Origin of the sequence: Pseudomonas sp. LABIM340, from assembly GCF_040017195.2 — a bacterium.
Classification (GTDB): Bacteria; Pseudomonadota; Gammaproteobacteria; order Pseudomonadales; family Pseudomonadaceae; genus Pseudomonas.
Window position 1 is genome coordinate 5,464,277 of record NZ_CM200227.1, and the last position, 113,193, is coordinate 5,577,469.

General features: G+C 64.1%; 108 protein-coding genes, 3 tRNA genes and 1 pseudogene (2 of these 112 only partly in view). 50 read left to right on the plus strand and 62 right to left on the minus strand.

All coding sequences use genetic code 11. The features are described from left to right. The 3 genes from ABKS89_RS25155 to ABKS89_RS25165 form a co-directional block, all read right to left on the minus strand. Positions 1-2,147, minus strand: partial view of an Orn/Lys/Arg family decarboxylase gene (locus ABKS89_RS25155; protein ID WP_348587462.1) — the 5' portion only. The gene continues 142 nt to the left of window position 1, outside the view; the window shows 2,147 of its 2,289 coding nt (coding positions 1-2,147); the start codon lies at positions 2,145-2,147; its stop codon lies off the left edge, out of view. Positions 2,148-2,247: 100 nt separating this feature from the next. After that, positions 2,248-3,741 (minus strand): arginine/agmatine antiporter, encoded by a 1,494-nt coding sequence (adiC, locus tag ABKS89_RS25160; protein WP_348587464.1) that lies wholly within the window; start codon positions 3,739-3,741, stop codon positions 2,248-2,250. 148 nt (positions 3,742-3,889) lie between these two features. Beyond that, positions 3,890-4,468 carry a DUF2846 domain-containing protein gene (locus ABKS89_RS25165; RefSeq protein WP_348587466.1) on the minus strand — a complete coding sequence of 193 codons (579 nt, stop codon included), beginning with the start codon at positions 4,466-4,468 and terminating at the stop codon, positions 3,890-3,892. 187 nt (positions 4,469-4,655) lie between these two features. On the opposite strand from ABKS89_RS25165, the gene ABKS89_RS25170 reads away from it, so the two are divergent. Both ABKS89_RS25170 and ABKS89_RS25175 read left to right on the plus strand, forming a co-directional pair. Continuing rightward, positions 4,656-4,925, plus strand: a complete 270-nt coding sequence (locus ABKS89_RS25170) for a CopG family ribbon-helix-helix protein (protein ID WP_199287148.1) — start codon at positions 4,656-4,658, stop codon at positions 4,923-4,925. Beyond that, complete coding sequence (locus ABKS89_RS25175; protein WP_348587468.1) at positions 4,916-5,203, plus strand: type II toxin-antitoxin system RelE/ParE family toxin; 288 nt, start codon at positions 4,916-4,918, stop codon at positions 5,201-5,203. Before ABKS89_RS25170 ends, ABKS89_RS25175 begins: the two co-directional genes overlap by 10 nt. 7 nt (positions 5,204-5,210) lie before the next feature. Here ABKS89_RS25175 and ABKS89_RS25180 read toward each other — a convergent pair whose 3' ends face one another. The 5 genes from ABKS89_RS25180 to ABKS89_RS25200 form a co-directional block, all read right to left on the minus strand. Then, positions 5,211-5,798 carry a GNAT family acetyltransferase gene (locus ABKS89_RS25180; RefSeq protein WP_348587640.1) on the minus strand — a complete coding sequence of 196 codons (588 nt, stop codon included), beginning with the start codon at positions 5,796-5,798 and terminating at the stop codon, positions 5,211-5,213. A gap of 160 nt (positions 5,799-5,958) precedes the next feature. Then, the gene (locus tag ABKS89_RS25185; RefSeq protein ID WP_518301059.1) at positions 5,959-7,197 is read right to left on the minus strand and encodes an acyltransferase family protein; all 1,239 of its coding nucleotides are present in this window, start codon (positions 7,195-7,197) and stop codon (positions 5,959-5,961) included. A 108-nt stretch (positions 7,198-7,305) separates the two neighbouring features. Further along, a complete protein-coding gene (locus tag ABKS89_RS25190; RefSeq protein WP_348587472.1) occupies positions 7,306-8,463 on the minus strand; it encodes a phospholipase D-like domain-containing protein in 1,158 nt (385 codons plus the stop codon). Further along, a complete protein-coding gene (locus ABKS89_RS25195; RefSeq protein ID WP_138215981.1) occupies positions 8,460-9,035 on the minus strand; it encodes a YceI family protein in 576 nt (191 codons plus the stop codon). Before ABKS89_RS25195 ends, ABKS89_RS25190 begins: the two co-directional genes overlap by 4 nt. Before the next feature lie 112 nt (positions 9,036-9,147). After that, the gene (locus ABKS89_RS25200) at positions 9,148-10,053 is read right to left on the minus strand and encodes a LysR family transcriptional regulator (RefSeq protein ID WP_348587474.1); all 906 of its coding nucleotides are present in this window, start codon (positions 10,051-10,053) and stop codon (positions 9,148-9,150) included. A 108-nt stretch (positions 10,054-10,161) separates the two neighbouring features. Here ABKS89_RS25200 and ABKS89_RS25205 point away from each other — a divergent pair, with 108 nt between their 5' ends. Beyond that, positions 10,162-11,661: an MFS transporter gene (locus tag ABKS89_RS25205; RefSeq protein ID WP_348587476.1), complete on the plus strand. Its 1,500-nt coding sequence runs from the start codon at positions 10,162-10,164 to the stop codon at positions 11,659-11,661. Between the two features lie 653 nt (positions 11,662-12,314). On the opposite strand, the gene ABKS89_RS25210 is transcribed toward ABKS89_RS25205, so the two are convergent. The 5 genes from ABKS89_RS25210 to ABKS89_RS25230 all read right to left on the minus strand — a co-directional run bounded on the left by ABKS89_RS25210 (position 12,315) and on the right by ABKS89_RS25230 (position 16,347). Next, positions 12,315-12,914 carry a YceI family protein gene (locus ABKS89_RS25210; protein WP_348587478.1) on the minus strand — a complete coding sequence of 200 codons (600 nt, stop codon included), beginning with the start codon at positions 12,912-12,914 and terminating at the stop codon, positions 12,315-12,317. A 43-nt stretch (positions 12,915-12,957) separates the two neighbouring features. Continuing rightward, positions 12,958-13,305, minus strand: coding sequence for an amidase (locus tag ABKS89_RS25215; protein ID WP_348587480.1), 348 nt, complete (start codon positions 13,303-13,305; stop codon positions 12,958-12,960). Further along, complete coding sequence (locus ABKS89_RS25220; RefSeq protein ID WP_138215935.1) at positions 13,302-14,429, minus strand: serine hydrolase domain-containing protein; 1,128 nt, start codon at positions 14,427-14,429, stop codon at positions 13,302-13,304. The genes ABKS89_RS25215 and ABKS89_RS25220 overlap by 4 nt, the downstream gene beginning before the upstream one ends. 130 nt (positions 14,430-14,559) lie before the next feature. Next, entirely contained in the window at positions 14,560-15,345 is a 786-nt protein-coding gene (locus ABKS89_RS25225) for an oxygen-binding di-iron domain-containing protein (protein ID WP_138215934.1), read from the minus strand. Positions 15,346-15,450: 105 nt separating this feature from the next. Further along, positions 15,451-16,347 carry an acyl-CoA dehydrogenase middle domain-containing protein gene (locus ABKS89_RS25230; RefSeq protein WP_348587481.1) on the minus strand — a complete coding sequence of 299 codons (897 nt, stop codon included), beginning with the start codon at positions 16,345-16,347 and terminating at the stop codon, positions 15,451-15,453. A 148-nt stretch (positions 16,348-16,495) separates the two neighbouring features. Between ABKS89_RS25230 and olsB the strand changes: the two genes are divergently transcribed. Then, complete coding sequence (olsB, locus tag ABKS89_RS25235; RefSeq protein WP_138215932.1) at positions 16,496-17,251, plus strand: L-ornithine N(alpha)-acyltransferase; 756 nt, start codon at positions 16,496-16,498, stop codon at positions 17,249-17,251. Beyond that, positions 17,251-18,018, plus strand: coding sequence for a lysophospholipid acyltransferase family protein (locus tag ABKS89_RS25240; protein ID WP_138215931.1), 768 nt, complete (start codon positions 17,251-17,253; stop codon positions 18,016-18,018). Before olsB ends, ABKS89_RS25240 begins: the two co-directional genes overlap by 1 nt. A 161-nt stretch (positions 18,019-18,179) precedes the next feature. Here the strand turns inward: ABKS89_RS25240 and ABKS89_RS25245 are convergent, their stop codons facing one another. Beyond that, positions 18,180-19,040 carry a universal stress protein gene (locus tag ABKS89_RS25245; RefSeq protein ID WP_242015408.1) on the minus strand — a complete coding sequence of 287 codons (861 nt, stop codon included), beginning with the start codon at positions 19,038-19,040 and terminating at the stop codon, positions 18,180-18,182. Positions 19,041-19,115: 75 nt separating this feature from the next. Further along, positions 19,116-19,709: an acyl carrier protein phosphodiesterase gene (locus tag ABKS89_RS25250; RefSeq protein WP_348587483.1), complete on the minus strand. Its 594-nt coding sequence runs from the start codon at positions 19,707-19,709 to the stop codon at positions 19,116-19,118. 129 nt (positions 19,710-19,838) lie between these two features. Here ABKS89_RS25250 and ABKS89_RS25255 point away from each other — a divergent pair, with 129 nt between their 5' ends. From ABKS89_RS25255 to ABKS89_RS25265, 3 genes are read left to right on the plus strand one after another with little or no spacing between them, the layout of a single operon-like run. Next, positions 19,839-20,168 (plus strand): ArsR/SmtB family transcription factor, encoded by a 330-nt coding sequence (locus tag ABKS89_RS25255; RefSeq protein ID WP_138215930.1) that lies wholly within the window; start codon positions 19,839-19,841, stop codon positions 20,166-20,168. A 46-nt stretch (positions 20,169-20,214) separates the two neighbouring features. Further along, positions 20,215-21,378: an MFS transporter gene (locus ABKS89_RS25260; RefSeq protein ID WP_348587485.1), complete on the plus strand. Its 1,164-nt coding sequence runs from the start codon at positions 20,215-20,217 to the stop codon at positions 21,376-21,378. A gap of 30 nt (positions 21,379-21,408) precedes the next feature. Next, on the plus strand, positions 21,409-22,458 hold the full coding sequence (locus ABKS89_RS25265; protein ID WP_138215928.1) for an alkene reductase: 1,050 nt from the start codon (positions 21,409-21,411) through the stop codon (positions 22,456-22,458). Between the two features lie 251 nt (positions 22,459-22,709). On the opposite strand, the gene ABKS89_RS25270 is transcribed toward ABKS89_RS25265, so the two are convergent. From ABKS89_RS25270 to ABKS89_RS25285, 4 genes are all read right to left on the minus strand, one after another. After that, the gene (locus ABKS89_RS25270; RefSeq protein ID WP_348587487.1) at positions 22,710-22,979 is read right to left on the minus strand and encodes a FeoC-like transcriptional regulator; all 270 of its coding nucleotides are present in this window, start codon (positions 22,977-22,979) and stop codon (positions 22,710-22,712) included. Next, on the minus strand, positions 22,979-25,273 hold the full coding sequence (gene feoB, locus ABKS89_RS25275; protein WP_348587489.1) for a Fe(2+) transporter permease subunit FeoB: 2,295 nt from the start codon (positions 25,271-25,273) through the stop codon (positions 22,979-22,981). Before feoB ends, ABKS89_RS25270 begins: the two co-directional genes overlap by 1 nt. A gap of 6 nt (positions 25,274-25,279) precedes the next feature. Next, positions 25,280-25,507: a ferrous iron transporter A gene (gene feoA / locus ABKS89_RS25280; RefSeq protein WP_081516367.1), complete on the minus strand. Its 228-nt coding sequence runs from the start codon at positions 25,505-25,507 to the stop codon at positions 25,280-25,282. 191 nt (positions 25,508-25,698) lie between these two features. Next, on the minus strand, positions 25,699-26,538 hold the full coding sequence (locus tag ABKS89_RS25285; protein WP_138215925.1) for a kinetochore Spc7 family protein: 840 nt from the start codon (positions 26,536-26,538) through the stop codon (positions 25,699-25,701). A 251-nt stretch (positions 26,539-26,789) separates the two neighbouring features. Here ABKS89_RS25285 and ABKS89_RS25290 point away from each other — a divergent pair, with 251 nt between their 5' ends. Continuing rightward, positions 26,790-27,074 carry a hypothetical protein gene (locus ABKS89_RS25290; protein ID WP_242015414.1) on the plus strand — a complete coding sequence of 95 codons (285 nt, stop codon included), beginning with the start codon at positions 26,790-26,792 and terminating at the stop codon, positions 27,072-27,074. A gap of 171 nt (positions 27,075-27,245) precedes the next feature. Here ABKS89_RS25290 and ABKS89_RS25295 read toward each other — a convergent pair whose 3' ends face one another. Next, positions 27,246-28,235: an NAD-dependent epimerase/dehydratase family protein gene (locus tag ABKS89_RS25295; RefSeq protein ID WP_138215923.1), complete on the minus strand. Its 990-nt coding sequence runs from the start codon at positions 28,233-28,235 to the stop codon at positions 27,246-27,248. 193 nt (positions 28,236-28,428) lie between these two features. On the opposite strand from ABKS89_RS25295, the gene ABKS89_RS25300 reads away from it, so the two are divergent. Then, on the plus strand, positions 28,429-29,490 hold the full coding sequence (locus ABKS89_RS25300) for a saccharopine dehydrogenase family protein (protein ID WP_348587491.1): 1,062 nt from the start codon (positions 28,429-28,431) through the stop codon (positions 29,488-29,490). Here ABKS89_RS25300 and ABKS89_RS25305 read toward each other — a convergent pair. Beyond that, positions 29,477-30,382: a LysR family transcriptional regulator ArgP gene (locus ABKS89_RS25305; protein ID WP_138216188.1), complete on the minus strand. Its 906-nt coding sequence runs from the start codon at positions 30,380-30,382 to the stop codon at positions 29,477-29,479. The two genes, ABKS89_RS25300 and ABKS89_RS25305, sit on opposite strands and share 14 nt — an antisense overlap. A 93-nt stretch (positions 30,383-30,475) precedes the next feature. Here ABKS89_RS25305 and ABKS89_RS25310 point away from each other — a divergent pair, with 93 nt between their 5' ends. From ABKS89_RS25310 to ABKS89_RS25395, 18 genes and pseudogenes are all read left to right on the plus strand, one after another. Next, positions 30,476-30,880: an ACT domain-containing protein gene (locus ABKS89_RS25310; RefSeq protein ID WP_348587493.1), complete on the plus strand. Its 405-nt coding sequence runs from the start codon at positions 30,476-30,478 to the stop codon at positions 30,878-30,880. A 3-nt stretch (positions 30,881-30,883) separates the two neighbouring features. Then, positions 30,884-31,486 carry a LysE/ArgO family amino acid transporter gene (locus tag ABKS89_RS25315; RefSeq protein WP_138215920.1) on the plus strand — a complete coding sequence of 201 codons (603 nt, stop codon included), beginning with the start codon at positions 30,884-30,886 and terminating at the stop codon, positions 31,484-31,486. A 325-nt stretch (positions 31,487-31,811) separates the two neighbouring features. After that, positions 31,812-32,393 (plus strand): superoxide dismutase, encoded by a 582-nt coding sequence (locus ABKS89_RS25320; protein ID WP_045211147.1) that lies wholly within the window; start codon positions 31,812-31,814, stop codon positions 32,391-32,393. 193 nt (positions 32,394-32,586) lie between these two features. After that, positions 32,587-34,668 carry a putative bifunctional diguanylate cyclase/phosphodiesterase gene (locus tag ABKS89_RS25325; protein ID WP_138215919.1) on the plus strand — a complete coding sequence of 694 codons (2,082 nt, stop codon included), beginning with the start codon at positions 32,587-32,589 and terminating at the stop codon, positions 34,666-34,668. Positions 34,669-34,874: 206 nt separating this feature from the next. Further along, the gene (locus ABKS89_RS25330) at positions 34,875-36,215 is read left to right on the plus strand and encodes an imelysin family protein (RefSeq protein WP_138215918.1); all 1,341 of its coding nucleotides are present in this window, start codon (positions 34,875-34,877) and stop codon (positions 36,213-36,215) included. A gap of 199 nt (positions 36,216-36,414) precedes the next feature. Further along, entirely contained in the window at positions 36,415-37,839 is a 1,425-nt protein-coding gene (locus ABKS89_RS25335) for a di-heme oxidoreductase family protein (protein WP_348587495.1), read from the plus strand. A 15-nt stretch (positions 37,840-37,854) separates the two neighbouring features. Then, positions 37,855-38,916 carry an imelysin family protein gene (locus ABKS89_RS25340; protein ID WP_348587497.1) on the plus strand — a complete coding sequence of 354 codons (1,062 nt, stop codon included), beginning with the start codon at positions 37,855-37,857 and terminating at the stop codon, positions 38,914-38,916. Between the two features lie 24 nt (positions 38,917-38,940). Continuing rightward, positions 38,941-40,035, plus strand: a complete 1,095-nt coding sequence (locus tag ABKS89_RS25345) for a DUF1513 domain-containing protein (RefSeq protein ID WP_348587499.1) — start codon at positions 38,941-38,943, stop codon at positions 40,033-40,035. 726 nt (positions 40,036-40,761) lie between these two features. Beyond that, positions 40,762-40,971 (plus strand): annotated as a pseudogene (locus ABKS89_RS25350) (methyl-accepting chemotaxis protein); the annotation flags it as partial. Positions 40,972-41,199: 228 nt separating this feature from the next. Beyond that, complete coding sequence (locus ABKS89_RS25355; RefSeq protein ID WP_412548371.1) at positions 41,200-41,904, plus strand: methyl-accepting chemotaxis protein; 705 nt, start codon at positions 41,200-41,202, stop codon at positions 41,902-41,904. Between the two features lie 303 nt (positions 41,905-42,207). After that, positions 42,208-43,329 (plus strand): efflux RND transporter periplasmic adaptor subunit, encoded by a 1,122-nt coding sequence (locus ABKS89_RS25360; RefSeq protein ID WP_348587503.1) that lies wholly within the window; start codon positions 42,208-42,210, stop codon positions 43,327-43,329. Positions 43,330-43,415: 86 nt separating this feature from the next. Next, complete coding sequence (locus ABKS89_RS25365) at positions 43,416-46,475, plus strand: multidrug efflux RND transporter permease subunit (protein ID WP_348587505.1); 3,060 nt, start codon at positions 43,416-43,418, stop codon at positions 46,473-46,475. A gap of 347 nt (positions 46,476-46,822) precedes the next feature. Next, positions 46,823-47,305, plus strand: coding sequence for a GspH/FimT family pseudopilin (locus tag ABKS89_RS25370; RefSeq protein ID WP_348587507.1), 483 nt, complete (start codon positions 46,823-46,825; stop codon positions 47,303-47,305). After that, entirely contained in the window at positions 47,302-47,838 is a 537-nt protein-coding gene (gene pilV / locus ABKS89_RS25375) for a type IV pilus modification protein PilV (RefSeq protein WP_138215910.1), read from the plus strand. The genes ABKS89_RS25370 and pilV overlap by 4 nt, the downstream gene beginning before the upstream one ends. An 8-nt stretch (positions 47,839-47,846) precedes the next feature. Continuing rightward, positions 47,847-48,608 carry a PilW family protein gene (locus tag ABKS89_RS25380; protein WP_138215909.1) on the plus strand — a complete coding sequence of 254 codons (762 nt, stop codon included), beginning with the start codon at positions 47,847-47,849 and terminating at the stop codon, positions 48,606-48,608. Beyond that, positions 48,605-49,183: a pilus assembly PilX family protein gene (locus ABKS89_RS25385; RefSeq protein ID WP_348587509.1), complete on the plus strand. Its 579-nt coding sequence runs from the start codon at positions 48,605-48,607 to the stop codon at positions 49,181-49,183. Before ABKS89_RS25380 ends, ABKS89_RS25385 begins: the two co-directional genes overlap by 4 nt. A gap of 10 nt (positions 49,184-49,193) precedes the next feature. Beyond that, positions 49,194-53,165: a pilus assembly protein gene (locus tag ABKS89_RS25390; protein WP_348587511.1), complete on the plus strand. Its 3,972-nt coding sequence runs from the start codon at positions 49,194-49,196 to the stop codon at positions 53,163-53,165. Further along, positions 53,162-53,599: a type IV pilin protein gene (locus ABKS89_RS25395; protein ID WP_138215907.1), complete on the plus strand. Its 438-nt coding sequence runs from the start codon at positions 53,162-53,164 to the stop codon at positions 53,597-53,599. The genes ABKS89_RS25390 and ABKS89_RS25395 overlap by 4 nt, the downstream gene beginning before the upstream one ends. A gap of 185 nt (positions 53,600-53,784) precedes the next feature. On the opposite strand, the gene ABKS89_RS25400 is transcribed toward ABKS89_RS25395, so the two are convergent. The 4 genes from ABKS89_RS25400 to ABKS89_RS25415 all read right to left on the minus strand — a co-directional run bounded on the left by ABKS89_RS25400 (position 53,785) and on the right by ABKS89_RS25415 (position 58,802). Then, positions 53,785-54,900 carry a hypothetical protein gene (locus ABKS89_RS25400; RefSeq protein ID WP_138215906.1) on the minus strand — a complete coding sequence of 372 codons (1,116 nt, stop codon included), beginning with the start codon at positions 54,898-54,900 and terminating at the stop codon, positions 53,785-53,787. A 103-nt stretch (positions 54,901-55,003) separates the two neighbouring features. Continuing rightward, positions 55,004-56,374, minus strand: a complete 1,371-nt coding sequence (locus ABKS89_RS25405; protein WP_138215905.1) for a spinster family MFS transporter — start codon at positions 56,372-56,374, stop codon at positions 55,004-55,006. A 392-nt stretch (positions 56,375-56,766) separates the two neighbouring features. Next, entirely contained in the window at positions 56,767-57,789 is a 1,023-nt protein-coding gene (gene hemH / locus ABKS89_RS25410; protein WP_348587513.1) for a ferrochelatase, read from the minus strand. Positions 57,790-57,896: 107 nt separating this feature from the next. Further along, a complete protein-coding gene (locus ABKS89_RS25415; protein ID WP_348587515.1) occupies positions 57,897-58,802 on the minus strand; it encodes a TIGR01777 family oxidoreductase in 906 nt (301 codons plus the stop codon). Positions 58,803-59,077: 275 nt separating this feature from the next. Here ABKS89_RS25415 and ABKS89_RS25420 point away from each other — a divergent pair, with 275 nt between their 5' ends. The 4 genes from ABKS89_RS25420 to phrB all read left to right on the plus strand — a co-directional run bounded on the left by ABKS89_RS25420 (position 59,078) and on the right by phrB (position 63,590). Next, entirely contained in the window at positions 59,078-60,061 is a 984-nt protein-coding gene (locus tag ABKS89_RS25420) for an NAD(P)/FAD-dependent oxidoreductase (RefSeq protein WP_138215902.1), read from the plus strand. A 151-nt stretch (positions 60,062-60,212) separates the two neighbouring features. Next, the gene (locus ABKS89_RS25425; RefSeq protein ID WP_348587517.1) at positions 60,213-61,184 is read left to right on the plus strand and encodes a YbgA family protein; all 972 of its coding nucleotides are present in this window, start codon (positions 60,213-60,215) and stop codon (positions 61,182-61,184) included. A 31-nt stretch (positions 61,185-61,215) separates the two neighbouring features. Continuing rightward, the gene (locus tag ABKS89_RS25430) at positions 61,216-62,166 is read left to right on the plus strand and encodes a MerR family transcriptional regulator (protein ID WP_348587519.1); all 951 of its coding nucleotides are present in this window, start codon (positions 61,216-61,218) and stop codon (positions 62,164-62,166) included. Continuing rightward, positions 62,163-63,590 (plus strand): deoxyribodipyrimidine photo-lyase, encoded by a 1,428-nt coding sequence (gene phrB, locus ABKS89_RS25435; RefSeq protein WP_348587521.1) that lies wholly within the window; start codon positions 62,163-62,165, stop codon positions 63,588-63,590. The genes ABKS89_RS25430 and phrB overlap by 4 nt, the downstream gene beginning before the upstream one ends. A 161-nt stretch (positions 63,591-63,751) precedes the next feature. Here phrB and ABKS89_RS25440 read toward each other — a convergent pair whose 3' ends face one another. The 7 genes from ABKS89_RS25440 to hemA form a co-directional block, all read right to left on the minus strand. Next, complete coding sequence (locus tag ABKS89_RS25440) at positions 63,752-64,228, minus strand: BRO-N domain-containing protein (RefSeq protein ID WP_348587523.1); 477 nt, start codon at positions 64,226-64,228, stop codon at positions 63,752-63,754. Positions 64,229-64,903: 675 nt separating this feature from the next. After that, positions 64,904-65,425: an acyloxyacyl hydrolase gene (locus ABKS89_RS25445; protein WP_138215897.1), complete on the minus strand. Its 522-nt coding sequence runs from the start codon at positions 65,423-65,425 to the stop codon at positions 64,904-64,906. 115 nt (positions 65,426-65,540) lie between these two features. Next, on the minus strand, positions 65,541-66,335 hold the full coding sequence (gene murI, locus ABKS89_RS25450; protein WP_348587525.1) for a glutamate racemase: 795 nt from the start codon (positions 66,333-66,335) through the stop codon (positions 65,541-65,543). Then, entirely contained in the window at positions 66,328-67,083 is a 756-nt protein-coding gene (locus tag ABKS89_RS25455) for a molybdopterin-synthase adenylyltransferase MoeB (RefSeq protein ID WP_348587527.1), read from the minus strand. Before ABKS89_RS25455 ends, murI begins: the two co-directional genes overlap by 8 nt. Further along, positions 67,077-67,907 (minus strand): peptide chain release factor N(5)-glutamine methyltransferase, encoded by an 831-nt coding sequence (gene prmC / locus ABKS89_RS25460; protein WP_348587529.1) that lies wholly within the window; start codon positions 67,905-67,907, stop codon positions 67,077-67,079. Before prmC ends, ABKS89_RS25455 begins: the two co-directional genes overlap by 7 nt. Before the next feature lie 30 nt (positions 67,908-67,937). Continuing rightward, positions 67,938-69,020, minus strand: coding sequence for a peptide chain release factor 1 (prfA, locus tag ABKS89_RS25465; RefSeq protein WP_138215893.1), 1,083 nt, complete (start codon positions 69,018-69,020; stop codon positions 67,938-67,940). Beyond that, a complete protein-coding gene (gene hemA, locus ABKS89_RS25470) occupies positions 69,017-70,285 on the minus strand; it encodes a glutamyl-tRNA reductase (protein WP_045211202.1) in 1,269 nt (422 codons plus the stop codon). The genes prfA and hemA overlap by 4 nt, the downstream gene beginning before the upstream one ends. A 145-nt stretch (positions 70,286-70,430) precedes the next feature. Here hemA and ABKS89_RS25475 point away from each other — a divergent pair, with 145 nt between their 5' ends. The 10 genes from ABKS89_RS25475 to ABKS89_RS25520 all read left to right on the plus strand — a co-directional run bounded on the left by ABKS89_RS25475 (position 70,431) and on the right by ABKS89_RS25520 (position 77,678). Beyond that, complete coding sequence (locus ABKS89_RS25475) at positions 70,431-72,197, plus strand: tetratricopeptide repeat protein (RefSeq protein ID WP_348587530.1); 1,767 nt, start codon at positions 70,431-70,433, stop codon at positions 72,195-72,197. A gap of 3 nt (positions 72,198-72,200) precedes the next feature. Then, on the plus strand, positions 72,201-72,845 hold the full coding sequence (lolB, locus tag ABKS89_RS25480) for a lipoprotein insertase outer membrane protein LolB (RefSeq protein WP_348587532.1): 645 nt from the start codon (positions 72,201-72,203) through the stop codon (positions 72,843-72,845). Between the two features lies 1 nt (position 72,846). Next, positions 72,847-73,695 carry a 4-(cytidine 5'-diphospho)-2-C-methyl-D-erythritol kinase gene (gene ispE, locus ABKS89_RS25485; protein WP_348587534.1) on the plus strand — a complete coding sequence of 283 codons (849 nt, stop codon included), beginning with the start codon at positions 72,847-72,849 and terminating at the stop codon, positions 73,693-73,695. A gap of 31 nt (positions 73,696-73,726) precedes the next feature. Further along, positions 73,727-73,801: transfer RNA gene (locus ABKS89_RS25490), tRNA-Gln, on the plus strand. Between the two features lie 62 nt (positions 73,802-73,863). Continuing rightward, positions 73,864-73,938 (plus strand) — tRNA-Gln (locus ABKS89_RS25495). Between the two features lie 52 nt (positions 73,939-73,990). Next, the gene (locus ABKS89_RS25500; RefSeq protein WP_015478849.1) at positions 73,991-74,932 is read left to right on the plus strand and encodes a ribose-phosphate pyrophosphokinase; all 942 of its coding nucleotides are present in this window, start codon (positions 73,991-73,993) and stop codon (positions 74,930-74,932) included. Positions 74,933-75,044: 112 nt separating this feature from the next. Then, positions 75,045-75,659 carry a 50S ribosomal protein L25/general stress protein Ctc gene (locus ABKS89_RS25505; RefSeq protein ID WP_348587536.1) on the plus strand — a complete coding sequence of 205 codons (615 nt, stop codon included), beginning with the start codon at positions 75,045-75,047 and terminating at the stop codon, positions 75,657-75,659. 38 nt (positions 75,660-75,697) lie between these two features. Then, positions 75,698-76,282: an aminoacyl-tRNA hydrolase gene (gene pth, locus ABKS89_RS25510; RefSeq protein WP_081516404.1), complete on the plus strand. Its 585-nt coding sequence runs from the start codon at positions 75,698-75,700 to the stop codon at positions 76,280-76,282. Positions 76,283-76,322: 40 nt separating this feature from the next. Next, positions 76,323-77,423 carry a redox-regulated ATPase YchF gene (gene ychF, locus ABKS89_RS25515; protein WP_192223855.1) on the plus strand — a complete coding sequence of 367 codons (1,101 nt, stop codon included), beginning with the start codon at positions 76,323-76,325 and terminating at the stop codon, positions 77,421-77,423. Between the two features lie 178 nt (positions 77,424-77,601). Then, positions 77,602-77,678 (plus strand) — tRNA-Met (locus tag ABKS89_RS25520). 91 nt (positions 77,679-77,769) lie between these two features. On the opposite strand, the gene ABKS89_RS25525 is transcribed toward ABKS89_RS25520, so the two are convergent. From ABKS89_RS25525 to ABKS89_RS25535, 3 genes are all read right to left on the minus strand, one after another. Then, entirely contained in the window at positions 77,770-78,153 is a 384-nt protein-coding gene (locus ABKS89_RS25525; RefSeq protein ID WP_518300967.1) for a hypothetical protein, read from the minus strand. 219 nt (positions 78,154-78,372) lie between these two features. Beyond that, the gene (locus tag ABKS89_RS25530) at positions 78,373-78,633 is read right to left on the minus strand and encodes a Txe/YoeB family addiction module toxin (RefSeq protein ID WP_218435665.1); all 261 of its coding nucleotides are present in this window, start codon (positions 78,631-78,633) and stop codon (positions 78,373-78,375) included. Next, entirely contained in the window at positions 78,633-78,995 is a 363-nt protein-coding gene (locus tag ABKS89_RS25535) for a type II toxin-antitoxin system prevent-host-death family antitoxin (protein WP_518300968.1), read from the minus strand. The genes ABKS89_RS25530 and ABKS89_RS25535 overlap by 1 nt, the downstream gene beginning before the upstream one ends. A 573-nt stretch (positions 78,996-79,568) precedes the next feature. Here ABKS89_RS25535 and ABKS89_RS25540 point away from each other — a divergent pair. The 4 genes from ABKS89_RS25540 to ABKS89_RS25555 all read left to right on the plus strand — a co-directional run bounded on the left by ABKS89_RS25540 (position 79,569) and on the right by ABKS89_RS25555 (position 85,892). After that, on the plus strand, positions 79,569-81,128 hold the full coding sequence (locus ABKS89_RS25540; RefSeq protein WP_348587540.1) for a DUF6531 domain-containing protein: 1,560 nt from the start codon (positions 79,569-79,571) through the stop codon (positions 81,126-81,128). Between the two features lie 774 nt (positions 81,129-81,902). Further along, positions 81,903-82,751: an RHS repeat protein gene (locus ABKS89_RS25545; protein ID WP_518300969.1), complete on the plus strand. Its 849-nt coding sequence runs from the start codon at positions 81,903-81,905 to the stop codon at positions 82,749-82,751. 17 nt (positions 82,752-82,768) lie between these two features. After that, entirely contained in the window at positions 82,769-85,405 is a 2,637-nt protein-coding gene (locus ABKS89_RS25550; protein ID WP_348587544.1) for an RHS repeat-associated core domain-containing protein, read from the plus strand. 10 nt (positions 85,406-85,415) lie between these two features. Beyond that, on the plus strand, positions 85,416-85,892 hold the full coding sequence (locus ABKS89_RS25555; RefSeq protein ID WP_348587546.1) for a tetratricopeptide repeat protein: 477 nt from the start codon (positions 85,416-85,418) through the stop codon (positions 85,890-85,892). On the opposite strand, the gene ABKS89_RS25560 is transcribed toward ABKS89_RS25555, so the two are convergent. From ABKS89_RS25560 to ABKS89_RS25615, 12 genes are all read right to left on the minus strand, one after another. Further along, positions 85,889-86,917, minus strand: coding sequence for a phage integrase (locus ABKS89_RS25560; RefSeq protein ID WP_348587548.1), 1,029 nt, complete (start codon positions 86,915-86,917; stop codon positions 85,889-85,891). The genes ABKS89_RS25555 and ABKS89_RS25560 overlap by 4 nt on opposite strands. Next, on the minus strand, positions 86,914-88,206 hold the full coding sequence (locus tag ABKS89_RS25565) for a phage replication initiation factor (protein WP_348587550.1): 1,293 nt from the start codon (positions 88,204-88,206) through the stop codon (positions 86,914-86,916). Before ABKS89_RS25565 ends, ABKS89_RS25560 begins: the two co-directional genes overlap by 4 nt. Before the next feature lie 142 nt (positions 88,207-88,348). After that, a complete protein-coding gene (locus tag ABKS89_RS25570) occupies positions 88,349-89,530 on the minus strand; it encodes a zonular occludens toxin domain-containing protein (RefSeq protein ID WP_348587552.1) in 1,182 nt (393 codons plus the stop codon). Positions 89,531-89,542: 12 nt separating this feature from the next. Then, complete coding sequence (locus ABKS89_RS25575) at positions 89,543-89,869, minus strand: DUF2523 domain-containing protein (protein WP_296284852.1); 327 nt, start codon at positions 89,867-89,869, stop codon at positions 89,543-89,545. Further along, positions 89,869-91,419, minus strand: coding sequence for a virulence factor TspB C-terminal domain-related protein (locus tag ABKS89_RS25580; RefSeq protein WP_348587553.1), 1,551 nt, complete (start codon positions 91,417-91,419; stop codon positions 89,869-89,871). The genes ABKS89_RS25575 and ABKS89_RS25580 overlap by 1 nt, the downstream gene beginning before the upstream one ends. A gap of 144 nt (positions 91,420-91,563) precedes the next feature. After that, positions 91,564-91,794, minus strand: a complete 231-nt coding sequence (locus tag ABKS89_RS25585) for a major capsid protein (RefSeq protein ID WP_138212899.1) — start codon at positions 91,792-91,794, stop codon at positions 91,564-91,566. A gap of 14 nt (positions 91,795-91,808) precedes the next feature. Further along, positions 91,809-92,021: a hypothetical protein gene (locus tag ABKS89_RS25590; RefSeq protein WP_348587555.1), complete on the minus strand. Its 213-nt coding sequence runs from the start codon at positions 92,019-92,021 to the stop codon at positions 91,809-91,811. Between the two features lie 98 nt (positions 92,022-92,119). Beyond that, a complete protein-coding gene (locus tag ABKS89_RS25595) occupies positions 92,120-92,539 on the minus strand; it encodes a DNA-binding protein (RefSeq protein WP_218435672.1) in 420 nt (139 codons plus the stop codon). 223 nt (positions 92,540-92,762) lie between these two features. Next, entirely contained in the window at positions 92,763-92,969 is a 207-nt protein-coding gene (locus ABKS89_RS25600; protein WP_348587557.1) for a hypothetical protein, read from the minus strand. Beyond that, positions 92,959-93,618, minus strand: a complete 660-nt coding sequence (locus ABKS89_RS25605) for a DNA cytosine methyltransferase (protein WP_348587559.1) — start codon at positions 93,616-93,618, stop codon at positions 92,959-92,961. Before ABKS89_RS25605 ends, ABKS89_RS25600 begins: the two co-directional genes overlap by 11 nt. A gap of 3 nt (positions 93,619-93,621) precedes the next feature. Next, on the minus strand, positions 93,622-93,957 hold the full coding sequence (gene pflM / locus ABKS89_RS25610) for a lysogeny maintenance protein PflM (protein WP_348587561.1): 336 nt from the start codon (positions 93,955-93,957) through the stop codon (positions 93,622-93,624). A 214-nt stretch (positions 93,958-94,171) separates the two neighbouring features. After that, complete coding sequence (locus tag ABKS89_RS25615) at positions 94,172-94,444, minus strand: hypothetical protein (RefSeq protein WP_045217776.1); 273 nt, start codon at positions 94,442-94,444, stop codon at positions 94,172-94,174. 109 nt (positions 94,445-94,553) lie between these two features. Between ABKS89_RS25615 and ABKS89_RS25620 the strand changes: the two genes are divergently transcribed. Beyond that, on the plus strand, positions 94,554-94,820 hold the full coding sequence (locus ABKS89_RS25620; RefSeq protein WP_034073212.1) for a hypothetical protein: 267 nt from the start codon (positions 94,554-94,556) through the stop codon (positions 94,818-94,820). 297 nt (positions 94,821-95,117) lie between these two features. Here the strand turns inward: ABKS89_RS25620 and ABKS89_RS25625 are convergent, their stop codons facing one another. The 15 genes from ABKS89_RS25625 to ABKS89_RS25695 form a co-directional block, all read right to left on the minus strand. Then, entirely contained in the window at positions 95,118-97,382 is a 2,265-nt protein-coding gene (locus ABKS89_RS25625; RefSeq protein ID WP_348587563.1) for an nSTAND3 domain-containing NTPase, read from the minus strand. Between the two features lie 100 nt (positions 97,383-97,482). Next, on the minus strand, positions 97,483-98,259 hold the full coding sequence (locus ABKS89_RS25630; protein ID WP_348587565.1) for a hypothetical protein: 777 nt from the start codon (positions 98,257-98,259) through the stop codon (positions 97,483-97,485). 203 nt (positions 98,260-98,462) lie between these two features. Next, a complete protein-coding gene (locus tag ABKS89_RS25635) occupies positions 98,463-98,750 on the minus strand; it encodes a barstar family protein (protein ID WP_348587567.1) in 288 nt (95 codons plus the stop codon). Next, positions 98,747-99,187: a hypothetical protein gene (locus ABKS89_RS25640; protein ID WP_348587568.1), complete on the minus strand. Its 441-nt coding sequence runs from the start codon at positions 99,185-99,187 to the stop codon at positions 98,747-98,749. The genes ABKS89_RS25635 and ABKS89_RS25640 overlap by 4 nt, the downstream gene beginning before the upstream one ends. A gap of 255 nt (positions 99,188-99,442) precedes the next feature. Next, a complete protein-coding gene (locus tag ABKS89_RS25645; RefSeq protein WP_348587569.1) occupies positions 99,443-100,135 on the minus strand; it encodes an SOS response-associated peptidase in 693 nt (230 codons plus the stop codon). An 80-nt stretch (positions 100,136-100,215) separates the two neighbouring features. Beyond that, positions 100,216-101,217 carry an isocitrate/isopropylmalate dehydrogenase family protein gene (locus tag ABKS89_RS25650; protein ID WP_348587571.1) on the minus strand — a complete coding sequence of 334 codons (1,002 nt, stop codon included), beginning with the start codon at positions 101,215-101,217 and terminating at the stop codon, positions 100,216-100,218. Then, entirely contained in the window at positions 101,214-101,858 is a 645-nt protein-coding gene (can, locus tag ABKS89_RS25655; protein WP_081516408.1) for a carbonate dehydratase, read from the minus strand. The genes ABKS89_RS25650 and can overlap by 4 nt, the downstream gene beginning before the upstream one ends. A 64-nt stretch (positions 101,859-101,922) precedes the next feature. Beyond that, a complete protein-coding gene (locus ABKS89_RS25660) occupies positions 101,923-103,167 on the minus strand; it encodes a C69 family dipeptidase (RefSeq protein ID WP_348587573.1) in 1,245 nt (414 codons plus the stop codon). After that, the gene (locus ABKS89_RS25665; protein ID WP_348587574.1) at positions 103,142-104,530 is read right to left on the minus strand and encodes a flavin monoamine oxidase family protein; all 1,389 of its coding nucleotides are present in this window, start codon (positions 104,528-104,530) and stop codon (positions 103,142-103,144) included. The genes ABKS89_RS25660 and ABKS89_RS25665 overlap by 26 nt, the downstream gene beginning before the upstream one ends. Positions 104,531-104,758: 228 nt before the next feature. After that, positions 104,759-105,211 carry a ribosomal protein S18-alanine N-acetyltransferase gene (gene rimI / locus ABKS89_RS25670; protein ID WP_348587575.1) on the minus strand — a complete coding sequence of 151 codons (453 nt, stop codon included), beginning with the start codon at positions 105,209-105,211 and terminating at the stop codon, positions 104,759-104,761. Continuing rightward, entirely contained in the window at positions 105,208-106,041 is an 834-nt protein-coding gene (locus ABKS89_RS25675; RefSeq protein WP_138215882.1) for an energy transducer TonB, read from the minus strand. Before ABKS89_RS25675 ends, rimI begins: the two co-directional genes overlap by 4 nt. Positions 106,042-106,156: 115 nt before the next feature. Beyond that, positions 106,157-106,672 (minus strand): DUF6160 family protein, encoded by a 516-nt coding sequence (locus ABKS89_RS25680; RefSeq protein WP_138215881.1) that lies wholly within the window; start codon positions 106,670-106,672, stop codon positions 106,157-106,159. An 18-nt stretch (positions 106,673-106,690) separates the two neighbouring features. Then, positions 106,691-108,271, minus strand: coding sequence for a hypothetical protein (locus ABKS89_RS25685; RefSeq protein ID WP_348587576.1), 1,581 nt, complete (start codon positions 108,269-108,271; stop codon positions 106,691-106,693). Position 108,272: 1 nt separating this feature from the next. After that, on the minus strand, positions 108,273-109,355 hold the full coding sequence (locus ABKS89_RS25690) for a hypothetical protein (protein ID WP_138215879.1): 1,083 nt from the start codon (positions 109,353-109,355) through the stop codon (positions 108,273-108,275). A 236-nt stretch (positions 109,356-109,591) separates the two neighbouring features. Beyond that, positions 109,592-110,197 (minus strand): hypothetical protein, encoded by a 606-nt coding sequence (locus ABKS89_RS25695; RefSeq protein WP_138215878.1) that lies wholly within the window; start codon positions 110,195-110,197, stop codon positions 109,592-109,594. A 217-nt stretch (positions 110,198-110,414) separates the two neighbouring features. Between ABKS89_RS25695 and mksB the strand changes: the two genes are divergently transcribed. The 3 genes in view from mksB to mksF are tightly spaced (each overlapping or abutting the next) and all read left to right on the plus strand, a layout consistent with a single transcriptional unit that may run on beyond the window. Beyond that, entirely contained in the window at positions 110,415-111,692 is a 1,278-nt protein-coding gene (gene mksB, locus ABKS89_RS25700) for an Mks condensin complex protein MksB (protein WP_138215877.1), read from the plus strand. Next, complete coding sequence (mksE, locus tag ABKS89_RS25705; protein ID WP_348587577.1) at positions 111,682-112,440, plus strand: Mks condensin complex protein MksE; 759 nt, start codon at positions 111,682-111,684, stop codon at positions 112,438-112,440. Before mksB ends, mksE begins: the two co-directional genes overlap by 11 nt. Continuing rightward, positions 112,437-113,193: the start of an Mks condensin complex protein MksF gene (mksF, locus tag ABKS89_RS25710; RefSeq protein ID WP_348587579.1), read on the plus strand. Its footprint extends 2,090 nt past the window's final position; 757 of the gene's 2,847 nt are visible here — the first part of the coding sequence; its start codon is at positions 112,437-112,439; its stop codon lies off the right edge, out of view. The genes mksE and mksF overlap by 4 nt, the downstream gene beginning before the upstream one ends.

Consider the following 113,193-nt stretch of genomic DNA (forward strand, 5'->3'; position numbering starts at 1 on the left):
GCGTTCTCACCCGGCATTAGCAGCGGAATGCCCGGCGGATAAGGCACCACGCCAGTCGCCACGGTGCGGCCGCTCATTTCCTCCAGCGTCAGCCACTCGATACGGTTCTTCACCAGTTGCTCGTAGGCAGCGCTCGGGCTCAGCCGCGGCTCGGGCAGCAGCGAGAAGGCCTGCCCCATCAGCGCGGTGGTATCCAGCTCGGCCATCGCTTCGAACATTCGGTCGCAGAGGTCCTTCAGGCCCAGGTCGGCATAGCGCTGCGGCCAATCGGCCACCAGCTGCGGCAATGCACGGGGCAGCGGCAAGTTGGCGTCGTAGTCGCGCTTGAACCCCAGCAAGGCATTGACCAGCGTGCCCCACTTGCCTTTGGTGATGCCGATGGAAAAGAGGAACAGCAGGGTGAAGTCGGTGGTCTTCTCCACCACGATGCCTTGCTGCGCGAGGAAGGCGGTGAGTACCGCGGCGGGAATACCCACCGGCATCAGCCCACCGGTGGGCGAGATGCCCGGCGTCACCACCGAGACCTTGATCGGATCGAGCATGCAGTAGCCTTCCTCGATCTCGCCGAAGCCATGCCACTGCGCCCCGGGAGCCAGGGTCCAGCAGTGCGGGTCGCTGACCAGCAGGTCCTCGTCCGCCTCGAAGAAGGCCACCTTGCGGCCGGTGCGCGGGTCGCGCACTTCGTCAGGCTGCCAGGCGTCGAAGAACCAGTCGCCCTGCTCGGCGAAATCATTGTTCAGGCGCGCCAGCAGACGCCGGAAGGCCACCGCCTCGCGTATAGCGTCAGTGGTCAGCGCCACCCCGCCCTGCCCGTCCATCATCGCCGCCGAGACGTCGTTGGAGGCGATGATCGCGTACTGCGGCGAAGTGGACGCATGCATCATGTAGGACTCGTTGAAACGCGCGTGCTCCACCGGATTGCGCCCATCGCGCACATGGATGAAGGATGCCTGGGACAAGGCCGCCAGCAACTTGTGGGTGGACTGGGTGGCGAACACGGTGGGACGATCCGCGCCATGCTCGGCAGGGTCGCCGTGCATCGCGTGGCGTTGGCGGTAGAGCGGGTTGAAACGCGCATAACCGTACCAGGCTTCGTCGAAGTGCAGGCGGTCGACGCTTTGGCCGAGCAACTCCTCGACTCGTGCCACGTTGTAGCAGAGGCCGTCGTAGGTGGAGTTGGTAATGATGGCGTGGCGCGGTGTCGGATCGATACCCGGGTGGACGAGTGTGTTGTCGGCGATATGCCGTTTCACCGCCACGGCGGTCAGGTGCTCGGGCCGGATCGGTCCGATCAGCCCGAGGTGGTTGCGCGATGGCACCAGGTAGGTCGGGATCGCCCCCGACATGGTCATCGAATGCTCTGCCGACTTGTGGCAATTGCGATCGCACAACGCAATCTGGTCACGAGTGACGCTGGCCATCAGGATGACCCGGTTGGACATCGAAGAACCGTTGGTGACGTGATAGCTGCGATGGGAGCCGAATACCCGCGCGGCGTAGCGCTCGCTCTCGCCGATGGGGCCGCTGTGGTCGAGCAGGGAACCCAGATCGCCGACGGAGATCGACAGGTCCGAGCGCAGCAGCTCCTCGCCAAAGAAGTCGAAGAACGCGCGCCCGGCCGGCGACTTGAGGAATCCCGTTCCGCCGGTATGGCCCGGCGTATGCCAGGAATACTCGTAGACGCGGGAGAATTTCATCAGCGCCTTGAACATCGGCGGCAGCACCGCCTCGCGATAACGCTCGACGGCGGCGACGATGCGGCCGCCGATGAAATCGGTGGTGTCTTCCAGCAGCCAGATGAAGTCGTCCGACTGGCGCAGCGCCTGCAGCTCGATGGACGCCGCATCGCCACGCGAAGCCATGAGGAAAGCAGGCATCCGTGCATTACGTCGACGCAGTGTCTCCAGTACCGGCAATGCACCGCCAGGCAACTCCCAGTTCAGCAGCAGGCATTGCAGGGCCGGATTCGAATCGATAACGGCGCAGGCGTCCGCGGCCGTCGCAGCGAGCAGCACAGTCACACCGCGCCGCTCGAGGTCCTGGGCCAACGCTCGCACGGATCGACCCGCCGAGGTGACCTGATCCTGCGCCTCATGGACCATCAGGGCGACAACATCAAGGGTGTTCTTGGTAACGGATTCGGACATGAAAACTCCTCGAATCGGCTGGCAGCACTCGCGCTACCAGCCAGGCAGACGCCTGCCCCGCCTTCAGCGCCATCGGAGGAGGCGCGGGCAGGCGGGGAAATCAGTTGGGGGCTTGAGCGGGAACGGCGGGAGCGCTGGCGGCAGGCTGGAGTACCCGCGGGCGCAGATTGAGGTTGTCGTGTCGGCCGACCGAAACCCAGAACATCGCTGCCAACGCGATGATGGTCAGTGCCAGGGTGCCGAAGCGGATCCAGCCAGGAGAAACTCCGCCCGGATGGACGCCGGTCTCCTCGACAGTGCGCATGCTGTTGATCGACAGCTCGTAGAAGATGATCGTGGAGACCACGAAGATCAGCGACCAGCGCGTTTGTTCGCCGTCGGAGCCGACCATCGCCCAGAGGCTGTAGATCGCCGCAATGACGCCGACGAAGGTGTAGAAGCCGTACTGGCGGGCAGGCATCTTTCGGTAGCCCAGCACCTTGATGGCGACTGCCGAGTAGATGTACGGCAGCAGCGTCATGATCACCGCGATGGAGGCGATCTTGCCGAACTGCTCGCTGGCAGTCGGCGACATGGTCGCCAGCACCTGGATGCTCATGATCGCCGCGACAATGGCCAGGCCAGCCGAAGGTACGCCCTTGGCGTTGACCTTGGCGAATACCTTGCCGAACAGGCCGTCGTCTGCCGCAGCCTTGGCTGTCTGCCCGACCAGTAGCGTCCAGCCGGCCAACGAGCCCAGGCAGCCAATCGCCGCACAGAGCGCAACTATGTTCGCCGCGGTATCACCCAGCGCCAGGCGGGCTGCGTCGGCGAAAGGAGCACTGGAGGCCAGCAGCTCCTTGTTGGGAATCATGCCCATGATCGCGGTGGAGCTGAGCACATAGCAGACGGCTGCGATGAGTACGCCACCTACAGTGGCGATCGGTACGTTGCGCGCGGGGTCGCGTACCACACCTGCGGAAACCGAAGCGCTCTCCACGCCGATGAAGGCCCACAGCGTGTAGTTCAGGGTCGAGCCAACCGCTTCGAAGCCACTCTTGCCGGAGACGTTCCAACCCGCCTCGTAGATGTCGCCGCTGAACCAGAACCAGCCCAGCAGCGCCATGCCGATGATGGGGAACAGGGCAAAGACGGTGGTGAAGGATTGCAGCTTGCCGACCACCGACGGGCCGAGGATGTTGGCGTAGGTGAAGAACCAGATCACCGCGATCTGCGCCATGGCGGAGACCAGAGGGTCCTTCAGACTGGGGAAGAAGTGCGACAGGTAACCCAGGCCGGCCACCGCCAGGCCGACGTTGCCCACTACATTGGCCAGCCAGTAGATCAGGTTGCTCTGGTAACCCATGTAGTTGCCGAACGACTTCTTGGTGTAGGCGTAGGGGCCGCCCGCCACCGGATCGATCGCCGACAACTTGGCGAAGACCAGGGCCAGGGACACCGCGCCAACGATGGTGATGAACCACCCGTAGAGGGCGATCCCTCCCGTGGTGGCAAGATTGGCCGGAAGCATGAACACTCCCGAGCCCATCATGTTGCCGGCCACCATCAGCGTGGCCGCTACCACCCCGATCTTGTTGCTGTCGGCTTGTTCCATCGCGTGACTCCCTGAAAAAAGAAGTCACGATTCTTCTGCCGTCACCCAGGTCCTGAAATCGCTTGGCTTCCCATAGCGCGGGCCGAATTTTCCTTAACAATCCAACGGCGAAATCCGTCTATTCCGGGGATCCTGCGTGGTTTCCGCTTCAGAGCCCGATGCGCTCGAAGAAGCCCGGCCCTTCGACTTCCTTGCCACTGGCGGCGATGCTCACTGGCTCCTGGACCTGTCGCGTGGCGGGGATTTCCCGCGAGCCCAGCTCCCTGCCCACCAGTTGCAGCGGGCCGGCGCCCTGGCCGGCGGTGTGTTCGTACTTGGGCGGCGTGTGGGTCTCGTCGTAGCGCAGGTAGTAGACCTCGCCGGCGCGGGCTTCCAGGGTGAAGCCGGCGATCAGGGTGAAGTCCAGGCTGCCGCCGGCAAAGAAGGTCCAGAAGCTGCCCAGCAGCGGGCGACGCATCTGCAGCGGATAACTGCCGGGGGCGAAGCTCAGGGCGAAGTAGCCGTTGCTCGGCAGGCTGCCGATCAGCTCGTTGTTGATGAACAGGCCGGGCGCTTCCAGCTCTTCGTCGGACCACTGGTTCTGCGGCCGGTAGATGTACACCGTGGCCTGCTGCGAATCCGCAGGCAGTGCGCCGAACGGCGGCCCGTCCACCGCGCCGAAGAACGCACCGGGCGAGCTGCAACCAGCAAGCATCAGGAGAAAGGCGCACAGGGCCACTCGGAGCATGGAAAGTCCCTCTTATGGTTATCCCCGGAGCATAACCAGCGCTTCGCGCCTTGCCACCCGTCGAAAGTCCGGGTCTACGGCATCACAGTTACCGGCGCCCTCGCCCCCGCCTATCCCTTCCTGTTTGACACTGTTCCCAGGCAAGCGAAGTATTACCTGGTATTACCTTTTAGTAAGAGGTGTGAACATGGCCACTTCGGTCAAACTCGACGAGGAAATGCTCGCCCGAATCCGCGAACTGGCCGAGCTGCGCCAGCGCTCGCCGCACTGGATCATTCGCGAAGCCATCGGCCAGTACGTGGTGCGCGAAGAGCAGCGCGAAAAGCTGAAGAAGGACACCGAGCAGGCGTGGGAGGAGTTCCAGGCAACCGGTCAGCACGTCACCGCGGAGGCCGTGGAGAACTGGCTGAACAGCTGGGGCGCTGAGGACGAACAAGACACTCCGAAATGCGAGTGATCTACGCGCCTGCAGCACTGCGCGACCTCGAACGTCTGCGGCGTTTCCTGCGGGAAACCAACCCTGCCGCCGCACGCCGCGCCGGCCGGATCATCATCGAAGCCACCCAGGCCCTCGCCGCCTACCCGCAGATGGGCCGGCTGATCGATGATCTGCCGGTGGCCTTTCGCGAATGGCCGATCGATTTCGGCGACAGCGGTTACCTCGCCCGCTACCGCATCGACGGTGAAACCCTGGTGATCCTCGCCATCCGCCACCAGCGCGAAGCCGGCTACTGAACCCGTATCAACTCAGGTCCTTGAGCCAGAACATCATCGACTTGGCGGTCTCCTGTTGCTCGCCGATATCGCGCCAGTGGTATTCGGTCTGCAGAGAGGGTTGCGGAGTGAAGCCGCGCTGCAGCCAGAAGGCGTCCGGCGAGCGGTAGCTGGCAGGGCGCGCGCGATGCTCCGGCGGCCGCCGAAGGGCGCAGAAGGCACACCAGTCGAAGCGATCCAGGCCCCGCGCAAAGCGCTCGCGTTCCTCGAAGAAGCGCCGGTCGAGATCGGCGCTGCGGTACTCCGGCAGAACTACCGACTCGCCAAAATAGAAGATTCGTTCCGGGTTCCAGCCCTGCACCAGGAACGGCTGCTGCAAAGCCTCGGATTCGTCCAGCAACGGCAGCCCGGTCGAGGCGCCCACTACCCTGCCCTCATCGATCACCAGCACGCACAGGCTCCAGGCTGAACGTACGTGGCTGTCGAGGTATCCGGCTTCGAATTCCGGGCTGCCGTCGAAGAGGTACGGATACTCGCGGAACACAGTGATGCGCAGTCGCGCCAGATCATCGATGAACGGGCGGAGGGCATCACCGCTGAGCAGACGGATATCCAGGGGCATGGCGGGAGTCCGCAGGTGCCGCCGCCGGCAAGGTGGCAGCAATGTTGAAACCTAGCATGGGCCGTGAAGCCAGCCGAAGTTCCAACCACGACAGAAGCGTATCCCTGCGCGTCAGCCTTCAAGGCAGTCCGCGGGCGTGGCCGACGGACACGCCTCAGGACTCCGTCGCCACCCGTCGCCGCGCGGCTGGCGGTGCGGGCGGCGTGGGCAGCAGGTGACGCACCAGCCATTTGCGCACCGGCACCACGCAGCGCTCCTGCACCAGCACGCAGCTGGTGACCATGAACAACAGGAACAACGGGTAGAGCCACAGCGACAGCTGCTGGTGGGTCGCCGACTCGACGCAGAAGGCCCAGTCTGCCAGGCAGTCGCCCGGTGCGCGGATCAGCTTCTCGGTGCGCGAGAACAGGGTGAACAACGGCACATGCAGGGCGAACAGCGACAGCGACGCCGCCCCCAGACGTGGCGACCAGTGGCGGATCAGGCTGCTCTGTGGGTCGCGCGGCAAGGCGCTCATGTACACCAGCACCAGCTGCGCCGGCAGCAGCAGGCCGTTGTGCAGCAGGAAGTACCAGTACTTGGCGCCGTGGGTGTAGAGGTAATCGGCAACGAGGAAGTTGGCCAGCACGAAGGTGCCCATCGCCACCAGCATCCCGTGCCCCGGCAGGCGGCCAGCGTCCTTGTACTCGCGGAACAGCCCGTAGGCGAGGATGCCGCTGAGGAACTCCGGCAGACGCAGCAGCGGGTTGCGGTGCAGCAGGCCGGTCCAGGGCATGCCGTACTGCTCGCTGGCGACCACCAGGATCGGCGGAATCAGGTAGAGCACCCACAGCACCAGCAGCCAGCGCCACTTGTTCTGCAGGCACGCCAGGCGCGGTGCGACAAAGGGGAAGCAGAGGTAGAAGAAGAACAGCGTCGACAGCGACCAGAGAGGCGCGTTGAAGGTCAGGTAGTACGGGTTCCAGGCCTGCATCATGGTGAGCTGGAGGATGCTGTTGAACAGCAGTTCGCGGTCGCTCATCCAGTGGTGGAACAGCTCCGGCTGCAGCCGGCCGATGGCCTCGTTGGTGTCGTAGATGACGAAGCGCGGCGTCGCCTGGTCGAGGTCCGGGCCGATGCCCAGCCCGCTTACCACCAGCAACACGACGATGGTCAGCAGGATCGAGAAGATGTGCAGCGGGTAGAGGTTGGACAGGCGCTTGGTGAAGAAGCTGCGCGGGCTCTCGCGCAACTGCCCATCGGTGACGTAGACGTGGCAGAGCAGGAAGCCGGAGAGCACGAAGAAGGTGCTGGTGGCGAAGAAGCCCAGCGCGGTGAGGTCATCGAGGCCCGCGAACTTCTGCTCCGCCGGGTAGCTGTGCAGCGTGTGGTAGATCACCACGTAAAGGCCCATCAGGAAGCGCAGCCATTCCAGCCCGATGAATCGCTCCTTTTTTTGTATGTTCTCCACGCTTCTCTCCTTCCGAATAGGCGAACGACAGCTGGACGAACCACTTCAACATCATCGGCGACGGTCGAGGAAGTTCACCATCAGTCGGTCCAGCGAGCCCCACAGGCGCTCGCGCAGGCGCTTCCACCAGGGGCGCGCGCGCCAGAAAGTCAGGTCGATCTCGCGGCTCTGTGCAAAGTCGGCGGCCAGGCAGTCGGCAACCGCCGCGGTGAATTGCGGATCGAACGCTTCTACATTGGCCTCCAGATTGAACCGAAGGTTCCAATGATCGAAGTTGCACGAGCCGACGCTGACCCAGTCATCGACCAGTACCATCTTCAGATGAAGGAAACGCGGCTGGTATTCGAAGATCTTCACCCCGGCGCGCAGCAGGCTCGGGTAATAGCGCTGGCCCGCGTAGCGCACGGGCGCATGGTCGGTGAGGCGCCCGGTGAGCAGCAGACGCACGTCGACGCCGCGCTGAGCCGCCTTGCGCAGGGCGCGGCGGACCTTCCAGGTCGGCAGGAAATACGGCGTCGCCAGCCACACACGCTGGTGCGCGCCGCGCAGCGAACGCACCAGCGCCTGGAGAATGTCGCGGTGCTGGCCGGCGTCGGCATAGGCGACCCGCGCCAGTCCTTCGCCGTAGTTGGGGATCGGCGGCAGGCGGGTCAGCAGGACTTCCTCGCGGGGCTTCCAGGCGCGCACGCCGAGACAGGCATTCCACTGCCGCTCGAACAGGCGCTGCCAGTCGGCGACGATCTGGCCGGTCATCTCCACCATCACTTCGTGCCAGTCGCTGCGATTCTCCCGCGCGGACCAGAACTCGTCGGTGGCACCGGTGCCGCCGACATAGGCGATGCGCTCGTCCACCAGCAGCAACTTGCGGTGATCGCGGTACAGGTTGCGGATGCCGGCCTTCCAGTTCAGCGGGTTGTACTGGCGCAGTTCACCGCCGGCCTCCAGCAACTGCCGCGTCCAGGCGCTGGAGAGCTTGAGGCTGCCGAAGGCGTCGAACAGGCAACGTACCTTCACACCGCGCGAGCGCGCCGCCAGCAGGCGGTCCAGCAACGCTTCGGCGCAGCTGCCGCTTTCTACCAGGTACAGCTCCAGTTCGATCTGCCGTTCGGCACTGTCGATGGCGGCGAACATGCGCGGGAAGAAGCGCTCGCCATCGCAGAGCAGGGCGAAACGGTTGCCCGTCCGCCAGGGGAAGATCGGGCCGCTCACCGCGAGGCGAAGATCAGCACGGCGCCCACCGGCACCGACAGGCCGATGCTCTTGAGCCCGGCCAGTTTGCGCAGCTGCGCCACGCCTGGTGCGAGGCCGAAGTCAGCGGCGTTGATTACCAGCGGCGAGAGCGTCACCACCTGGAAGCGATGCTCGTCCAGGCGGGTGATCAGCACATCGGTGCGGTAGTCCTTCGCCTGGCCGTTCAGCTCCAGGCGCAGCGGCAGGCGCGTTTCCAGCTGCACACCATTGGCGAGATCGGTGATGGGGCGCAGGTCGATGGTCGAGGTGATGCGCGCCTCGGGGAATTTCTCGGTATCGAACAGCTTGTCGCGCACACGTTCGTCGCGCAGCGGGATGCCGGTGCTCAGCGAGTCCATCTCGATGCGCAGCTCCACCTGGCCCTGCTGCTCCACCTTGCCGTGCATCACCAGGAAGCGGTTCACCTCGGCGATATCGGCGTTCTTGGTGGTGACGAAGGTCAGCCGCGAGGACTCGTAGTCGAGGTACCAGGCAGCCTGGGCGGAAGCGGCGAAGCAGGCCGCGAAGAGGAAGGCGAACAGCGAGCGCATGAAATCCCTTACATGGAAAACGGATGGATCAACGGCCAACGATAGCGGCCCGCCGTCGCCTTGCAAACCGGCCGACCGGCGAGCCCATTGGGCAGGCGTGGGCGCCAATGGTTCAGTCGGCCAGCAACGCGGGAATCCCGGCCACCAGCGCATCGATGGCGCAACGGATCTTCGACGGCATGTAGCGGGTCTTCGGCCACACCGCATGGATCTCCAGCGGCGGCAGGTTGCAGCGCCCCGTAACCGTCACCAACTCGCCGAGCTTCACGTGCCGCGCCAGCAGCCAGGACGGCAGACGCGCCAGGCCGAAGCCGGCCACGGCGGCAGCAGTGATGGCTTGCAGGTCGTCCATGCTCAGCTGCGGGTCGATGTCGATACGTTTCGCCTGGCCGTCGTCCTCGCGCAGGTCCCAGGGCGAGGTGACACCGGCAACCGAATAGCTGATGGCCGCGTGGCCGGCGAGATCGTCCAGCGCCTCGGGCCTGCCGTGTTCGGCGATATACGAGGGCGCCGCGCCGATGCTGGTGTATTGCACGCCCAGCTTGCGCGCGGCGAGGGTGGCGCTGTCATTCAGCGGGCCGATGCGCACGGCGAGATCGAAGCCCTCTTCCACCAGGTCGACGCGGCGGTCGGTGAACGACAGGTCGATCTTCAGCGACGGATACTGCCGCGCCAGCGCCAGCATCAGCGGTACCACGCAGAGGTGGCCGAAGGAGATCGGCACGCTGACCCGCAAGCGCCCACGCGGCTCCATCCGCCCGCCTTCCAGCGCGGTGTGCGCGGCGTCCAGCTCGGCCAACGCGCGCACGCAGCTGTCGTAGAACACCTGGCCGTCGTCGGTGAGGTTCTGGCTGCGCGTGGTGCGTTGCAGCAGGCGCACGCCCAGGCGTGCCTCCAGCCGGGCGATGGCCTTGCCCACCGCCGAACGCGTGAGGTTCAGGCGCTCCGCCGCGAGGGCGAAGCTGCCGGCATCGACCACCTGGACGAAGGTGGCGATGCCATCGAGTCGGTCATCCATCGCGCGCCCCTTTGAATCCTGAAAAGACCCAATGATGGGACCAAATGGAGCCAATGGGGAACCCTGTTCTTTTCGACAATAGCGGCTCGTACTCCGGAGCCCACTCCCATGACTGCCCACCACAACCCCAGAAACCTCATCGCCCTGGCGGCGGTGTGCCTGTCCTCGATGATGTTCGGCCTGGAAATCTCCAGCGTGCCGGCCAGCCTGCCGGCCCTGGAGCGCGTGCTGCACGGCGACTTCCAGGACCTGCAATGGGTAATGAATGCCTACACCATCGCCGTCACCAGCGTCCTGATGGCCGCCGGCACCCTGGCCGACCGCTTCGGCCGCAAGCGCCTGTTCGTCATCAGTCTGGCACTGTTCGGCCTCACCTCGCTGCTCTGCGGGCTGGCGGGCGACATGCCGACCATGATCGCCGGGCGCTTCCTGCAGGGCGCCGCCGGCGGGGTCATGCTGATCTGTCAGGTGGCCGTGCTGACCAGCCAGTTCAGCGACCCGGCCGAGCGCGTGCGTGCCTTCGCCGCCTGGGGCGTGGTGTTCGGCATCGGCCTGGGCTTCGGGCCGATCGTCGGCAGCGCCATCGTCGCCCTGGCCAGCTGGCAATGGGTGTTCCTGGTGCACGGGCCACTCGCCCTGCTCACCCTGGCGCTGGCGCAGTACGGCGCGGTGGAATCGCGCGATCCGGACGCCGAGCGGCTGGATATCGGCGGCATGCTCACGCTGTCGCTGGCGGTGCTGGGCATGGTGTTCTACATCACCCAGGGCGCGGACATGGGCTTCGCCAGCCCGGCCGCGCTGGCGATCCTGCTGCTCAGCTTCGCCTGCCTGATCGCCTTCGTCCTGATCGAGCGCCGCGTCGCCCACCCCATGTTCGACTTCTCGGTACTGCGCATCCGCGCCTTCTCCGGCGCGATGTTCGCCTCGGCAGGGATGAACGTGAGCTTCTGGCCGCTGATGATCTACCTGCCGGTCTACTACCACGGCGTACTCGGCTACGACGACGTGAAGGCCGGCTGGTCGCTGCTCGCCTACACCCTGCCGACGCTGGTGGTGCCGCCGATCGCCGAGCGTCTGGCGCATCGCTTCCAGCCGGGCTGGGTGATCCCCGGCGGCATGTTCGTGATCGGCGCCGGCTTCTTCCTGATGCTCTGGGGCAGCGCCGTGGACCACGCCAGCTGGCTGACCCTGCTGCCCGGCTGCGTGCTGGCCGGCATCGGCCTGGGGCTGACCAACACCACGGTGACCAACACCTCCACCGCCGCCGTACCCGCCACCCGCGCCGGCATGGCCTCGGGCATCGACATGAGCGCACGGATGATTTCCCTGGCGATCAATATCGCGGTGATGGGGCTGATCCTGCTCTCCGGCGTCGCGGCCGCGCTTCATGGCGTAGAGAGTGGCGAGAAGCTGCAACTGGCGGCCAGCATCGCCAGCGGCCGGATGGGTGCGGACGATCCGGAGCGCGCCCGTGCGGCACTGGTGCAGGGATTCGGCTGGGTGCTCGGCTACGGCGGGATCGCTGCCTGGTTGTTCGCGACGGGGAGTTTCCTGACCTTCGGCGCGCATCGGGCGGCGCGGCCTAGACTGGAGGCTGTCCAATCCTGAATGAGAGGAGAGTCGCCATGAAAACCTTCCTGCTGCTCACCTTCGTGATCATCGGCGCTTCCAGTTGCAGTGTGGGCTCGGGGTTTCGCTTCCAGACCGATGTGCCGGCGATTGCGGTGCGGGCTTGAGGCCGGCTGTTTTTTGCGGTTGATGCTGTGCCCTGCGGTTCGCGAGCAAGGGCTAGGCGCCCCCCTCGGTCCTACGAAGAGCCATACATCTCGGCATGGCTCTGGTTCTGGCTCTGGTTCTGGTTCTTGAAGACTTCCAGATAAACCTCAGCGCACTCCGAACGCCCCGTTCAGGAGGCCTCGTTGAAGCGGAGTTTCAGGGGTTGAGCGACATGGATGTCGCGAGAGCCGCGATGGGCCAGGGATGGCCCTTCGCGGCGGGCCCCTGAAACTTCGATTCAACGAGGGAATTTTTCGCCCCAAGCGAAAAACCGGATGTCCGGGGCAAGACCTTTGCCTTCTTTGGGTCGTTTGCCAAAGAAGGTCGCCCGAGGGGGCGAAACCCAATACATCCGCACACGCCGACGCGGCGCTGGAATACCCAAGCCAACGCAGCAGACCTGAAACACCAGGAGCAAAAGAAAGCGCCGGCCCTGCCGGCGGATCGCGGGCATGGCCCGCTCCTACAGGGTCATTGTGCGCGTGTCACGGCGCCTGCTTGATCACCTGGCTGAACCCCAGCACCGCAAACACCGGCACCTCAGGGGTAATCGAAGGGACGTTGGCGACTTCCTTGAGCGGCTCCAGCTTCTCTTCCAGGTCGAAGTCGATCAGCTTGAGCACCAGTGGCTCCATGGTCGTCACTTCGATGCGGCTCTCGCTGGGGCGGCTGACCAGCACCTCGGACTTGAGCCGGCGCTGCTGGCCGTGCAGGTCGAGGTTGAAGTCGATGGTTTCCTGGCGCGACTGGCCGACCTGCAGGTCCTCGTAACGGCTGAGGTCCAGCTGGCTGCTGATGATCGCCTCGGGGAAGCGCTCGATCTCGAAGAAGGCATTGCGCATGCGCTCGTCGCGCAGCGCCAGGCCGCTGTCGATGGACTCCAGCGGCACAACCACGCGCACCGCGCCCTTGTCGTCGATCTGCCCGGAGAGGCGGTCAAAGCGCTGCACCTCCGCCATCTTGCCGCGCTTGACCGAGACGAAGCTGATCCGCGAGGTGTCGCCGTCCAGTTGCCATTCGGCCAGGGCAAAGGGGCTCGTCAGCACGAGCAACGCACACACCGCTCCTGTTACAAAAGAATGCATTGATCCTCCGAAGCGGGTCGCCCCGCTCCGTGGAACGCGCCCGTCAGTGGCTGCCCGATTCGGGCAAATCGTCCGCCTGGGGCGTCAGCTGGCATCCCTCGCGCGCACTGAGCCAGGCGGCTGTCTGCGTACTGCCCAGGCCACGGGCGGTCACCCGCTTGCGCGCTTCGTCGTCGAGGAAGGCGCTGGTCGGCACGTACTGCTTGGTATAGGCCTGACAATAGTCCGCCGAGTTCCCCATAACGTAGCGGCAGGAGCAGTACTCCTTAGCGGTGTACGCGCCGATGATGCCGGGGAAGGCGGCGAGGTGGACGCGGTTCTGCCAGGCCGTGGTCACCAGCGCGAGCAGCAGCAGGACCAGAGCGGTGAGGATCGGATGGCGGCGGATCATGGCTGCACCTCCCCATGGGCGAAGGCCGCCTGGGCAAGCTTGAGGAAGGTGTCGTGCTGGTAGCTGCCGTCACGGTCGTCGGCGTAGCGGACGATCACCAGCTTCTGTTCGGGGATCACGTACAGCGCCTGGCCCCAGTGGCCGAGGGCGGCGAAGGTGTCCTCGGGCGCATCCGGCCAGGGCGCGGGCGCACCGGCCACCGGGCGGTTGAGCCACCACTGGCCGCCAGGCACCGCCTCATTGGGCTTCTTGGGATCGGGCTGGTACTCGGGGAACGGCGCGAGGACGAACTTCAGCCAGTCCTGCGGCAGCAACTGACGATCCTTCCAGCGTCCGTCACGTTCCATCAGCAGGCCGATGCGCGCGAGGTCGCGGGCGGTCATGTAAGCGTAGGAGGAGCCGACGAAGGTGCCGCTGGCGTCACGCTCCCAGACGGCGGACTGGATGCCCAGCGGCTCGAACAGCGCGGTCCAGGGGTAGTTGGCGTAGTCCTTGCCGACCATCTGCTTGAGCGTGGCGGAGAGCACGTTGCTGTCGCCGCTGGAGTAGCGGAAGCGCTTGCCCGGCTCGGCGTCGGCGGGGAAGCCGGCGGTGAATTTCGCCATGTCGTCGCGGCCACGGGTGTAGAGCATCGCCACCACCGAGGAGCGCACCGGCGCGTACTCGTACTCTTCCTGCCAGGCCAGGCCCGAAGCCCAGTGCAGCAGGTCGCGCATCTTGATGTCGGGGTGATCGGCGAAGGCCGGGTAATGCTTGGCGACCGGGTCGTCGAGCTGGAACTTGCCCTCGCCGAAGGCCACGCCGAGGACGCTGGCCATCACGCTTTTGCTCATCGACCAGGCCAGATGCGGTGTCTCGGCGCGGGTCGGGCCGGCGTAGCGCTCGTAGATCAGCTGGCCATCGCGGATCACCACCACGGCGTCGGTGCGCACGCCCTTGCGGGTGCCGTCGTCGCGGGTGGGGAAGGCGTAGTTCTCGAACTCCTGCACGGCGGCGCCGCTGGGCGTGGCGCCGTGGGGCCAGTCGGCCTCGGGCCAGGTTTCGCTACCGTGGGCGTGGCTGCTCAGCAGGCAGGTGGCCAGCGCCAGCGCGCGCAGCGCTGGGCGGAAGGGGGCAAAGGGCATCGGCGGGCCTCTTGTTATCAGGTCGGCCCGCACCCTAGCACGGTGAAGATGACGGATTAAGCGCCGATCGTGCCGTAATCAAGGACGATTGGCGCAATCGGTCAGCGCCGTACTTGTTAACAAGAGCGTGTCAGCGAGGAATCTGGTAGTCGTCCGGCCCCATGAGGTCCATGCCGCATTGCAGATCGGCGATCCAGTCGAGGAATGCCGTGATCATCGGTTTGCCCACGAAGGGCCGGCCGTGTTGCGGAACGATCATCTCGATGTCCAGGCCGCGAACCATGTTGGCCCACAGCCGACCAACCTTGTTCGAGGCCATGTAGCGGCGGTGGAAGCCTTCCATGTGCGGTACGTGGGCGGCGAAGTCCTGCACCGGGCTGGCGTCGTCCACCAGGGAGGCGCCCATGTCGCCGGAGAAGAGGATCTTGCTGATCGGGTCGTAGACCTGGAAGTTGCCCACCGAGTGGAGGAAGTGCGCGGGGATCATCTTCAGCTGGCAGCGGCCCAGCTGCACCGATTCACCACGGTCCGGCAGCGGGATGACGCGATCATAGGTGGAGATGCCGTGGCTGACCGCCAGGTAGCTGGCCGTGAGGTGCGGCAGGAAGCGCGCCCAGAGCTTTGAGCAGATGACCTTGGCGCGGGTGTGCAGCAGCCATTTGTCCAGCGCGGCGATGATGTCCGGGTCCTGGTGCGAGGCGAAGATGTAGTCCAGGTCCTGCAGCGGGAACAACTTGGAGAGTTCCAGCGACAACGGGGTGTAGGTCAGGTCGCCGCCCGGATCGAGCAACAGGCGCTTGTCGTGGTCGACGATGAGGAACTGGTTGGATTGCACACCGTCGCCGCTGACCAGATCGTCGAAACACAGGCATTGGTGCTTACCGTCATCGAACAGCACGATGGGTTCGCGTCGCATGAGGGGATTTCCTAAAGCAGTGGGAGGGAAAACAGTGGGTAGCCCTGCGGAAATTTCTAGGTATCTCAGAAACTTCTGTAAGGCTAACGTCCCCTCCCCGAGCCCTCACTGACGTGGGTCAAGGCCTATTGCCACCCTCGCTTTCTCCAGGCGTTTGGCCCGTGCAGAGCCGGCAATGGCGAGTACTCCCTTGTCCCGCTTCCACACCGCCGCCAGCTCCGCAGCGCCGGTGGCGAATGCGGCATCCAGTGCCGCGGCGAGGCTTTCGAACTGGCTGAACACGCCGGCCAGCAGCAGGTGGGTTTCCGGCTGCGAAGCGGGCTGCCGGCTGACTTCGGCGCAACCGGCGAGCACGCCGGTGAGGCGCAGGCTCAGCTCAGCCGGCCACTGGTGCTCCACGGCCAGGCCATAGAGCCAGGCGCAGACTGCTGCCAGCACATGGGTGTCTTCCAGGGTGCGGAAAGGTTTGCTATAGGCCTCCCAGCCATCACCGGGCAGGCGCTCGCAATGGGCGCCGTCGAGCAGCAAGCGAGCGTGGGGGATGTCCGGCATCAGCGGCAGGGCCGGCAGAGCTTCGAGCTTCGCGCCGGGGGCGCCGGCCTGCACCACGGTCATGGCGATGCGCGGCGGCTCGCCCTCCTCCTCGTCACGCGCGGCGACCAGCCACCAGGCGGCGCTGTCGGCGGCGGTGGCGAAGTCCTTGCGACCATGCAGCACCAGGCCTTCGAGACGGGTCTGCAGGTCGGCGGGGCGCACGCTCTTCTTCTCGGTCACGCATAGGGCGCCGAGGCTGCGCGGGGCAGCCGGCCAGAGTGCGCGCAGCGCTGCCTGGTAGCCGGCGAGGAAGGCCAGCCCCGGCGAGGTCGCCAGACGGCCGCCGAGCACTGCCAGTTCGAAGCTGCCGGCGCACTCTGCGCGGGTGAGCAATTCGGCGTACCAGTCGTCCAGGGTCAGGCCGGGCGGTAACCGGTCCTGCGGGCCGAGCAGGCATTTCCAAGGCATCGCGGCGCTCCTTCCTTCGAGGTCGTTGTTCTTGTCATACAAGCATCACCGCACCGTCATGGGCGTGACACCGGTCATTCCTAGCCTGAGCTTGCACAACAAAGCCGACCGGCCGCAACCCGCATGGCCGGTTCACGGAGGCACTCGCATGAGTCAGATCGCCCTCTCCTGTGACACCCCGGCAGAACGCCGTCTCAAGGCCGTGCGTCTGCGCGGCGCCCGCGCCCTGCGCGAAGCCCAGGCCCTGCGTTACCGCGTGTTCAGCAGCGAATTCGATGCCCAGCTCAAGGGCGCGGACCTGGGCCTGGACATGGACGACTACGACCGCCACTGCGCCCACATCGGCGTGCGCGACCTCAACACCGGCGCGCTGGTGGCCACCACCCGCCTGCTCGACCACCGCGCCGCGCAACGCCTGGGCCGCTTCTACAGCGAAGAGGAATTCGCCCTCGACGGCCTGGACAACCTGCAGGGCCCGGTGCTGGAAATCGGCCGCACCTGCGTCGACCCGGACTACCGCAACGGTGGCACCATCGCCGTGCTCTGGAGCGAACTGGCCGAAGTGCTCAACGAAGGCGGCTACCGCTACCTGATGGGCTGCGCCAGCATCCCCATGCGCGACGGCGGCATCCAGGCCCGCGCGGTGATGCAGCGCCTGCGCGACCGCTACCTGTGCCAGCAGAACCTGCGCGCCGAGCCGAAGACCCCGCTGCCACCGATGGACGTGCCGGACAACCTCACCGCCGAACTGCCGCCGCTACTCAAGGCTTACATGCGCCTGGGCGCGAAGATCTGCGGCGAGCCCTGCTGGGACCCGGACTTCGGCGTTGCCGACGTGTTCATCCTGCTCAAGCGCGACGAGCTCTGCCCGCGCTACGCCCGCCACTTCAAGGCCGCGGTCTGATGCGCAGCCTGCGCGCCTGGCTGCGCGTCGCCCGCCTGCTGTCACTGCTGTTGGTGGGTCTCACGCTGGCCAGCTTCGTCAGCCTGCTGGAGCGCCTGCCCGGCGACCGGATGCCCCTGCGCCAGCGCCTGACGCGCTGGTTCCTGGCGCGCCTGTCCGCCGCCCTGCCCTTCGAACTGCAGGTACACGGCGAGTTGCCCGCGCAGCCGATGCTGTGGGTTTCCAACCATGTGTCGTGGGTCGATATTCCGCTGCTGGGCGGGCTGCTGCCGCTGACCTTCCTGTCCAAGGCCGAAGTGCGCCAGTGGCCGCTGGCCGGCTGGCTGGCGGAGAAAGCCGGCACGCTGTTCATTCGCCGTGGCTCCGGCGATGCGCGGATGATCAACGCGCAGCTGGCCACGCACCTGGCGCGCGGCCGTTCGCTGCTGGTCTTCCCCGAAGGCACCACCACCGACGGCACGGGCCTGCGCACCTTCCACGGCCGCCTGATGGCCAGCGCCATCGAAGCCAGCGTGCCGGTGCAACCGGTGGCGCTGCGCTACCGCCGCAACGGCCAGGCGTGCGAGCTGGCGCCATTCATCGGTGACGACGATCTGGTCAGTCACCTGAAGCGCCTGTTCGACAATGATCGGGGGGTGGTGGAAGTCCACCTGCTGCCGGCGCTGTCCAGCGCCCACCAGGACCGCAATCTGCTGGCCAGGCAGGCGCATGCTGCGATCCACGCGGTGGTGTGTGAGGCTCAGGAAGAGTCGGCCATCGCGGCCTGAGTTCTGCCAGTAAGACGGCAGGGAAAGCGAAGAAGGTTTGGAGCCCGCCGTAACCTACGGCCGACGGGTTCCCACTCTGACGAAACGGCTTTCAAACTGCGCCGGGCGGCACCCTCGAGCCACCCGACGCAACCTGAAAACAGTCTCCAGGCGCCGGAGGCTCAAGCCTCCGGCGGCACGACCAGGATGTCACAATCCAGTTCGCGCAGAGCGTAGTCGGCAACACTGCCGATCAGGGCACGCTTGATTCCGCCCATACCCCGAGTACCCATGACCAGCAGATCGGGCCGATGCTTGTCGACCATCCGCTGCAACACGTTGCCCGGCAGCCCGACGGCCACCAGTTGTTCATCGATGCGTTCTTCCAGGTGCTGGTCGTGGAGGAACTTCTTCAGCTCGTCCACCGCCTGGCGCGATTCGCTGCCGACGAATTCGTCGATGCGCTCCTCGCTCACTCCGGAGTACTGCATCATGCCCTTGGCCAGCGGGCTGAAGGCGTAGACGCCCCGGCGCACGGCGCCTTCGAGCAGGCCCAGTTCATCGGCCACTTCCACCGCGTGGGCCGAGGCCGGCGAGGTATCGAGGGCGATCAACAGGTCGCGGTACTGGCCGCCAGCCGGCTGATTCACCACCAGCACAGGCAGTTGCCCGGCGCGCAGCACTCGCTCGACCGTGGTGCCGACGAAGATGTCGCGCAGCACGCTCTTGCGGTGCGCGCCCATCACCAGCATTTCGCAGCTCTGCTTCTTCGCCGCGGCGAGGATCTGCTGATTCGGATCGCCGCGCTCCACCAGCAGTTTCGGGCAGGTGCCGCCCAGTTCGGTGAGTTCCACCAGCCGCGCTTCGAGCATCAGGCGCACCTGGGTGACTTCCTGCTCGACCAGCGCCGAAGGCTGGTCTTCGTCGACCACGTAGAGCACGGTCCAGGGACAGGCGTAGCGCTTGGCCAGCGCTGCCGCACGGTGCAAAGCCTTTTCGGAACGGCCGGACAGATCCGTTGCGACCATTAACGACTTCATCATGCTGCTCCTCTCGTCGTCCTTCAGATGTGTCTATTGCACACGCTATGGGCCGTCGGGCGGTTGACGCATATCAAGTCAGACCGGACCGTCCATCGTATTCGGCAGATTTCTGACGAAGGCCTGCAATTGGGGATAGAACTCACGGAAATCGCTGCTCAAAGGCTCATACAGGCGATCCAGCTCATCCCAGGCGCCATCCAGCAGAGACGGCCTGGACAGGCGCCGGGACATCCCGGCGACCACGTCCTGCAGCACTTCGAACTGCCGATAACTGCCGAGCCAGTCCTGCGCGGCCATGCGCGGTGCAATGCGCGCCAGACGCTCCGGCAGGCCGGGCGTACGGCCCAGTACACCGTAGACCCGTTGGGTGAAGTGCTCCAGCGGCTCGCCGGAGAAACGCCCCCAGTCGCGGGCCAGGCAATGATCGAAGAACACGTCCAGAAGCACGCCGGCCATGCGCCGGCGCTCGCTGGGGAAGCGCGTCTTGGCACTGTGTATCAAGGCATGACTGTCGGTGAAGGCATCGATGCGCCGGTGCAGACGGATGCCCGCCTCGATCTCGGCGGGCCACTGGCCGGCCAGCGGTCCCTTGACGAAGTCGCCATAGAGGCTGCCGAGCAGTTGGGCGGGCCGGTCGCCGCCCAGGTGGAGGTGCGCGAGGTAGTTCATGGGCAGAGAGTAGCGCGGGGGGTCAGCGGCTACTATCACGGGTGTCGATCATTACTATCGCCCCAAACGAATTCATATCGTTTTTGACCGATATATAGTTCGTCCCAACGCGATATACCGATGTGCCCCATGACTGAACAAACCCATCTCGATCCTGACATCGACCTCGAAGAAATCTTCAAGGCCCTGGCCCACCCGGTGCGGCGCGACATGCTGCACTGGCTCAAGGACCCTGAGCAGTTCTTCGTCGAGCAGGAGCACCAGTCCTTCGAGATCGGCGTCTGCGCCGGCAAGTTCGACCAGCGCACCGGTCTGTCGCAATCCACCGTATCCGCGCATCTGGCCACCCTCCAGCGCGCGGGCCTGGTGACCAGCCGAAAAGTCGGCCAGTGGAACTTCTTCAAACGCAATGAAGAGACCATCCAGGCCTTTGTTCGCCACCTGAGCGAAGCGCTGTAACCGGCTACTGCCAGCCAAGACAATCCCACTCTCCAGGAGCAGGCAAATGCCCACTTCGCTTCTCGTCCTCGCTTTGTCCGCGTTTGCCATCGGCACCACGGAATTCGTGATCATGGGCCTGCTGCCCGAGGTTGCGGGCGACCTCTCCGTGACCATTCCCGCCGCCGGCTGGCTGGTCAGCGGCTACGCCTTCAGCGTCGCCATCGGCGCGCCGATCATGGCCCTGCTCACCGCCCGCCTGCCGCGCAAGACCGCCCTGCTGATGCTCATGGGCATCTTCATCCTCGGTAACCTGCTCTGCGCGGTGGCCGCCAACTACGGCCTGCTGATGCTGGCGCGGATCATTACCGCCCTGTGTCACGGCGCCTTCTTCGGCATCGGCTCGGTGGTCGCCGCCAGCCTGGTGCCGGCCAACCGCAAGGCGTCCGCCGTGGCCCTGATGTTCACCGGCCTGACCCTGGCCAACGTGCTCGGCGTACCGGCTGGCACCGCGCTGGGCCAGATCGCCGGCTGGCGCTCGCCCTTCTGGGCGGTGACCCTGATCGGGGTGTTCGCGCTGATCGGCCTGTGGAGCGTGCTGCCGAAGAAACACGATGAAGAAGCGGTGGACATGCGCAAGGAAGTCGCCGCGCTGCGCAACGGTCCGCTGTGGCTGGCGCTGGGCACCACCGTGCTGTTCTCCGCTGCCGTCTTCGCGCTGTTCACCTACGTCGCGCCGCTGCTGGGCGAAGTCACCCGGGTCTCGCCGCGCGGCATCACCTGGAGCCTGGTGCTGATCGGCCTCGGCCTGACCCTGGGCAACATCCTCGGCGGCCGCCTCGCCGACTGGCGCCTTGGCACCACCCTGGCCGGCGTGTTCGCCACCATGGCAGTGGTTTCCACCGTCCTGAGCTGGACCAGCGCCTCGCTGATCCCGGCCGAAATCACCCTGTTCATCTGGGCCGCCGCTGCCTTCGCCGCGGTGCCCGCCCTGCAGGTCAACGTGGTGCGCGTCGGCGGCGCCGCGCCGAACCTCGTCGCCACCCTCAACATCGGCGCCTTCAACGTCGGCAACGCCATCGGCGCCTGGGTCGGCGGCAGCGTCATCGACCACGGCCTGGGCCTGACCCGCGTGCCCCTGGCCGGCGCCGTGCTCTCCGTACTCGCGCTGATCGCAGTGATGATCGCCTTCAGCGGCAAGCCCAACCAGACCCAACCCGTCCTCGACTGATCCTCCACCCTCACGCCCCGGAGTAACGCAATGACCACGCTTTTCGACCCCATCGTCATCGGTGACCTGGAACTGCCCAACCGCATCGTCATGGCCCCGCTGACCCGCTGCCGCGCCGACGAAGGCCGCGTGCCCAACGCGCTGATGGCCGAGTACTACGTCCAGCGCGCCGACGCCGGCCTGATCCTCAGCGAGGCCACCTCGGTGACCCCGATGGGCGTGGGCTACCCGGACACCCCCGGCATCTGGTCCGACGACCAGGTCCGCGGCTGGACCAACATCACCAAGGCCGTACACGCCAACGGCGGCCGCATCATGCTGCAGCTGTGGCACGTGGGCCGCGTCTCCGACCCGCTGTACCTGAACGGTGAACTGCCGGTAGCGCCGAGCGCCCTCAAGCCGGCCGGCCACGTCAGCCTGGTGCGTCCGATGAAGGAATTCGTCACCCCGCGCGCGCTGGAAACCGAAGAGATCGCCGACATCGTCGAGGCCTACCGCGTCGGTGCCGAGAACGCCAAGGCCGCCGGTTTCGATGGCGTGGAAGTGCACGGCGCCAACGGTTACCTGCTCGACCAGTTCCTGCAGAGCAGCACCAACCAGCGCACCGACCAGTACGGCGGCTCGGTGGAGAACCGCGCGCGCCTGCTGCTGGAAGTCACCGATGCCGTAATCGGCGTCTGGGGTGCCGGCCGCGTCGGCGTGCACCTGGCACCGCGCATGGACTCCCACGACATGGGCGATGCCGACCCGCTGGCCACCTTCGGCTACGTAGCCCGCGAGCTGGGCAAGCGCGGCGTGGCGTTCATCTGCACCCGCGAGAAGGCCGGCGATGACAGCATCGGCCCGAAGCTGAAGGAAATCTTCGGTGGCGTGTACATCGCCAACGAGCGCTTCACCAAGGACACCGCCAACGAGTGGCTGGAAAGTGGCAAGGCTGACGCAGTGGCCTTCGGCATCCCGTTCATCGCCAACCCGGACCTGGTGACCCGCCTGGAAAAAGGCGCCGCCTGGAACGAGCCGCACCCGGAAACCTTCTACGGCAAGGGCCCGGTCGGTTATCTGGACTACCCGCGCCTGTAACGGCTTGAACCAGCGCCAATGAAAAGGGCGCCTTCATGCGAAGGCGCCCTTTTTGTTGTCCTGAAAATCCGCAGCCGAGTTGTAGGAGCGAGCTTGCTCGCGAACCTCCCAACATCGGAGCTGGGCCTGTTCGCGAGCAAGCTCGCTCCTACGAAAAGCCGCCGGGCTCGATATCGAGGCACCTGTAGGGCGCATAACGCCTCGGGCGTTATCCGCCGATCTGGCGGATAACCCGTGCCGGGTTATGCGCCCTACGCATTGCTCCAGCGCAGCGGGACGGCCACGGTTCGCCCCGCCAACCGATACCCCGTCGTCGAACACCGCGTCGCCTCCGCGCAGCCCTTGCAACTCCCGCAGGCCGCCGGCTCGGGCGCGATCTTTTCCACCACGCCCATTGCCAGCAGTCGCTCCAGCAGTGCTTCGAGCAAAGCCTTCGAGGCGCCGAGGCGCTGGGCCAGGGTCGGCACGTCCGCCTCCCCCATCTCGCCGAGCAGGTTGCGCACCGCGATTGCCGTGGCCATCAGTGGCAACTCCCCGCCGGTGCCGGGCGCAGGTCACGCTCGCCCTCCAGCTCCAGGCCGCGCCGACCGACCCAGCGCAGGATCAGGAACAGCACCAGGTTGAACGCCAGCACCAGGCCGATAGCCACGGCGCTGTACTGCGGATGCTGGGTGAAGCTGAAGACCTGGTAGCAGAGAGTCGCCAGCGAGTAGGCCACATTGAGGCCCCAGAACACCGAGAAGGTCATCCAGCCGCGACCGCTCTCGCGGGTCAGCGCGCCGAGGGTCGCCACGCAGGGCACGTAGAGCAGCACGAACACCAGGTAGGCATAAGCAGCCAAGGGGCTGCCGAACTTGGCGGCGAAGGTGCCCATGGAGCCCTCCTCCATCTCGCCGTCGGCCATGCTCGCGGCCACCGGGTTGGCCAGCACGCTTAGGCTGAACGAGTCGCGCAGGCCATCCAGCGTATCCGCGCCGGCCTGTTTCAGCTGGCCCCAGAGGTCGTAGCCGTCGGCATCGAAGGCTTCGCCCTGGATGTGCTCGGCGGTGTACAGGGTATTCAGGGTGCCGACCACCACTTCCTTGGCCAGCGCGCCGGTAACCAGGCCGACCGTGGCCTGCCAGTTGTCCTCGTGCACGCCCATGGGTTTGAGCAGCGGGGTGACCTTGTGGCTGAGGCTGGCCAGCGCCGAGTCGGCAATGTCGCCCTGCACCGGGCGGCCGTCGAGGGTGACGCTGTTGAGGCCGCCGATCACCAGGCTGACCAGGATGATCACGGTCCCCGCGCGGACCACGAAGGCGCGCAGGCGCATCCAGGTCTGCAGCAGCAGGCTGCGCAGGTGCGGCACGTGGTACAGCGGCAGCTCCATGACGAAGGGCGAGGCCTCGCCCCGCATCAGCGTGTGCTTGAGCAGCAGGCCGGTGAGCACCGCGACGACAATCCCCAGCAGGTACAGCGAGAAGATCGCCAGCGCGCCGTTCTGGCCAAAGAAGGCTGCGGCGAACACGGCGAAGATCGCCAGCCGCGCACCGCAGGACATGAACGGCGCCATCATCGAAGTCATCAGGCGTTCGCGCGGGTTGTCCAGGGTGCGGGTGCCCATGATCGACGGCACGTTGCAGCCGAAGCCGACGATCAGCGGCACGAAGGACTTGCCCGGCAGGCCGAGGGCCTGCATCAGGCGGTCCATGACGAAGGCCGCGCGGGCCATGTAGCCGGAGTCTTCCAGTAGCGCGAGGAACAGGTACATCAGGCCGATCTGCGGGATCAGCGGCAGCACCGCGTTGATGCCGCCGCCCAGGCCCTGGGCGAGCAGCGCGGTCAGCCAGTCCGGCGCGCCGCTGCGGGCGCCCAGCCACTGGATGCCGTCGATGAAGAGTGCCGAGGAGCCCTGGTCGAAGATCGGCTGCAGCGCGCCGCCCAGGGTGATGGCGAAGAAGAACATCAGGTACATGACGAAGAGGAACACCGGGATGCCCAGCCAGCGGTTCAGCGCGATACGGTCGAGCATCTGGGTCAGGCGGTGCGGCGCGGCCTCGCGGTGGTTGCTGGCGCGCTCGCAGAGCTCACCGATCAGCCGGTAGCGTGCGTCCACCAGCAGCAGTTCCGGGTCTTCGCCGCAGGCACAGCGGATCGCGTCGCGGGCGGCCAGCAGGCTCGCCGGGTCGAGCTTGAGCTGGCGGGCACTGTGCAGGTCGCCCTCCAGCGCCAGCAGGGCCATCCAGGCCTGGGCCGGCGGTGCGTCGGCGGGCATTAGTTGGGTGATGGCGTTGCGCAGTGCCGCAGGATACGGCACCTGCAGCGGCGGCTGGGCCGTCACGCCATCGATGGCATCCTTCAGTGCGTCGATGCCTTCGCCGCGGGTCGAGACCAGCGGCACGACCGGGCAACCCAGCTCCCGCGCCAGCGCCTCGCGGTCGATGTTCAGGCCCTGAGTGCGGGCGATGTCGAGCATGTTCAGCGCCACCACGCAGGGCAGGCCCATCTCGCGCAGCTGAACGGTGAGGTAGAGGTTGCGTTCCAGGTTGGTGGCGTCCACCACGTTGACCAGCACGTCCACCTCGCCATCGACGATGCAGCGCCGGGCGATCTGCTCGTCCAGCGAGGCCTGGGTCGACAGCGTGGTCAGCGAGTAGGTGCCGGGCAGGTCCACCAGGCGCACGTTGTGCCGCGCGGTGCGGAAGCTGCCTTCCTTGCGCTCCACGGTGACGCCGGCCCAGTTGCCGACGCGCTGGCGCGAACCGGTGAGCTGGTTGAACAGGGTGGTCTTGCCCGCGTTGGGGTTGCCGATCAGGCCGATGCGCAGTTCGTCCATGCTGGATCAGTCCTGCGCTTCGAGCTGGAGGAAGGCCAGGTCGCGGCGGCGCAGCACCAGGCTGCACTGGCGGGTATCCACCTGTACCGGATCGCCCAGCGGCGCTACGCGGCGCACCTGCAATTCGGCGCCCGGCAACAGCCCCATGGAGAACAGCCGCTGACGGAAGGCGGCGCCGATCCCGGGCCGGTAACCGGCAATGCGGTACCGGCGTTGCGCTTGAAGATCGTGCATGGGAAGCCTCCGGGGCGAATGATCGAACAAGGAGAGAATCAGAATGACTCTCATTTGTTAGCGATTATTCGCCTCGAAGCCGGCCCTGAAACTGATTCAAGACAAGAATTGCCGTTACTACCCCCAAAGAGGGATGGCCAGAAAAAAGCCCCCGGACCTGTCGGTGCGGGGGCTTTTCTTCGGCAGGACAATCAGCGGGTGCTGATCTGCTGCTGGAGGTTCTGCATCTGCTGCTGCAGGGTGTTGATGTTGCGCATCACCTGGATGCGGAACACGTCGAACTCCTTGGTATCGCTGCCGGCCTGGCCCTGGCGGCCATCGACCTCGGCGCGCAGCAGCATCAGGTCGTCCTGCAGGCTCTTGATCGCCTGGCTCTGGTTGCCCTGCTTCTTCAGGTTGGCGATCTCGGTGTTCAACCCCTGGATCTGCTGGTTGGCGGTGGCGAGGTCAGCCTGCACGTTCTTGAACTTGGCCTGCTCGTCGGTGATGGACTTGAGCTTGACGTCGAGCTGCTGCATCAGCAGCGCGGCGCTTTCCTGCTGGGCCTTGAGGTCGGCGCTGACCTGCGCCAGGCGCTTGCCCTGGGCGCCGTCGAACTCCGACAGGGAGGTCTGCTGCGCCTTGGCCTGCTCGGCCAGGCGGCCCTGCAGCTGCTTGACCTGCAGCTTGAGCGCCTCGCGATCGGTGGTGCCGTTGGATTCGTTGGTGACGAACTTGCCGCGGATGTCATCCAGGCGACCGGCGGCTTCCTCGCTGATCTTGGCGAAGCTTTCCTGGGTGGCGATCAGTTGCTGTTCCATCAGCAGCAGTTGCTGGTGGCTCCACCAGCCCACGCCGGCCAGGGCGATGGCCATGGCCGCGACCAGCGCCCACAGCGCGCCAGTACCGCCGCCACGCTTCACCGGCTGCGGCACGGGACGGCCGTTGGGCTCGACCACGCGGCGCGGGTGATGACCGAACTCGTCGCGGTCGGCGGCGTCGGTGGAAAGGTGGGGCACATCATCGAATTCGTCGAACGTGTCGTTACGCATGGAATGAACCTGTGGGATAAAGCGGCGTGTTGCCTGCGCAGGGCGCAGTATATCCGTTCGCATGACTCTGAGAGCAGCGTGCCATCACAGGGCGTCACGCACCTCGTCGGCGCACAGAAGACCTGCGATGGCGGTCGCAGTTCCCCAGGCGACCCGCCAATAGTGGCTTTGCGACATCGTGGCACGCCCCTTGCTCCCGCTCCAGGTACTTGGCGCCGCTTTGGCGCCCTTCGCGGGGAGGAAGTCGGGTGATCGAACTCAACAAGGCCATCCTGGATTGCATGCGCGAACTGCGCCGCCGTCTGCGTGAAGAACAGGCACTGGAGATCCAGTACCAGCAGAGCGACGCCATCGAGCGGATGCTGCGCGCCTGCGCGGACTCAACGCGGGAAGAAACGCGCCAGCTGGGCGAACGCCTGAGCGAGCTGAGCGGCGTAAAGCTGCCCCGCGTGGTGCAGGAACCGAGCTTCCTGCCAATGCAGGGCAGTGGCGACCAGCAGTACTCCGGCCCGCTGCGTGGCGGAGCCCGACGCTGACCGAGCTTCGAAAGCGTAGGGCGCATAACCTCGAACAGGTTATCCGCCGGCACCCGCACGGCGGATAACGCTGGCGCGTTATTCGCCCTACACGCTGCGGAGTTGATCCTGTAGGAGCGCGCCATGCGCGCGATCGCGGGCATGGCCCGCTCCTACAGGTAGAGCCAACCGTCAGACGCCGCGCAACCGCCACCAGTCGCAGAACTCGTCCAGCGCATCCCACAGGCTCGCCTGCGGGTCGTAGTCGAGGTACTGGCGGGCGCGGGAGATATCCAGGGAGAAGTCCTTGGCCATCACCGCCATCCCCAGTCGATGCAGGGTCGGCTCCGGGCGGCCGGGCAGGACCTTGCACACGCCCTCGTTGAGCAGCGCCAGGTTATAGGCCAGCCCATAGGGCATGTGCCGTTCCACCGGCTGCATGTCCAGCCGGCGCAGCACGTAGTTCACCACGTCCCACAGCGGCAGCGGCTGGCCGTTGCTGATGTTGTAGGCCTGGCCGAGCGCCTCGTCGCCCGCCATCAGGCTGGCGAACAGCGCGTCGTTGAGGTTCTGGATGCTGGTGAAATCGACCTTGTTCAGGCCCTGGCCGATGATGCGCAGGCGGCCCTTGCGGTGCGCGGCGATCATCCGCGGGAAGATGCTCGTGTCGCCGGCGCCGGTGACGAAGCGCGGGCGTAGCGCCAGCACTTCCAGGCCGAACTCCTGGGCGCCGAGGGCGACCAGCTCGGACTGGTACTTGGTCGAGCCGTAGTGGTTGGCGAAGCGCTTGGGTACCTGCTGCTCGGTGATGCCGACGTGGGACTGGCCATCGAAGTAGATCGACGGCGACGACAGGTGCACCAGCCGGCGCACCTTCTGCTTGAGGCATGCCTCGACCACCGACTCGGTCATGGTCACGTTGGCCTGGTGGAAATAGTCCTGGCTGCCCCACACACCCACCGCGCCAGCGCAATGCACCACGGCATCGACGCCGCTGCACAGCGCGCGGACCAGCGCCGGGTCCGATAGGTCGCCGGCCATGAATTCGGCCCCGCGCGCCACCAGCGGCTGCAGCGCCTCTTCGCGGCGTCCGTTCACCCGTACCGCCAGCCCCTGCTCCAGGGCAAAACGGGCAAAACGCCCGCCAATGAACCCGCTGGCTCCGGTGACCAGAATCTTCATGCACGCCACTCCCGTTCTTATAGTCCGGCGACTCTAGCAGGCGCCGCACCGTACTACTCTGGCCTTGCACGCCAGAAACGAATCCTTGCAGACCGCGTTGCCGCGCCAGGGTTGCACGACTTGCGATCGGCGACATGCACAGGGTGGTTGCGACTACCCTTTGAGGCACGCAGTTTTCTCAAGAGGCCACACCATGAGCAAGCCCCACTGGATGATCTACGGCGCCAACGGCTACACCGGCCGGCTGGTGGCCGAGCAGGCGCAGCGCGAGGGCCTGAAGCCGATCCTCGGCGGTCGCAACCCGGCCAGTCTGCATGCGCTGGGCAGTTCACTGGGACTGGAATGCCGGGTGTTCGACCTGAACGACAGCGCCGCCGCCCTGGCCGCGCTGGAAGATGTCGCCGTGGTCGCCAATTGCGCCGGGCCCTTCTCCGCCACCGCCGCGCCGATGATCGAGGCGTGCATCGCCAGCGGCGCGCATTACGTGGATATCACCGGGGAGATTTCCGTCTTCGAATACGCCCACAGCCTCGACGAAGTGGCGCGCACGGCGGGCGTGGTGATCTGCCCCGGCGTCGGCTTCGACGTGATCCCCACCGACTGCGTCGCCGCCTGCCTGAAGGAAGCCATGCCCGACGCCGCACACCTGGCACTGGGCTTCGACAGCGGCAGCGGCCTCTCGCCGGGCACCGCCAAGACCACCGTGGAAGGCCTCAAGCTGGGCGGCAAGGTACGCGAGGCCGGGCGTCTGCGCGACGTGCCGCTGGGCTACAAGCGCCGCGACATCGACTTCGGCCGAGGCCTCAAGCATGCGGTAACCATCCCCTGGGGCGACGTGGCGACGGCCTACTATTCCACCGGCATCGGCGATATCGAGGTCTACCTGCCAGTACCGCCGGCCGCCGCCATCGGCATGCGGATGATGGACAGCCTGCGCCCGCTGCTGGGCCGCGACCGCGTGCAGGGCTGGCTCAAGCAGCAAGTGGACAAGCGCGTCCATGGCCCCAACGAACTGGCCCGCAGCAAGCTGCGCACCTGGGTCTGGGGCGAAGTGCGCAACGCCCGAGGCGAACGCCGCACCGCACGGCTGGAAACTGCCAACGGCTACGACGTGACCATCCACGGCGTGCTCTTCGCGGTGCGCCACCTGCTGGCCAACCCCAACGCGGTCGGCTACTTCACCCCGTCGAAACTCTTCGGCGCGCGCTGCATCGAGCAGTTGCCGGGCAGCGGCAGCATCGTCATTCGCGGTTGATCGGCACCATGAGCCCCGGCGCCTTCGCCAGCAGGTGCCGGGTCAGCGCGGCGAGCAATTCGCCGCCGTTGCGCCAGTGGTGCCAGTAAAGCGGCACGTCGATCACCTGCCCCGGCAGCATGTCCACCAGCTCGCCGCGTTCCAGTTCGCCACGCACCTGTTGCTCCGGCACCAGGCCCCAGCCGAGGCCGCCGCTGGTCATGCGCACGAAGCCTTCTGAAGACGGACACAGGTGATAGCTGAAGTGGCCGTCGACGCCGAGGTCCTTCAGGTAACGGTGCTGTAGCTGGTCGTCCGGGCCATAGACGATGGCCGGAGCGCGGACGAGGCCGGCGGGCGTCACGCCTTTGGGGAAATGCCGGGCGATGAACTCCGGGCTGGCGAGCCCGCGATAGCGCATGGCGCCCAGCGGCTCGCAGCGCCCGCCGGCCACCGGGCGCGGACTGGCGCAAACACAGCCGGCCACCTCGCCCGCGCGCATGCGCTTGAGGCCGACCTCCTGGTCCTCGACTACCAGGTCCAGCAGCACGTGACGCTCGCCGCAGAAATCACCGACCGCGTGCGCCCACCAGGTGGCCAGGCTGTCAGCGTTCAGCGCCAGGCGCAGGCGCTCGGGCGCCGCGCCGTCATCCAGTGCCGGCACCCACTGCTGCAGGTCGCCCTCCAGCAGGCGCACCTGCTGCACATGGTTGAGCAGGCGCTGGCCGAGATCGGTCGGCTGCGGCCGCGCCGCGCGCACCAGCACCGGCTGGCCAACCCGTGCTTCGAGCAGCTTGATGCGCTGGGAAATGGCCGACTGCGACAGCCCCAGCACCTGGGCGCCGCGCTCGAAACCGCCCTGCTCCACCACGGCGGCCAGGGCGGCAAGCAGCTTGTAGTCGAACATGATCAGTTTCCCTAATGAGATATCAGCAGTATTGGTTTTTCTTATACAGGCCAAAGCCGGACAATCGCCAGCATTCCCACTCTTTATGGATTGCCCACCATGGCTGGCGAAACCTCTCTGGCCGCGCTGCTGCGCGACATGACCCCGGTGCTCAACGACGGCGAGTACGTCTTCTGCACCCTGCCCGACGGCCAGCTCCCGGCCGGCCTGCAACCGCTGGGCAGCTTCCGCGAAAGCGAGGGGCTGACGCTGATCCTGCCGCGCGCCGAAGCCGAACAGGCCGGGCTGGCCTTCGACTATGTCGCCGCCTGGCTGACCCTGGAAGTGCATTCGGCGCTGCAGGCGGTCGGTCTCACCGCCGCCGTGGCCGGCGCCCTGGCCAAGGCCGGGATCAGCTGCAACGTGATCGCCGCCTGGTACCACGACCACCTGTTCGTCGCCCACGCCGACGGCCCGCGCGCGCTCGAAACCCTGCGCGCACTCGCACTCGATCCGGGGGCCTGAACCATGTGGCAGAGCTACCTCAATGGCATGCTGGTCGCTGCCGGCCTGATCATCGCCATCGGCGCGCAGAACGCCTTCGTCCTCGCCCAGAGCCTGCGCCGCGAACATCACCTGTCGGTGGCCGCGCTGTGCGTGCTGTGCGACGCCATCCTGGTCAGCGCCGGGGTGTTCGGCCTGGCCAAGGTCCTCGCCGAGAACCCGACGCTGCTGGCCATCGCCCGCTGGGGCGGCGTCACCTTCCTGGTCTGGTACGGCCTCAAGGCTCTGCGTCGTGCAGTCGCACCCGCAGCCATGGCCGACGCCCAGGAAACCGGCCCGCGCTCACGCCGCACTGTGCTCATGGCAGCGCTGGCGGTGACCCTGCTCAACCCCCATGTCTACCTCGACACCGTGCTACTGATCGGCTCACTCGGCGCCCAGCAGACAGCGCCCGGCGCCTACGCCATGGGTGCGGCCAGCGCCTCGCTGCTGTGGTTCTTCACCCTGGCCTTCGGCGCCGCGTGGCTTGCGCCGTGGCTGGCGCGGCCGGCGACCTGGCGACTGGTGGACCTGATGGTCGCGGTGATGATGCTGGGCATGGCCGCGCAACTGGTGTTCGCCAGCTGATCTCAGGCCCGCCGACGGAAGCTTTTCGAACGACGTTCCGTCATCCCGGTCTGTGCATAGTGAGCGTCGCGCTCCGACGCAAGCCGCTGTGCAGGGCCTTTGCCCCTACAGTTGCTGCGTGGATATGCCGCAGGTCGGGTGCTATGATCGGACCTTCGCGGCGCCGGCGGGCTCTGAGCCTTCCGGACGCAACTGGCGCGCTGCCGGTCCCTTCGGGGACGTATTGCAGCTACGCCCGGATGCCGCGACAAACATCGAACCGGCCCCGTGTACCGGTCGCGCGCACGTCGCGCTAGCCCAGACTGAGTGAGATAGGAGAGAGACCATGGCTTTCGAATTGCCGCCGCTGCCTTACGCGAAGAACGCCCTTGAGCCGCACATTTCCGCGGAAACCCTGGAATTCCACCACGACAAGCACCACAACACCTACGTCGTGAACCTGAACAACCTGGTTCCGGGTACCGAGTTCGAAGGCAAGAGCCTGGAAGACATCGTCAAGACCTCTTCCGGCGGCATCTTCAACAACGCCGCCCAGGTGTGGAACCACACCTTCTACTGGAACTGCCTGAGCCCCAACGGCGGTGGCCAGCCCACCGGCGCCCTGGCTGACGCCATCAACGCTGCCTTCGGTTCCTTCGACAAGTTCAAGGAAGAGTTCAGCAAGACCTCCATCGGCACCTTCGGCTCCGGCTGGGGCTGGCTGGTGAAGAAAGCCGACGGCTCCCTGGCCCTGGCCAGCACCATCGGTGCCGGCTGCCCGCTGACCAGCGGCGACACCCCGCTGCTGACCTGCGACGTCTGGGAACACGCCTACTACATCGACTACCGCAACCTGCGTCCGAAGTACGTCGAGGCGTTCTGGAACCTGGTCAACTGGGACTTCGTGGCAGAACAGTTCGCTGCCTGAATGTACCCTGCTTGATACGAAAAACCCGGCCTCGCGCCGGGTTTTTTCGTAATGGGCGCGTAACACCTTCGTGTCAGCTAACCTGAAAGGCCGGTACAGTCACGAAACAGAACGATGGCCCTTTGACGTCATTGCGCCAATTGCCAATACTCAGCCCCAGTCGTTCGCCCCTGGCGAGAAACAAGGAACGCCCTTGAAACTGGATCCCCGGCACAGCCTCTCCCTCAAGCTGCTGCGAATGGTATTGCTCGCGGCCCTCGTGGTCGGGGTGGTACTCAGCTGTGCCCAGATCATCTATGACGCCCACAAGGCGCGCCAGGCCGTGCACAACGATGCCCAGCGCATCCTGGCGATGGTCCGCGATCCCTCTACCCAGGCCGTCTACAGCCTCGACCGCGACATGGCGATGCAGGTCCTCGAAGGCCTGTTCCAGCACGAAGCCGTGCGCTACGCCGCCATCGGCCACCCTGACGAACCCATGCTGGCAGAGAAATCCCGCCCGCTGCTGGACTCCAATACCCGCTGGATGACCGACCCGATCCTCGGCGCCGAGCAGAACTACTCCATCCGCCTCGCCGGCCGCGGCGGTTCCAACGAGTACTATGGCGACCTGAAGATCACCCTCGACACCGCGCCCTACGGCGACGACTTCGTCGCCACCTCGGTGATCATCTTCATCTCCGGCATCCTCCGCGCCATGGCCCTGAGCCTGGTGCTGTTCATGGTCTACCACTGGCTGCTGACCAAGCCGCTGTCCAAGATCATCGAGCACCTTGCCTCGATCAACCCGGATCGTCCCAGCCAGCACAAGCTGCCGATGCCAGACGGCCACGAGAAGGACGAGCTGGGTTTATGGGTGAATACGGCCAACCAGCTGCTGGCCTCCATCGAGCGCAATGGACATCTGCGCCGGGAGGCCGAAGACAGCCTGCTGCGTATTTCCCAGTACGACTTCCTCACCGGCCTGCCCAACCGCAAGCTGCTGCAACAGCGCCTGGACCAGATCCTCGAAGGCGCCTCGCGCCTGCAACGCCGCGTCGCCGTGCTCTGCCTGGGCCTGGATGACTTCAAGGGCATCAACGAGCAATACAGCTACCAGTTCGGCGACCAACTGCTGATCGCCCTCGCCGACCGCCTGCGTACTCGCAGCGCGCACCTCGGCGCCCTGGCGCGGCTGGGCGGCGACCAGTTCGCCCTGGTCCAGGCCGACATCGAACAGCCCTACGAAGCGGCGGAACTGGCCCAGCAGATTCTCGACGACCTGGAAGCGCCCTTCGAACTCGACCAGCACCTGGTGCACCTGCGCGCCACCATCGGCATCACCCTGTTCCCCGAGGACGGCGAGACCACCGAGAAGCTGCTGCAGAAAGCCGAGCAGACCATGACCCTGGCCAAGAGCCGCTCGCGCAACCGCTACCAGTTCTACATCGCCAGCGTCGACAGCGAGATGCGTCGCCGCCGCGAGCTGGAGAAGGACCTGCGCGAGGCCCTGGCACGCAACGAACTGCACCTCGTGTATCAGCCGCAGGTGGATTACCGCGATCACCGCGTGGTCGGCGTCGAGGCGCTGCTGCGCTGGCAGCACCCGACCCAGGGCTGGGTCGCGCCGGACCTGTTCATCCCGCTGGCAGAGCAGAACGGCAGCATCTTCAGCATCGGCGAATGGGTGCTCGACCAGTCCTGCCGGCAACTGCGCGAATGGCACGACCAGGGCTTCGACGACCTGCGCCTGGCGGTCAACCTGTCCACCGTGCAACTGCGCCACAATGCCCTGCCGCGGGTGGTCAGCAACCTGTTGCAGATGCACCGCCTGCCGCCGCGCTCGCTGGAGCTGGAAGTCACCGAGACCGGCCTGATGGAGGACATCTCCACCGCCGCCCAGCACCTGCTCAGCCTGCGTCGCGCAGGCGCGCTGATCGCCATCGACGACTTCGGCACCGGCTACTCCTCGCTGAGCTACCTGAAGAGCCTGCCGCTGGACAAGATCAAGATCGACAAGAGCTTCGTCCAGGACCTGCTGCTGGACGACGACGACGCCACCATCGTTCGCGCCATCATCCAGCTGGGCAAGAGCCTGGGGATGCAGGTGATCGCCGAGGGCGTGGAGACGGTCGAGCAGGAGGCCTACATCATCGCCCAGGGCTGCCACGAAGGTCAGGGCTACCTCTACAGCAAGCCGCTACCGGCGCGCGAACTGACACTCTACCTCAAGCAGGCGCGGCGCCTGGCCGAAGCGGCCGGCGGCAATCCCAACGGGTCCGTCGAGCGGCATTGATTTCCTGATGGCTCGCCCTGTGCGCGGTCGCGGGCATGGCCCGCTCCTACATGGTACTTCCCCTTCTGCTGGCGACTTGCTGGCCCCATGACCAAACGGCGCTATCGAACGCCCTTTTCAAAAATGAAAATCTTTCGCATTATGTTGCGGATTTTCTTGCGCAGTCCTTTTTACGTGCGCCTCCTCTCCATGCAAAGGAACCCGTCATGACTCGTATGCCCTGGGCCACTGCCAGCCTGCTCGCCATCGCTATCTCCCTCGCCGGCTGCGGCGATGACAAGAAAGCCGAAGCCCCCGCCGCCGCCGCTCCGGCTGCCAGCACCCAGAGCACTGCCCCGGCAGCGGCTGCCAAGGTCGACGAGGCCGCGGTCAAGGCCGTGGTGAAGAACTACCTGGACATCGCCGAAGCCACCTACGGCGACGCCCTGACCACCGCCAAGGCCCTGCAGACCGCTGTGGACGCGCTCATCGCCAAGCCCAGCGAAGAAACCCTGAAGGCCGCCCGCGAAGCCTGGATCGCTTCCCGCCCGTCCTACTCGCAGAGCGAAGCCTTCCGCTTCGGCAACTCGATCATCGACGACTGGGAAGGCGCGGTTAACGCCTGGCCGCTGGACGAAGGCCTGATCGACTACGTCGCCAAGGACTACCAGCACGCCGAAGGCAACGCTGGCGCCAGCGCCAACATCGTCGCCAACACCGAGATCCAGGTCGGCGAAGACAAGATCGACGTCAAGGAAATCACCGGCGAGAAGCTCAAGGGCCTGAACGAGCTGGGCGGTTCCGAAGCCAACGTCGCCACTGGCTACCACGCCATCGAATTCCTCCTGTGGGGCCAGGACCTGAACGGCACCAAGCCGGGCGCAGGCGATCGCAAGTACACCGACTACGCCCAGGGCAAGGACTGCACCAACGGTCATTGCGACCGTCGTGCCGCCTACCTGAAGGCCGTCACCGACCTGCTGGTTTCCGACCTGGAAGAAATGCACGGCAACTTCAAGGCCGGCGTCGCCGACAACTACCGCGCCAAGGTCGAGGCCGACACCGCCGAGAACAACCTGCGCAAGATGTTCTTCGGCATGGGCTCCCTGTCCCTGGGCGAGCTGGCCGGCGAGCGCATGAAGGTCGCGCTGGAAGCCAACTCCACCGAAGACGAGCACGACTGCTTCAGCGACAACACCCACAACACCCTGTTCTTCAACGCCAAGAGCATTCGCAACATCTACACCGGCGAGTACAAGCGCACCGACGGCAGCGTCGTGAAGGGCCCGAGCCTGTCCGACCTGGTTGCCAAGGCTGACGCCCAGGCCGACACCGACCTGAAGGCCGACCTGGCCAACACCGAAGCCAAGATGCAGGTCATCGTCGACCGTGCCGAGAAGGACGGTGTGCACTTCGACCAGATGATCGCTCCGGAAGACAAGGACGATCAGCAGAAGATCCGCGACGCCATCGCCTCGCTGGTCAAGCAGACCGGCGCCATCGAGAAGGCCGCCACCGCGGTCGGCGTGCAGGACCTGAAGCCGGACAACGCCGATCACCAGTTCTGATCCGCCTGTCCTGAAGGGTTACAGGCGCTGCGGCTCCACGCCGCAGTGACCTTGGAACCAAGGCAAAGCCCCGCACTCCGGGGCTTTGTTATTTCCGGGCGGCAAACGATGTCGTTCTCAAATACAAATTTTTCATATTTGCATTTGACGCCCCTGATACCATGGCGCGCTGCCATATACCGCTTTCGGAACCCCGTCGATGCTGCCCCGCCGTACCGCCCTGTGCCTCGTGCCGCTGCTATCTGCCCTCGCCCTTGCCGCTTGCAAGCCGGAGACCTCCCAGCACGCCGTGGCCGAACCTGGCGAAGCGTTGTCCGGCGGCGCCACCACGGTGAAACAGAGCGACCGCAACGCTTATTCCATGCCCTCGGGCAACCTCACGCCGAGTCGCCGCCTGGACTTCGCCGTGGGCAACAGCTTCTTCCGCAATCCCTGGGTGATCGCGCCGACCACCACCACCGCGCGCGACGGCCTCGGCCCGCTGTTCAACACCAACGCCTGCCAGAACTGCCACATCAAGGACGGCCGCGGCCATCCGCCGGAGCTGAACGACGTCAACGCCGTGTCGATGCTGGTGCGCCTGTCGATCCCCGCCGGCGCCGCCGACGTCGAAACCATCAAGCGCCTGGGCGTGGTGCCCGAGCCGGTGTACGGCGGCCAGTTCCAGGACTCGGCCATCCCCGGCGTGGCGCCTGAGGGCAAGGTGCGGGTGGACTACGAGCCGGTGAAGGTGAGCTTCAAGGACGGCACCGTGGTCGAGCTGCGCAAGCCCAAGCTGCTCATCAGCGACCTGGGCTACGGCCCGATGCACCAGGACACGCTGTTCTCCGCCCGCGTCGCCCCACCGATGATCGGCCTAGGCCTGCTGGAGTCCATCAGCGAGGCGGACATCCTCGCCAACGCGGACCTCCAGGCCAAGGGCCGCGACGGCATCCATGGCCGGCCGAACCGGGTCTGGGACGATGCCACACAACAGACAGTCCTCGGCCGCTTCGGCTGGAAGGCCGGGCAACCCAACGTTGCCCAGCAGAACGCCCACGCCTTCTCCGGCGACATGGGCCTGACCAGCGACCTGCTGCCCAGCGACGACTGCACCAAGGTCCAGGTCGACTGCCTGAACGCCATCGACGGCGGCAAGCCGGAAGTCAGCCAGCACATCTTCAACCAGGTCGCCTTCTACGCCCGCAACCTCGCGGTGCCGGCGCGGCGCAAGGTCGACGACCCACAGGTGCTCACCGGCAAGGGCCTGTTCTTCGACTCCGGCTGCGCCAGCTGCCACACGCCCAAGTTCACCACCGGCGCCAATGCCGCCGAGCCCGAACTGGCCAACCAGGTCATCCGCCCCTACAGCGACCTGCTGCTGCATGACATGGGCGAGGGACTAGCGGACAATCGCCCGGAATTTCTCGCCAGCGGCCGCGACTGGCGCACGGCGCCGCTGTGGGGCATCGGCCTGACCGAGACGGTCAACGGCCACACCCAGTTCCTGCATGACGGCCGCGCCCGCAACCTGCTCGAAGCCGTGCTCTGGCATGGCGGCGAGGCCGAAGCGGCCAAGCAACGCGTACTGAATTTCGACGCCGGGCAGCGCGATGCCCTGCTGGCGTTCCTGAACTCACTCTAAGGAGCCGAGCCCACCATGTTCCGCCCCCGACTTCTGATCACCAGCCTCGCCATCGCCCTGGGCGCCTGCTCGCCCACCGACCCGCAGGCCACCACCAGCGCCACGCTGGCTCAGCAGGTGATCCTGCCGACCTACAGCCGCTGGGTCGACGCCGACCGCGCGCTGGCCGCCAGCGCCCTGGCCTACTGCCAGGGCAAGGAAGACCTGACCAAGGCCCGCGCCGACTTCATGGTCGCGCAGAAGGCCTGGGCCGAGCTGCAGCCGCTGCTGGTCGGCCCGCTGGCCGAGGGCAACCGCTCCTGGCAGGTACAGTTCTGGCCGGACAAGAAGAACCTCGTGGCGCGCCAGGTCGAGCAACTGCTCAACAGCGGCAACGCGATATCCCCGGCGACCCTGGATAAATCCAGCGTCGTGGTGCAGGGCCTGACCGCCTACGAATACATCCTCTACGACGCCAAGATCGACCTCGCCAACGCCGAGACCAAGGCGCGCTACTGCCCGCTGCTGGAAGCCATCGGCGAACACCAGCAGGCGCTGGCGGAAAACATCCTGGCGCAGTGGAAGCAGGACGGCGGCATGCTCGCCCAGCTCTCCAAGTTCCCCAACGAGCGCTACGCAGATGCCCACGAGGCCATCGCCGAGCTGCTGCGCGTGCAGGTCACCGCGCTGGACATGCTGAAGAAGAAACTCGGCACCCCGCTGGGCCGCCAGAGCAAGGGCATTCCGCAGCCATTCCAGGCCGAAGGCTGGCGCAGCGACGCCTCCCTGGCGAGCCTGGATTCCAGCCTGACCGGCGCCCAGGCGCTGTGGGACGGCACCGACAAGAAGGGCCTGCGCGCCCTGCTGCCGGCCGAACAGAAAGAGCTGGCCGGCAAGATCGACGCGGCCTACGCCGATGTCCACGGCAAGCTGAAGGCAATCAACCAGCCGCTCAGCGAACTGCTCAAGGACGAAGCCGGCCTCAAGCAGCTGAACGACCTGTACGACAGCCTCAACGTCGTCCACCGTCTGCACGAAGGAGACCTCGCCAAGGCCCTCGGGGTGCAGCTGGGCTTCAACGCCAACGACGGCGACTGATCGAGAGCGAACGAGGTGAACGCCATGTTGCGACGTCACGTGATCGGCCTGGGCAGCCTGCTGCTCGGCGCCCTGACCTTCGGCGGCTGGACGCTGTCACGCAAGGGCAAGGAGCCCCTGGTGCTGTCCGCCCGTGACGACGCGGATGGCAAGCACTATGCCGTGGGCTATCGCCTGGACGGCAGCTGCGCCTTCGCCACCGAAGTCGGCCTGCGCTGCCACGACGTAGTGCAGCACCCCAGCCTGCCGCTGGCGCTGTTCGTCGCCCGCCGCCCGGGCCGGCACAGCTACCTGATCGACCTGAATGACGGCCGCCTGCTGCAGACCGTCGATTCGCAGGCCGACCGCCACTTCTACGGTCACGGCGTGTGGCACAAGGACGGCGAATGGCTCTACGCCACCGAGAACGACACCACCGATCCGGGTCGCGGCCTGCTCGGCGTGTACCGCTTCGACGGTGAGCGCCTGAGCCACACCGGCGAGATCTCCACCCACGGCCTCGGTCCGCACCAGGTGTCCTGGATGCCCGACGGCGAGACCCTGGTGGTGGCCAACGGCGGCATTCGCACCGAGGCCGAAAGCCGCGTGGAGATGAACCTCGACGCCATGGAGCCGAGCCTGGTGCTGATGCAGCGCGACGGCGCGCTGATCTCCAGGGAAACCCTGCCGCAGCAGATGAACAGCGTGCGCCACCTGGCCATCGCCGCGGACGGCACCATAGTCGCCGGCCAGCAGTACATGGGCGACTCCCATGACCGCGCCGACCTGCTTGCCATCAAGCGCCCCGGCGAGGCCTTCCAGGCCTTCCCGCTGGCCGATGAGCAGCGCCTGGCGATGACCCAGTACACCGCCAGCGTCGCCGTGCACAACGACCTGCGCCTGGTCGCCCTGACCGCCCCGCGCGGCAACCGCTTCTTCATCTGGGACCTGGACTCTGGCGCCGTGCGCCTGGACGCGCCGCTGCCCGACTGCGCCGGTGTCGGCGCGGTGAAGGACGGCTTCGTCGTCACCTCCGGCCAGGGCCGCTGCCGCTTTTACGACTGCCGCAGCGAGCGCATCGCCGGCACTCCGCTGGACCTGCCCCCGGCCTTCTGGGACAACCACCTGCACCTGGCCTGAACAGGATCGGTGAACGCTGGTTGAGCGCCGGCATTCCCTTGTAGGAGCGGGCCATGCCCGCGATCGCGCGCATGGCCCGCTCCTACAGGTTTGCTCAGCCGCTCACTCGACATTCGCCAGAACGCCCGTACCAGAGCGCCTGAAACCCCCTACCACTTGTCTCCCTGGCCTCAGGAAGACCGCCACGCGGCCGATGCAAAGGCTGACCGATTCCCACCCTGCGTCTTAGAGGCGTAAACCAAGATGTCCCCCAACACTTCCTTGCGTACCCAGATCCTTTCGCTGCTGGGCGGCAGCCTGCTGCTCGTGCTGCTGATCGCCCTCGCCTGCTTCCACTTCCTCTCCGGCAGCGTCGGCGCGTACCAGCGCCTGCTGGACGGCCCGCTGCAATCCTCGCAACTGGTCGACCAGGCCAACCTGGCCTTCAAGGTCCAGGTGCAGGAGTGGAAGAACGTCCTGCTGCGCGGTCAGCAGCCGGCCGACCTGAACAAATACTGGGGCCAGTTCGAGGACCAGGAGCGCGCCGTGCAGGACGTGCTCGGTCGCCTGGAGCAGAACGCCGCCGACGAGCCGCAGCTCAAGGCCCAGGTCACCCGCCTGCGCGACGAGCACCGCCAGCTCGGCCAGGCCTACCGCAAGGGCCGCGACGCCTACCTCGCTGCCGGCAGCGACCCGCGCGCCGGTGACGCCGCAGTGAAAGGCATCGACCGTGCCGCCAGCGAGCAGATGACCGCCCTGGTGGACAGCCTGCACCGTGATGCCCAGCAGGAAGCCAGGAGCATTTCCGAAAGCGCCCACAGCACCGTCATCAGTGGCAGCCTGATCCTGCTGTTCTCCGGCCTCGTGCTGGGCCTGTTGAGCCTGTGGCTGGTCAACCGCAACCTGATCGGCCCGATCGCCCGCCTGATCGAACACATCGCCCAGCTCAGCGAGGGCAACTTCGGCGAGCGCGTCGACGCCAGCCGCCGCGACGAACTGGGCCGCCTGGCCCGCGCCGCCAATACCCTGCGCGACTTCCTGGCCGAAACCTTCACCCGCCTGAAACACAGCACCACCGAACTGGACACCGCCAGCGGCGAGCTGAACGCCATCGCCACCCTGATGGCCGAAGGCACCCGCGAACAGTTCTCGCGCACCGACCAGGTGGCCACGGCGATGCACGAGATGTCCGCCACCGCCCAGGAAGTCGCCCGCCACGCCTCCGACGCCGCGCGCGCCGCCGACGATGCCGACCAGCACGCGCAGGAAGGCGGCGAAGTGATGAAGACCACCATCGTCACCATCACCGAGATGAGCAACGAGATCGCCAACACCGCCGAAGTCATCCGCCGCCTGGAAAGCGACAGTGGGCGCATCGGCAAGGTGCTCGAAGTGATCCGCGGGATCGCCGACCAGACCAACCTGCTGGCCCTCAACGCCGCCATCGAGGCCGCCCGCGCCGGTGAAGCCGGCCGTGGTTTCGCCGTGGTCGCCGACGAGGTCCGCACCCTGGCCCAGCGCACCGCCGAGTCCACCGCCGAGATCCACCAGATCATCGACACCGTGCAGACCGGCTCGGTCAACGCCCTGCGCGCCATCGAGAGCGGCCAGACCCGCAGCGAACAGGGCGTGGAGCGCGTCACCCAGGCCGGCGAGGTCCTGCGCAGCATCACCCATGCGGTGGAAGCGATCCGCGACATGAACCGCCAGATCGCCACCGCCGCCGAGGAACAGACCTCGGTCGCCGAGGACATCTCGCGCAACCTCACCGAGATTACCGCCATCGGCGCCACCAACGAGGAAAACGTGGTGCGTACCCAGGGCGCCAGCCGCCACCTGCACGGCCTCTCCGGCGAACTGGCGGACGTCACCCGCAAGCTCAGCGCCTGATCCTTCTCAGCCACACGGACGTGGCTCTCCTTCCAGCACATTTATCCAGCAGATTCCGTCGCACCGATCCAGCGCACATCTTCCGCAAACAACCTTACTTTTCGTGGGAAACCTCTTGTAATCGCAGCCCTTTGACTCGCCGTGCATTCAGGCATAAGGTGCGCAATTCCGCCCCGCAATGGGGCGTCCCACGTATCGGCTTCAAAGCCTGATCGATATCTGCGCGAACGGAAGGCCGCCCGGCAATTTGTGGGCGAGCGATCGCGCCCGATTGCTGCCAGGCACGTACCAAGGAACAGGAAGATGTTGCGCCGCATGCTGATCATGCTGGGCGTAGTTGCCGTCATCGTTGCGGTGCTCGCCGGCTCGAAATACCTCTCCATCAAGAAACAGATCGCCATGTTCTCGGCACCGCGTCCGCCGGTGAGCGTGAACGCCGCCCACGCCGAAGAACGCGACTGGCAGAGCCGCCTGCAGGCCATCGGCACCCTGCGCGCCATCCAGGGCGTGACCCTGACCGCCGAGGTTTCCGGCACCGTCAGCGCGGTGCAGTTCGTCTCCGGCGACAAGGTCAAGGTCGGCCAGCCGGTGGTGCAACTCGAATCCGACGTCGAGCAGGCCACCCTGCGCACCGCCGAGGCGGATCTCGGGCTGGCCCAGGTCGAGTACGAGCGTGGCAAGAGCCTCGTGGGCCGCCAGGCCATTTCCAAGAGCGAGTACGACCGCCTCGCCGCCCAGCTGAACCGCTCCACCGCCACCGTCGCGCAACTGCGCGCGGCGCTGGCGAAGAAGCGCATCCTCGCGCCCTTCTCCGGCACCATCGGCATCCGCCAGGTGGACGTCGGCGACTACGTGTCCCCCGGCACCGAGATCGTCACCCTGCAGGACCTGACGACCCTGCAGGTGGACTTCTTCCTGCCCGAGCAGGACTTCCCGCTGCTCAAGCGCGGGCAGAAAGTCGTGGTGCGCGTGGCGGCCTATCCGGGCCAGAGCTTCGACGCGCAGATCGACGCCATCAGCCCGCGCGTGGACAACCAGACGCGCAACCTGCTGGTCCGCGCCAGCATGGCCAACCCCGACGGCAAGCTGCTGCCGGGCATGTTCGCCAACCTGGAAGTGCAGCTGCCGGACAGCGCGCCGCGCGTCGTGGTACCCGAAACCGCGGTGGCCTTCACCCTGTATGGCAACTCGGTGTACGTGGTGGTGCCGCACAAGCCCAAGGACGGCGAAAAGGCGGAAGACGCCAAGGCCGGCGACAAGGCCCCGAAGCTGGATGTCGAACGCCGCTTCGTGAAGACCGGCGAACGCCGCGAAGGCAGCGTGGTGATCCTCGAGGGCCTGAAGGCCGGCGAAGAAGTGGTGACCTCCGGCCAGCTCAAGCTGGACAACGGCACCGCCGTGGCCATCGTCAAGGACCCGCAGTAAACGCACAGGCGGCGCGCTGCTGAATCAGCGCGCGCCCACAGGCCCCGCCGTACATCGGCCGGCGCCCGCAACAAAGGATTGAGCTTATGGGCTTCACCGATCCCTTCATCCGTCGCCCGGTGCTGGCGACCGTGGTCAGCCTGCTGATCGTCCTGCTCGGCATGCAGGCCTTCAGCAAGCTGGTGATCCGCGAATATCCGCAGATGGAAAACGCGCTGATCACCGTTACCACCTTCTATGCCGGCGCCAACGCCGAAACCATCCAGGGCTACATCACCCAGCCGCTGCAGCAGAGCCTCGCCAGCGCCGAAGGCATCGACTACATGACCTCGGTGAGCCGGCAGAACTACTCGGTGATCTCGATCTACGCGCACATCGGCGCCAACTCCGATCGCCTGGTCACCGAACTGCTGTCGAAGATCGGCGAGGTGAAGACCCAGTTGCCGCCCGACGCGGAAGACCCGGTGCTGGACAAGGAAGCGGCCGACGCCTCGGCGCTGATGTACATCAGCTTCTTCAGCGAGCAGATGAACAACCCGCAGATCACCGACTACCTGTCGCGGGTGATCCAGCCCAAGCTCGCCACCCTGCCGGGCATCTCCGAAGCCGAGATCCTCGGCAACCAGGTGTTCGCCATGCGCCTGTGGCTGGACCCGGTGAAGATGGCCGCCTACGGCATCACCGCCGGCGACGTGGCCGACGCGGTGCGCCAGTACAACTTCCTCTCCGCCGCCGGCGAGGTGAAGGGCGAGCTGGTGGTCACCTCGGTGAACGCCTCCACCGACCTGAAATCCCCGGAAGCCTTCGCCGCCATTCCGCTGAAGACCGCAGGCGATCGCCGCGTGCTGATGGGCGACGTGGCGCGCATCGAACTGGGCGCGGCGAGCTACGACGCGGTCAGCTCGTTCAACGGCATCCCGTCGGTGTACATCGGCATCAAGGGCACGCCCAGCTCCAACCCGCTGGACGTGATCAAGGAAGTCCGCGCCAAGATGCCGGAGCTGGAAGAGCAGCTGCCGCCAGGCCTGCAGGTGTCCATCGCCTACGACGCCACGCGCTTCATCCAGGCGTCCATCGACGAGGTGGTGAAGACCCTGGGCGAAGCGATCCTGATCGTCATCGTGGTGGTGTTCCTGTTCCTCGGCGCATTCCGCTCGGTGATCATCCCGGTGGTGACCATCCCGCTGTCGATGATCGGCGTGCTGTTCTTCATGCAGGTGATGGGCTACTCGATCAACCTGCTGACGCTGCTGGCCATGGTGCTCGCCATCGGCCTGGTGGTGGACGACGCCATCGTGGTGGTGGAGAACATCCACCGCCACATCGAGGAGGGCAAGTCGCCGTTCCAGGGCGCCATCGAGGGCGCGCGGGAAATTGCCGTACCGGTGGTGACCATGACCATCACCCTGGCCGCCGTGTACGCCCCCATCGGTTTCCTCAGCGGCCTCACCGGCGCGCTGTTCAAGGAGTTCGCCTTCACCCTGGCCGGCGCGGTGATCATCTCCGGCATCGTCGCGCTGACGCTCTCGCCGATGATGTGCTCGCGCCTGCTGCGCCACGACGAGAACCCCAGCGGCCTGGCCCATCGCCTGGACCTGATCTTCGAAGGCCTGAAGGTGCGCTACCAGCGCGCCCTGCACGGCACGCTGAACAGCCGCCCGGTGGTGATCGTCTTCGCCCTGCTGGTGCTGGCGATCATCCCGCTGCTGATGATGTTCACCCACAAGGAGCTGGCGCCGGAGGAAGACCAGGGCATCGTCTTCATCATGGCCAACGCGCCGCAGACGGCGAACCTCGACTACCTGTCGAAGTACACCGCCGAGTTCGAGGGCATCTTCCGCAAGTTCCCCGAGTATTATTCCGCGTTCCAGATCAACGGCTACAACGGCGTGCAGACCGGCATCGGCGGCATGCTGCTCAAGCCCTGGGACGAGCGCCAGCGCAGCCAGATGGAACTGCTGCACGCGGTGCAGGGCGAGCTGGACAAGATCCCCGGCCTGCAGATCTTCGGCTTCAACCTGCCGTCGCTGCCGGGCACCGGCGAGGGCCTGCCGTTCCAGTTCGTAATCAACACCGCCAGCGACTACCAGTCCCTGCTGCAGGTGGCCGAGCGGGTGAAGAAGCGCGCGGAAGAGTCGGGCAAGTTCGCCTTCCTCGACCTCGACCTGGCCTTCGACAAGCCCGAACTGGTGGTCGATATCGACCGCGCCAAGGCCGCGCAGATGGGCGTGTCCATGCAGGACCTGGGCGTCGCACTGGGAGCGCTGCTGGGTGAAGGCGAGATCAATCGCTTCACCATCGACGGACGCAGCTACAAGGTGATCGCCCAGGTCGAGCGCGCCTACCGCGACAACCCGAGCTGGCTGAACAACTACTACGTGAAGAGCCAGAGCGGCCAGCTGATCTCGCTGTCCACCCTGGTGACCTTCCACGAGCGCGCGCGCCCGCGCCAGCTCAACCAGTTCCAGCAGCTGAACTCGGCGATCATCTCCGGCGTGCCGATGGTCAGCATGGGTGAAGCCATCGATACCGTGCGCGGCATCGCCGAACAGGAATCGCCGCGCGGCTTCTCCTTCGACTACGCCGGCGCCTCGCGGCAGTTCGTGCAGGAAGGCAGCGCGCTGATGATCACCTTCGCCCTGGCACTGGCGGTGATCTTCCTGGTGCTGGCGGCGCAGTTCGAGAGTTTCCGCGATCCGCTGGTGATCATGGTCACCGTGCCGCTGTCGATCTGCGGCGCACTGATCCCGCTGTTCCTCGGCCTGTCGAGCCTGAACATCTACACCCAGGTGGGGCTGGTGACGCTGATCGGGCTGATCAGCAAGCACGGCATCCTCATCGTCGAGTTCGCCAACCAGCTGCGCCATGAGCGCGGGCTGTCGGTGCGCGAGGCGGTGGAGGAAGCCGCGGCAATCCGCCTGCGTCCGGTGCTGATGACCACTGCCGCCATGGTGCTCGGCGTGATCCCGCTGCTGCTCGCCACCGGCGCCGGCGCGGTGAGCCGCTTCGACATCGGCGTGGTGATCGCCACCGGCATGAGCGTCGGGACGCTGTTCACCCTGTTCGTGCTGCCCTGCGTGTACACGCTGCTGGCCAAGCCGGACAAGAAACCCGGCGAAGCCACCGCGCCGGCTCCGGCGCACTGAAGAAAAAAGCCCCGCAGATGCGGGGCTTTTTCTTTGAGCAGCTCCGCCACCGGGACATCCGGAGCTGCCTTGCAGGATGGGTGGAGCGCAGCGATACCCATGCTGCCGGTGGGCGAGATCGATGGGTATCGCTTCGCTCCACGCCCTCCTACGTCGGGGCCCGCCTGCAGGATCGGCACGCCAGTTCGTCATCTGAGCGGCCTTCTGACAGACCATTCATACGCGCATTTCGACCGCCCACCCCTTTATCTCGGCGTTGATACACAACCTCTAAATTCCCCATACACGCATCGCGTATCCCTGCGCGCCATTCGCCGGGAATCTCCGGCTCAACGTCGGAACCCGCCATGCCGGCAAACGCCCCAAGCCCAGGCTTCACCCTGGTCGAACTGATGGTCACCCTGGCCGTCCTGGCCATCCTCTCGACACTGGCCGCGCCGATGTTCGGCGACCTGATCCAGCGCAGCAAGGTCGATGCCGCCAGCGGCGAACTGGCCCACCTGCTGCAGTACGCTCGCAGCGAAGCCATCACCCGCGCCAGCGCCGTGACGGTCACTGCCGGAAGCGGCAACTGGGTCGGCGCACTGAGCGTCGCCACCAGCAGCGAAACCCTGCGCCAGTACGGCAGCGAGGGCATCAACGGCGGCAGCGCGGTGACCGCGACCGGCAGCGCCAGCAGCCTGACCTTCCGCGCCGCCGGCACTCTCAGTGGTGCTGCACAGAGCATCCGTCTGTGCCCCAGCAGCGGCAGCAGCGGCAGCAGCGGCCGACTGCTGAGCATCTCCAGCAGCGGACAGATCACCAGCACTACCGCGGAGTGTTCGTCATGAGACGCGCCCAGCGAGGTTTCAGCCTGCTGGAAGTGCTGATCAGCCTGCTGCTGGTCAGCGTCGGCGCCCTGGGCATGGCGGCACTGCAGGGCAAGAGCCTGCGCTACACGCAGGATGCGGTGCAGCGCAACGAGGCGATCATGCTCGCCCAGCAGTTGCTGGAGCAGATGCGCAGCAACCCCAAGGACGCCTTGAGCACCACCCACAAGTTCAGCAGCAGCTCGGCCTACTACAAGATCGCCGGCACGGCCTTCGGCACCGCGTCGCGCAGCGATTGCGCCACCCGCGAGCGCGGCAATGGCGGCTCCGACGTGGCGAAAGCCGATCTCGCCTGCTGGCTGCAAGCGGTGCAGGCGACGCTGCCGGTGACCAGCTCGATCCTCAGCGCCAGCTTCACCATCTGCCCCAGCCAGTCCGATGGCGCGTGCAGCAACGACGCCAGCTCCGCCGTGCTGATCCAACTCGCCTGGAACGACCCCAGCGGCCAGTGCGACAACAACCTGTGCACCTACCGCCTGCGCGGCGAACTCTGAGGTCCGGCATGCCCGCAAGAACACTCCCCGCACAAGCACACCAGGCCGGCCTGTCCCTGGTAGAGCTGATGGTCGCCCTGGCCATCGGCAGCCTGCTGATCCTCGGCGCCACCGAGCTGTACATCAACAACAAGGCGCACTTCCAGTTCCAGCAGGGCCAACTGGGCAACCAGGAAAACGCCCGCTACACGCTCCTGCTGCTGGACCAGCAACTGGCCCGCACCGGCTACCGCTACCTGCCCCAGGACAGCCTGGAAGTGGCCTTCCCGGCGCTGGCCAGCAGTAACGGCTGCCCGTCCTTCAAGGCCGGCCAGACCTACCAGGCGAGCAGCGATGGCAAGGGCGTCTGCCTGCGTTACCAGGGCGCCAGCGACAGCACCACGGAAGCCGCCGGCTCCAATGGCAACCAGTACGACTGCCTGGGCGCCTTCGTCCCGCGCGGTACACGCGTGCTCACGCGCATCAGCTATGTCGCCGGCAGCACGCCGGCGGACGGCACCCTCACCTGCACGGCCCAGGGCGCCACCGCGCAGGCGCTGATCACGGGCGTGGCGGGTTTTGCGCTGTTCGCCCTGCCCGCCAGCAGCGATGACAGCCAGGCGGTCAGCTACGCCGCTCTGCTGGCCACCGGCGCGTCGACCCGTGGCGGCATGAGCAGCGATATCGCCAGCCGCTGGAAAACCCTCAGCGGCGCGACCCTCAGCGAGAACACCGCCTACGTCTACCAGATCGCCCAAGGCAGCGTGATGCTGCGGAACCTGATGCCATGAGCCCACGACACACCCTGCGCACGCAACGCGGCGCCACCCTGGTCATCGCCCTGGTGATGCTGCTGCTCGGCACCCTGATCGCCCTGAGCAGCATGCGCGGCACCACCACTGAAACCCGCATCATCGGCAACCTCAGCGAGCAACAGCATTCGCGGGCTGCCGCCGAGTCGGCACTGCGCGAGGGCGAGCGCCGGCTCGCCGCGCAGACCAGCCTGGACCAGGGTTCGGCAAACTGCGCCTCCAGCATCGCGCAGCACGCCAACCTGTGCATCCTGGTCAGCGACAAGTACTCCTCCAACACCAAGGCCAGCGCCGACTGGTGGAGCAGCGATGCCACCTCCATCGCCTACCTGGGCATGGACGGCAGCTCCACCTTCGACCCCGTGCCGCGCTGGAACGCCGCCTACATCGCCTTCGACCCGGCCGACTCCAATGGCAACGTGCAGATCACCGACCCCGACGAACGCTCCCAGGGGCGCGGGCCGCATTACTACCGGGTGAGCGCTGCCGCCCGCGCCGACGGACAGCGCCTGATGAGCGTGCTGCAGACCGTCACCATCCGTCGCTACTACTGAGGAGCCCGACGTGAGCCGACGTCCCGCCCAGCCCTGCCTGCCGTTCCTGTTCGGCGGCCTTCTGCTCGCCACCGCGCTGCCCACCGATGCCGCGACACTGACGCTGAGCCAGCAGCCGCTGTTCCTCACCGAGGGCGTGGCGCCGAACATCATGGTGACCATCGACAACTCCAACAGCATGCGCTGGAGCTTCGCCCCCGACGGCATGAACCCCACCACCGGCAGCACCTACAACGGCTACACCGCCGACCAGGTGCGCACCAGCCGGCGCGCCAAGTCGTCGACCTTCAACCCGCTGTACTACAACCCCAACGTCACCTACCAGGCGCCCTACAGCGTCAGCTACAGCAACGCCAGCACCACCTACACGCCGCTGACCACCAGCTTCACCACGGCCTACGTGAACGGCTTCAAGAGCGCCAAGGGCAGCTTCGACCTGAGCTCGGCGTACAAGGTCTCCTGGGAGTACGACACCGCCCGCGCGACCACCGACAGCACCTACTGGACCTACACCGGCTACACGTCCTACAACAGCCCGGACAAGGTCTACTACCTGGCGGCGAACCCGTCCTCGGACTTCAGTTCGAGCAGTACCTCGTCCAGCACCACCAGCTCCACCAGCGTCAGCGGCTCCACCACCTCCACCGGCAAATCGGCATCGCTCACCGGCGGCGGCACCTACACGGTCACCACCAAGAGCAGCAGTTGCACGGCGACCATCACCAACCCGAAGTCCAGCACCGGCTCGACTACCACCAACAGTGACGGCAGCACCTCCAGCACCACCACCGCTGTCAGCTACTCGACCGCCAGCTGCTCTTACGCCACCAGCGGCAAGACCACCACCTACACGGTGACTTCGACCGCCACCACCACGCTGACGACGACCACCACCTACCCCGATCGCACCAAGGCGGCAGTGCCGGCGTACTACTACGTCTACAGCACCGCGCTCAGCGGTTGCAGCAGCAACGTCAACGACGACAACTGCTACAAGCTGGTGACCGTGTCCTCCACTTCCGGCACCAACAGCAGTGACGAGCGGCAGAACTTCGCCAACTGGTACAGCTTCTACCGCAACCGTGAGCTGGCAACCCAGTCCGGCGCCAACCTCGCCTTCGTCTCGCTGCCGGAGAACACCCGCCTCAGCTGGCAGGCCCTGGGCACCAGCGATACCTGCATCACCAGCAGCTCGTACCTGTCGAGCTACAACTGCCGCGGGCTGAGCAACACCAGCACCAGCTACTACGACAACCGCCTCGGCACCTTCTCCGGCGCGCACCGGGCGAAGTTCTTCGAGTGGCTCGGCGACATCTACTTCAACCAGGGCACCCCGCTGCTGGATGCCGTCGACCGCGTCGGTTCGCTGCTCAGTGTCACCGGCAAGTACAGCCCCTACGCCTACTCCATCGGCAGCAGCGAAACGCCGCTGTACAGCTGCCGGGCGAGCTACAGCATCACCCTCACCGACGGCATCTGGAACACCGCCGGCAGCCACGGCGACTGGGACAGCACCGGCCGCACCCTGCCCGACGGCCAGACCTACAGCGCACGCGCACCGTACAAGGACAGCGCCTCCAACACCCTCGCCGACCTGGCGTTCAAGTACTGGGCCACCGACGCCCAGCCGAACATCGCCAACAACGTCAGCACCTACATCGCCGAGAGCAACAGCAACGCCACCACCCAGTACTGGAACCCGAAGAACGATCCGGCGACCTGGCAGCACATGGTCAGCTACTTCGTCGGCCTGGGCCTGACCACCAGCCTGACCAACCCGGCCTGGGGCGGCGATACCTACTCCGGCGACTACAGCAAACTGGCCGCCGGTACCCTGAGCTGGCCCGCGGCTTCGTCAGGCAGCGCAAACAACGTCTACGACCTGTGGCACGCGGCGGTCGACTCCCGTGGCGAGTTCTTCAGCGTCGACTCGCCCGATGACCTGGTCTCCGCCCTGCAGAACGTGGTCAACCGCATCTCCCAGCGCGAGGACTCCGGCGCCGCACCGGCGCTGGTCAGCTCGCCGCTGCTCAATGCCGACAGCAGCACCGCCGACAGCGAGCTGTACAGTTACACCCCGAAGTTCGCCAGCACCGACTGGAGCGGCGACCTGATCAAGTACCTGCAGAACACCGCCAACGGCAGCCAGACCTCGGTCTGGAGCGCCCAGGACGTGATGGACAGCACCTACGGCAGCGGCAACAGCGCCTGGTCAACGCGCACCGTGAAGATGGCCGGCAGCACCGCCGGGACGCTCAAGGACTTCACCTGGAGCAACCTCAGCAGCGCCCAGCAGACCACCCTCAACAAGACCCTCGCCAGCGTCACCGACAGCAATGGCGAGAAGCGCGTGGCCTACCTGCGCGGAGACCGCAGCAACGAAGGCACGCTGCTGCGCACCCGCAGCACCGTGCTGGGCGACATCATCGATTCCTCGCCGGTGCTGGTCGGCCCGCCCAACCGCCTGGCCTCGCTGATGAACGCCACCGTCAGCAGCACCGACACCTCGTACACCACCTTCAAGAGCACCTGGAGCGCGCGCCCCACGCGCCTCTATGTCGGCGCCAACGACGGCATGCTGCATGCCTTCGATGCCGACGGTAAGGAAGTCTTCGCCTACGTACCCAGCGCGGTGATCAGCAACCTCTACAAGCTGAGCGACAGCGACTACACCAGCGCCACTCACCAGTACTACGTGGACGGGTCGCCGGTCACTGCCGATGTCTACTACGACAACGCCTGGCACACCGTACTGGTCGGCACTCTGCGTGGCGGCGGCCGCGCGCTGTTCGCCCTGGACATCACCGACCCGGCCGACATCAAGCTGCTCTGGGAGAAGAGCTACAGCGACAGCGACTACAGCGAACTGGGCTTCACCTACTCGCGGCCGACCATCAGCCTGCTGCACAACGGCACCTGGGCGGTGATCCTGGGCAACGGCTACAACGGCGCCAACGACAAGGCCGTGCTCTACCTGATGGACGTGAAGGACGGCAGCCTGATCAAGGCCCTTACCGTCAGCGACGGCAAGACCACCGCCAATGGCCTGGCCACCCCCCGCGCCGCCGATATCAACGGCGACCTGATCACCGACTACGTCTACGCCGGCGACCTGCACGGCAACCTCTGGCGCTTCGACCTGACCAGCTCCGGCAGCCTCACCTCCAGCACCACCGCCAGCAGCTTCCGCGTCGGCTTCGGCGGCTCGCCGCTGTACAGCGCGACGACTACGGCCGGGCAGGTGCAGCCCATCACCAGCGCGCCCTACCTGGTCAAGCACAGCTCCGGCACCGGCTACCTGGTGATCTTCGGCACCGGCAAGTACATCGAGTCCGACGACGCCGACCCCAACACCAGCCAGGTGATGGGTCTCTACGGCATCTGGGACCGGCAGACCGCGGGCGAGGCCGCCAGCACCACGCCCACGCTTAGCCGCAGCAAGCTGCAGCAGCAGACCATCACCCAGAGCGAGGTGACCACTTCCTTCGACAACAACGGCACGGCGGTGAGCCAGACCATCCGCACCGTCAGCGACAACGCCGTCACCTGGTACGACAGCAGCGGCAACGTCTCGCAGTACGGCTGGTATCTGGACCTCCCCGCCACCGGCGAAATGGTGGTCAACAACCCCTACGCCACCTCCGGCGTGCTGCTGGCCAGCACCCTGACGCCCAACGAAGACCCCTGCGCCGACGGCGTCACCACCTGGCTGATGTCGCTCGACCCGTACACCGGCGGCGCCACCGACTTCGCCACCCTGGACCTGAACAACGACGGCGTGGTGGACGACAACGATCTCTACAACGGCAGCGTCGTCTCCGCCTTGCAGATGTCCGGGCTGAAAGGCGGCTTCACCGTCGGCAGCACCAGCGCCAGCAGCAGCAACGTCAACGCCTGCGGCAGCGACGGCTGCGTCAGCGTGGCAACCAGCGGCGCCAGCTCCGGACGGCAGAACTGGCTGAACATCAAGGAACAGGAATGAACAGGCACTACCGGCAAGACGGCTTCACCCTGATGGAGCTCATGGTGGTGGTGGCGATCGTGGCGATCCTCGCCGCCGTCGCCTACCCCAGCTACCAGGAGTACGTGCTGCGCGGCAAACGCGCGGAAGGCCAGGCCCTGCTCAACCAGGCCGCATCGCAGGAAGAGCGCTGGTATGCGCTCAACTCGGTATCCGGCTACGTCACCGACCAGTCTTCGGTGGCCAACCTGAAGCTGGCTGGCACCAGTGGCAGCACCGTCACCTCCTCCACCGGCCTGTATACCCTGACAGTGGGAGGCGGCAGCAGCGACGGCGGCTACACGCTGACGGCCAACCCGACCTTCACCGACAGCAAGTGCACGCACCTGACCCTGACCGCCCAGGGCCAGAAGGGCAGCAGCGGCACCGGCAGTGTGAGTGATTGCTGGCGGTGAGGCGCGACCAGCCGCCTGATCGAGCGGAGCGGTGCTGAGTCAATCGCAGACGGCTTGGGCTCCACTGTAGGAGCGGGCCATGCCCGCGATCCGCCGGCAGGGCCGGCGCCAGATCGGCACTGGGCTCACCGGATGGACACGCACCGGATACGGTCGCGGGCATGGCCCGCTCCTACAGGTAGCCGTCACTGCCCGGGGATAGAAAACGCCACCAGCCGATACCCCTCGGCGGTGCGAATGAAATCGAAGCTGGCATGCTTGGCCGGCTCGAACGAACCCTGCTGCCAATGTTCCATGGCCGACACCCTGGGCGTCTGCCACTGGGCGAACTCGCCGCAGCTGTCGAAGTACTGCGGGTCGCGCTCGGGGTCGAAGGGCCAGCCCATGTCGCCCTGGCGAACGCCGTAGCCGGCGGAACTTCGCAGGGCCTCCAGCCGCTTGCGCAGCGCCGGACCGTGCTTTTGCAGTACCTCATCCGGCGTCGCGGCCTGCCAGTCATCCAGCGGCTCGCCGCCCTGTCCACTCCAGATTCGGGAGTCGCTGTGGGCTTTCAGCGAAGCGTCATCCAGATGCGCGAGGAACTCGTCGCGGAACCAGATGGCGAAGTCCCTCTCGATGTCGACGAAGCTGATGTAGCGACCGTCGACCGCTTTGAAGGACACGCGGCGCGGGTCGCTGGAAGCTTGCTCGCTCACCTGCTTGGAGAACCAGTCCAGCGCCTCGGCGCGGGAAGCATCGAAGCCTTGCACCAGCGTCGTGCCGTGGCGGTCGAGCAGCAGCTCCGTGCCGCCGCTCCAGCCCTTGTGCTCACACTGCTCCAGGCTCACCCCCGGATCGGCGCAGCTGCGCGTGGCAGCCTTCAGCGCCACGACCATGCCGTTGCGCATGGCCGTCGCGTCGCTCAGCTCGGCCGGGATCAGCACCTGGCCATTGCCGTCGAGGAAGCCGACCTTGTCACGCTGGCGGTCACGGAAGCGGATGCTGTTTTCGCTCTCGCAGATCGGTGCATTGTCGAAGAAGTACAGCGAATCCGGCGCCACCTGGCGGCCATCGCGCAGCAGGTAGTAGTTGCGGTAACCGTCGGCGGTTTCCTCGCCGGCGGCGATGATGTGCTCGAAGCGTCGGGCCAGGGTGAACATCGGGCTGAGCGTCGGCGCAACCTTCACGCTGCCCTGGGCATCCTTGAAGCCGATGAGGTCGTTCTGCGTGAATGCCACCCAGGGTTCGCCCGCCGCTGCCGAAACACTCAGGGCCAGCGCCGCGAGGCCTGCCAGCCATGCACCTGTGCCCTTTCCTTCCATGCTGGAAATATCTCCTCGATTCGGTGTTCCGCTGCATTGTGCCACGGCCAAAGAAAAGCCCCCGCGCATCACTGCGCGGGGGCTCGATCTCGCGGAAGAACGATCAGGCCGGCTGGCGTTGCATCGCGCCGCTGTCGCTGTCGCTTTCGCCTTTCAGGCTCCAGCTCTTCAGGTGCTCGAGGCTCGCACGGTACGGCTTCAGACCATTGGCCAGCAGCAAGGCACCCGCGACCAGTGCCACGACGCTGACGATCAGCAGCGAATAGCGCAGCGCCATGTCGTCGCCGAACCCGTAGTCGGTCACCAGGGCGATGGCGGTCGGGCCGATGCCCAGGCCCAGCAGCGTGACCACGAACAGGTAGATGGCCGAGGCCTGGCCGCGCATGGAGTTGGGCATGATTTCCTGGATCGCCGCCGGGGCGACGCCGAAGGGCATGCTGAGGAAGAACACGATGGGCGCCATCATCGCTGCCGCCGCGTTGCCGCTGTCCAGCAGCGGATAGACCAGGCTCAGCGGGATCGCCAGGCAGGCGGCCAGCAGGCCCACGCGCATGTTGGCATCGGTGCGCCCGCGCTTGGACCAGTAGTCGGCCAGGCGGCCGCCGCAGACGATGCCCAGGCAGCCGAACACGGCGACGATGCTGCCGTACACCACGCCCACGTGGCCGGCATCCCAGCCGTAGGTGCGGACGAAGAAGGTCGGCACCCAGGCGCCGCTGCCGTAGCTGGCGAAGGAGATGCAGGCGAAGCCGAAGTTGTGGCAGAGCACGGTCTTGCGGTTGGCGCGCAGGTAAGCGCCCACTTCGCTCATCGGCACCACCACGCCGGCGCCGACGCCACGGCGGGTCGGCTCCTTCACCGCGAGCATCAGCAGGGTGAAGAGCACGCCGGCGGCGCCGAGAATCAGGAAGATCAGCTGCCACGGACGCACTTCACCGAGGACCGGCAGGTGCACGTCGCCCTGGGCGGAAGCGAACTTGATCACCAGGCCGCCGAGCAGGAAGGCCAGCCCCGAGCCAAGGTAGATGCCCATGGAATAGACGCTGATGGCGGTGGCGCGGCGCTGGGCCGGGAAGCTGTCGGCGATCAGCGAGTAGGCGGCCGGCGACAGTGCCGCCTCGCCCACGCCGACGCCGACGCGGAACAGCAGGAAGTGCCAGTACTGGCGGGCCAGGCCGCAGGCAGCGGTCATGGCGCTCCAGATCAGCACGCCGACGGTAATCAGCCCGCGGCGGCTGCGGCTGTCGGCCATGCGCCCGAGGGGGATGCCGCACAGCGTGTAGAACAGCGCAAAGGACAGGCCCATCAGCAGGCTCATCTGCGTGTCGCTGATCTCCAGATCGCGGCGGATGGGGCCGACCAGCAGGTTGAGAATCTGTCGGTCGATGAAGGAAAGCACGTAGGCGACCATGAGGATCGCGACCGTGGACCAGGCCACGGCACTGGAGGGGTAGCCGTTATTGTTGTTGTTCATGCCGGGCTCCTGAAACGCCGCCAATCGCGGCGAAGGCGAAGGGGAGAACCCGCAGAGTAGGCATTGCGAACGCGTCGCGCGCGCACTATCAAATCTCTGAATGCGCGCGTCGGCCGTTGGCTGATGAATGGGTGGTCAGGGATTGGATGGAGGGTTTCGCCGTCTCCACCGGTAGGAGAGCAGATCTTCCCTGTAGGGCGCATATCGCGGAACGCTTTATCCGCCAAGGCGGATAACGCTTGAGGCGTTATGCGCCCTACATGACTTGCCTTATCCCGGAGACAGAGGGCAGATCATGCCGGCTGACGTCGCGGCGCCAACCTGCACCGAACGGTCCCCTCTCCCTCCGGGAGAGGGTTAGGGTGAGGGGAAGCCCCTGTGCCTGCGTCCCGTCAGATCGCAGCAGGCATCCGCTCACAAAGCTTCGCCAGCGCCCGCGCCCACAGTTCCTGGTCGTTCAGGCAAGGCACCAGCACCAGCTCCTCGCCGCCCGCCGCGCGGAACTGCTCCTGGCCGCGCTGGCCGATCTCTTCCAGCGTCTCGATGCAGTCGGCGACGAAGGCCGGGCACATCACCAGCAGGCGCTTCACGCCCTGCTTGCCGAGCTTGTCCAGCTGCGCCTCGGTGTAGGGCTCGATCCACTTGTTGCGGCCCAGGCGCGACTGGAAGGAAACCGACCAGCACCCATCCTGCAGACCGGCGCCAGCGGCGAAATCCTCCGCCGTGCGCAGGCACTGGCTGCGGTAACAGACGGCCATGACGTCCTCGTGCACGCCCCGGCTGGAGCTGGCGGTGAGGTCGTGGCGCTTGTCCTTCACCAGCTTGCGGATGTGCGATTCAGGCAGGCCGTGGAAGCTCAGCAGCAGGTGGTCATAGGGTTGCTCCAGATACGGCTTCACGCTGTCCAACAGCGCCTGGCGGTACTCGGGCTCGGCGTAGAACGGCGGCAGCACCTTCAGCTCCAGCTTGAGGTTGTGCTCGCGCATCACCCGGCGAGCTTCCTCGATGGCGGTGGTGGTGGTGCTGTCGGCGAACTGCGGGTAGAGCGGCGCGAAGGTGACCTGGGTAATGCCCTGCTGGCTCAGGCGCAGCAGCGCCTTCTCGATCGACGGTTCGCCATAGCGCATGCCCAGCTCCACCGGGCCGTGCGGCCAGAACGGTTTCACGGCCTCCTGCAGGCGGCGGCTCAGCACCACCAGCGGCGAACCCTCGTCCCACCAGATCGACGCGTAGGCGTGGGCGGATTCCTCCGGGCGCTTGCGCAGCACCAGCGACACCAGCAGCCGGCGGATCGGCCAGGGCAGGTCGATCACATAGGGGTCCATGAGGAACTGATCGAGGTAGCGGCGCACGTCCTCGACCTGGGTGGAGGCCGGTGATCCCAGGTTGACCAGCAGGAGGGCGTTTTGGGTCATGCAGTGTCCTTAAACCAGTACGGCACGAGGTCGTCGTGCGGGCTGCGCAGTTTACACGCAGCCCGTGCTATCCAGATGTTCCAGGGCTGTTGCCGATGTCGCAGGGCTCAGCGCTTCTCCTGAAGCACGTCGGCCAGCGCTGCCTTGAATTCCGCGAAGCGGAACTCGAAGCCAGCATCCAGCAGGCGGCGCGGCACGATGCGCTGGCCGCCCAGCAACAGGGTCGACATCTCGCCCAGCAGCAGACGCAGGGCAAAGCCCGGCACCGGCATCAGCGTCGGCCGGTGCAGCGCCTGGCCCAGCTCCTGGGTGAAGTCGCGGTTGCGCACCGGCTGCGGCGCGCACGCATTATAAGGACCGGCCGCGTCCGCCTTGCACAAAAGAAAATCGATCAGGGCGATCTGATCTTCGATATGCACCCAGGACATCCACTGCCGGCCATCCCCCAGCCGCCCGCCGGCACCCAGGCGGAACGGCGGCAGCATGCGCTTGAGGAAACCGCCCTCGGGCGCCAGCACCAGACCGGTACGCACCAGCACCACGCGGATACCCAGCGCCTCGGCCTCGCGGGCGATCTGTTCCCAGGCCAGGCACAGCTCGCTGGCAAAATCCTCGCCGGCCGCCGCGCTGTTCTCTTCCAGCGGACGCTCGCCGGCGTCGCCATACCAGCCGACCGCCGAGCCGTTGATCAGTACCGCCGGGCGCTGGCTGCGCCCCTCCAGCCAGCTCACCAGGCGCTCGGTCAGGCGCACCCGGCTGTCCCACAGTAGAGCCTTGCGCCGGGCGCTCCAGGGCTTGTCGGCGATGGGCTCGCCGGCCAGGTTGACCACCGCATCCAGCGGCCCGTCTCCGAAGGACTCGAAGTCGGCGATGCCGCGCACCGTCTCGCCGCACAACGAGGCGACGCGCTGCGGCTGGCGGCTCAGCACGGTGAGCTGGTGCCCTTCGGCGCTCCACCGGCGGCAGAGGCGGCGGCCGATCAGGCCGGTGCCGCCGGTCAAGAGAATATGCATGGTGAACTCCTTGTTGGGCTGTTCCACCTTCCATCAGTCTGGACGAGAGGGAGGCGATTGCATTGACACTCCCTCTACGGCGAGGTCTACGCTGTAAGTGCCGGAACCAAAGCCGGGCTCATTCCTGAATGAACCGATGCGGCGCCGAAGGTTCCGATGATCGGACTCCTATCGTTGACGAGCGCGGACAGCTGAAATGCAATTGTACAGATAGTTTCGTTTGTACAAGAGCCTCCCGCTCGTTACGCTGAAAGACACAGACTACGAGGCATGTCATGAGCGCCCCCATTGCCATCATTGGCACCGGTATCGCCGGACTCTCGGCCGCCCACGCCTTGCAGGGCGCCGGACAAGTCGTCCAGCTGTTCGACAAGGGCCACGGCAGCGGCGGCCGGATGGCCAGCAAGCGCAGCGAAGCCGGCGCCCTGGACCTCGGCGCGCAGTACTTTACCGCCCGCGACCGGCGCTTCCTCGACGCCGTACAGAAGTGGCGCGAGCACGGCTGGGTCGCCGAATGGGACCCGGCCCTCTACCAGTACCGCGACGGTGAACTGAGCCCCTCCCCCGACGAGCAGCCGCGCTGGGTCGGCACCCCGCGCATGAGTGCGATCACCCGTGCGCTGCTGCAGGATCAGGTCGTCACCTTCACCTGCCGCATCACCGAGGTCTACCGCGGCGAGGAGCACTGGCACCTGCAGGACTCCGAGGGCCAGACCCACGGCCCCTTCAGCCGCGTGCTGGTCGCCACGCCGGCGCCACAGGCCGCCGCGCTGCTGGCCAGTGCGCCGAAGCTGGCCGCCGCCGCCGCAAGCATTCCCATGGAGCCGACCTGGGCCGTGGCCCTGGCCTTCCGCGAACCGCTGGATACCCCCGTGCAGGGCTGTTTCGTGCACGAGGGCCCGCTGTCCTGGCTGGCCAGCAACCACTCCAAGCCGGGCCGTGACGAGCAACTCGACACCTGGGTATTGCACGCCGCCAGCGGCTGGAGCAAGCAGCACATCGACCTGCCCAAGGAAAGCGTGATCGAGCACCTGCGCGGCGCCTTCGCCGAGCTGATCGGCTGCGCCGTCCACGCCCCCGACTTCGCCCTCGCCCACCGCTGGCTCTACGCCCGGCCCATGGAGGCGCACCAGTTCGGCGCGCTCGCCGACGCAGACCTGGGCATCTATGCCTGCGGCGACTGGTGCCTCTCCGGCCGCGTCGAAGGCGCCTGGCTGAGCGGCCTGGAAGCCGCCCGCCGCCTGCTCGAACACCTCTGACCGACCACGGCCATCTCCCTGCGGAGATGGCCGTCGAGTCCCCGCGCTCGTCCCTCTCCTTGTACAGGTCTTTGCACTTGTACAAGCCTGAGCCTATCCTTGCCGATAGTTGTACAAATAAACTCACCTGTACAAGTAATCGGTTGCCGCCATGTCCACCGCCAAGCCCACCAGCCCCTCGCGCCCCCAGCTCGCCATCAGCGCCTGCCTGCTGGGCGAGCCGGTGCGCTACAACGGCGGACACAAGGCCTCGCGCCTGTGCCTGGACGTCCTCAGCCGCCACTTCGACTTCATCCCGGTGTGCCCGGAAGTCGCCATCGGCCTCGGCGTGCCGCGGCCGACCCTGCGTCTGGTCGGCGACCGCGATGACCCGCGGGCCCTGATCCAGCGCGAAGGCGGCCGCGATGTCAGCGAAGCCCTGCGCGATTTCGGCCGCCAGCAAGCCGGGCGGCTGCCAGACATCTGCGGCTACATCTTCATGCAGCAGTCGCCCTCCTGCGGCCTGCAGCGGGTGAAGCTCTATCGCTTCGACGGCCAGCTGCGTCCGCCGGGCGTGCGCGGGCTCTACGCGGAAGCCTTCTGCGCCGCGCGACCGGAACTGCCGGTGGAAGAGGAAGGCCGGCTCAACGACCCGGTGATCCGCGAGAACTTCCTCACCCGCGTGTTCGCCTACGCAGCCTGGCAACGGCTTTGCGAGGAAGGCCTGACACGCCACGCGGTGATCGGCTTCCACTCCCGCTACAAGTACCAGCTGATGGCGCACAACCCGCGCCAGTACAGCGCCCTCGGCCAGCGTCTGGCGAAGATCGGCGAGCAACCGCTGGAAGACTTCGCCCCGGACTATTTCCGCGACTTCATGCAGGCGCTGGGCACCTGCGCCACCCGCGGCACCCACAGCAACGTGCTGCAGCACCTGGCCGGTTATCTCAAGCACGACCTGCCCTCGACCGAGAAGGCCGAGATGCAGCACCTGATCGACCAGTACCGCGAAGGCGTGATCCCGCTGGTGGTGCCGCTGACACTGCTCAAGCACCACTTCCGTCTGCACCCACACCCCTACATCGATGCCCAGGCCTACCTGCAACCGCACCCCGAAGACCTGAGCCTGCGCAATGCCATCTGACGTAGCCGTCAGACGTACTGAAAGGATGCCCATGAATCCCGATCACCCTCACCGCGAATCGGACGACGACTACCGTCAGGCCCTGGCCGAAGGCTGGCTGCCGATCCGCGAAGTCTCCCGGCGCACCGGCGTCAACCCGGTCACCCTGCGCGCCTGGGAGCGCCGCTACGGCCTGGTCGTGCCGCAGCGCACGCCCAAGGGCCACCGCCTCTATTCCGAAGCACAGATCGCCCGCATCCAGGCCATCCTCACCTGGCTCGGCCGGGGCGTGGCGGTCAGCAAGATCCGCGCACTGCTCGATGAAAACGCGCCAGCGCCAACGGAAGCTAACGCCTCGCCGTGGGACGACCTGCGCCAGCAGTGCGTCGCCGCCATCGGCCGGATCAACGAGCGCCAGCTGGACGAGTTGTTCAACGGCGCGCTGGCGATCTACCCCGCGCAGACGCTCTGCGAGCAACTGATGCTGCCGCTGCTGGAGGAGCTGGAACTGCGCTGGCAGGGGCAGTTCGGCGCGCAGCTGGAGCGGGTGTTCTTCCACACCTGGCTGCGCACCAAGTTCGGCACCCGCCTCTACCACCACAACCGCCAGCAGCGCGGCGCCCCGCTGCTGCTGGTGAACCAGTCCGGCCTGCCGCTGGAGCCGGGCCTGTGGCTCACCGCCTGGCTGGCCAGCAGTGCCGGCTGCCCACTGGAAATCTTCGACTGGCCCTTGCCGCCCGGTGAACTGGCCCTGGCGGTGGAACGCCTGCAACCGCGCGCCGTGCTGCTCTATTCCAGCCGCACGCTGAACCTGTTGCAGTTGCCCCGGCTGCTGGCCGGCGTCGACTGCCCGCGCCTGCTGGCCGGGCCCGCCACTGCCATCCACCCCGATGCCCTGCAGGAACTGGCCATCGCCGAACCGCCGCTGCACCTGGCCAGCGATCCGGTCGCCGCGTTCGAACTGTTGCGCGAACTGCACCTGCTCAACGGAGAGGCCGCATGAAACGCCAACTCGTCTGGCTGCGCAGCGACCTGCGCCTGCGCGACAACAGCGCCCTGCACGCCGCCGCCGAGCGCGGCCCGGTAATCGCCCTCTACCTGCTCAGCCCCGGCCAGTGGCAGCGTCACGATGACGCCCCGTGCAAGGTCGACTTCTGGCTGCGTAACCTGCGTGAATTGCGCATCGGCCTCGACAAGCTGCACATCCCACTGCTGATCCGCACGGCGGACCACTGGGACGAGGCGCCGACCGTCATCGCCCAGCTCTGCCGTGAGCTGGACATCGAGACGCTGCACGTCAACGAGGAGTACGGCGTCAACGAAGCCGCCCGCGACGCCGCCGTCGAGCAGGCGCTGGAGCAAGACGGCATCCGCCTGCGCAGCCACCTCGACCAGCTGTTCTTCACCCCCGGCACCATACTCACCAAGGGCGGCACCTACTTCCAGGTCTACAGCCAGTTCCGCAAGGTCTGCTACGAACGCCTGAATCTCGGCGTGCCCAGCCTCGTGCCGGCGCCCCGCGCGCAGCAGGAGCTGGATATCGCCAGCGACGAGGTGCCCTCGCAAGTTGCGGGCTTCGAGCCGCCGCCCGCCGAGCTGAGCGAGGAATGGCCCGCCGGCGAGGAAGCCGCCCACGAGCGCGTGGAGCTGTTCACCGACGAAATCCTCAAGACCTACCAGGACACCCGCGACCTCCCCGCCCGCGACGGTACCAGCCGCCTCTCGCCGTACCTGGCCGCCGGCGTGCTGTCGCCCCGGCAGTGCCTGCACGCGGCGCTGGCGAACAACCACGGCGAGTTCGAGACCGGCAACAGCGGCGCGGTCAGCTGGATCAACGAGCTGCTCTGGCGCGAGTTCTACAAGCACATCCTCGTCGGCTTCCCGCGCGTGAGCCGGCACCGGGCGTTCCGCGAGGACACCGAGAAGCTGAAGTGGCGCTACGACCAGAAGGACCTGGAGGACTGGCAGCAGGGCCACACCGGCTTCCCCATCATCGACGCCGCCATGCGCCAGTTGCTCGCCACCGGCTGGATGCACAACCGCCTGCGCATGGTGGTGGCGATGTTCCTCACCAAGAACCTGCTGATCGACTGGCGCGAGGGCGAACGCTGGTTCATGCGCCACCTGATCGACGGCGACCTGGCGGCGAACAACGGCGGCTGGCAGTGGAGCGCCTCCACCGGCACCGACGCGGCGCCCTACTTCCGCATCTTCAACCCGATCTCGCAGTCCGAACGCTTCGACCCGGACGGCCGCTTCATCCGCCGCTGGGTGCCGGAACTGGCCGGGCTGCAGGGCCGGGCGATGCACGATCCGTCGAAGCTCGGGCTGTTCGGCGCGGAACGTTATCCACAGCCGATGTGCGACCTGTCGGCCACACGGGAACGGGCGCTGGAAGCATTCAAGAGCCTCTCCGCCAGCCGCTGAAGCTGAGCGCGCCATGCGCGCGATCGCGGTGGGACTCCGCCCGTAGGGCGAATAACCCGGAACGGGTTATCCGCCGCATGCCCCGCGGCGGATAACGCTGGCGCGTTATCCGCCCTACAAAGTTACAGGTTGAATCCGGTGTCAGCCCGTAGGACGGCAGCTCAGACGTGCAGATGGTTTTCCAGCAGGCCCACGGCATCTCGCCAGCGCAGCCAGAGGTTGCCTTGCCAATCCATCACCGGCAGCGACTCGCCCAGCAGGTGCTGCATGCGCCGACGTGGCAATCGGACGTCGTGGTTGGACAAATCGCGCAGGACGGGCACCACGTCGTTGGTCAGCCATTGGCGCAAGCTGCGGTTTTCCGGGTGGTGGCAGTAGATCAGCAGCAGGGCGTAGAGGCCGCTCTCGCTGACCAGCAGTTCCGGCTCGGGACTGTCGGCAAGGCGCTCGCGGCGGGACTGGTCGTGGTCCAGCCGGCCGATGAGATGGGCTTCGACGGGGCGGTTGATCAGCTTGCTCAGGTCACGCACGACGAACCACGCCTGCTGCTCGATCAGCAGGGCGCGCAGTTGCCGGTTGTAGCGGACGAACAGGGTCGGGATCAGGCCGTCATCGGCCGGGGAAATCGAAAGGTTCATGCTGTCGCTCCTTGTACGCTCAAGAAGCCGCCGCCCGAAACTGCCGAAGGAGGGAGGCGGACCGTGCAAGGGTGGAAACCGGACATTAGACAGCGACAGCCGGTCGGGCAGAAGCCCGCCTCACACGGCCCGCCATGGAGAGCAAAGCGAATCCGGTACCGAGGTACCGGACTGCCCAGCCATGACGCGATTACTGTCAAATGTTCAGGTTTCCACACCTGGCCACGATGACGCTGTGGCAGGGCGAAACGCTAAGCACTGGGCTCGTAGGACCGCAACGCCGCGGGAGTGTAGGGGCCTTCCCAAGCATCCCGCAGCGGCTTTCCCCGTTTGACGCTCTGGCCTTCAGGAACTGCGAGGCCGTCGGGCCTTTCCGCGCGAAAAACCCTGCGCCGATGTTCCCCTGTAGGAGCGCGCCATGCGCGCGATCGCGGGCATGGCCCGCTCCTACAGGAAGGCACCGCGTTGGGCGGTGTGCGACAAACCGTAGGGCGCATAACCCGGAACGGGTTATCCGCCGGTTAGGTCACGGCGGATAACGCTGGTGCGTTATGCGCCCTACGGAGTTACCGATTAACTCCGGTGCCTTTTGGGGGCGCAGGAGCCGCCCTCAGCTATTCATGTCGCGCACAAAAAAGCCGGGCCCTGGGCCCGGCTTTCTTTGTCAGCGCGCTGTTACAGCGGATGCGTGTAATAGAGGCTGTAGGATTCGATGCCATCGTTCGGCTGGCTAATGCCGGCGTTGGAGTAGTGCATGGCGCGCACACCCAGTGCCTGGCCTTCGCCGAAGCGCAGGCCGACGCCCAGGCGATCCTCGAAGTTGAAGGCGCCGCCCAGGTCCTGGTCGCCGGCGCGGGAGCCGCTGAACACGGCCACGCCGATACCGGCTTCGACAAAGGGTTTGACCTTCTCGCCAGAGAATTCGTAGACGAACACGGGGCTGAAGGACAGCGAATGACGGCCGCTGGCCTCGTCACCACCTTCCCAGTAGGTGTAGCCGGCGTCCCAGTAGCCGGTCAGGCGCCCCGTGGAGCTTTCCCACCAGCTCTTGTCCCAGTCGAAACCCAGGCCCAGGCGGTAGGTCATGGTGTTCTGCCCGGTGACGCCAACGGCGCCTGTCAGGCCGGCGGCCTGTGCGGAGACCAAGTGCCCCAGAGTCAAAGCTGCCATGGCGGCAAGCGAGAGTAGTTTCTTCATCGAAACATCCTTTATTAGAAAGCTGAATGAAAAATCCCCGCGAATAACTAGCGATTATAAGGCCATTTGTCAGCACTTGCTGACAGACCAAAGTGGGTAGCTAGCTATTTTTCTCTCAGCCAGGAAAGAAACTGACGGACTCTTCGGCGCCCCAAAGCACCGGCAGTACGCGTTCAAGTCCTTCGACTGCACCGCTGGTCCATAGCTCAGTTTTTTTCGCCTCCCCCAGCGCCAGCATCCCCCGTACCTGCAACAGACGTTCGAGCTGCCGGGCCACAGCGGCCCCGGTGTCGATCAGCGAAACGTCCGCCGGCACCAGCTCACGCAACAGCGGACGCAGGAAAGGGTAATGCGTGCAGCCGAGGATCAGCGTGTCGCAGCCCTCGGCCATCAATGGCGAGACGTAACCTTGCAGCAGTTCGCGGGTTTGCGGGCCGCTGAGGTCGCCCAGTTCGATGCGTTCCACCAGCCCCGGGCAGGGCTGGGTGATGACCCGCACGTCGCTGGCGAAACGATCCAGCAGTGCGGCGAAGCGTGCGCTCTTCAGCGTGCCGGTTGTGGCGAGCACGCCGACCACGCCACTGCGGGTCGCTTCGGCCGCTGGCTTCACGGCCGGCTCCATGGCGACGATGGGCAGTTGCGGGTACAGCTCGCGCAGGTCCGCAGCGGCAGCGGCCGTGGCGGTATTGCAGGCCAGCACCAGTGCCTTGGCGCCACGGGACAGGAGGAATTCGGCGATGGCACGGCAGCGCGCGCGAATGTACTCGGGGGTCTTTTCGCCGTAGGGCACGTGGCCGCAGTCGGCGAGGTAGATCAGGGATTCGTGGGGAAGCCGCGCCCGGATTTCGTGGAGGACGCTGAGGCCGCCCACACCGGAATCGAACACGCCGATCGGCGCGGCATCAGCCATGCGCGGCTCCGCACACGGCGCATTGCGGATCGCGCTTGACCCGCAGCTCGCGGAAGCGCGTGCCGAGGGCATCGATCAGCAGCAGGCGGCCCACCAGCGGCTCGCCGAAGCCGGCCAGCAGCTTCAATGCTTCAAGCGCCTGCAGGCTGCCCACCAGGCCCACCAGCGGGCCGACCACGCCGGCCTCGCTGCAGGTCAGTTCGGCTTCGCTGCCATGGCCGTAGAGGCAGTGGTAGCACGGGCTTTCCTCGCGGCGCGGGTCGAACACCGAGAGCTGCCCTTCCAGGCGAATGGCCGCGCCACTCACCAGCGGTTTCTGCGCGGCGACGCAGGCGGCGTTCACCGCTTCGCGGGTGCCGAAGTTGTCGCAGCAATCCAGAACCAGATCGACGCCCGCCACGGCGGCGTCGAGGGAGTCAACGTCCAGCGCCTGGCGATGGGCGACCAGCTTCACGTCCGGGTTCAGCGCGGTCAGGCGGGCGATGGCGGAGTCCACCTTGCCCACGCCGACGCTGTCGGTACCGTGGATGATCTGCCGCTGCAGGTTGGTCAGGTCGACCGTGTCGAAGTCCGCCAGGTGCAGCTCGCCGACGCCGGCCGCAGCCAGGTACAGCGCCACCGGGGCGCCGAGGCCGCCGAGGCCGACGATCAGCACGCGGCTGTCCTTCAGGCGCAGCTGGCCGTCCACGTCAATCTGCGGCAGGAGGATCTGCCGGCTGTAACGCAGCAGTTCGTTGTCGGTCAGCATGTCCAGCGCCCCAGGCTGATGCGCTCGTGACCGCCGAGGTCGCGACGGCTTTCCACCGCGCTGAAGCCACGGCTGAGCAGCAGGTCGCGCACGGCATCAGGCTGGTCGAAGCCATGTTCGAGCATCAGCCAGCCGCCGTTTTCCAGGTGGTTCGGCGCCTGGTCGATGATCAGGCGGATATCGTCCAGCCCGTCCTGCCCGGAGACCAGCGCACTCGAGGGCTCGAAGCGCACATCGCCCTGCTTGAGGTGCGGGTCGGTGCTGGGAATGTAGGGCGGGTTGCTGACGATCAGCGCGAAGCGTTCGCCCTCTACCGTGGAGAACCAGTGGCTGGCGCGGAAGGCGACGTTGGCCAGGCGCAGGCGCTCGCGGTTGCGCTCGGCCAGGGCCACGGCCTCGGGAATGCGGTCGACACCCAGTACCTGCCAGCTCAGGCGTTCGCACGCCAGGGCCAGGGCGATGGCGCCGGTGCCGGTGCCCAGGTCGAGCACCCGCGATGGCGAGGCCGGCAGCAGCGCCAGCGCGGTCTCCACCAGCAGCTCGGTGTCCGGGCGCGGAATCAGGGTGTGCGGCGCGACTTCCAGGTCCAGGCTCCAGAAGCCCTGGCGACCGAGGATGTAGGCCACCGGCTCGCCGGCCACGCGGCGGGCCAGGTAGCGGTCATAGAGATCGTGGGCCTCGCGGCTGACCACGCGCTCGGGCCAGGTCCGCAGGAAGCTGCGCGGTTTGCCCAACGCGGCGGCGAGCAGCAGCTCGGCATCCAGGCGCGCGCTGGGCGAGTCCGGCAGTTGCGCCTCGTTGAGCAGGGTCATGATGGTTGCCATGGTCTGTCGCTCTCTCAGTCGCCCGCTATCTCAATCGCCGAGCGCGGCCAACTGGTCGGCCTGGAACTCTTGCAGCAGCGGCTCGATGACCTGCTCCACTGCGCCTTCCATGACTTCACCCAGGGAATACAGGGTGAGGTTGATGCGGTGGTCGGTCACCCGGCCCTGGGGGAAATTGTAGGTGCGGATGCGTTCGGAGCGGTCCCCCGAACCGACCAGTAGCTTGCGCGTGCTGGCGATCGCCTGCTGAGCCGCGGACTGCTGCTGGTCGTTGAGCTTGGCCGCGAGCCAGGCCATGGCCTTGGCGCGATTCTTGTGTTGCGAGCGCTCTTCCTGGCACTCGACCACGATGCCCGACGGGATGTGCGTGATGCGCACCGCCGAGTCGGTCTTGTTCACGTGCTGGCCGCCAGCGCCGGAGGAACGGTAGGTGTCCACGCGCAGGTCGGCCGGGTTGATCTCGATGGCCGCCTGTTCGTCCGGCTCGGGCAGCACCGCCACGGTGCACGCCGAGGTGTGGATGCGGCCCTGGGATTCGGTGGCCGGCACGCGCTGCACGCGGTGGGCGCCGGATTCGAACTTGAGCTTGGCGTAGACGCTCTCGCCTTCCACGCGGGCGATGACTTCCTTATAGCCGCCGTGCTCGCCCTCGTTCTCGGACATGATCTCCACGCGCCAGCCCTGCTTCTCGGCGTAGCGCGAGTACATGCGGAACAGGTCGCCGGAGAAGATCGCGGCTTCGTCGCCACCGGTGCCGGCGCGGATCTCCAGGAAGACGTTGCGGCCGTCGTTGGGGTCCTTGGGCAGCAGCATGCGCTGCAGGCGATCCTCCAGGCCGACCAGCGCGGTCTTCGCCTCGGCGACTTCCTCCTCGGCCATCTCGCGCAGGTCCGGGTCGCTGTCCTTGAGCAGCGCCTGGGCGCCTTCGAGGTCGGACTGCACCTTGCGGAACTCGCGGAAAGCAAGGATGACCGGCTCCACTTCCGCGTATTCACGGGAGTAGGCGCGGAACTTGGTCTGGTCGCTGATCACCTCGGCGTCGCCCAGCAGAGCGGTCAGCTCTTCATAGCGGTCGCTGAGGATATCCAGCTTTTTCAGGAGGGAAGCTTTCATCGCTTGTCAGTGCCCTCCTCGAGGGCGAACAGTTCCTGCGCGACGGCCAGCGCATCGATGCGGCCTTCGGCGGAGAGTTTCTTCATCTGCACGCTGGGGGCGTGCAGCAATTTGTTGGTCAGGCCACGGCTGAGCTGGGCGATGACTTCCATCGGGTCGGCGCCGTTGGCCAGCAGGCGCTGGGCCTTCTGGGTTTCCTCGTCGCGCAGGCGCTCGGCCTGCTGGCGGTAGGCGCGCAGCACATCGACTGCAGCCAGCTCGCGCAGACGCAGCATGAATTCGTGCACGCCATCTCCCACCAGCTCCTCGGCGGCCTGGGCGGCGCCCTGGCGGCTCTTGAGGTTTTCGGCCACCACTTCATGGAGGTCGTCGACGCTATAGAGGTAGACGTCTTCCAGCTCGCCGACTTCCGGCTCGATGTCGCGCGGCACGGCGATATCGACCATGAACATCGGCTTGTGGCGGCGCTGTTTGAGCGCGCGCTCCACCGCGCCCTTGCCCAGGATCGGCAACTGGCTGGCAGTGGAACTGATGACGATGTCACTGTTGACCAGCTCGTCCGGCATGTCCGCCAGCAGGATGGCGCGGGCGCCGAACTGCTCGGCCAGCAGGCTGGCGCGCTCCAGGGTGCGGTTGGCGACCACGATGCGCTTCACGCCCTGCTCGTGCAGGTGGCGGGCGACCAGGGTGATGGTCTCGCCGGCGCCGATCAGCAGAGCCTGGCTGCGGCTCAGGTCGCTGAATATCTGCCGGGCCAGGCTGACCGCGGCGAAAGCCACGGACACCGGGTTCTCGCCGATGGCGGTATCGGTACGCACGGTCTTCGCGGTGCTGAAGGTGGCCTGGAACAGGCGACCGAGCATTGGGCCGACTGTGCCCGCCTCGCGGGCGACGGCGTAGGCAGACTTCATCTGCCCGAGGATCTGCGGCTCGCCCAGCACCATGGAATCCAGGCCTGCGGCGACACGCATCATATGGCGCACGGCTTCCTCGTCCTGGTGGACGTAGGCGCAGGCGCGCAGGTCGTCGATCCCCAGGTTGTGGTAATCGGCCAGCCAGGCCAGCACGTCGCCGGCGTCCGGATGCTCGATCTCCAGGTAGAGTTCGCTGCGGTTGCAGGTGGAGAGGATCGCGGCTTCGCGGCTGGAAGTCAGCCTGCACAGCAGCTGCAGAGCCTCGACCATCTGCTCGGGAGTAAAAGCCACGCGCTCGCGGACGGCCACGGACGCGGTCTTGTGGTTGATGCCGAGGGCAATGAAGGCCATGCAGAGTCGCTGAGCTGATCGGAAAGCCCGCAATTGTCCTACTTAGCCTTGTGAAGGACAACCACCCGCGACGTATCGCACACTGCAAATCGTATACAGGCCCGTCAGCGGCGCTTGCCCATGGGATTGGCACTTTCCTTATGTCATGATGGTCCCATTTCGCAGGTCAGGCCCTCGTCCTTCCTCTATGAACAAGTCTCTTGCGCTGCTGACTGCTCTGCTGCTGCTCGGCGGCTGCCAGTCTCTTACACAGAAAAATTCCGACAGTGCTTCCGTGGAGAAGGACAAGGCCGCGGCTGCTCAGAAGAATCAGAAGTACGGCTCCTTCAGCGAAGACACGATGTTCTCGCTGCTCACCGCCGAGCTCGCCGGCCAGCGCAACCGCTTCGACATCGCCCTCGCCAACTACGTCGAGCAGGCCAGGGAAACCCGTGATCCGGGTGTCGCCGAACGCGCCTTCCGCATCGCCGAGTACCTGGGCGCAGACCAGGAAGCCCTGGACACCTCGCTGATCTGGGCCAAAGCCGCACCGGACAACCTCGATGCCCAGCGCGCCGCTGCCATCCAGCTGGCACGCACCGGCCAGTACGACGAATCCATGATCTACATGGAAAAAGTCCTCAACGGCCAGGGCGACACCCACTTCGACTTCCTAGCGCTGTCCGCCGCCGAGACCGACCCGGATACCCGCGCCGGCCTGCTGCAGAGCTTCGACCGCCTGCTGAAGAAGTACCCCGACAACGGCCAGCTGCTGTTCGGCAAGGCCCTGCTGCTGCAGCAGGACGGCCGCCCGCAGGAAGCCCTGCACCTGCTCGAAGACAACTCCGCCAGCAAGCACGACGTCGCCCCGCTGCTGCTGCGCGCCCGCCTGCTGCAGAGCATGAAGCGCAGCGACGAAGCACTGCCGCTGCTCAAGGCCGGCATCAAGGAACACCCGGACGACAAGCGCGTCCACCTCGCCTACGCCCGCCTGCTGGTGGAGCAGAACCGCCTGGAAGACGCCAAGGCCGAGTTCTCCGCACTGGTCGAGCAATTCCCCGACGACGACGACCTGCGCTTCTCCCTCGCGCTGGTCTGCCTCGAAGCCCAGGCCTGGGACGAGGCCAAGGTCTACCTGCAGGAACTGGTCGAGCGCGACAGCCACGTCGACTCCGCCCACTTCAACCTGGGCCGCCTGGCCGAGGAGCAGAAGGACCCGGAAACCGCGCTCAAGGAATACGCCCTCGTCGGCCCGGGCAACGACTTCCTCCCGGCCCAGCTGCGTTCCACCGAGATCCTGCTGGACCAGAAGCGCTACGACGACGCCTCGCGCCGTCTCGCCGAAACCCGCGACCGCCAGCCGGACTACGCCATCCAGCTGTACCTGATCGAAGCCGAAGGCCTGTCCAACCGCGACCAGGTGGACCGCGCCTGGAACATCATCCAGCAAGGCCTCAAGCAGTTCCCGGACGACCTCAACCTGCTCTACACCCGCTCCATGCTCGCCGAGAAACGCAACGACCTGGCGCAGATGGAGCAGGACCTGCGGCTGATCATCCAGCGCGAGCCGGACAACGCCATGGCGCTCAACGCGCTGGGCTACACCCTGGCCGACCGCACCACCCGCTACAGCGAAGCCCGCGACCTGATCCAGAAGGCCCACTCGCTGAACCCGGACGACCCCGCGATCCTCGACAGCCTGGGCTGGGTGAATTACCGCCTGGGCAACCTCAGCGAAGCGGAAACCTACCTGCGCAAGGCGCTGGAACGCTTCCCCGACCACGAAGTGGCCGCGCACCTGGGCGAAGTGCTCTGGGCCCAGGGCAAGCAGAGCGAAGCCCGCAAGGTCTGGGCCGCCGCCCTGCAAAGCCAGCCTGACAGCGCCGTCCTGCGCGACACCATGCTGCGCCTGACCGGCTCCGGAACCCTCTGATTTATGCGTTTACGTCACCTGATCGGCGCAGCCGCGCTTGCCTTGCTCGCCGGCTGCTCCAGCTTCGGCACCCACGAAGCCCTGGAAGGCCAGGGCAACGCCACCGCCTGGAACGCCCACAAGGCGCGCATCGCCACCCTCGACGGCTGGCAGATCGACGGCAAGGTCGGCATCCGCGCACCCAAGGACTCCGGCAGCGGCACCCTGTTCTGGCTGCAACGCCAGGACTACTACGACATCCGCCTGTCCGGCCCACTCGGCCGGGGCGCCGCGCGCCTGACCGGGCGTGAAGGTGCCGTAACCCTCGAAGTCGCCGGCCAGGGCCGCTTTGAGGCTGCCTCCCCCGAAGAACTGCTGGAACAGCAGATGGGCTGGCGCCTGCCGGTTTCCCACCTGCTCTGGTGGATTCGTGGCCTGCCCGCGCCGGACAGCAAGAGCCGCCTGACCCTGGACAGCGACAGCCGCCTGGCCAAATTGCAGCAGGACGGTTGGGACGTGGAATACACCCGCTACAGCGAGCAGAACGGCTATTGGCTGCCTGAGCGCCTGAAGCTGCACGGCCAGGATCTGGACGTCACCCTGGTGGTGAAGACCTGGCAACCGCGTCAATTGGGCGCAGGCCAGTCGAACAAAGCGGACCCGCAGTGACATGCAGGACCGCCTGACCCTGCCGGCACCGGCCAAGCTCAACCTGTTCCTGCACATCACCGGCCGTCGAGCCGACGGCTACCACGAGCTGCAGACCCTCTTCCAGTTCCTCGACCACGGCGACGAACTGCAATTCGCTGCTCGCGAAGATGGCGAAATCCGCCTGAATACCGAGATCGACGGCGTTCCCCACGACAGCAACCTGATCGTCAAGGCCGCCCGCCGGCTGCAGGAACAATCGAGCTGCCAGCTGGGCGCCGACATCTGGCTGGACAAGCGCCTGCCCATGGGCGGCGGCATCGGCGGCGGCAGTTCCGACGCAGCCACCACCCTGCTCGCGCTGAATCACCTGTGGCAGCTGAACTGGAGCGAAGACCGACTCGCCGCACTGGGCCTGAGCCTGGGCGCAGACGTCCCGGTATTCGTGCGCGGCCGCGCGGCGTTTGCCGAAGGCGTCGGCGAGCAACTCACGCCGGTGGAACTCGACGAACCCTGGTTCCTCGTCATCGTGCCGCAAGTCTTTGTCTCCACAGCAGAAGTTTTCTCCGATCCCGAGTTGACACGGGATACTCCGCCCATTAAAGTTCGCAGCCTTCTCGGGGTGGACGGTCATAACGACTGCCAGCCGGTCGTCGAGAAGCGTTACCCGGATGTACGTAACGCACTGATCCAGCTAGGTAAATTTACCCAAGCGAGATTGACCGGCACCGGAGCTTGTGTGTTTGGGAGCTTCCCAAACAAGGGCGATGCTGATAAAGTTCGCCGCCAACTTCCGGCCACTCTGCCGAGTTTTGTTGCCCAGGGCCGTAACATCTCGATGTTGCACCGCAAGCTGCAAAACCTGGACTGAGAAGAAAGCAATGTAATCGGTTGTACGATACAGGGGCGTCGCCAAGCGGTAAGGCAGCAGGTTTTGATCCTGCCATGCGTTGGTTCGAATCCAGCCGCCCCTGCCATTAACCCACAGGGTTCAACGTACAGCGTCAACGAACACATTGCTCCGCAAGTTGTAAGCTACAGGGGCGTCGCCAAGCGGTAAGGCAGCAGGTTTTGATCCTGCCATGCGTTGGTTCGAATCCAGCCGCCCCTGCCATTTTCTTCTGGCTCAACCGGGCCTACCCTCAAGCCGACACAGGTACCGCAGCGTGTCCAAAATGATGGTTTTCACGGGGAACGCCAACCCCGATCTGGCACGCCGTGTCGTACGGCAGCTGCACATCCCCCTCGGTGACGTTTCTGTCGGTAAATTCTCCGACGGCGAGATCAGCGTTGAGATCAACGAAAACGTTCGTGGTAAGGACGTCTTCCTGATTCAACCGACCTGCGCACCGACCAACGACAACCTGATGGAACTGGTAGTGATGGCCGATGCCTTCCGCCGCTCCTCGGCGACTCGTATCACGGCAGTCATCCCCTACTTCGGTTACGCCCGCCAGGATCGCCGTCCGCGTTCCGCTCGCGTGGCCATCAGCGCCAAAGTCGTTGCCGACATGCTGACCGTCGTAGGCGTCAACCGCGTTCTCACCGTTGACCTGCACGCCGACCAGATTCAGGGCTTCTTCGATATCCCCGTCGACAACATCTACGGCTCGCCCGTACTGGTCGACGACATCGAAGACCAGCGCTTCGAGAACCTGATGATCGTCTCCCCGGACATCGGTGGTGTGGTGCGTGCTCGCGCCGTCGCCAAGTCCCTGGGCGTCGACCTGGCCATCATCGACAAGCGTCGTCCGAAGGCCAACCAGTCCGAAGTCATGCACATCATCGGTGATGTCGAAGGCCGTACCTGCGTACTGGTCGACGACATGGTCGATACCGCTGGCACCCTCGGCCACGCCGCCAAGGCTCTGAAAGAGCACGGCGCCGCCAAGGTCATCGCCTACTGCACCCACCCGGTGCTGTCCGGCCGTGCGATCGAGAACATCGAGAATTCCGTACTGGACGAGCTGGTGGTGACCAACACCATCCCGCTGTCCGCTGCTGCGCAAGCCTGTGGCCGCATCCGCCAACTGGACATCGCTCCGGTTGTCGCTGAAGCCATGCGCCGCATCAGCAACGAAGAATCGATCAGCGCCATGTTCCGCTAAGGCGGGACAGAGCTGACGTAAAGCGCCCCGTCGCGTCGATGGGGCATTAGCAAAATCGCCCGAACGCTGGTCGCAAGCGTCCGGGCGATCTTGTCATTTTGGAGATAGTGAAATGGTTGATTTTGTACTCAATGCTCAAGAGCGTTCCGACCTGGGGAAAGGTGCGAGCCGCCGCCTGCGTCGTAACGAAGGCCTGATCCCGGCTGTGGTTTACGGTGGCGAGAAAGCCCCGCAATCCCTGACCCTGGAGCTGCGTGAAGTATCCAAGCTGCTGGAAAACGAGGCTGCCTTCAGCCACGTGATCACCCTGAACGTCGGTTCCGCCAAGGAAACCGTACTGATCAAGGCCCTGCAGCGTCACCCGTCCAAGGGTTTCGTCATGCACGCTGACTTCCAGCGCGTCGTTGCCGACCAGAAGCTGTCCGCTCACGTTCCCCTGCACTTCCTGAACGAAGCTACCGCTGTTGGCGTCAAGACCGGTGGCGGCGAGATCTCCCACGTGATCTCCGAAGTCGAAGTTTCCTGCCTGCCGAAAGACCTGCCGGAATTCATCGAAGTCGACCTCGCTCAGGTAGCCCTGGGCCAGATCGTTCACCTGTCCGACCTGAAACTGCCGAAAGGCGTAGAGCTGGTGCAACTGGCCCACGGTAACGACCTGGCCGTCGCCAACATCCACGCTTCCCGCGTAGTGAAAGAAGAAGGTGAAGGCGAAGCTGCTGCCGAGTAATCGCGCGCACCATTGCCTTTAAGGAAGGGGCCCCCGTCGTGACTGCCGTACAACTGATCGTTGGCCTGGGAAATCCAGGCCCGGAATACGACCAGACCCGGCATAACGCGGGGGCCCTTTTCGTTGAGCGACTGGCGGACGCGCAACGCGCGAACCTGTCTCTCGACAAGAAGTATTTCGGCCTGGTCGGCAAGTTCAGCCACAAGGGCCGCGACGTTCGTCTGCTCATCCCCACCACCTACATGAACCGCAGCGGCCAGGCCGTGGCGGCGCTCGCCGGATTCTTCCGCATTCCGGTCGAAGCCATCCTGGTGGCCCACGACGAACTCGACATGCCTCCCGGCGTCGCCAAGCTCAAGAAGGGCGGCGGGCACGGCGGGCACAACGGGCTGCGCGACATCATCGCCCAACTCGGCAACCAGAACGGTTTCCATCGCCTGCGGCTTGGCATCGGCCATCCGGGGCACAGCAGCCTGGTCTCCGGCTTCGTCCTCGGCCGCGCCCCGCGCTCCGAGCAGGAACTGCTCGACACCAGCATCGACTCCGCCCTCGGCGTGCTGCCGGAAATGCTCGACGGGGACTGGACCCGCGCGATGCAGAAGCTGCACAGCCAGAAGGCCTGATCACACCTCTATTTCCGCCACGTGGCGCGAGGAACCTAGCATGGGATTCAACTGCGGCATCGTCGGCCTGCCCAACGTCGGCAAGTCCACCCTGTTCAACGCCCTGACCAAATCCGGCATTGCGGCGGAAAACTTCCCCTTCTGCACCATCGAGCCGAACAGCGGCATCGTACCGATGCCCGACGCCCGCCTCGATGCGCTGGCCGAGATCGTCAAGCCCGAGCGCGTGATCCCGACCACCATGGAATTCGTCGACATCGCCGGCCTGGTAGCGGGCGCCTCCAAGGGTGAAGGCCTGGGCAACAAGTTCCTCGCCAACATCCGCGAGACCGACGCCATCGCCCACGTCGTGCGCTGCTTCGAAGACGAGAACGTCATCCACGTCTCCAACAGTGTCGACCCCAAGCGCGACATCGAGATCATCGACCTCGAACTGATCTTCGCCGACCTCGACAGCTGCGAGAAGCAACTGCAGAAGGTCGCGCGCAACGCCAAGGGCGGCGACAAGGACGCCCTGGTACAGAAAGCCCTGCTGGAAAAACTCATCCCCCACTTCAGCGAAGGCAAACCCGCCCGCTCGCTGATGAAGAACATGGGCGATGACGAGAAGCGCCTCGTCCGCAGCTTCCACCTGCTGACCAGCAAGCCGGTCATGTACATCGCCAACGTTGCCGAAGACGGCTTCGAGAACAACCCGCACCTGGACGTCGTCCGCGCCATCGCCGAAGAAGAAGGCGCCATGGTCGTACCGGTGTGCAACAAGATCGAAGCCGAGATCGCCGAGCTCGACGATGGCGAAGAGAAGGACATGTTCCTCGAATCCCTCGGCCTCGAAGAGCCCGGCCTGAACCGCGTGATCCGCGCCGGCTACGAACTGCTGCACCTGCAGACCTACTTCACCGCCGGTGTGAAGGAAGTCCGCGCCTGGACCGTCCGCGTCGGCGCCACCGCCCCGCAAGCCGCCGCCGTGATCCATACCGACTTCGAAAAAGGCTTCATCCGCGCCGAAGTCGTCGCCTACGACGACTTCATCCAGTTCAAGGGCGAACAGGGCGCGAAAGAAGCCGGCAAATGGCGCCTGGAAGGCAAGGAATACATCGTCAAGGACGGCGACGTGATGCACTTCCGCTTCAACGTCTAAGCCCGCCCCAGACCTGAAAAAGCCCCGGCCACCTGCCGGGGCTTTTTCATTTGGGCGCCCTGCCACGCCGCTCATCGTGAAAATCCGGCGCCACCGGCTAAATGATTGATAGATCAGAACAATATTCAAGAAAAGGGGTTGACACCCCCCCTCGATCTGCGGAAAATGCGCGCCACTCGGCTACATAGCTCAGTCGGTTAGAGCGCAGCATTCATAATGCTGATGTCCCAGGTTCAAGTCCCGGTGTAGCCACCATACAAAACAAAGGGTTAGCGAAAGCTAGCCCTTTGTGCTTTCTGGGGTAGTGACTACGAAGTGACTACACCCTGTCTACCGCCTCTTCTCTTCAAATCGGCCAGCGGTTTCTCCAGGCGATAAAGCTGGCACACACCTCTTCAATCTTGCCCAATTCCTCTTCAAGCTCACGAAGGCTGTATCGAACCTCCCCGTCTACCGGTGCGTTCGCACGGTAGGATGCGACGCTCGCAATCTGCTGAGCGTGTGCGAGTATTCCCCATCGACCGTGAATAAAACGGTTCCGCAAGAGGCGCACCGCATCCATCTGCAGCTTCCAATCTGCAAACTCGGAAAGGCATGACGGATCCAGCCCCACGCGAGACGAAATCAGGTTTTGAACCCCTTCAATCCGAGCCCCGAGCGCCTGCTTGAACAGGCGGTCAACTTGGGCTTCATTCTCGGGCGTAACCAGCAGCTCCAAAAGAAGCGCCAAGTTCAGCTCCAAGCGTGAAAACGCGAGGACTACCCTGCCGATTATCATCGCCGCAGCCCCCTCAAACATCTCCGTGCTCGGGGGTAGATCCATCCCGCCGGCAGATACGAATCGAGCGTGGATCTGGCTACCTAAGCCGCCCTGCTTCGCCTTCCGAGAGCCCTGCCCTGAAGTTTTGCTGCCTTCGTCTGACATAACGATCCCGGTAGTTCAACGCCTTCAGTAGTGGTAACGGCACGAAAGGATCTCCAACGACTCCCCAGCCTGTCGATACACCAAGCGGTTGGTGTCATCGATCCGCCTGGACCACCACCCCGACAGGTTCTCTTTCAGGGGCTCAGGCTTGCCAATACCTTCGAACGGGCTTCGGCAGCAATCCTTGATCAGCAGGTTGATCCGCTTCAGCGTCTTCTTGTCCTGCCCCTGCCAATACTCATAGTCGGCCCATGCATCCAGGGACCAAACCAGACGGCTTGTCATCAGCGAGTGACCTTGTCCGGTTTTGCAGCGGCCTTTGCTTTCTTCGGCGCAGGCTTGGCAGGGATCGGGGCAGGAGACCGGCTCACCGGCTTCCGGCGCGACTGATCATCATCCTCTAACAATTCCCTTACGACCGTTTTCCCGGATTCCATTTGAGCCAGGGCCCGCGCTAAGTGAGCGGCGTTTGCGGGGGATTTCAGCAGGTGAACGGTTTCCATCAGGCTGTTGAAGCTGTCGAGCGAAAGCAGCACGGCATCTGGCGCATCGCGGCGAGAGATCACTGTGAAATCCGAATCATCGACGACGTCATCGATGACCTTCTTCAGGTTGTTGCGAGCATCAGAGAAGTTGACGACGCGCATGGGGCACCTCATGTGCAATTTACTGTACAAGTCTACCTATCCCTTTCCCTCCTAGCAAATCGCAGCCGATACCATTACCGCATGGTCATGCGTGATCGAGGATCTAGAGGTCATCCAACGTAATTTCCCGCGGAGGCTCATCGCTCCGTCCCCGAACGATTCTTGCTAGGACAGCATTGTCCAATGCTGCAAGCATCTGTTCATATACATGCGGCGGCACTGCATAGAATGCCGGCGCGTGACGATTAAGGATCTCGACGGGTTTACCGTGCCCAGCTAGTAGCTCTTAACTACCTGCCCACCAATTTCGGGACAGACCAATGAATCGCAATCTCCCCGATCACGCACCCTCTCCTTCCGTTTGTTGCCCCCATGTTGACCGTACATCACCTACATATTGCAGTGTTTCTACTCAATCAGATTGTTCAGTTGGGAATCAAGGGATATAAATCACTCAAGCTGAACAAAGAAACATCCAACTGCTGACTTTTTATGAATCCGGCCACGTGCTGGATTTTTTATTCCTTCTCACTCCTCAAAATTAGAACCCGCTATCTCAATGAGGCATCTTCAATGCATTTCGCCAAACATTACCTCGCCATATCCGCCGCACTAACCTTTAGTCTTGGAGCGATTCAAGCTCAATCCGCTTTTGGCGGCTCATTTTCAACAATGAGCGGAATTGCAGGCGGCGTTGTTAAAGGCGGCTTTCCCACAATGGAATCTGCGGCTGAGTGGGGGTGGAAGTACTCCCTTCTTTACCAACAGCAGGCAAGTCATGGCTGGCGGTATGGAGGCGTCGTATACAACAAAGTTGATGTCGACGGCTCTCCACCCAAAACTGGTCGTACAAATTTTTGGTGGGGTTATAAAGCCCCAAATGGAAACACCTACCACTACTACATGATTAATTGGTCTTCAACTGAACCCGTTGAAACGAAAGATATTGGAATCATATATTGCGGTGCAATTCAAAAATCTCCGAGCATTGGCAGCCATACGCAATTCTCTCGCGGCTATAGCTTCCAGGTGGAGTCCGACATCTATTCAGATAGAAACTCCCCAAAGTTCACAAGAATTTACAACAGTAGCTTTGCGGTAGCTGCAGGAGCTTTTGGAGAGAACTGGCACCATAATTTTGAGGCTCGCATTCAAAAATTCCCCATTGCGTCCGTAAGAATGGTGACAGTCAGCCGGCCTGATGGCAAAGCCAACATATACACCCAAGTTAATGGTGCATGGAGTTCGGATGCAGATGTAAAAGATATTCTCACCAGCACTTATGACTCAGCGGGAAATGAATCGGGCTGGAAATTAGTCTTGGCAGATGAATACCGCACTGACTACTTTGACGTAAATGGGAGACTGCAAAGCACTCAAGGACCAGATGGGCAAACGACTAAATTAGCCTACAACGCCAACCAGCAGATCCAAACGATCACCAGCTCCACCGGGCAAATTCTTTCTTTGAACTACGACACTAGCGGTCGTATAAAGGATATTACCGACCCATCCGGGTTGAAATATAAATATGAATATGACAACCAGGGCAGGCTAGCGAAATTCGTCCGCCCAGATGACTCAACCAAGAATTATCTATTCGAAAAAAACGCCCTTCCATTTCTAATAACCGGAATTGTAGATAGAGGATTGCGAACATTCACTGCAACCTACGACGATTTGGGGCGCGTAACCTCAAGTGAGCAAGTGAATGCAACACAGAAGATTTCAATGATCTACAACACAGATGGATCGACCACTGTCATCAATCCTTACAACAAGGAAACAACATATCGGTATCAAACAATTTTAGGCGTAAAGCGTGTTATCGCAATCGAGGGCGAAGCGTCCCCCAACTGCCCCGACAGCAATTCGACCTTTACCTACGATGCTCACGGCCTACTGAAAACTAAGACGGACGCCAAAGGCAACGTTACTACTTACGACTACAACGACCGCAGCCTGGAAATCAGCCGCACAGAAGCATCCGGCACCGCGCAGACACGCACCATCACCACCGAATGGCACCCAACACTGTTCCTGAAAACCAAGGTCACCGAACCTAACCGAATCACCACCTACCAGTACGACCCCCAGGGCCGCCAGACCGGCCAGATCGTCACCCCCCGTTAACACCAAGGAAGTCATCATTACGGTAGATCCCATGTACAGGCTGGGCACGCCCGCCCTTGCCTACGACATCGAAAAGACAGATACCTGGCCATAAACACTTATGCCCATCCACCAAAGCTTGAATTAATAGTCTTAGCCATGAGATCACTCACAGCAATAATCTACCCGGCCAGCTTTCTGGCATGTAACTTAATTTTTCTCTCAACAAGTTCCCCTGCCGCCGACTATGACTGGCGGAGATATGCTTCTGAGCCATCATTCCCTACCGCCTTCGAGGCGTGCCAGCCTATTATAAGGCAAGCCATTAACACAACGGATATACTAACCGAAGTCAGAGTAGAATTTGTACCGAGCAACAATAGCGCCAAGTGCTATGCTTCCTACACACGCCGTTCTGCCCCTCCTGTTATAAACCGTTACTGGGTTACCGTTTATCGATTTGGAAATGGTTGCACAGGAGAAAAAATATATAACCCGACGACCTACTCCTGCTCGCTCGCCCCTCAGAATGGCCGTCCACCTAGGCTTGATCAGAAGTGCGTCGCTCCCGAAGTAGCCAGCACCGGCAATAATCTATATGCAGTGACCGACTCCACTTCTGGACCCGACTTTACTCGCACATATAATAGTTACGACGGTATTTGGCGGCATACTTACTCCGCTTCAGTACGTACGTCCTCAGACGGAAATATTGCTGTTATTCACTCTGACGGGCGGGAGAGCTACTTCACCCAACAGAGCTCGAGTTACTTAGCCTCCACCTTCGACAAAGGCTTGCTGGAAAAATCCCTCACTGGCTGGATCTACAGCTCCGAAGATGGTGGTACATTTACATTTGACGACTCAGGCAAATTGACCGGCAGCACTAGTCCGAGTGGAGCCTCATACTCCGTATCTCATACTTCCAACATTCTGACAATCGTGGACAATCTTGGGCGGACCATTACCATCGCCGAAGACTATCTGCATCAGCCTCTCTCTTTCACAAGCGAGGGAATACAGGCCACCTACTCCTATGACTCGAGCTTTCGTCTGCTCGGTATGACCAAGAGCTCGGCAGGTAAAACCTCCAAAAATGGATACTACTATGAAGACGCGTCTAATCCTTCGCTATTAACTAGAACAACCGATGAGAATGGTGTAAGCATCCACAACTGGAAATACAATACCGATAAGAAAATCATCTCTGTAGAGGGCCCGTCTCAGCAGGGCACCATCTCCTACAACTATGGCCCGGACGGCTCAATGACGGCCACAAACGAATACGGCAAACAAACCAAGTACCGTTACCAATTCGTGCAGGGTATCAATCGAATTACCGCAATTGAAGGTGAGCCCTCGCCTAACTGCCCAAGCAGCAACTCAACCTTTACTTACGACGCCGGTGGCCTACTGAAAACCAAGACCGACGCCAAAGGCAACATTACCACCTACGACTATAACGACCGTGGCCTCGAAACCAGCCGCACGGAAGCATCCGGCACCCTGCAGGCACGTACCACCACCACCGAGTGGCATCCGACCTTGTTCCTGAAAACCAAGGTTACCGAACCCGACCGCATCACTACCTACCAGTACGACGCCCAAGGCCGCCAGACCGGCCAGATCGTCACCCCCCGCTAAACACCAAGGAAGACATCATGCAGGTACATCCCATGTACAGGCTGGGCACGCTCGCCCTTGCCTGCGGCATCGCTATGTCCGCGACAGCGGCAGAGCGTAGCTGGAACTACACCTATACCGCCCAGGGACTGATCGAAACCGCTGACGGCCCACGCACCGACGTACAGGACGTCACCCATTACACCTACGACGCCAGGGGCAACATCACCAAGGTCACCAACGCCCTGGGGCAGGAAACCCTGCTGGGCAATTACGATGATCGTGGCAACCCCGGCACCATCACCGATGCCAATGGCGTGGTCAGCACCCTGACCTACAGCGGCGTGGATCCCAAGCTTGCGAGTGTCACCACAGCCGGCAGCACTACCAGCTTCGAGCACGATGCGGTCGGGCAACTGACCAAGATCACCCGTGCCGACGGCAGCTGGCTGCAATACACCTACGACCCGGCGCGTCGACTGACGGCGATCACCAACAACCTTGGCGAGCGTGTGGAGTACGACGTCGATGTAGCCGGCAAGCGCACTGCGCAGCGCCTGAAAGACGCCACCGGCACGCTGAAGCAGCAACAAAGCTGGGTCTACGACGAACTGGGTCGCCTGCTGCGTTCAGTCGGCGCCGGCGCGCAAACCGATCATTACCAGTACGACCTGAACGACAACCCCACTGGCCATACCAACCCGCGCCAGTTCAGCAACTCCAGCAGCTTCGACGCCCTGGATCGACTGGTCAGCCAGACCGACGCCCTGAATGGCGTCACCCAACTGGGCTACGACGCTCAGGACAACCTGACCAAGGTGCAGGATCCGCGCGGCGTCACCACGCGCTACGAGTACGACGGCCTAGGCAACCTGACCAAGCTGATCAGCCCGGACAGCGGTACCAGCACTTTCGAGTACGATGCCGCCGGCAACGTCACCAAGCAGACAGATGCCCGTGGTGTAGTCGTGACCTTTAGCTACGACGCGCTGAACCGACTGACAGCCCGTCACTATCCGGCCACACCGGCACTGGACGCCAGCTACAGCTACGACGCCACGGCGGGTGGCAACGTCGGCATCGGCCGCTTGACCGCGATCCAGGACGGTAGCGGCACCCTCGCCTACCGCTACGACGTTCGCGGCAACCTGATCGAGCAGGCTCGCAGCCTGAGCATCAACGGCCAGACGCTGGCAGACACCGTGACCCTCCAATACGACGCCGCTGACCAACTGGTGGGCATCGGGTATCCGGGCGCAGTGCAAGTGGGATATCCACGCAATTCGGGCGGACAGGTCACCAGCGTGACCCTTACTCTCGATGGCGGCAGCACCACCAATGTGGCCAGCGGCATCAGCTACCTGCCCTTCGGCCCGCTGCAGCAACTGACCTGGGCCAATGGCATCCAACTCAACCGCCAGTACGACCAGGACTACCAACTCACTCGCCAGGACGTCGGCATTTGGCGTAACGACTACCAGCGTGACGCGAACGGCAACATCACCGAGCAGGCCACCAACATCTGGGGCACGCTGAGCTACGGCTACGACGCGCTAGACCGCCTGACTAGTGAGAACACCGCCAGCAAGCAAGGCAGCTACAGCTACGATGGCGTAGGGAACCGCACACAGCGCCAGATCACCGAGAACGGCGCAACAGCGACCACGGCCTATCAGTACGCCAGCGACAGCAACCGCCTGACCGCCATCGACGGACAGACCGTCAGCACCGACGCCGCGGGCAACCTGACCCAGGACCGAGCCAGCCGACTGCTCGGCTACGATGCCCAGAACCGCTTGGCCACAGTGAAGTTTAGCGGCCAGCAGGTGGCAGAGTATCGCTACAACAGCCTCGGCCAGCGCATGGCCAAGCTCACCGAACAGGGCTTCACCACATACCTATACGGACCGGACGGCCAACTGCTGGCCGAGACTGACTACAGCAGCGCGGGCGCTCAGCAGCGCAACCAGGCGTACCTGTGGCTGGATAACATGCCACTGGCAAGTGTGGAAAAGCAGGGCAATGGCACACCACGCGTGATCTACCTGCACAGCGACCACCTGAACACACCGCGGCTGGCAACCTCAGGGACTCGGGATCTGGTGTGGCAGTGGCAGTCGGATGCCTTCGGCAATGGAGCAGCAAATCAGGATCCGCAAGGAACTGGGCAGCAGACAGTGCTCAATCTACGTTTCCCGGGACAATATTTCGACTTGGAGAGCGGATTGCACTATAACTACCTTCGAAATTATGACCCGCAGACAGGGCGCTATGTCGAAAGTGACCCGCTTGGTTTGGAGTACAAACCGCTTGATCCAGGAATTGAGCTAGCCGAAGAGCTTGGATTGGTAAATCACTCATCGCAAGCTGAGTACATGAACAAGCTTTATCACTATACAGAAAACAACCCCATCAATTTTTACGACATTGACGGGCTTGCACGAGACAAATATCAAAAGCCTGAGAATCCAAACAAAAGAAAAGGTGCAGATGAAAGACAAAAATCTGGGGAGCGTGAGCGAAATGTCGGCCACCCTGAAGGCGAAGAGCACTCCCGGCGCCCCAAAGGTGGAATTAGGATGCGAATGCCAATCCCGTTCATGCTTAACCCGTGTCTAGTCATCCCGACTCTCTGCAACCCTAATTGGCCATATGGCGATGACCAGAACTGTTAGCAGGTAAAATATGACTGATCCGTTCGTAGAAATCCATGAGCTTTTGCGCAGCAAGAATTATGATGCAGCGCTAAACAGGATATACAATAAAAACACGCACTCCATAAGCGAAGAGTTCAAGAAAGACGAGAACCACGCATGGTACATAGCTGGAGATATCTTCTTTAAATCCTCAAACTACGAGATGGCGATACACTCATTCAAGAAGGCATTAGAAAGCCGGATTGATGATATTGAAGCCTACCGGGCCCTAGCCAATAGCTATTCCGCAATCGGAGCACCCGAGAAGTCATGCGACCAGCTCAAAATAGCGCTTCAATTCGCACCAAATGATCCAGCTCTTAATTACAACTTAGGGAATGCGCTCTTTGATATCGGGGACTACAAACAGGCCATAAAAGCTTACGAGAAGGTCCCCCAGGATCAAGGCGAGATTTACACTCTTGCCCAAAAGAATATAAAAACGTCAAAAGATCTAGCCTCCTAAAGCGGATCGGGGCGCTTCACCAGCGCCCCTTTTTCCAACTGCCCGAAAGAATTTATCTGAGCAATTGGAGATAAGCGCATAGCTGACTCCAAATGCTCTGGCGACAAGTGCGCATACCGCATGGTCATCGTGATCGACGAGTGCCCCAGGATCCTCTGCAGCGTGAGGATGTCCCCTCCTCCCATCATGTAATGGCTCGCGAAGGTGTGGCGGAGGATGTGGGTGAGCTGTCCCGGCGTCTGGAATCCGCAGCGCTCATAGGCGCAACGAAAGGCGGCGCGGCACGACATGAACAGGCGGCCAGTTCCAGGCATGCCCACCTTGAACATCAGTTGCTCCAGCTCGGCCGGGATCGGCACTGAGCGACTCTGACGGTTCTTGGTCCGGTGGTAGTGGACCTTTCCCCCATGCACGGCCCCTCGGGCGATGCTCTCGGCCTCTTCCCAGCGGGCACCGGTAGCGAGGCAAAGGAGAGCGACCGGATACGTGTGGTTGTTCGTGCTGGCCTTGCACTCCTCGAGGAGCTGGGCGATCTGATCCAGGGTGAGGAAGGTCAGTTCGACCTGATCAGTCTTGATCTGCCGGACGTTGGCCAGCGGGTTTGCCTTGTGCCATGAGCCGAGGCGGATGAGCTCGGAGAAAATGGCCGAAAGGTAGCGCTGTTCGTGGTTGACCGTCTCCGGCTTCACTTCCGTCAGACGGCGTTGCCGGTATCGTGCCCACGCGAGCGAATCGAACTCGAAGGCCTGCGGATCGCCAAGGCGTTCGGCCAATGCTTGGCAGCGAGCTAGGCGCTGTTTGCCGTCCTTCAGGGTGCAGCCATGGAGGTCGTACCAGACCTTCACCAGATCCGAGAGGCGATCATCCAGCGGGCGGCCTGTCTCGCCCAGGACGGTGAAAAAGTCCTGCTCGTAGCGAATGGCTGCGGACTTGGTGGCGAAGCCCTTCTTGCGTATCCGGCGACCGGAGCGACCGTTCTCGTAGAAGTCGGCCGTCCACGTCTTCCCATCCTTGCGCGCGGTCATATCGCGTAGCCCCGCCTGATGTAGCGATCGTTGATCAGTCCGATGACGTGCTTTTCGAGGTCGCGAGTGCTGTAACCCTTGGCGGTGTAGTGGTCTTCGATCACATGCCAGAAGGGGAGCGTTCTCCCGACCTCAAGCGCTTTTTTTGGCGGAATGCGCTCCCGTGCAATCAGGCTGGCGAACTGGCCCAGGAACATCTCGCAGTTCTTGCCGGAGAAGCCCTGAGCGGTCTTGTAGTAGCGGCGGTACTCGGTGCGTTCGATGAGCGGATCGGCTTCCACCTGGACCTTGGTGTCGAGGCTGATCAACGACCAGAAGGCGTCGAAGATCCCTTCCCGGGAAATGAGCTTGTAGTTGTCGCAGGCGTACTGCCAGAGGCCTTGCAGGTGCGGGCAAAGGCCCTCATAGGTGCGGCAGCCGATTACCTCGCCAGAGGTCATCGTGGAGCCTTCGGAGAACTGTTGGATGATGGAATGGTGATAGCGGAATTCGATGCGCCACACGGTTTCCAGCGGGTTGAAAGCGGGTTCGCCATCGCCGAAAGGATCCCCGTTCAGAGATGCCCACACCGATTCCCAATAGTCGAGTTTGTCGGTCGCTCTCGCCTGCAGCGTCTTGTTGTAGAGGCACATCTGCAGGCCGTTGGCCGAGCCAAACATGAAGGTTTCACCACGCCCATAGACCGAGGCGTTGCCGTCGTATTCGATGCGGTCGATGCCGCTGATCTGGCGCACACGCCGGGACCGGCAGTGCATGCGATCCACGAAGTCCACGGGTGGGGTCCAGCCCTGGACGTCGAGGGCGATGTGGACGGCGCACTGGTTCACCTCGCAGGCCGAGAGAACGCCTGCGGCCAGGTCATCCATTACGCCCTGCAGGATCTTCGGATCGGCACCATCCAGGGCGTGCGGCGACACTTCGATCTTGAGGTGCGGGCCGATGTTCTCCAGCTTCACGTTGTGGTTCTTGATCAGCAGGATCAGACCGAGGTCGGCGTTCTGCAGGCGGAACTGGTAGCCAGAGTCCCGACCGATGCGACCCTTGGCCCACTTGTAGCCGGCGAAGTTGACGAGATCTTCTGGCTCATCGAACAGCGCCATGACTTCCGGGCGGATCATGCCGTTGTACAGCTGCCGCACGGTATCGACGCCACAGCGCAGCAGGCGCACACCCGACAGGTCGGCAAATCTGCCGTTGCTCGGGTCCATGAAAATCCGTCCTTCGGACGACTCATAAAAATCCCCGGTCTCCTTGAGGATCAGGCGGAGGGGGTGAACTGCCTTTTTCATTCTTTCGTACCTTCAATGAGGTTTATTGAGGTGCTTACTCGTTAGCTATCCGACGTGTTACAGGGTCGTCGGCCGCGCCCCGCCGGGCCGTTTGCGGGTGGCCTCCTACGTCGGCTCAAACCGCAAAACGGCCCTGGCGGGCTCACCACAAGAACTTGCCTTTCTCATAGGGAATGACCGTCACCTTGGGCCCGCTGGGCTCGCTGCTGTCCGTGGGCTGAGCGGTCGGGTAGCTCGGGGGCGGAGGTGACGGCTGCGCCATGCGCGCATCAGGGCCGATGCCTCGGTCGGGCAAGGTCGGGTCGAAGTAGCCATTGCGCGCCACGCTGATGCAGAACTCGAAACTGGTCGCGAACTTGGTCGCCTGCTGCGTGTAGCACTGGCAGGACTGGCCGTCCTTCACCGTCTCTGGCGGCCGGCGCTCCACCAACCGGGGATCACTGGTGGACAGGCAGTAGATGCGCGGCTTGCTGACCGGAGTATTGAGCTGGTCATACACCGGGGCCGAAGCTGGCAGGTCAGCTATGCGCGGCTTTCGCTGCTCGATGTACTGCTCAGGGGTGACCGCCTTCGGGGCGTCGCCGCCGCTGGGGCTGATCAGTGAGCCCACCATCGACTTGGCCTGATCGACCATGCCGGGCTGGTCTTTCGGTGTGGAGGCCGTGGCCGCCGCTTCCGCCGGCTTGCTGCCCTGCTGGTAGCGCTCGAAGGCGCGATACACCATGAAGCCGGCGCCGATGATCACCGCTAGCGCGAGCACCATCTTCTTCGGCGGCTTGAACTTGAAGTGGTGTTGCGCCTGGGTGCTGGTGTAGACCCCGAAGTACTTCTTATCGAGCTTGATGACGATCTTGTCAGCGTCCTTGAAGCTGGTCTTTTTCTCGACCGCCTCGATCACGGCTTCCGACTCGAAGCGCAGCAGCTGCTGGCTCTTGAAGACCCGCCAGTAGTGAATATGTCCGTTGCACAATCGGCGCAGGTGCACATCGATGTAGCGCGGGTCCTGCGTCACCAGATGCACTTCGTGACCTTGGTGGCGCATGGTTTCGAAGCGGGTGATGTGCTCCGGCGGCCGGTTGCGTGGGTCGCGGGCGCCGAACCAGCCCTGAGCCTCGTCCACCACGATGATTGCGTCCTGGGGCAGCTCGTACCATTTGAACGGGTCTTCGAACTCGAACCAGGCCGCTTCGAGCTTCTCGGGTTTCAGGCCGGCGACGTTGTGGAAGTAGACGATGCGGCCTTCAGCTTTGGCCTTAGCATCGACTTCGCGGATGGTGTTGAGGGTTTTGCCGTGGCCGGGCTTACCGGTGCGGATATAGAGCATGACCGGTCTCCCTTAGGCGTCGATGTAGTCGCGGCCCGGCGGGTTCCACACCTGCCGACGCAACCGGTCCTGAGCTTTGAGCCAGCCTGCCATGAGCGCGCGGGTGGTGACGGCAGCGAGGTACATGTTGATCGCCACATCGATCTTGGCGAGGCCGAGGATCTGCTGGATCGGCACGGCGACATTGCCCATCTGCGACATCAGGTAGCTGCGCGCCACGTCGATCAGCAGGTTGAAGCCGACGTAGCTGACGACCGCGAAGCCGATGGCGCGCAGGACCATCTTCACGATGGGCACGGCGATGATCAGGAGCATCTGGACGATAAAGGCGTATTGCATCATTCACCTCCTAAGGAGCGCCCGACGTAGAGGACGCAGAAAGCCCCGACCGCGATGACGATCAGGTAGCCAAGGTCAGTGGCAGCCGCGCACAGCGGCTCATAGGTCACGGCGAAGGTGCGGCCGCCGTTGGTTCTGAGGGAGAAGGTCTTGTCAGCCGGGCAGGAGGCGGGAAGGAAGCGCGTGCCCTGGTTGATGAAGGACGGGATTTGAATCTCGGTGCTGTCGTCCATTTCGAACTTGGGGCCGGTGACAGCGGCCTTGATCTCGGCCTTGTGCTTCTCGTAGTCGCTCTGCTTTTCGTAGGCGCAGCGCAGGGCTTTTTCCTGGGTCAGCACCGCGCAGTCGATGGCGTCGCCGGAGCAGGACAGCGGCACATCGCAGGGCTCTCCCGAGGCGAGGCGTTCGGGCTTTTCCTCATCCTCCTTGTCCTTTTCTTCGTCGGGCTTTTCCTGCGGCTCACCTTCGTCGGTGGTGGTTTCCTCACCGGTCTTCACGCCGTCCTGGGTGGTGGTTTTGGTGGTGACGGTGTCGTAGTCGAAGAAGGTGTCGCCGTAGCGGATGTTGTAGGTGGTGTTGGTCGTGGTGGAGGTGTTACCGAGGGTGCCGTCGGGACGGTTATAGGTCCCGGTGGTGGTTTGCTTGGGCCCCTGCACGGACGGCGGGCCAGCAATAATGGCCTTGCTTTGCTTCTGCAGGTCGTCATAGCAGCCCTGCGGATTGACGGTGCCGTAGGAGCCGCCGCACACATCCGAGAGCAAGGTCTTCAGCCATGCCGCCGACTGAGCAGCGATCCACGGATCGATGGCGCCCCAATCGGATTCCTTGAGATCAACCTTGCCGTTGGGGTTGATCTCGGTGGCCTGGATAAGGCGCTTGTAGGACCTCGGGTAAGGGTTGCCCGGCGTAACCGAAGCACAGCTGCCGGAGTAGCCCAGCGCAGAAGAGGTGCAGTTGTTCAGTTGCGTCCAGCCTTCGGACGCCAAGAGCCTGCACGACGCCGTATGGAGGTAAGTACCGGCACCAGAGCCCGTCTGCGTGAACACCATGTTCTTATCAATGGTTGTGCTGGCGTTGTAGTAGTTGCAGACGCCGTACTGGGCGACACCCGAGTTGGTCGGTTTGGTGTCGCAGTTGGTCGATTCAACACCGTCGACCGTGCAGGTCTTGCGCTGAATTTTGGTGTTGTCATCGGACATCACCCAACCGACGCCCGCGATGGCGCCAGAGATCGCGGCGCTCATCACCAACTGCCCGGCGTTGGTCTTGAGGCCAGCCTTGAGCTTGGAGCCGATCCCAGCCACAGGCACCGTGACCTTGGGTTTGACCGTGACCGGGGTCTTCGCAGCAGAGCCACCCATCCAGCCCTTACGCTCGGCTTCGAGCAGCAGGTCAGCGTTCGACTTGGAAGGGACGTAGCCGGTGATCGAGCCGTTGGCGGCGCTGTAGCCGGGGCCAGCCTTGATGAAGGGATCGACCTTCACCCGCTCGGTGGCGAAGGCTGGTCCGGCGATCAGGAGGGCCAGCAGCAGTGCGAGATAACGGCCCATGGTCAAACCCGCCCGAACAGGACCACGGCAAAGGCCACGGTGGTGACGATGAGGACGAACCATTGAACGGACATTGTTCGGACTCCAGAAGAAAGAACCCCGCCGGAGCGGGGTTCGGTGCTTCGGCTGTCAGGCCGGGTGGGATTACAGGGCGCGGCGCATGTACTTGAACGCCGCGGCGGCGACCAGCACGGCGAAGACGGCCCAACCGATGGTGTTGGTGTCGTCACCCGCGGTGGTCAGTGCAGCGGTGGCGTCAGCCGGTACAGCGGCCATGGCGGCACCAGCGGCACCGAGGGTCAGAGCGCCGACAGCAGCGGCCTTGCGACCGAATGCCGAAGCACTGTTTTGCAGATGGGTCTTGAGCTGTTTCATGGGGTGTTACCTCGCTACTTGAGCAGTCGTTTCAGGACCAGGAAGCCGAAGGCGATGCAGAACAGCGCGAGGACTTCGCCACGCAGTTCCGCCACCTGATCCCAGGTGAGTGCAGAGCCGAACTCGCTCTGCATTTCCTCGCTCGTGACGACGTGCAGGACTCCGGTGCAGATGGCCGAGCCATCGGCGCTGACAGCCCAGCTGCCGTCACAAGCGAGGAAATTCACAGGAAGCGCGCCACGCCATCGACCCACCCCCACAGGTAGCCGGTGGCGAGGCCCACGACGAACAGGGAGAGGTACTTAGTCATGGCAGCGCTCCCGAATTAGCTTTTGGCCGAGTCGCCGGGTTTCTCGGCGGCGGGCTGTTGAGTGGGGCGCTGGGCTTGAGGCTGAGCAGCAGGACGGGCGGCCGGCGTCGGAGCGCTGGCTTCTTTGCCCACTGCCAGCAGTTCGGTCAGCACCTGGGTATTGGTGGTGCGGCCGAAACGGTCCTGGGTCGGGCGGACGACGCTGGCGAACTTGCAGAGCACCGGAGCGCCTTCGAAGACAATGGAATCCAGCAGGGTCGGTTCAACGTTGTACTCGCTGATCTCAAAGCCCTTGGCGTTACCGCGAGCGGTTTCCGGGATAGGGGAAATGGCCTGGACGCTGGCGAAGATCTCGCCGGACTTGGTGGAGGTGTAGGTGTCGGTCTTGGTGACCCAGAGTTCGACTACGCCGCCGGTGGTTGCAAACATGTTCATCTGAAGCTCCTTTGCCTTTTTCGGGCATGAGTTGGCCCGCTGCTGCAAATTGGGCGCGTTGGTGGCCGTCATTCAGCGGGTGTGGTGGTGCCTGGGTTTTGCGGTAGTGCTGGCGGTAAGTGGGTCAACACAAAGGGCTCTGCCCTTGTCATCCCGCTCTTGCCGCCGAGGGCTCAGGAGCGCGGGGCGGTGGTGCTGCCCCTCACTCCCGAGCGGAGGCTATTCAGGGAGGGGGACGGTCAAGGGTGCGCTTCGCCCGGCGCTCCGTTTGTCCGAACGGAAAAGCGCGTTCGGACAAGCCGGTGCGGCGGCCCTGGACCTGATTGGCCCAGGTGGGGATGGTGTGGCGAGCGTGGTAGCGGCCAACCACAGCGCCGATCACCAGCAAGACGAGCCAGAAGATCAGGTGCGGGATCGGATTAGAAAGCATGGCGGGCCTCCTGGATCAGGGGCAGTTGGCGCGGCTCCTGGTAGACGGTGGGAGCCGGTGAGCGCAGTTGCTCAATGACGTAACGGCCCCACTGCTCAGCCATGGCATCGGCAATGCCTTGATAGGTGCGGCTGCGGTTCTTCCAGCGATCCGGGCCCGGTGCCATGTAATGCACCACCGGTTCTCTGCCATCGACAACGTCGGTGGGCTGGAGCTTGGGCAGGTTCTGCAGCCAGAAGTGGGTTTCCTTGCGCTCTCCGTGGCCGAACATCCAAGGCTGGACGATCTGGTCCGGTTTGCGGATGTGGCTGGAGATGACCGACTTGGGGTTTTCCAGGGCCTTGAAGCGGATCGGTGCTGCTAACAGGGTGCGGACGAAATCCAGGGCGCGGGCCTGACGACCGTCTGCGATCTTCGCGGCGAAGTGCCGGGCACCGGACGTGGCGAGGTCAGTGCATGGCGGATGGGCGATCAGCAGATCCCAGCCCCAGTCCAGCAGCTCCAGGACGTTTCCCTGGAAGTGCTCGCCATTCTGCTCCGTGGGCAGCAGGTCGCAGCTGACGGCATAGAAGCCGACTCTGGCCAGGGCATCACGAACACGCCCGGAGAACTCGCAGGCAACTAGGGCGGTGGGCTGACGGTTACGCATGGCTCAGCCCTCCAGCTCGAACGGCTCGCGAATCGGGACGAAGGGTGTCGGCTTCCCGCTGTCGTAGATAACGTGCCAGTACTTCGGGGGACGGAGCGCGGGCATGTGTTTCGCGCAGGTAAAACCCGACTCCACTCGGTACGTCGAGTGGATCGAGCGCCACACTCCCGCGACCTTGGCCATCGTGGTAACGACCGTGAAGACCCGTGTAGGGCGGCACTCGGTGCAGGGTGTGAACTGGGAGGCTGCGGGCTTCGCCAGTTCTCGACGGGACCAGCAGACAGAGCAGTCGCAGTCCGAAGCGTGCGGCTTGCCCCGGTACGCACGGAGTAGATTCATGGCTCATGCCCTCACCCCGCGCACTCGGTATCCCTGCAGGGCGCGTTCACGGGTCAGGCTCCAGGAGCGAGGGGCTTCGGCATCGGAGGGGAAGCCGGAGACAGCTTCATCAATCCACTGCTGGCATTCCACGCGGGAAGCGCCTTGATGAACGCGGTGCCAACGACGCTGGCGGGTCGGACCGTGGAAGGTGCACATCTCAACCAGGTAACGGTTACTCATCGTCGTAGTCCCCTTGGCAGAAGATCGACTTACCCCGGTCGAGGTCGCGGCGGATTTTGTGGAGGTTAATGACGCGGCGGCGGCCAATCTTGGCGGTCGGCACGGTCTTGGTTTCGACCCAGCCACGCACCACGTCTTCCGTGATGTCCTCCAGGCCCAGCATCTGGGCGAATACCGCCTGGGAGCAGAACGGAGCGGTACGGAAGTCCGTGACCTTTTCCATCGCACCTGTGACGGTGAACCCCACTATTCCAGACTCTTCCATGGTTTTGCCCTATAATAAAAATCGGACTTACTGAGTAATTTCTACTAAGTAGGCAAACCATACATTTAGATTGGTACTGAGTACAATCTACTAAGTAGATTATTTGAGCATGATAAAAGACCGCCTTATAACCTTGTTCAACAAGGAGCGGACAAGCGTCTGGTTCGAGAAGGAAACCGGTATTGATCGTTACCGGTGGGGAAACGTGCGCAATGGAAAGGCACGCATTACAGATGCCGAGATCGAGGCCGTGATAGCCCTTTTTCCCCAGTACGCTCTATGGCTGGTGACTGGAGAGGTCGCGCCCGAAAGCGGCCAAACGAGCCCGGAATACGATGAGGCCCACCGAAACTTGGTCGGACAAGACGCGGGATAGAGATTACCCAAAAGGTCGCTAGGCGTTGGTTTGCCCGAGACACTTCCGCCGAGGATAAGTGAGGTAGATATAGCAGGCATAGCCTGCTCACTTCAGCCTAAAGTGACGAACCAAATGAAACAATAAACATCAATGCGCGCTTTTCAGTAATTTCTTATTGACACTGGATACAGTAAAAAATATCCAGCCAACGCTCAACGCCTGCAACCTCCCGCAAAATCACGCGACAGTTGTCAACTATAAAACTCGCGCATTTTATCGAAACATCTAAAATAGTAGCACGTGAAATTTCACATATTAACCACGCTCAAATATATCATCAATTTGAAAATCAATGCTTTTTTCAGAATCAATCTCGGGTTCCCTTACAAAATACTCACCAGACTCTCCTTTACCCTCTACTTCCGCATCAACGTTAGAACTTACAACACGATCAATATCTAAGCCGTCTATAACCTCATAAATTCTATCTTGCGACAGGCTTACCCCCATCCTCTCACACTGCCCCTCAACAAAACTGATTAGATCGGACCGGAAATAATCATAACTGCTATAAACCTCACTCAATATACCCTCTTGAATAACCTCATCAGTTATATTCTCCACAAGGACATTAACCACCATATCTTGAAATAGATCACCCACCTCCTCATCACCAAGATTTAAGAGCCTAACAATATCGGAAATCAAAGCAATTTCATCATACCCAAACCCGTCGCTACTCACCCATTCCTGAACGACTCCAATTAAAACCTGATCATCTCTTGAAATAAACTCAGCTTCCAAACAAAAACAAATAAACTTCAAATACCCTTCACTAAACATAGGAAAAACATTGATTCGCTCTCGCTCGCAAATGTCAGACATCACATTTAGCAATCTCTCACTCTGAGGCTTTAGCTCTGCCGATAGCCCTACCGCTCTCTCAAAGAATGCACCTCGACTTTCATCCCCTGAACTCAAGTCTTCAGCTAACACATAAAAAAGAATATCCTCGCACTTCTTAGAGCTAATACTCCCCGAAGATCGCAGGCTTCTAAGGTTGTCTATAAACCCTGAAGACTTAACCGAGATAAATATATTCGCCAGAGACAAAGCGTCACCAAGGCAATTCCCAACCACATAATCCCCAATTGACGGATTAAAAAGATCATAGTGAGCATCCCTATCCCCCCTAATAGTTCTATTTAACAGAGCACCAACCAACAAGCGGGTTAACGCTTCAAAATCCCTTCCATCATCATGAATAACTCCGCGCTCCTTCAATCTATAAAAACCACTTTCAAGGCTTTGTTCTGAGAGAGCCCGACCATGAAGGGCAACAGCTATCACGAGCAACCGGCAAGTAGAATCAACTTGAACATCGAAAACATTTCTCCAAATCTCCTTCGGATTGGACAAAGTCCTCTCAATATAATCCCAATAAGAAGCCGTACCTATATCCTCTACTCGTTGAAGATCAGTAATGAACGAAATAAGACGCGGATTGAAATTAGCATGCCGAATAACATCAATATATCTTTTATCCTTATATATCTCCTCGATATACCCCTCACGCAAGTCGCTAAACCAAATATGGTTATAGAAAATCTTGGCTTTATCCAGATCACCAAGATCAGTCATTGAAACTTCAAACTCCCTCCTCTCTATTTTATTTATATCGAACAAATCACTTAGCCTCTTACCTTGATTCAATATAGTTGTCCGAGAGGTTAAGATAAATCTTTTTTTCGGGTCTCTTTCAACTCGCCGAATAAAGCTGACCAGCTGAGAGTCCTCATGTGACTTCAGCGCCAAAAGAAAGTTTCTACCTAAAAAATCGTCAAAATAAAAAACTTGCTGAAGTGAATCATCATAAGCAGCCTCTGCTTCACTAAGAGAGTTCTCTATAAAATAAAGCTCATAATTTTTTGCCGCATAGAACTGACAGAGCTGATCAGCAAGAAACGTTTTGCCAACTCCTGGAGCCCCCGTAATTACTACTGAATGCAGTGACTCTAATTTTTCTATCGCTTTTTCATGCCCCTCGGTAACTACGTACATTGCTGATTCAGATATAATCTCCTCGGCCTTAAATTTACTTCGTCCAATAATTGCAGAATTCAAAACAGCCTGCAAAACTCTAGTGCTCGTTATCCATAGTTTATAATGTCGCCTCTCTACATCACCATGCGTTGACAGCAATTGATTTAAATCTTCAGCACCATATATATCACTCTCGCTTTTCACAAATGGAGAAAGCGCATTTTTAATCTTTATCTTATTCGCCCTGGACAACCCAAGCGACGTCACAAGAATATAACTCTTCGGCTTCAATAAAGAAACTTTAGCGCACTCTTTATCTTCTAGCTGCTTAATTAAAGCGGGCACCCCTGACTTAATCCAATGCTTACACTGAACAATCACCTCCCCCCCAGACTGACTGAAATAACGCCCATCGACCCCAAGATCCTTCCCAGCCTTAAATCTTTCGATTCTCACGCCCAAGTGAACTGAAAGCAAATCAGTCACGAGCATTTCAAAGTCTTTATCATTTAGACTGGAAAAGTCATAATCGGACATTAATTCAAACTCCCTATTACCTGACAATCTCAAAGGACCATGAATCCAAACCATGCCAAATTCTTAGATATAAATTATTTCTCGCCCGTATAGCACCTATTTATCCCATCGGACTAAATGAGCTTTCTGCCGTGCAATAACGTTCTTTCATTTGATAGCTGAAATCCGAGCGATCTCTACCAGCTCGAGCGGTCCAGGCACGGCATTGCTCCCTAAAATGTACCTTTGCACCTTTTCGGCACTCTCGATACTCAACGGAACCCCATCCTTGGTTCCGGCAGACAGATCCACCGTCAATGACGTTGTTAATAACAACCCACTCAGCCAGGTACCCGCTGCCGCCACCCCAGCTTTTTATCCACTGCGAATCGCGCTCCTGGGCGTAATTTTGAGCACTGCCCTGCCGAGCTATTCGCTGGTCCCGCTCAGCCTGAAACTGCGCCAGGTATTCTTGAGAGACCATGCCTTGGGGCTCAGACGCATTCTGCGGAGTATGGGTGCGCGGTAGCTCGCCACCGTTCTGGCAACGAATGACGTTTTCATCGATGGCATTGCCACCGTTCAGGCAATCGCGCAATGAGCGGCGGTTGGGTGCTTCGGGCGCGGTTGAGCGATGGGTTACTTCAGAAGGAGGTGCCGGAAGGTCCTGAGGATCCTCGGCAATCGGGATGCTCTCTTCGACGGGCGCAGGGGTCGAGAGACGATCTACGAAAGAACGGAGAAAAGGCCAGGTCAGCGTGAGGACTGTAAGCAACACCATGCCGCCAAACAGGTGCAGAGCGTTCCAACGGAAGGCCTTGCGCCGCTTCCGAGTTATCCCCTCTCGCTGCCGCTCACTACTCTCGCGACGCATCCATTCGCGGTCATCCAGTCCCATGGTCCTTCCCTGCGTGTATCCGTACATGGCATGTGGCCATGTCGAAGCTAGCGCGAGACGCCAGTACCCGTAAAGACTCTAAGGGGACTACATAAGGCCAATTGTCAGAAACAGCCGGTTGAAATGAGGTTTCGTCGCCTCGGAAAGGCCAGGTTTACTGAGTTTTTAGGCGGCCTAGAGGCTCTCATGCGACTAATGGCTGATCATCGGTAAATGACGTTCGGTGCCTCTGTCGGGTATTTCTCATTCATCTCGCCAAGCAGGTCCATCAGCTGCTTCGACTCTTCCGGCATAGTCACGGAAAATGCAGACCACCCTTGGAATTCCAACACCTCCGGCATATCCACCAATCCCGTGATGGAATCCCAGAAAGCATCCCAGTTCCGGCCATACCAATTGGGAAATCCCAGGGCTTGCGCCAAACACTGATGCAGGCTTTCTTCACCCTGCACACCACCGAGATCAATAGTGATCCTCTGCGGACGCGTCATTCGAGGGAGTCCTGTGATCCGGCGCCCATCAACTCGGCGGACGAATGAGCCGCTAGCTCAGTTGAGATTTCGGGCTCGCTCCAAGCAAACACGCTCACGCAAGCATTCTGGCCACTTACAAAATACTCTCGGACTTTCTTGGTCCACTTGCCGACGAACCCTGCTCTTGCACACTCCTGTTCCCACCAGCCACCAGCGGTCACCTCGATGACCAGGCCGGGAACGTGCCCCCAGAACTCCCCAAGGTCCCCTTCATCAAGAACGCGGAAACCTTCGACTCCAGGGAAGGTGATTTGCCAACGCGCATCGCCCTCAAGATCACGTACCTCGACCCGCAGCGAATCCACGTCGTAACTAACTCCGACGACCTCTGCTCTTCTGCAGGTCAGGGTGGTTGCCGCCACAGCGGTGATGCGAGATAGATCCGTAGGGGTCACGCCAGCCTTCCTTGGGTGCTCGGATTTGAGGTGACTACATCATAGCGCCAGCGTGAAACAGCGAGGTTGCACCAGCTAAAAGCCCCTCCGGAAGTCCCGAAATATGGGCCTCTGAGGGGAACTGATGGTCACTTCATGCGATTCATAATGCTGATGTCCCAGGTTCAAGTCCCGGTGTAGCCACCATATCTCGAAAGGGGTTTAGCGAAAGCTGAACCCCTTTTCTTTTGCCTGCGAAAAACCCGCTCTCTCGTCTTACTCGGCCTCGTCGATCAACGCCGCCGAGTCGTTCCTCGTGTCATTCACCCGCAACGACACCCGATACCCCGCAAAGTCATCCCGCGCATGGTGAATCAAATCGTCTAGCGCTTCGCTGCGCGTAGCAGCAGATAACCACTCCTCGAAGTTCTCCGGCGCCAGCACCACGGGCATGCGGTGATGGATGAGTTTGATGCTGGGCACGGCGGATCGGGTCAGCAAGGCGCACGAGAGGACGGGCTCGCCATTAGGATTTATCCACAGGGACCAGAGACCGGCGATAGCGATGATGGGGTCGGTTGGGCTGTGAATGAAGTACGGCTGGTGGACCTCGCGACCGGCGGGGTTACGAACAGATTCCGTCTCGTTCCACTCGTACCAGCCCTGCGCGGGCATGAGGCAACGGGTGCTGCGCAGGGCGTGGCGCCAAAGGGGTTTGCCGGCAGCTTCCTCGCTGCGGGCGTTGAAGGAGAAGCGCGGCGGGGTGGACTGCTTCCACCAAGTGGGAATCAGGCCCCAGCGGGCGGGCAGCAGTTCGAGTTGGCCGCTTTCGTCGTGGCGCAGGATGGGCACGGTCATGGTCGGGGCGACGTTGTAGCAGGCCTGCAGCCAGCGCTGCGGCGTGCGCGCGCCGATGTGCCAGTAGCGTTCGATAGCGGCCTCTTCGGGGCTGACGTAACGTCCGCACATGCCGGGCACCTTGGGGAAAGGGATACTTTCACCTTGGGTGGCGAATGGCAGCCTGTCCAGACGGGGCGACGGGTGTCGGGTTAGCCCAGGCGCTCCAGCACGCCCTTTCCGATCACCCGCGTCGTCTCGCCCCCGAAGTCCACACTGCCCTCCTCCCGCAGGAATGCGTCCACCGCTCCATCGAGCCGGTCGGCCAGTTCCGGCACTTGCCAGTAATGCCGCAGCAGCATGCCAGCGCTGAGGATGGCGGCCAGCGGGTTGGCGCGGCCGGAGCCGGCGATGTCGGGGGCGCTGCCGTGGACAGGTTCGGCCAGGGCGATGCCGGTGCCGAGGTTGAGCGAGGGCGCCAGCCCCAGGCCGCCGCCCCAGTGGCTGGCGAGGTCGGAGAGGATGTCGCCGAAGAGGTTGGTGGTGACGATCAGGTCGAAGGCTTCCGGGCGCTCGACCAGTTGCAGGGCGGCGACGTCGACCAGGCGTTCGTCGAGCACGTCGCTCCAGCCGTCTTCGGCCAGCAGGTCGCGGCAGGTGTCGCGGAACAGGCCGCAGGTGAGCGGCAGGACGTTGGCCTTGTGCACGAGGGTGATGCGCCGGGCGTGACGCAGGCGGGCGAGTTCGGCGGCGCCGGCGGCGAGGCGCTCACAGGCGTCGCGGCTGATGACTCGCTCGGCGATGGCGACGCCTTCGGTTTCCCAGTGTTCGCGGCCGCTGTAGAGGCCTTCGCTGTTTTCCCGAAGGACCAGCAGGTCGATGCCGGCGCGGGGCGAGACCACCGGGCGCGAGCGCACGGGCCGCAGGTTGAGGTTCAGCGCCAGCGTCTGGCGCAGGCTGAGGATGGCGCTGCGGTACCCCTCGACCTTGTGACTGGGCGAGGAAACCGCGCCGAACAGCCCGGCTCCGCAGGCGCGCAGGCGTTCGTAGGTGGCGTCGGGAACGGAGGTGCCGTGGCGCTGGAAGCAGTCCCAGCCGGCTTCGGCTTCTTCTACCTGCAGGTCGGGCAGCAGGCGCTGCAGCACCTCCACGGCGACGGGCACGACCTCGCGGCCGATGCCGTCACCGGGGATGACGCAAAGGCGTCGGCTCAAGACTGGCCGAGCGGGCGCAGGCGGTATTGCGGCGGCAGTTGATCGAGGCCGCTGACGGTGACGTTGAGGTCCTTCCAGATGCCGTCCTTGATGCCGTAGATGCAGCCGTGCACGGAGATCTTCTGGCCGCGGTGCCAGGCGTTCTGGACGATGCTGGTGTGGCTGACGTTGGCGACCTGCTGGATGACATTGAGCTCGCAGAGGCGGTCGACGCGCTCTTCTTCCTTCTCGAACTGGGCGAGGTGGTCGCGGTATTCGTAGGCGAGGTCGCGGATGGTGCGCAGCCAGCCGTCGATCAGGCCGAGCTGGCTGTGGTGCAGTGCGGCGCGCACGCCACCGCAGCCGTAGTGGCCGGTGACCAGGATGTGCTTGACCTTGAGTACGTCGACGGCGAACTGGATGACCGACAGGCAGTTGAGGTCAGTGTGCAGCACGACGTTGGCGACGTTGCGGTGGACGAACAGGTCGCCGGGCAGCAGGCCGACGATCTGGTTGGACGGTACGCGTGCATCGGAGCAGCCGATCCACAGGTATTCGGGGGTCTGCTGGCGGGCCAGTTTGGCGAAGAAGTCGGGGTCTTCCTGCTTGATGGCTTCGGCCCAGCGGGCGTTGTTGTCGAACAGTTCCTGCAGATCGCTCATGTCCGGCTCCTCATCATTTGGCTGGCGGCACCTTACGCAGCGCGGGCGTGGCTGACAAGCCGCATCAGCGCACGGCGTTCAACCGCCACCAGCGCGGCGGACGCGGCGCCTGCTGCAGCGCCAGCTGGTGCCAGGCGTCGTGCCAGGCCTGGCCTTCGGCGGCAAGGCGCGGCCAGTCCAGCGTGCGCCGATCCAGGGCAGCGAGCAACTCGGTTTCCAGCCAGCCGTGGCCGGCTCGAAGGGCGTCGGCGAAGCCGGGATCGGCCAGGGCGCGCTGGTGCACGGTCTCGAAGCGCCACCAGAGAGAATCCTCAATGGCGTCGGTCTCGCGACTGAGCAGCCCCTCCCCGGCGCGCTCGTCGAAGCCCAACGGCTGGAACATCGACAGGCAGGGGGCGGAAGTCGCCGTCGCGGCAAGGCGCGGAGAGTCGCCGTCGAGCCGGGCGATGAGGCTGGCGGTGGTCTGCGAAGGGCGCCAGAAGCTGCCGGCATGCAGGCAGATCTGCCGGTTGTCGTGCAGGTTGAAGTGGTGCCCGCGGTGACCATGGCTGCGCAGGGCGACCACCAGCGCCAGCCAGTCGACCTGGGCCGGGCAGTGGGCGAGGAAGTCTTCGTTGAGCTGGCGGCGCTGGTGGGCGCCAGCCACCCAGGGCAGCACGCGGCCATCGAAGGCGCGGGCGAAATGGAAGTCGCCACGGCCGTTCCAGCAGCCGAAGCGACGCGCCTGGGTTTCCAGGTTGGGGCTGGCGAGGTCGTATTCGTGGCCGAGGCTCAGGGCATTGGAGATGGCCCAGCGCTCGACCTTCTTCGCCGCCCACAGGCGCCCGGCGGTTTCCAGCACCCAGGCTTCGTCGCGGTCGGCGATCAGGTAGCTGTTGTCGTAGCGCATGCGCTTGTTGCGATAGCCGGCCGGGCCGCCCTGGCCGTGGCGTTCCAGCAGTTCGGTGATCACTGCCAGGGCCTCGCGGGCGCTGCCGCCGCGCTCCAGGCCCAGGCGCAGCAGGTCCATGCCGAGCAGCGCCTCACCGTCACGCTGGGTCAGCCGGGTGAACACGGCTTCGTTGCCGATGGCCACGCCCTTGTCGTTGACGCCCATTTCGGCGCCCCACAGCCAGGCCGGCTGACTGAGGATGACGCCGTGGCGGTTGGCGGTCTGGGGGATCTGCAGGTAGCTGGTGCGCACCGTGGCCGCGCTGTCGCCGCTGACGGCGGGCAGGCGGATCAGGCGTTGCGCTTCGGCGGGTTCGCGGTCGCTGTTCTTGGCGAACCAGGTGGCCCCGCCGCTACGCAATACCAAGGTGTCGCACATAATCTTCCTCCCCGTGATCTTCCCGTGCGCCGAGCACTTCCCGCGCGGCGCGCTCCCCGGCCTCCACGGCCCCGTCGAAATAGCCCATCCAGCGCGTCGCCGTTTCTGTGCCGGCGAAGTGCAAACGCCCGTAGGGTTCGCGTAGGCGCGCCGCGCCGCTGCTCCACAGTCCCGGCGGGAACAGGGCGGCATAGCAGCCCCGGGCGAAGGGTTCCTCGGCCCAGGACTTGTCCACGTAATCCACCGGCTGCAGCGCCTGTTCGCCGAAGTAACGGGCGAAGCAGTCCAGCACCTGGCCACGGCGGTCGCCTGCGGGCCGGGCGTTCCATTGCCGCGCCTCGTCGCCTTCGATGAAGCCCAGCAGTACGCCGCGTCCGGAGTCAGGGACGCTGTTGTCGAAGGTCAGGCGCACCGGCCCGGTTTCGCTGGTGGCCTGGCCGGAGAGGCCCTTGTCGCGCCAGAAGGGTTTGTCGTAGAGCGCCATGCACTTGATCACCGCGCCCTGCGGCAGGCGTTGCAACAGTTGGTCGCGCCAGCTGGGCAACAGCGGTTCCTGGGTGATGCGCAGCAGTTGCGTTGGCGGGATGGCGAAGATGACATGGCTGGCCTGGTGCGTGCCGCGGTCGGTCACCAGTTCGACGCGGCTGCCGTCCTGGCGCACGGCGCGCACGGGTTCGCCGGTATGGACGTCGCCAACTCGCTCGGCCAGGGTTTCGCTGATCCGCTGGGAACCGCCGAGGATGCGGTCCTGCTGGGCGCCGCCTTCGACGCCGAGCACGGTGTCGAGGTTGGTGCCGCCATGGATATAGAAGAGGACATGAAGGAACGAGAGGTCATGGGGGCTGGCGGCGAACACGGCGCCGCACATCAGCTCGAAGACCTTGCGCCCGGTGGCGGTGCGCACGTTGCGCCGCAGCCATTCGGCGAAGGTGAGGCTGTCCCACTGGGGCGCCTTGGGGTGCAGGCTGGGATCGCCCAGCGGGATCTCCCGTGCCATGCGGTCCAGGCGGACATGGGCCTGAAGGACATCGAGCAGGACGTGGGGAGGAAACTTCGGGATGGTGCCGCGATACGGCCTGAGCCGGCCGCCGAAGAGGGTGAGGTTGTCGCCCTGGTTCCATTGCGGAAAGGTCGACAGGCCGAGCTCGGCCAGCAGGGAGAGGATACGCTCCTGGGTCGGGCCGACCCACTGGCCGCCCACTTCGACCACTTCGCCGCTGGCGAAGCGATGGTTGAGGGTGCGCCCACCGACGCGCTTGTTGGCCTCGATCACTTTCACCCGCCGCCCGGCTTGCGCCAGACGCCAGGCCGCGGTCAGCCCCGAAATACCGGCGCCCACCACGATCACATCACTGCGATTCATGTTTGCGACCTTATGTTCTTGTTGTTATTGGTCTTAAGGGTAAGCCAGGAATCGCCCTCGGAAAAACCCGATCGGCAGGAAATTTCTCAATAATTGCGGGGGAATCGAGGCGGCAGATTCCGACGCCTTGCCGAACGCGTGGAGTAGACCTGTAGGAGCGCGCCATGCGCGCGATCGCGGGCATGGCCCGCTCCTACAGGTTCGTGCCGATCTGGAATCGTAGCGAGATCAATCGACCAGCGTGCAGGCCATCACCAGCGCGTCTTCACGACCGCCTACAGCCGGGTAGTAATCGCGGCGGCGGCCGATTTCGTTGAAACCATAGCGCTCGTAGAGGCGGTAGGCCGGACCGTTGGAGGCGCGCACTTCAAGGAAGCACTCCACCCCGCCCTTCTCATGCGCACGCTTCATCAGGTGTTCCAGCAGCGCCAGCCCAAGGCCACGGCCCTGGCTTTCCGGTTTGACCGTGATGTTGAGCAGGTGCGCTTCATCGAGGATCAGCTGGATCACGCCGTGGCCGACCTGCTGGCTGCCTTCGAACATCACCCAGCATTCGTAGCTCTTCAGGCCGTCCGCGAAGGTGCCGCGCGTCCAGGGGTGGCTGAAGGCGGCGTATTCGATCTTGAGTACGGCATCGAGGTCCGCCTCGGTCATCGTGCGGAAGGAAACAGCGTCGCTCATGCAGGGGTCTGACTCATCCAGCGTTGCCGCACCCGGCGCATGGCGCGCCAGAGGTCGGCTTTCAAAGTGGGTTCTTCGGCCAGGCGCTCGAGGCCCGGCAGCGCCCAGGCAACGCCCAGGCCTTCGACCTGCAGCTCGCGCAGCAGGGATTCTTCATCGCCTTCGCCGGCGAAGCGCACGGCAGGCATGCCGACCAGCCACAGGCAGGAGCACGGGGCACCCTCCTCCAGCCGCGCGGCGACGAAACCCTGGACGAACTCGCGGGCGGCTTGCGGGCCCTGGTCCATGTTGCCGCGGGAGAACAGCGGCCAGCGTACCGGCTCGCCCATCAGTTGCGGGCTGTCCGGCAGGCCGGCGGCGCGCAGCAGGTCTTTGAGCAGCAGGTAGGCCGGGTCACGGCTGGCCAGCGGCTCGCCGGTAGGCAGTTCGACCAGCAGGGTACATTCGCCGGCGCGCAGCAATTGCAGGGCGAAACGCGGCGGCGGGGCGACTGGCGCGCGGACGGCCGGCTCGGCTTCCGCCTCGGTCGCCTCTTCGGCTTTGACCGGCGCGGCCGGCTTGGCCTGGGCACCGACCTTGGGCAGCAGGCGCGCGGCAATCGAGCCGGGCTCGCCGGCCATGACCGGCGCAGGCGCGGGTGCAGCAACCGGAGCGGCAGCCTCGCGTGCAGCCGCGGCGGGCGCAGCAGCCATGGGCTCGGCGACGATGGGCGCGGGGGTTTCCAGCAGCTCCGGGCGCGACGGTGCAGCGAACGGCAGCACCACGCGCGGCAGCCAGCTGGCGACCTGCATGGCGCCAAGGTAGGCGCGGCGACGGGCTTCTTCGATCAAGGGGCGTTTACCTGTGGGTGGTGCCTGCATGGGCAGGCCGACACGACGAGGCGGGATTGTCGCGTGAAACGCGCCGGGGGGAAAGGCCGGCGGGCGGAGAGCCTGTACGTTTCGCTTACGGAGTGCCGAAGACGTAGACGTTGCCGGTGAGCTTGACCGCGCCGGTGGCCTGGTAGGTGAGCAGGTTGGTCTGCTGCAGACCGCTGCCGGACACCTTGCCCTGGTTGGCGCCGCCCAGGGTGAACTGCAGGTTGCTGGCGCTGGCGTTGGTCAGGCCGACCTTCATGGCCTGACGGTTGAACAGCGCGCCGTCGCCGTTGAAGCCGTTGTTGATGGTCACCATGTCGATGGACATGCCGTCGAAGCTGAAGGTGCCCTTGATGTTGTCCAGCACGATGTAGCCGGTGCTGTTGAGTGGCTGGATCGCCAGGCGCGCGCCGCAGCCGCCGGTGCAGCGGGTATCGGCGGTGTTGGCGGCGAGGTTGAAGTTGACGCTCAGGCTGACACCGTCCTGGCCGCTGACGTCGGCCATTTCGCTGTCGTCCAGGCCGCGCATCTCGCCGTGGACGGTCGCGGCAGCCAGCAGCAACAGGGGGGCCAGGAGTCGGCTCGAAAGGCGTGCGGTTTTCACGGCGAGTCTCCTCATGCGCTAGCGCGGCAGGTTCACGGTGCGGACGTTCAGGTAGTCGATGCGCAGGCCGCGAATGGCCTGGGAACCGACGTCGGTGCCGCTGATGTTCAGGTTGCCAATGCTGATATTGCTCTTCTGCACGTTCTGGTAGAAGGCGTCGTGATTGGCCCAGGTGACGCCCGGCGCGCTGAGCACCAGGTCGCCGTTGCTGGCCACCGAGAGCGTCGCCGGCTGGTAGTTGGCGTCGCCCAGGTTGAGGTCGAAGTAGACGTTCTTGGCCACCACCTTGTTGGTGTCGGCGCAGTTCTCACAGCCGGCGATGATCAGCTTGTCGGCGTACATCTGCAGGCTCATGGAGGCCTTCAGCCCAGCGGCGTCGCCCCACAGGTTGAGGTACGAGCCGTTGAGGGTGAAGTTCTCCAGGGCGATGGAGAAGAAGTCGGTGCGGGTGGTGGTGGCGCCCGCGCTACCGTTGCTGTTGTAGGCGGTGCTGGGCAGGGTGAACTTGGTGGCGATGCCGATATCCAGGCCCTGGATGCGTGTGCCGGAAGAGCTCTGCATGGCGTTGGCCACCAGTTGCACCGTGGAGACGTTCTTCTCAGTGCGGGTGATGGTGCCGCTGACGCAGGTAGTGGCGCTGCCGCCTTGCGAGCCGCAGAGCTGGACGAACTTGTCGTAGTCGCTGGCGCGCTGGCTCAGGGTGACGCCGTTGCGACTGACCGACCAGGAGGCGCTGAGGTCCTGCTGTGCCTTGGTGAGGTCGGTGGTGCTGCTGGCGTACCTGTCCACCGAGTCGTTGTAGGCCTTCACCCCCGAGTTGCTGCTGCAACCGACGATGCCGCCGCAACTGTACTTCTCGCCGAAGTCCGGCTTGTTGGTACAGGCAATGCCCAGGACGGTATCGCAAACCCGAGCCGGAGCCACATTGAAGGTGCTCTGCATGGTGCTGTAGTTGTTCTTCTGCACCACCTGCGCGGCATCCACTGTCGCCTTGCGCTGGTTGACCACGACCATGTCGGCATCGATGCCGCTCTTGAGCGTCACCATGTTGTTCGAATAGGTGGTCAGCAGCGTGTCGCGCTGGGTCTTCAGGGCGCTCAGCTCGGTGTTGATCTTGTTGGTCGCCTGGGCCGGGTTGGTGCAACCGGCGTCGCCATACAGGCAGCCCTGGTAGTAGGACCAGAGGCCGAACTTGTGGGTGTCGTTGATCGGGTCGGTCCAGGTCGGCGTCATCAGTTGCAGCGCTTCCTGGTTGGCCGGGATGTTCAGCCCCGCCTTGTACTTCACCGGGCCGAGGGTGAAGGGGTGCATGGGTGTGCCGAGGTAGGCCTTGGTGTCGAGGGTGCCGCGCTGGCTGCCGGCGCCTTTTATATAGGCGCCAGTGATATCCACCTGCACATCCTGGTTGGCGCTGTTCTTCACCCCGGTGATCTTCGAAGTGGCGGTGGCCTGGTCGTAGCTGAAGCCATCGATGAAGAAACCCAGGCCCGCGCCGCTGACCTCTTCCAGTTGATCGTCATCCAGGGCCTTCATGCCCAGCGCCGGCAGACTGACCAGGCAACCGGCGAGACAGGCAGCTACCGCTGCGCGCCAGCTCATGTCAGCAGCCCGACGCTTGCGAGCCCATGCAGGTGGACTGCCGGGGCAGGCCGCGCAGGGCGTCGTAGAGGTTGATCAGGATCGGGTACACCGCGTCCGCGCCGCTGCCCACCTTCGGGAAGTTGGCGAAGGCGCCGGACTGGGTATTGACGAAGTTGCCGGCGTTGGCGAGGTCCTGCCAGGGCACGTTCTGATTCTGCAGGGAGAAGAAGATGCCCTGGGCGCCGGTGTTGATGTCTGTGGAGCCCGGCTTGCCGATGTAGATGGTCTTGTAGTTGGTCAGGTCGAAGCAGGTCGTCAGGCCCAGCGCCTGGCAGTTGCTGGTGGTCGACAGGGTCGGGATCAGCGATGCGATCAGGCCGCCGGCGTCAGAATGCAGCGAGTCGCCCTTGGCGATACCGATCTGCTCGGCGCGGTTGATCGGCTGGCCGTTGATGGTGGCCTCGCCGGTACCGGACTTGAGCAGCACCACGTCGGCGTACACCGGGGTATCGCCGGCCACGGCCAGCGCCAGGCAGTTGATGATGTTCGGGCAGCCATTGCGGGTGTAGTAGTCGTAGGCGATGGAGGCCGGGCCGTAGATCTGCCCCTGCAGGTTGCCGGTGATCGACAGGATGTCGCCGGAGAGATCGCCCTGCGCCTTGCCGAAGCCGACGCGCGCACCGACCAGCTGGCGCACGCCATTGTTGGTCTGGAAAGCGAACTCGACGTACGGGTCCTGGATCTGAAAGGGCACCACCTTGGCGTCCGGGGTGTTGGCGTTGTCCACCCGGCCCAGGGCGAAGTTGTTGATCAGGATGTCCGCCGGCTGGCCGGAAACGGTGGTCGAACCGGTGCGGCTGTAGTTGCCCAGGCTCAACTGGTCGATGTTGGTCAGCAGGCTGACGTCAGCACCGAAGTTGAGCCGGGTGTACTGGTAGTTCTGGTAGGTGGAAGCGTCGACGGTGAGCATCGCGCCCTGGCCGGAGATGGCGGACAGCTCTTCATCGTCCATCGACTGCATGCGCGCCTGGGCGGAAAAGGCCAGCAGGCCGCCGCAGAGCAAGGCTAGGGCACGCATGAGCGGACCGGAGGACTGACGCATGGCACTCTCCTTTCCTGGCTCCCTGTTCGCGGGCGCCTGTTGTTATTCGTCGGGCGTATCGGGTCAGCGAACAGGTCGAGACTCGGCGCCGTGATGCCACTATAGGAATTCACCCGCCACGGCGGGCCGACCCATAGTCGAGTAAATCGCTCCGAACGATAGACGAGGAAAGGAAAGTCCGGGTCTGGTTGTTACCCATCGTCACACCAGGGTGACAGCTTCGGGCAATCGGCGGCTCACTGGTGGCGGAACAGGCCGATCAGGTGCTCGGCGATCGCACCCTTGATGGCGTCGAGGTTCAGTCGCGAATGGGCCTGCAGCTTGGCGATGTTCAGGCGATGCAGGTGCAGCGAGGGCATGCGCGCCTCGTACTCGCGCAGGTCGCCTTTCACCAGTACCGGCAGGAAGATATCCCCCCGCATGCGGTAACGGTTGATCAGCAGCTTGAGGCCGTCCTGGAAGGGCAACTCCCGCGAGGCCACCAGCCGGTGCTCGCCGGGGATTTTCAGGTAAAGGCCGCTGTAGCCCATGGTCTCGCCAGGCAGGATATGGATACCGGTGGGCTCCACCGCGTCGCCGGGGATGTCGTGGAAGGTGTCGAACCAGGCTTGCTCGTCCGGGAGAATGGTGATGCCGCCTTCCTGGCTCTCCGGGATCACGAAGCTGTAGTTGCTGTAGAGCTTCTCGACATACGACGAGTAGATGCACAAGCGATTCTCGAAGCGCTGCAGGAAGGCGATGGCTTCGTTGCGATCGGTGATCGCATCCAGGTCCCAGTCGAGGTCGTCCTGGCGTTCCAGTTCGGCCCAACGGGCTTTGGCGAGTGCGGCGTCGTAGGTCATCGGCGTAAATCAGACTCTGATATCTAGGTCTCTGGTAAGGACTTTGGCAAAAAACTTGCCAGAAAATTCAGCCATTTAGGCCCCATTTTCCGTGAGATGCGTCACACGGGCGCTGATGGTGCAGTCGCAAACTGACGCGTTTCGTCACCCTGTCGGCCAGGGGTAGGCCTTTGCAGTACAATCGCCCCCTTTGTTCATTCCGGGCCCAACCAAGCCGATGATCGACCCACGACGCGTACTACGCGCCCTCGCCGAACACTGGGTGCTGCTCGAACCGCTGTGCGAGCGCTTCGACGCCGGCACCCTGAGCCTGGTGGAGCTGCGCATCCAGCTCACCAGCCAGTTGCCCGACAGCACTCCGGTGGACATCACCGCCCTGCTCGACCAGTGGGTCCGCCTGGACATCCTCGTCCCGGTAGCCAAGAGCCCCAACCGCTTCGAGCTGAACGCGCAGATCCACGACTTCCTCGCCTACCTGCGCCAGGAACACCGCCTGGGCCTGTGCCTGGAGATCGAAGCCTACCTGCGCCACCTTGAGCGTCTGGCCGGCTACATCCGCGAAGCTTTCGAAGCACGCGACGGCAACGACCTGGCCCGCCAGCTGCGTCTGCTCGACATGCGCGTGCGCGACGTACTGAAGAAGCTTGCCAACGATGAGCAGGCGCTGGTCGCCGTGGCCGAGCGGGCCAAGACCCAGGACCGGCAGATTCCGCTGCGCCAGCGCTACGCGGAAGTCCTGGCGACCTGGGACGAATACGTCGAGCCGATGATCCAGCTGGTCTCCGCCGACGGCGCCTTCGAACAGGGCGTGCACCGCGTGGAGCAAGTGCTGCTGCGCCTGCTCAGCGAGCAGGCGCGCCTCGGCCAGCTGGTTGACGACGACCAGCTGCTGCGCACCCACGCGCGCATCCTGGAAATGCAGACCACTGCCCAGCTCACCCTGCGCCGCGCCCGCGAACTGCTGCTGCCACTGCGTGAAGAGGCCCGCCGGCACAACGCGATCACCCGTGGCGCCGCGCTGGCGCTGTCGGTCATCCGCCGCAAGGGCATCGACGCCGTGCCACAAGCCGCCCTGCCGATGTTCACCCGGCCGCAAAGCAACTTCCTCGGCACCGCCTCCCAGGTCGAGAGCTACGTCTTCGCCCTCGCCAGCTTCCAGCCCAAGCCGGCGCACTTCCCCAAGGCCAGCGGCAATCGCAAGAGCGACGGCCCGCAGCGCTCGCCGCGCACCGCCCGGGAAATGCTCGACCGCTGCCAGGCCGCGCTGCCGCTGCCGGATCTGATGAACTGGCTGCTGGAGCAGGAGCCCGAAGGCGCCACCGACGAGCTGCTCTACTGGTTCTCGCGCCTGTCGCGCGATGCCCGCTTCCAGCGCGACCGCCTCGATCGCCGCCAATACGACACTCTCCAGCACAGCGTCAGCCTGTGCTCCTTCGCCCTGATCGCCGGCCCGACCGCTGGCAAGGACAGCAAGAGCGAATCGCATGCAGATTAATCTCACCGAAATGACCCAGCTCGCGCCGATCTTCCGCGAGCTGTTCAAGGGCTTCCACATCAGCCGCCGCGACCCGGAGCTGTACAGCCAGCTGTCCAACCAGCAGGACGCCTACCGCGCGCTGTTCCGCAGCCTGGGCTACGAACTGGTCTGCGATACCCGCGGCTTCTACTACTTCGTGCCCGAACAGGTCGGCGCCCAGGTGAACAAGACCGCCCAGCGCCTGGCGCTGTTCACCTTCATCCTCGTCGAGCACCTCGCCGACCAGGGCCGCGACCCGCTGGCCGTCCTCGATGGCGGCAGCATCGGCCGCGACGAGCTACCGCCGCTGCTGGAGAAGTACCGCGACCTGTTCCTGCAGGCCGAGGTGACCACTCAGGAAGAACTGGAAGAGAAGGTCATGCGCCGCCTCACCCAGCTCGGCTTCGCCGCCGAGGACAACGGCGTGTACCGCTTCCTGCCGCCGATCCACCGCTTCCTCGACGTCTGCCTGTCGGTCCAGCAGGACCGCGACCTGGCCGCCAACCTTCACGCCAGCGAAATGCAGTTCACCGCTCCCGTGCTGATGGAAGAAGACGACGAGCCGGTGGTGATCCTCGAAAGCTATACCGCCGCTGCCGACGAAGAGATCGTTGCCATCAGCGCCCCCGTCGAGGCCGTCGAAGCGGCTATTGAAGAAGAAAGCGAAGAAGACGCCCTCGCCCGCGCCATCGCTGAAGAACAAGCCGACATGGAGCCCCAGGCATGACCCAGGAACGCTACGGCATCCGCCGCTTCGCCCTGCTCAACACCGCCGGCTACAGCCTCGGCATCTTCCCGCTGGAACAGCCGCTGTCGGTCTACGGCGCGAACAACCTCGGCAAGTCGGCGTCGATCAACGCGCTGCAGTTCCCGATCCTCGCGCGCATGTCCGACATGAGCTTCGGCAAGTACAGCCTGGAAGCCTCGCGCAAGTTCTACTTCGCCACCGACACCAGCTACATCCTGGTCGAGCTGGACCTGCCCAACGGTCGCCACGTGATCGGCGTCGGCGGCCGCGGTCCGGGCGGCGGCTTCGGCCACCAGTTCTTCGCCTATCAGGGCGAGCTGGACCTGGAGCACTACCAGAAGAACGGCACCTGCCTGCGCCTGCGCGAGCTGTACGCCAACCTCGAGCGCGAGGGCATCAAGTCCTACGAGGTCAAGCCCGACGAGCTGCGTCGCCTGCTGGTTGGCGGCCACACCTCGATCCCGCTGGACCTGACCCTGATCCCGCTGCGCTCCACCAGTGAACAGAGCCTGAAGACCTTCCGTTCGCTGTTCATCAACCTGCTGCACATGCGCGAGATCACCGCCGCCAAGCTCAAGCAGTTGTTCCTCGACGCCTTCGAGCACAGCCTGCGCTCGGGCAGCGTCGACTACATCGCCGCCTGCGAGGAAGCCTTCCGCGACGTGCGCCGCATGGAGGGCGACTACCAGGCCCTGGTCGCCGCCGGCCCGCTGGTCGAGGCCCTGGCCAACG

Bases quoted from the DNA above. Each gene is read 5' to 3' on its own strand.
- adiC (WP_348587464.1), bottom strand. From the start codon at position 3,741: ATGGAACAAGCCGACAGCAACAAGATCGGGGTGGTAGCGGCCACGCTG.
- ABKS89_RS25165 (WP_348587466.1), bottom strand. From the start codon at position 4,468: ATGCTCCGAGTGGCCCTGTGCGCCTTTCTCCTGATGCTTGCTGGTTGC.
- ABKS89_RS25170 (WP_199287148.1), top strand. From the start codon at position 4,656: ATGGCCACTTCGGTCAAACTCGACGAGGAAATGCTCGCCCGAATCCGC.
- ABKS89_RS25175 (WP_348587468.1), top strand. From the start codon at position 4,916: ATGCGAGTGATCTACGCGCCTGCAGCACTGCGCGACCTCGAACGTCTG.
- ABKS89_RS25185 (WP_518301059.1), bottom strand. From the start codon at position 7,197: ATGGGCCTTTACGTGGTGATCTACCACACGCTGCACAGCTACCCGGCG.
- ABKS89_RS25195 (WP_138215981.1), bottom strand. From the start codon at position 9,035: ATGCGCTCGCTGTTCGCCTTCCTCTTCGCGGCCTGCTTCGCCGCTTCC.
- ABKS89_RS25200 (WP_348587474.1), bottom strand. From the start codon at position 10,053: ATGGATGACCGACTCGATGGCATCGCCACCTTCGTCCAGGTGGTCGAT.
- ABKS89_RS25205 (WP_348587476.1), top strand. From the start codon at position 10,162: ATGACTGCCCACCACAACCCCAGAAACCTCATCGCCCTGGCGGCGGTG.
- ABKS89_RS25210 (WP_348587478.1), bottom strand. From the start codon at position 12,914: ATGCATTCTTTTGTAACAGGAGCGGTGTGTGCGTTGCTCGTGCTGACG.
- ABKS89_RS25215 (WP_348587480.1), bottom strand. From the start codon at position 13,305: ATGATCCGCCGCCATCCGATCCTCACCGCTCTGGTCCTGCTGCTGCTC.
- ABKS89_RS25220 (WP_138215935.1), bottom strand. From the start codon at position 14,429: ATGCCCTTTGCCCCCTTCCGCCCAGCGCTGCGCGCGCTGGCGCTGGCC.
- ABKS89_RS25225 (WP_138215934.1), bottom strand. From the start codon at position 15,345: ATGCGACGCGAACCCATCGTGCTGTTCGATGACGGTAAGCACCAATGC.
- ABKS89_RS25230 (WP_348587481.1), bottom strand. From the start codon at position 16,347: ATGCCTTGGAAATGCCTGCTCGGCCCGCAGGACCGGTTACCGCCCGGC.
- olsB (WP_138215932.1), top strand. From the start codon at position 16,496: ATGAGTCAGATCGCCCTCTCCTGTGACACCCCGGCAGAACGCCGTCTC.
- ABKS89_RS25240 (WP_138215931.1), top strand. From the start codon at position 17,251: ATGCGCAGCCTGCGCGCCTGGCTGCGCGTCGCCCGCCTGCTGTCACTG.
- ABKS89_RS25245 (WP_242015408.1), bottom strand. From the start codon at position 19,040: ATGATGAAGTCGTTAATGGTCGCAACGGATCTGTCCGGCCGTTCCGAA.
- ABKS89_RS25250 (WP_348587483.1), bottom strand. From the start codon at position 19,709: ATGAACTACCTCGCGCACCTCCACCTGGGCGGCGACCGGCCCGCCCAA.
- ABKS89_RS25255 (WP_138215930.1), top strand. From the start codon at position 19,839: ATGACTGAACAAACCCATCTCGATCCTGACATCGACCTCGAAGAAATC.
- ABKS89_RS25260 (WP_348587485.1), top strand. From the start codon at position 20,215: ATGCCCACTTCGCTTCTCGTCCTCGCTTTGTCCGCGTTTGCCATCGGC.
- ABKS89_RS25265 (WP_138215928.1), top strand. From the start codon at position 21,409: ATGACCACGCTTTTCGACCCCATCGTCATCGGTGACCTGGAACTGCCC.
- ABKS89_RS25270 (WP_348587487.1), bottom strand. From the start codon at position 22,979: ATGGCCACGGCAATCGCGGTGCGCAACCTGCTCGGCGAGATGGGGGAG.
- feoB (WP_348587489.1), bottom strand. From the start codon at position 25,273: ATGGACGAACTGCGCATCGGCCTGATCGGCAACCCCAACGCGGGCAAG.
- feoA (WP_081516367.1), bottom strand. From the start codon at position 25,507: ATGCACGATCTTCAAGCGCAACGCCGGTACCGCATTGCCGGTTACCGG.
- ABKS89_RS25285 (WP_138215925.1), bottom strand. From the start codon at position 26,538: ATGCGTAACGACACGTTCGACGAATTCGATGATGTGCCCCACCTTTCC.
- ABKS89_RS25295 (WP_138215923.1), bottom strand. From the start codon at position 28,235: ATGAAGATTCTGGTCACCGGAGCCAGCGGGTTCATTGGCGGGCGTTTT.
- ABKS89_RS25300 (WP_348587491.1), top strand. From the start codon at position 28,429: ATGAGCAAGCCCCACTGGATGATCTACGGCGCCAACGGCTACACCGGC.
- ABKS89_RS25310 (WP_348587493.1), top strand. From the start codon at position 30,476: ATGGCTGGCGAAACCTCTCTGGCCGCGCTGCTGCGCGACATGACCCCG.
- ABKS89_RS25315 (WP_138215920.1), top strand. From the start codon at position 30,884: ATGTGGCAGAGCTACCTCAATGGCATGCTGGTCGCTGCCGGCCTGATC.
- ABKS89_RS25320 (WP_045211147.1), top strand. From the start codon at position 31,812: ATGGCTTTCGAATTGCCGCCGCTGCCTTACGCGAAGAACGCCCTTGAG.
- ABKS89_RS25330 (WP_138215918.1), top strand. From the start codon at position 34,875: ATGACTCGTATGCCCTGGGCCACTGCCAGCCTGCTCGCCATCGCTATC.
- ABKS89_RS25335 (WP_348587495.1), top strand. From the start codon at position 36,415: ATGCTGCCCCGCCGTACCGCCCTGTGCCTCGTGCCGCTGCTATCTGCC.
- ABKS89_RS25340 (WP_348587497.1), top strand. From the start codon at position 37,855: ATGTTCCGCCCCCGACTTCTGATCACCAGCCTCGCCATCGCCCTGGGC.
- ABKS89_RS25345 (WP_348587499.1), top strand. From the start codon at position 38,941: ATGTTGCGACGTCACGTGATCGGCCTGGGCAGCCTGCTGCTCGGCGCC.
- ABKS89_RS25355 (WP_412548371.1), top strand. From the start codon at position 41,200: ATGTCCGCCACCGCCCAGGAAGTCGCCCGCCACGCCTCCGACGCCGCG.
- ABKS89_RS25360 (WP_348587503.1), top strand. From the start codon at position 42,208: ATGTTGCGCCGCATGCTGATCATGCTGGGCGTAGTTGCCGTCATCGTT.
- ABKS89_RS25365 (WP_348587505.1), top strand. From the start codon at position 43,416: ATGGGCTTCACCGATCCCTTCATCCGTCGCCCGGTGCTGGCGACCGTG.
- ABKS89_RS25370 (WP_348587507.1), top strand. From the start codon at position 46,823: ATGCCGGCAAACGCCCCAAGCCCAGGCTTCACCCTGGTCGAACTGATG.
- pilV (WP_138215910.1), top strand. From the start codon at position 47,302: ATGAGACGCGCCCAGCGAGGTTTCAGCCTGCTGGAAGTGCTGATCAGC.
- ABKS89_RS25380 (WP_138215909.1), top strand. From the start codon at position 47,847: ATGCCCGCAAGAACACTCCCCGCACAAGCACACCAGGCCGGCCTGTCC.
- ABKS89_RS25385 (WP_348587509.1), top strand. From the start codon at position 48,605: ATGAGCCCACGACACACCCTGCGCACGCAACGCGGCGCCACCCTGGTC.
- ABKS89_RS25395 (WP_138215907.1), top strand. From the start codon at position 53,162: ATGAACAGGCACTACCGGCAAGACGGCTTCACCCTGATGGAGCTCATG.
- ABKS89_RS25400 (WP_138215906.1), bottom strand. From the start codon at position 54,900: ATGGAAGGAAAGGGCACAGGTGCATGGCTGGCAGGCCTCGCGGCGCTG.
- ABKS89_RS25405 (WP_138215905.1), bottom strand. From the start codon at position 56,374: ATGAACAACAACAATAACGGCTACCCCTCCAGTGCCGTGGCCTGGTCC.
- hemH (WP_348587513.1), bottom strand. From the start codon at position 57,789: ATGACCCAAAACGCCCTCCTGCTGGTCAACCTGGGATCACCGGCCTCC.
- ABKS89_RS25415 (WP_348587515.1), bottom strand. From the start codon at position 58,802: ATGCATATTCTCTTGACCGGCGGCACCGGCCTGATCGGCCGCCGCCTC.
- ABKS89_RS25420 (WP_138215902.1), top strand. From the start codon at position 59,078: ATGAGCGCCCCCATTGCCATCATTGGCACCGGTATCGCCGGACTCTCG.
- ABKS89_RS25425 (WP_348587517.1), top strand. From the start codon at position 60,213: ATGTCCACCGCCAAGCCCACCAGCCCCTCGCGCCCCCAGCTCGCCATC.
- ABKS89_RS25430 (WP_348587519.1), top strand. From the start codon at position 61,216: ATGAATCCCGATCACCCTCACCGCGAATCGGACGACGACTACCGTCAG.
- phrB (WP_348587521.1), top strand. From the start codon at position 62,163: ATGAAACGCCAACTCGTCTGGCTGCGCAGCGACCTGCGCCTGCGCGAC.
- ABKS89_RS25440 (WP_348587523.1), bottom strand. From the start codon at position 64,228: ATGAACCTTTCGATTTCCCCGGCCGATGACGGCCTGATCCCGACCCTG.
- ABKS89_RS25445 (WP_138215897.1), bottom strand. From the start codon at position 65,425: ATGAAGAAACTACTCTCGCTTGCCGCCATGGCAGCTTTGACTCTGGGG.
- murI (WP_348587525.1), bottom strand. From the start codon at position 66,335: ATGGCTGATGCCGCGCCGATCGGCGTGTTCGATTCCGGTGTGGGCGGC.
- ABKS89_RS25455 (WP_348587527.1), bottom strand. From the start codon at position 67,083: ATGCTGACCGACAACGAACTGCTGCGTTACAGCCGGCAGATCCTCCTG.
- prmC (WP_348587529.1), bottom strand. From the start codon at position 67,907: ATGGCAACCATCATGACCCTGCTCAACGAGGCGCAACTGCCGGACTCG.
- prfA (WP_138215893.1), bottom strand. From the start codon at position 69,020: ATGAAAGCTTCCCTCCTGAAAAAGCTGGATATCCTCAGCGACCGCTAT.
- hemA (WP_045211202.1), bottom strand. From the start codon at position 70,285: ATGGCCTTCATTGCCCTCGGCATCAACCACAAGACCGCGTCCGTGGCC.
- ABKS89_RS25475 (WP_348587530.1), top strand. From the start codon at position 70,431: ATGATGGTCCCATTTCGCAGGTCAGGCCCTCGTCCTTCCTCTATGAAC.
- lolB (WP_348587532.1), top strand. From the start codon at position 72,201: ATGCGTTTACGTCACCTGATCGGCGCAGCCGCGCTTGCCTTGCTCGCC.
- ispE (WP_348587534.1), top strand. From the start codon at position 72,847: ATGCAGGACCGCCTGACCCTGCCGGCACCGGCCAAGCTCAACCTGTTC.
- ABKS89_RS25505 (WP_348587536.1), top strand. From the start codon at position 75,045: ATGGTTGATTTTGTACTCAATGCTCAAGAGCGTTCCGACCTGGGGAAA.
- ychF (WP_192223855.1), top strand. From the start codon at position 76,323: ATGGGATTCAACTGCGGCATCGTCGGCCTGCCCAACGTCGGCAAGTCC.
- ABKS89_RS25530 (WP_218435665.1), bottom strand. From the start codon at position 78,633: ATGACAAGCCGTCTGGTTTGGTCCCTGGATGCATGGGCCGACTATGAG.
- ABKS89_RS25535 (WP_518300968.1), bottom strand. From the start codon at position 78,995: ATGCGCGTCGTCAACTTCTCTGATGCTCGCAACAACCTGAAGAAGGTC.
- ABKS89_RS25540 (WP_348587540.1), top strand. From the start codon at position 79,569: ATGCATTTCGCCAAACATTACCTCGCCATATCCGCCGCACTAACCTTT.
- ABKS89_RS25550 (WP_348587544.1), top strand. From the start codon at position 82,769: ATGCAGGTACATCCCATGTACAGGCTGGGCACGCTCGCCCTTGCCTGC.
- ABKS89_RS25555 (WP_348587546.1), top strand. From the start codon at position 85,416: ATGACTGATCCGTTCGTAGAAATCCATGAGCTTTTGCGCAGCAAGAAT.
- ABKS89_RS25560 (WP_348587548.1), bottom strand. From the start codon at position 86,917: ATGACCGCGCGCAAGGATGGGAAGACGTGGACGGCCGACTTCTACGAG.
- ABKS89_RS25565 (WP_348587550.1), bottom strand. From the start codon at position 88,206: ATGAAAAAGGCAGTTCACCCCCTCCGCCTGATCCTCAAGGAGACCGGG.
- ABKS89_RS25570 (WP_348587552.1), bottom strand. From the start codon at position 89,530: ATGCTCTATATCCGCACCGGTAAGCCCGGCCACGGCAAAACCCTCAAC.
- ABKS89_RS25575 (WP_296284852.1), bottom strand. From the start codon at position 89,869: ATGCAATACGCCTTTATCGTCCAGATGCTCCTGATCATCGCCGTGCCC.
- ABKS89_RS25580 (WP_348587553.1), bottom strand. From the start codon at position 91,419: ATGGGCCGTTATCTCGCACTGCTGCTGGCCCTCCTGATCGCCGGACCA.
- ABKS89_RS25585 (WP_138212899.1), bottom strand. From the start codon at position 91,794: ATGAAACAGCTCAAGACCCATCTGCAAAACAGTGCTTCGGCATTCGGT.
- ABKS89_RS25595 (WP_218435672.1), bottom strand. From the start codon at position 92,539: ATGAACATGTTTGCAACCACCGGCGGCGTAGTCGAACTCTGGGTCACC.
- ABKS89_RS25600 (WP_348587557.1), bottom strand. From the start codon at position 92,969: ATGCTTTCTAATCCGATCCCGCACCTGATCTTCTGGCTCGTCTTGCTG.
- ABKS89_RS25605 (WP_348587559.1), bottom strand. From the start codon at position 93,618: ATGCGTAACCGTCAGCCCACCGCCCTAGTTGCCTGCGAGTTCTCCGGG.
- pflM (WP_348587561.1), bottom strand. From the start codon at position 93,957: ATGAATCTACTCCGTGCGTACCGGGGCAAGCCGCACGCTTCGGACTGC.
- ABKS89_RS25615 (WP_045217776.1), bottom strand. From the start codon at position 94,444: ATGGAAGAGTCTGGAATAGTGGGGTTCACCGTCACAGGTGCGATGGAA.
- ABKS89_RS25620 (WP_034073212.1), top strand. From the start codon at position 94,554: ATGATAAAAGACCGCCTTATAACCTTGTTCAACAAGGAGCGGACAAGC.
- ABKS89_RS25625 (WP_348587563.1), bottom strand. From the start codon at position 97,382: ATGTCCGATTATGACTTTTCCAGTCTAAATGATAAAGACTTTGAAATG.
- ABKS89_RS25630 (WP_348587565.1), bottom strand. From the start codon at position 98,259: ATGGGACTGGATGACCGCGAATGGATGCGTCGCGAGAGTAGTGAGCGG.
- ABKS89_RS25635 (WP_348587567.1), bottom strand. From the start codon at position 98,750: ATGACGCGTCCGCAGAGGATCACTATTGATCTCGGTGGTGTGCAGGGT.
- ABKS89_RS25645 (WP_348587569.1), bottom strand. From the start codon at position 100,135: ATGTGCGGACGTTACGTCAGCCCCGAAGAGGCCGCTATCGAACGCTAC.
- can (WP_081516408.1), bottom strand. From the start codon at position 101,858: ATGAGCGATCTGCAGGAACTGTTCGACAACAACGCCCGCTGGGCCGAA.
- ABKS89_RS25660 (WP_348587573.1), bottom strand. From the start codon at position 103,167: ATGTGCGACACCTTGGTATTGCGTAGCGGCGGGGCCACCTGGTTCGCC.
- ABKS89_RS25665 (WP_348587574.1), bottom strand. From the start codon at position 104,530: ATGAATCGCAGTGATGTGATCGTGGTGGGCGCCGGTATTTCGGGGCTG.
- rimI (WP_348587575.1), bottom strand. From the start codon at position 105,211: ATGAGCGACGCTGTTTCCTTCCGCACGATGACCGAGGCGGACCTCGAT.
- ABKS89_RS25685 (WP_348587576.1), bottom strand. From the start codon at position 108,271: ATGAGCTGGCGCGCAGCGGTAGCTGCCTGTCTCGCCGGTTGCCTGGTC.
- ABKS89_RS25690 (WP_138215879.1), bottom strand. From the start codon at position 109,355: ATGCGTCAGTCCTCCGGTCCGCTCATGCGTGCCCTAGCCTTGCTCTGC.
- ABKS89_RS25695 (WP_138215878.1), bottom strand. From the start codon at position 110,197: ATGACCTACGACGCCGCACTCGCCAAAGCCCGTTGGGCCGAACTGGAA.
- mksB (WP_138215877.1), top strand. From the start codon at position 110,415: ATGATCGACCCACGACGCGTACTACGCGCCCTCGCCGAACACTGGGTG.
- mksE (WP_348587577.1), top strand. From the start codon at position 111,682: ATGCAGATTAATCTCACCGAAATGACCCAGCTCGCGCCGATCTTCCGC.